Genomic DNA, 115343 nt, shown 5'->3' with positions numbered 1-115343 from the left:
GCAGGCGCGCAAGTCGGCCGCGCTGGTGACCGGGTGAGCGACGAGGCTGTGGCCCAAGGTGAACAGCAGGATGATGAACTGCATCGCGAGGTCTCCTACGATCAGATGCGGCGCGTCAGGCCTGCAGCGCGTTGCCGGTCGATCCAGCGGCGTCGAACACGGTCGCCTTCATGCGTTCGAACTCGGCGTCGCTGATCGCGCCCTTGGCTCGCAGCTCGGCTAGGCGCTCCACCTCGCCGATCGGGTCACGTGCGGGCGACGGGGCGGTGGTCAGCTCGGGCAGAGCCGCGACCGGCACCGGTCGGCCCTTGCCATCCAGCGCGGCCCCGAAGCGGTTCGCCGCGGGCGTGCCGCGCTGGCACACGAAAGCGAGCAGTGGGATGGCGCCGATCAACGTAAAGGCGGCCAGGACCCACCAGCCGGTGCGGTCGGTATCATGCAGGCGCCGCACCAACACCGACAGGGACGGGATGGCGTGCACCAGCGTCACCAGCAGGTAGAAGGTGCTCTCCGTCTGCAGCCGCCGGTCGAGCAACGCGGCCCCGGCACCAAGCAGGAAGCTGATCAGTGCAAAGTACCAATACTCCGATCGGATCGCGCGGCCGGAGAAGCTTGCATACCGGCCCATAGCGCGGCCGTACCAGTTGACTTCGTTGAACAGCTTCAAGGGAGATCTCCGTTGTAGGGTGTCGGCATTGTGAGAGACGGTACGTTTAAGGAGTGGCTATAGCCAGTGGTTTGATAGCCACCTGGATGCTGCCATCGTTCGATGAATGGGCGCGAGCTGGTGGCATGGAACATCAGGCGGATTAGGGTCACCCAGGGGATCTCCCAAGATCTGCTGGCCGCTGATGCCGCGATCGACCGCGCCTATCTCGGAGGCCTCGAGCGGCAGCGTGAGAACCCGACCGTCGACCTGCTTGACCGCGTAGCCCGAGCCCTGTCGGTGAACGTGAGCGAGCTCTTCCGCGTGCCTGAAATCGGGGAGGTGCCACCCGAGGCCTTGCGCGGTGGTCGGCGCCGGAAGTGAGGCTCAGTATTCGTCGGCCAGCATGATGGTGAGGAGCCGCATCGTCACCGCCGGATCTGACGGGTCGGGGGAGTGCTGCTGCAAGCTGCGGTCGTAGTAGTCGATCTTGAAGAACAGCCGGGCGCCACCGACCGTCACCGCGCCAAAGTCGTGCTCGTCGTGCGGATCGTTGGCGCTGTCGAAAGCCGCGAAGTTCGCGACCGCATGCCGGATCTCATGGCGCAGGTCGAGGCTGAGGGCGACGACGCCGGCTGTAAGGATGACGCGACCATCCTCGACGTTTTGGCGCAGGGCGTCGTTGAGGGTGCGAATGCGCGTTTTCACGCCGGATGCGAGCATGGTGATCTCCTAATGGTGGGTGAGGGCAGCGCCGATGCGCTCGACGCGTGGGTCGAGCCGGGCTAAGCTCGTTCAGTTTGAGGCACCAAAGCAGGCCAGAGGCGCCGCTGGGCCGCTTCGGCAGTAGCGCTTGGGCGTTGCGGCCCTGAGCCCCTGAAGGCCGCTGGCGGCCGGTTAAAGGCCTGCAGCGCGGGTGTTTGGGCGGCATAGCCCAGGGGGCGACCGGGCTCGGCCGCCCCGAGGCGCGTCGGCCGGGGCTCAGGCCGGCACAGGCGGCAAAAAGCCCAGCTCGGTGCGGCGGCGCACGACGGTCGGCTCAGTGAAGTCGCGCCAGCGCAGCGTCACCATGCTGCCGTTGGAGCCGATCACCTCGGCCTCCCACCAGCCCTCGGCCGGTCCCGTCGTGGCCAGCACCAGACTGCCGATGCCCACGTCCTCGATCCGGGTCGGCCGCACCGGCGGCTTCGGGCCAGGGTTGGAAGGGGGTGAAGGCGGCGATGCCGGTGCGCCACCTTCGGGCTCACCGGCGTCGCTCCCGACCACCTGCAGGGTGGGGCGCGGCTTTGCGGCTGCCGTTTCGACCCCCGTCGCCGGCTCAGTCGCGCTCGGGCTGCCTGCACCGCCGGTGATCGCCTCCAGCTGGCCGTAGACTTTGGCCGCCACGAATGGGGTGAAGGCGCGGCCGCTCGAGAAGACCCGGCCCTTCGGCAAGCCGCTGACGAGCGCGCGCAAGGCGTCGCTCTCGATCGGCACAGCCTGCATGTTCATCAGGCCGGCCGCCTTGGTGGCCAGCGCGGCGCTAGCCTGGTCGAACCAGGAGGCGTGCGGCTTGCCGGCGTTGTCGCGCCCAAACACGACGAGGTGGGGCTCGGGGGTGAGTGCAGCTTCGGTCATGGCTAGATCCTCGCAAGGGTTGCGGTGTTCAAGCCGCGCGCATGCGACGTCGTGGTGATGATCGACGCCGTGGCAGCCTGGTCGTCGTCAGCATAACGGTGCTGGTCGCGACATGTTCAGGCTAACCGAGGCGGTTTATTTGTCGTCAAGCGTAGATTTCGAGGGCGAATACTAGGTGCGTTTCGGGGCTCTATTTAGGCTTCATATCGGAACTGCAGTTCTTGACTCTGCATCATCGCAGCGGGACGCGGCGGCAAGTAGTGACGGGACACTCACCCTGCGCGCAGGGCCGTGCGTCGTCGATCCGGTTGCCGTTGCAGGCGTCGTGCCCCTCGGCGGCGCAGAACAGCCACACCGCCCGCTGCACCAGGCGGGGAAACACCGTCGGGCCGCCGGGGCAGAACTGCCGGGCGTCGATGCGCTCGGCCGCGGCGGCGATGACGTCTGCGCAGCCGCCGGGAGCGTAGCAGCCGGGGCCGTAGGCGTGCTCGGCCGCGAGGTCATGCAGGCAGCCGGCGCGGTGCAGCCAGTTGTGCACCAGGGTGTCGACCACCACCATGCTGGCGCCGGTCTCGACCCACAGTGGCCGGCCGGGGTCGCCGCCGAGCAACAGGTCCGACAAGGCGAGCGACAGCACCTTGGCCGAGACGCCGAACACGGCGGTAAGCGGGTCGAGCACGGCATTGCGCAGACCTGCGCCACGGTGCGGACCCGAAACCGCTGCCGCCATCGCGAGCCGGTCGTCAAGCCATTCAACGAGGTCGCCGCCGCAGATGTCCCGCACGAACAGGAAGAGCGCATAGGCGGCCTGGCTCAGCCGCCCGTTGCGCAGGTCGTGGGTCGGCAATGGACAGGCTCGCAGGTGAGCCGGCTCGGCGCAGCTGTAGCCAACCTTGGCAAAGCGGCAGTCGTGGAAGTGCCAGTAGCTCTCGAGCTTGGGGCAGCTCGGCTTGGCGGCGAGCGCCGCCGCCACGTCCCCGGAGCTGATCGTGCCGTGCTGGTCGAGGTAGGCGGCTGCGATACCGTTGGAGACGCCCTGGAAGTTGAGCACCCGGGCGAACCAGTCGAAGATCGCCGGGGTGTCACGGCGAATGATCCCCGCGGCGAGGCCGGAGGCGGCGAAGAAGCGCTGCAGCTCGGGCAGCAGCCCCCCCGGAGCAGTGACGCGGCACACGTCAAGAAGGCGTCCAGCTACGAGGTCGAGGTTTTCGGTTCGCACGATGCTAATTTCGGGGTTTGCCTGCGGCCCCAAGGCCGATCAGCCTGCCTCATAGCGCAGGCGCCAAATACCCCGTCAAACCCGCTCTTTAGGCCCCTTCGGCCTCCATTTGGCGTTTTCAGCCCGCTTGAGCGCGGCCGCATCGATCGAAAAACGCCCTGACCTGGTCGGTGTGGAGCGGAAAGGCCGCAGTGACTGCCTCGTGGATGACCACGACTTCTGACACCTCGGCGTCGTGGCTGAACGGCCCCACTTCGGCGATGGGCGGACACTCGCAGAAGATCAGGTTCTGTCGCCGATCGGGCGTGGTCACGACGGAAACGATACGCAGCGAAGCTGGGTTGATGGTGACACCGGTCTCTTCACGCACTTCGGTCGCCCCGGCCTCCTGCCACGACTGCCCGAGCATCTGATAACCGCCCGGGAGGGCCAGTTCGCATTGTCCCATGCCTGGCAGCGCGCGCCGGATCATCAGCAAGCCGTCAGCAACCGGCACGAGGACCACCACGACCGTCGGGGTGTTGGCATAAGCTGTCATTCAGCAGGCCTCCGGGCTTATGAAGGGCGCGATTTCCGAGCCATACCGCCCCACAATCAGGCTCTGGCCTATTCGGGGTCGCGGCGTCCGATCACGCGTACCGTACCGAGTGCGCCCCGACCGCGCACGTAGCCCCGTGACACGGAGCTAGAAAAGTCAGCGGCAAGCTGGGCGATGTCATGCAGCAAAGCTCGGATTGCTGCCCGCAGATCGCCATCGAACTCAGCAATGACGGCGTCGACCTCGGCCTCGGTGGGGTTGTCCACATCGTCCATGCTCGCGCCTCTCATTTAGAACATAGAGAGAACATAGCACATCAGGAATCGCGAGAAAGGTAGCTGGGCCCTTATTCCATCGCAGGTGCCCTGCCCTCCCGATGCGCCCCTCCGATGGCCTCAGCGAGCTTGCCGCCGATGAGCTCGGCCGCCTGCCGTAACGGATCAGCGTCGAGGTGGGCATAGCGTGCGGTCGTCTGCGGATGATTATGCCCGAGCAATTTGCCGACGATGGGCAGCCCCAAACTAGCACCTGCACCGATGGAGGCAAAGGTGTGCCGCAAATCGTGAAGGCGTACGCCCGACAGCCCCGCATGCATGCGCACCGCCTCCCAGGGCTTGTTCAAATCGGCGCGCGGCTGATCCAGCGACTTACCGGAAACGACGAATGGGCCCTGCTGCGGTAGGCCCGCCAGGATGGCACGGGCCGTACTGTTGAGGACGATGGTCTTACGGCCCGTTTTCGAGTCGGGCAGCAGCAGCAGCCCGCGCTCGAGGTCGACGTACTCCCAGCGTAGCTCCAGGATCTCTCGCAGCCGCGCGCCCGTAAACATCAGCAGGCGGATGGCGGCTGCAACCGGTTGCGAGAGAATGGTGATACGATTTTCAGCCTTCGGTAGGTGCTTTGAAGCCGGCTTTTTTGGGTCGAGCTGCCAGGGAAGCCCCTGCGTCTCGCCGAGCTGCAGGGCCGCACCAAGGCGCTCAAGCTCGTCCCGGCTCAAGTAACGCTCGCGCTGGTCCTCGCGGAACTTCTCGATGCGACGTGCCGGGTTGTAGTGCTCGGGCACGAGGTCTCGCTTCTCCGCAAAGGAGTACAGGCTGCCGATCACGGCGAGGAGGCGGTTTGCTCGATATGGGCGGTCATTGAGGCTCGCGTGAAGACGACTAAGGTCGCCCCGCGTGACGTCGGTCAGCTTGCGTTTTCCCAGCGTCGGCAGCGCGTATAGTCTAAGCAGCGATTCATAGTCGGCGTGCGTGCCCGCCTTGCGCTTCAGCCGTACATGCTCGGCCAGGAACAGCTCGGCGACCGAGCCGAAGGTCTGCTCGGCTCGGTCGCGGGTCAAATCAGCCGCTGGATCCTGGCCGAGGCTGACGGCGCCAAGTACCGCTTTCGCTTGTTCACGGGCCTGGTCGACGGTGAGTGGGCCGAAGCGCCCGATGGTGAAGAAGCGCTTCGGCCCACTGGGCCCCGCGTCACGCGTTCGGTACCGCAGCATGAAACTTTTAGTCCCGGTCGGTTCGATTCGAAGGCCGAAACCACGCAACTCGCTATCCCACACGAAGCTCGGCTTTGGCCCGGCCTGCGCTTGGTCCACAATTCGCTTCGTCAGCCTCACAGCGACTCCGCCCATCTGCCATCCCTTTCCAGTGACCATTCAGTGACCAGAGTAGCGGGAAGGTAGCAGATCAAACCGGGCGTGTCAGGATATCTAAATCATTGTGATAAAACACTGAAAATGACTTTCTTCGACGTTCCGGGACATGCCGGGAAATGAAGAAAAACGAACTTCGAATCTGGGTGTCGGGAGTTCGAATCTCTCCGAGCGCGCCAAGTGTTCTTCTCGAGTTATGCTTGGCGCAGGCGACGCTGCAATCGACATCCCCTCAACATGATGAACATCGAGCCGTATCCGCAGCTGATGATCAAGGACGCCATCATCCTGGCCGCCACCTATATCAGCCGTGAGCGGCGCGCCTGATCGGGAACACCGAGGCGATGCCGATGGCGTCGCGAACCAGCCTCAGCTTTAAGGAAAATCGAACATGGCGAACCCATTTGACGGCAAGGTCGCGGTGGTCACCGGCGCGGCCTCCGGGATCGGCCTGGCGACCGCACAGGCCCTGATGGCGGCAGGCGTCACCGTGGTGATGGTCGACCGCAACGAGGTTGCGCTGGCGGCGCTTGTGGCCACGAGCGGCGGCAAGGCGATCGCCCAGGTGACCGATCTGCTCGACCCCGAGAGCTGCAACGCGATGGTGCCGGATATCCTGGCCAAGGCGGGTCGCATCGACATCCTGCACTGCAACGCCGGGTCCTATGTCGGCGGAGACCTGGTCGACACCAACCCGGCCAGCATCGACCGCATGCTGAACCTGAACGTCAATGCCGTGATCAAGAACGTCCATGCCGTGCTGCCCCACATGATCGAGCGCCGGACGGGCGATATCATCGTCACCTGCTCGGTGGCCGGCCATGTGTCCATCATGCCCGAGCCCGTCTACACGGCGTCCAAGTGGGCCGTCACGAGCTTCACCCAGGCCACCCGTCGTCAGGTCGCCAAGCACGGCATCCGCGTCGCCCAGGTGTCGCCAGGGCCGGTGATCTCGGCGCTTCTGGCGGACTGGCCGGCGGAACGGCTTCAGGCCGTCAAGGACGCGGGCGGCCTGATCGAGGCGTCCGAGGTCGCCGATGCGGTGATGTACATGCTGAGCCGTCCACGCAACGTGACCATCCACGACATGATCGTTCTGCCCACCAATTTCATCGACGCCTGAGGCTTTGGGGGGCCTGTCCCGTCAGGCCCCCGGTGGCCAGGCCTTGCGTTAGGGTGTTCGCAAAGAGCGTCACACCGCCTCGTACTCGGCGCGCGCGTTTCATCGATGGAAACGCACGTCGAGCGAAGGTCGAAGGCGGCCTGCTCTTCCGCGACCTATGCAACGTACTGGGGGATGGAAGCTTAGCGGATCCCGCATCGTATAACGTTTCAGGGATCGAGCATATCGAATCAGGGATGCTTATTCATCCTTCGCAACGGCGCGCGGCATGCTATGAGGCATCCAATCGGTCGGAAGAACCGGGCGAAACAAGTCCGAGATCCTGTTTCGCAAAAGCAAACACCGTGGACGCCGAGACGGGCGCCACTCAGGGAGGGGAAATCATGATCATCACGCGTCGATCGCTGTTGGCCGTAACCGCGGGTGGCTTCGCGGCTACCGGTCTCGGCGGCCTTGCCTGGGCGGCCGAATTGCCCAAGCTGAAGAAGAAGGACAAGTACAAGGTCGGCTTTGCCCAGACCGAAAGCAACAACCCGTGGCGCCTTGCCCAGACGGCGAGCATGAAGGACGAGGCGGCCAAGCGCGGCTGGCAGCTCGTGTACACCGACGCTGCCGGCTCGGCGGCGAAACAGGTCGCCGACGTGCGGTCCATGATCGCCCAGAAGGTCGACGTGATCCTGCTCGCCCCGCGTGAGGAAAAGCCGCTGATCCCGGCCGTGATGGAAGCGAAGAACGCCGGCATCCCGTTGTTCTGCATCGATCGTGGCGTCGATCCGACGATGGCCAAGGCAGGTCGCGATTATGTGGCCTTCATCGGCTCCGATTTCGTCAAGGAAGGCATGATGGCCGGCGACGCTTTCGCCAAGGCGGTCGGCGGCAAGGCCAAGATCATCGAACTGCAGGGAACCACCGGCTCCTCGCCCGCCAACGACCGCATGAAGGGCTTCAAGGACGCCATCGGCAAATACCCCGACATGGTGATCGTGGCATCGCAGTCGGGTGATTTCGCCCGTGACAAGGGCCGTCAGGTGTTCGAGACGCTGTACCAGGCGCATCCGGAGGCGACCGCGCTTTACGGCCACAACGACGAGATGAGCATGGGCGCCATCGCGGCCATGGAGGCGGCCGGCAAGACGCCCGGGAAGGACATCATGATCGTGTCCATCGACGGCACCAAGGATGCGGCGCAAGCCGTGGCGGACGGCAAGATCGCGGTGCTGGTCGAGTGCAACCCGCATTTCGGACCCAAGGCCTTTTCGTCGATCGTCGACTACGCCGACGGCCAGACCCTGGCGGCCGCCTTGGTGAACACCGACCGGCTGTTCACCAAGGACAACATCGCGAGCTATCTGCCGGAAGCGTTCTAAGCTTTGCAGCCGATCCAGCCCTTGCCCGGAAGGGAGCAGCTGGATCGGCTTGCTGACCGCAGTCGCCGCTCGGCGTAACGAACCGGAGCCGGTGCGCTGAACCAAGCGACGCCGCCCGACGTGGCGATCCATGACGAGGCCCCATCGTCATCGGGTCTCGCCCGCGCGCCGATGGCCTCTTCTTTCAGGATCTTCCGCCATGGCGGCCCAACCCCTGCTTTCCATGCGCAATATCGACAAGCGCTTCGGCACCGCGCCGGCGCTGGTCGACGCTCATCTGGAGGTCATGCCTGGCGAGGTGATGGCTCTCATCGGCCAGAACGGCGCCGGTAAGTCCACCATGATCAAGGTGCTGAACGGCTTCGTCCGGCATGACGCCGGCACCATCACCTACGAGGGCCGCCCCTGGGAAGTCGCGACCCCCGAAGCAGCCCAGCGCGGCGGCATCTCGACGATCTTCCAGGAGATCAACCTCATCCCATTCCGCACGGTGGTCGAGAACATCTACCTCGGCCGTGAAATCTGCTCGGCCCTGGGCTTCCTGCGGTGGCGGGAAATGAAGGCTGGCGCCCGCAAGCTGCTCGACGAGTTTGGCATCGCGATCGACGTGGAGGCGCCGCTCGAAACCTATTCCACAGCGATCCAGCAGATGGTGGCGATCGCCCGCGCGGTGTCGATGAATGCCCGGCTCGTCATCATGGACGAATCCACCTCCTCGCTCGACGAAGCGGAGGTGAAGGTGCTGTTTGCCACCATTCGCCGCCTGAAGGCACAGGGCGTCTCGGTGGTGTTCGTCAGCCACAAGCTCGATGAGCTTTACGCCGTCTGCGATCGCGTGACGGTCATGCGGGACGGTCGCACGGTGGCGGTGGCCTCCATGGCCGAAATGTCCAAGCTGCAGCTCGTGGCGACGATGCTCGGGCGCGATCTCGCGGAAGTTCGCAAGCAAGGCGCCACCGCCTTTTCGGCCGCGGCCCGCCCGCCCGGCCCGCAGGTGCTCGAGGTCGAGCACCTCGCGATCGGGCGCCGCGTCGCGGATGCCTCGCTGGATGTCCGCAAGGGGGAGATCGTCGGTCTTGCGGGGCTGCTCGGCTCCGGCCGCACCGAAGTGGCACGGGCCGTGTTCGGCGCCGACCCGCGGGGCGGTGGCGCGATCCGGCTGAACGGTCGCGAGGTTCGCTTCGCCGAGCCCAGCGAGGCGATCCGTGCCGGCCTCGGGTTCTGCTCGGAAGACCGCAAGCACGAAGGCATCGTGCCGGCCATGTCGGTGCGCGAGAACATGACGCTGGCATTGCTGCCCGCACTCAGCCGCTCCGGCATCATCGACGAAACCAAGCAGCGCGCGATCGTCGAGCGCTTCATCGCCGACCTCGGCGTCAAATGCGCCAGCCCCGACCAGCCCATCCGCGAGCTCTCGGGCGGCAACCAGCAGAAGGTGCTGCTCGCACGCTGGCTCTGCATGAATCCTGAAATGCTGATCTTCGACGAGCCCACGCGCGGTATCGATGTCGGCGCCAAGGCCGAAATCCAGAAACTGATCCGCCGTCTCGCCGACGATGGTCTGGGCGTTTTGATGATCTCCTCGGAGTTGGAGGAGATCGTCGAGGGGGCCGACCGCACCTTCGTGCTGCGAGACGGCCGTACCGTGGTGAGCCTGGACCGCGCGAACACCAGCGAGGCGACGCTGATGGATGCCATGGCGCATGGTGGAGCGCACGAAGGAGCCGCCGCATGAGCCTCGAGACGCCTTCGCTGCCGGCCGGCGCCGGCATGCGTCCGCCTGGTGGCGCCCGGCCCCTGCCCCGCCTGCATGTCGGCCTGGCCCTGCGCCGTTTCGGGGCGCTGATCGCCCTCGCGGCGCTGATCCTGCTCAACCTCGCCATCACGCCGCATTTCGCCACGATGCAGACGGTGTCGGTCAACCTCACCCAGATCTGCACCATCGTGATCGTCGGTGTCGGCATGACGCTGGTGATCGCCACCGGCGGTATCGACCTTTCGGTCGGCTCGCTGATGGCCATCGCGGGCGCGTTGTCGCCGGACTTCTTCACCGGCTCGTTGACCCACCTGTCGAACCTTTACGTCAACATCGCTCTCGGCATCGTGGTGCCGGTCGCCGTGGCTGGGCTGTTCGGGCTGTTCAACGGCTGGCTCGTGTCGAGCTTCCGCATTCAGCCCATCATCGCGACGCTGATCCTGTTCATCGCCGGCCGTGGCATCGCCCAGGTCTGGACCAATGGCGACCTGCAGGTGTTCAAGGCGCCGGAGTTCCAGGCCATCGCGCTCGGCCATGTGCTCGGCGTGCCGTTCCAGGTCTGGATCATGCTGGTCATGGTGGCGGTCGCGGCCTGGGCCCTGAAGAAGACCGTGTTCGGCCGTCAGGTGCTGGCCGTGGGCGGCAACGAGCCTGCGGCGCGGCTCGCCGGCGTGCCGGTGAAGCGCGTCAAGCGCCTCGCCTACGTCATTTCCGGGCTTTGCAGCGGTGTCGCGGGGTTGATCGTCATCGCGATGAACTCGGCGGCGGATGCCAACCTGATCGGCATGGGAACGGAACTCGACGCCATCGCGGCGGTCGCGGTGGGCGGCACATTATTGTCGGGCGGGCGCGCCACCGTGGTGGGCACGCTGATCGGCGCGATGATCATCCAACTGGTCCGCTACACCCTGCTCGCCAATGGCGTGCCGGATGCGGCGGCCCTTCTGGCCAAGGCGGCGCTGATCGTGCTCGCCGTCTGGCTGCAGCGGCAGGAGCGCGCATGATGAAGCATCGGTCCGGCGCCGCGATCGGCGTCGTCGCGGCTTTGGCGCTTCTCGTCACCTTCGGCGCCTTGCGCTACGACGGCTTCCTGGGCGCCTATAACGTGCTCAGCGTGCTGCGCTACAACTCGATGTTCGCGCTGGTGGGCCTCGGCATGTGCTTCGTCATCATGACGGGCGGCATCGACCTGTCGGTCGGGTCCGTGGCCGCGATGGCGAGTGTGGTGTCGGCCTATCTCAGTCCGTACGGTCTGCTGGCGGGCCTCGCGGGCGGCGTCGGGGCGGGGCTGGTGGCGGGCGCGCTCAGCGGCTTCATCATCACGAAGATGAGGATCCTGCCCTTCATCGCGACCCTCGCCGTGATGCTGGCCGCGTCCGGCACGGGGCTGCTGTTGGCCAACAACCAGTCGGTTTCGGTGTCCTACGACACAGCCTTCACGGCGCTTGGTCAGGGCAACCTGTTTCAGCCGCTTGCGCCTGACTGGATCGACGGCGATCAGGCCGGCCTCCTCGGCGGGGCGCTTGGGCTGTTCTTCAAGTTTCCGACGCCGGCCTGGATCGCCCTCGTGGCCTACGGCCTCGGCTCGCTGCTGCTCAACAGCCGACCCTTCGGCCGCCATGTCCTTGCGGTCGGCGGTGGCGAGGAAGCCTCACGCCTGATGGGCTTGCCGACCGACAGGACCGTGTTCCTGGTTTACGTGCTGTCGGGGGGCCTCGCGGGCCTTGCGGGCGTGATCCTGGCGGCGCAGTTCGGTGCCGGTCAGCCGATCGAGGGGATCGGTTGGGAGCTTTTCGCCATCGCATCGGTGGTGGTGGGCGGCACGCTCCTTACCGGCGGCAAGGGATCGGTGCTCACCACGCTTGCGGGCGTGCTGTTGCTTGGCCTCATCTTCACCATTCTCAATTTCGAGAACGGCATGGGCTGGATCAGCTTGTCGGCCTATTGGCAATCGGTGGTGCGCGGCGGCTTCCTGCTCGTCGTCGTGCTCCTGCAAAGCCGCCTCGCTCGCGCGCAGCCGGCGTAACTCGCACCACCCATCCGGAGGACGGCATGACCGAAGCGACGATCGATATCGCGGCCGACGTTGCGACCCTCGAGCGTGATGGTGTCGTAGGCCGCAAGGGCGCCTTCTCGCGCGATTGGGCGGAACGGATGCGCGAGGACATCACCTCGGCCTTCTGGAGCGCCATTCAGCGCTCGGGCGGCGCCGTCAGTCGGGGCCCCCGTCGTTGGTACGTCGAGATCCACCCGCAGGATCTCTCCGGCTTCGTCGACCTCGCGACGCACCCTTGGGTCACGGCGATCTGCGCGCATGTGCTCGGTCCTGATTACCAGATCGTCGAGGTCGGCTTCGACACGCCGTTCCAGGGTGCCAAGAACCAGCCCTGGCATCGCGATTTCCCGTCGCCTGCCGAGTCCTGGCGCGACCGTCGCATCACGTCGCTGGCCTTCAACCTGACGGGCGTCGACGTGACGCCCGACATGGGACCGTTCGAGGTGGCGCCCGGCACCCAATGGGACGACGGCCGCGATTGGAACCACGAGATGTTTCCCGACCGGGCACTCTGGAACCGCTTCGAAGAGCGCGCCACGCGCAAGTTTCCGCAGATGGGCGACATCTCCTGTCGATCCGCGCTGACCATGCACCGCGGCACCGCCCATGCGTCGCCGATCGCCCGGCCGGTTCTGGTGCTGGGCGTCGATGCCCCCGGCGCCGGTCACGCGGCCCTGCACGACATGATGGTGACGCCGGATTATTTTGCCGCCCTGCCCCAGAGCGTGAAGGATCATCTCACCTGCAGGGTCGTGGATGAGCTCGTGCCGATCATGCAGAAGCACGACATCGAAGGCTTGGTGATGGGCGCGGAATAACCGACCCTCGCTGTCGGCCCTAGGGCTCAACCAAGGTTGGGGTTGAGGCCCCCGCTTCCGAAACGATCTAAGCGGGATTCGGAAACATTGAAGCAAACGCTTGACGCGTGAATTTTTGCACCTAATGTAGCGGCTTATAGGCCGGATGCATCCTTTTCAGGATGCGAGACTGCGAAGCAGCGATCTGGCGGGGATGGAATTCGGAACTCAGATTTATGGCATGGTCCCACCAATGGGACGGGATACAGGTGTTTGCTCGCTTCTGCGAGAGGAACGACTTGGCCGTCACCTATGGGATTACTGTCCATCTAAACTAAAGCTACTAGCCGATAGAAAAAAACAGCTCTGGGAGATGGGCAATGCGGACGCTCGCGAAGATTGAGCCGCTCGATGTCATGTATTTCTTCGAGGAACTCAGCAGCAAACATCGGTGCTCGCGCTTCGAGAAGCAGGCCACCGACTACATCGCCGATTTCGCTGCCGAGCGTGGGCTTGAGCATCATCGCGATGCGCTTGAGAACATCATCGTCAAGAAGCCTGGCACACCCGGATTCGAGAACGCGCCGGTCGTGATCCTGCACGGCCATCTCGATATGGTGTGCAAGGTCGGCGATGGCGTTTCGCATGATTTTGCCGCCGGCGGCGTCAAACTCGAGGTGGATGGCGATCGCATCCGGGCTGCCGGCACGACGCTCGGGGCCGATAACGGGCTTGGCATCGCCTATATGCTGACGCTGCTCGACTCCAAGGACATCCCGCATCCGCCGCTGGAATGCGTGATGACCGCCATGGAGGAGATGGGCAAGGTCGGCGGCGATGGCGTCGATCAGAGCCTGCTGTCCGGCAAGCGCATGATCGATTTCAACTGGATCGACGAAAGGCAGCTGCTGGCCGGCTGTTCGGGTGACGTATCATGCCGCATCGACATCGATGCGGCATGGCAGGCCCCCGCTCCGGATCGCTTGCCGTTGCTCGTCGAGGTCCGCGGGCTTCTCGGCGGCCATTGCGAATTCGACATCCATCTCGGGCGTGCCAATGCCATCGTGGTGCTGGGTCGCCTGCTGCGCAAAGCCATACAGACCGGTGACGTGCAGGTGGCGTCGGTCTCGGGGGGCGTGCAGAACAACGTCATTCCGGCTGAGGGCGCGACGCTTCTCTGGGTTCGTGCCGACCAGGTCGACGCCATCGAGGCCGCCGTAACGGCGCTGGCCGATGCGCTGAAGCGCGAGTTCCATCGCGCCGACCCTTTGCTGCAGATCGGGACGACGCGGCCCGACACCGCCGTCGACCGTGTGTTCTCGGCGAGCGCCACCGCCAACCTGATCCAGACCATCGCGCTGTTGCCGAATGGCATCCAGACGCAAAACCTCGAAGTCCCGGGCAATTGGGAAACCTCGAACAACATCGGGCTGATGGTGACGACCGGTCGCGGCGTCGAGATCACCTGCACGATCACCAGCGCCGTGACGTCGCGCAAACACGCCGTGCTCGATCAGTTCATGCTTCTCGCCGACATGGCCGGCGACGGCGTCCGGGCCGAGCAGATCGGCCTCGACGCGCCGGAATTCCCCTGGAACCCGGACTCGCCCATGCTAAAAGTGGCGAAAGCCAGCTACCAGCGCGTCATGGGCCGGGCCCCGGATGTCCTGGTGTCGGTGTGCAGCCTCGAACTCGGCATGTTCACTCAGCGCATCGCCGGTCTCGATACCGTCGGCATCGGGACGAACCTATACGACCTGCATTCGCCGAAGGAGAGTTTGGATCATACCTCGGCGGCGCGTGTATGGCCGTTGATCAAGGACGTGATGCGACACCTCGACCATTAGTCGAAGTTGATGTCGCCGCCGCGAGGGGTGACTTGTCGACTAACGAGTTTCCGGCGGTGATGAATGCAGATCGGCAACGTCCGATCGGCAGTGACGAGCCCTAACAAAAAACAAGTATTCAGGGATGTGAGGAAACCACCATGAAGGCGCAGTCTCGAGATTCAACGCATGCGGTGTCGGCAAAGCGGATGTCGCGCCGGCTGAGGGCGGCAGTCCTGGCGGCATCGGCCTTCGGAATACCGGCTGCAGCCATGGCGCAATCGAAGCCGCCAGTGCCGAAGGAGAACCTGGTTCTGGTCGCTTCGGTGATCAACACCACCAATCCCTACATGATCGCCAACATCGCCGGCGCCCAGGCGCTTTCGAAAAAGCTCGGTATTCCGCTCGAGATCGTCAATTCGAACGGCTCGTCGCAGACCGAGATCTCCAAGATCCAGGCGATCCTGGCGGGTGGCAAGACCGTGCTGATGTTCGTCAATACGGTGGCGAGCTCCGACGCGCCGACCATCGTCGATGCGGTCAAGAAGGCTGGCGGCTACGTCACGATCTGGTGGAACAGCCCGACGGACTACAAGCCCTGGAACGTCGGCGACAATTTCGTTGCCTTCCAGAAGATCCCGGGCGTGCAGTCGGGCCGCTGCGGCGCGGATGCGATCGGTGCCGCGCTCGGTGGCAAGGGCAACGTCGTGATGCTGCCCGGCGTGCAGGATTCCACCACCAGCAAGACCCGCGTGGCCGGCTTCCAGGCGCAGATCAAGGAGAAGTTCCCCGGCATCAAGATCCTGGAAGCCCGGCCTTCGAACTGGGACCCGCAGGTTGCCAACCGCAACGCCAAGGACCTGATCGTCAAATACGGCAGCGACATCAACGGCGTCTGGGCGGCCGACGACGCCATGCAGATCGGCGCCATGCAGGCTTTCGAGAACGCCGGCCTGCTCAACAAGGTCAAGTTCGCCTCGGACGGGCTTTATCCCGAGACCGTGGCCGACCTGAAATCTGGCCGGGGCGATCATGCCATCGTGGGTGAAACCTTCCACCGGGGCTACATGGCTTCGGCGGTCGGGCTCTACACCGCCTATCTGGTGGCCGAGGGCAAGGTGAAGCCGAGCGAGCTTCCGCACGAAAAGCGCGAAAGCCTGTTCCAGCTGAGCTGCGTCACGCCCGACAACTACCAGCAATATTTGAAGTACGACGCGCCCGATGCCGCCGCCCAATTCGTCGACGAGCTCATCGAGAAGGGCCCCTGGGACACGCCACCGATGACGCTGATCGGCGCCGGTCCCGAGGAGATGCCGAAGTAGCTCGGCCTTCCGCGCGGTCCGGGCGAGGCATCGTGCCGCCCGGACCGGCCTTACGACATCGGCATCCCTCCACCGCGAGATCGCGCCATGGCCCTGTCCGCCGACGGCTCCCGCCTCCGGGCCCGGAACGACAACACATCCCCCAGGCAGGCACGGGCATCCGCGACCGCACAGTCGTTCTCGCTGCGCGATTGGATGGGGCCGGCCAGCTGGCTGCTGACGATCGCAGTGATCGTGATCGTGTTCAGTCTGCTCAACCCACGCTTCGCCAGTGTCGAGAACCTGCGCAATGTGCTGGTGCAGGCCTCCGTGCCGCTGATCATCGTAGTCGGCACCACCCTGGTGATCCTGATGGGCTCCATCGACCTATCGGTTCAGGGCGTCATGGGGGCGGCCGGCATGGCCTGGATCCTGCTCGTACCGAATGCCCGCGGCGGCACCGACCTCGGCGCCTGGGCTTGGCCTGTTGCGCTGGGAGTCGGGCTCGGGCTCGGTCTGGCCACGGGCCTCATCTACACCCGGTTCCGGGTTCCCTCCTTCGTGGTCACGCTCGGCACCTGGAACGTCGGCCTCGGCATCGCGACGATGTTGTATGGCGACGACCTGCTGCCGAGCCTGACCAGCGAGGCCCTGTCACAATGGCCGACGCGGCTGACCTTGGGGCTGCCCAATGGATTCTGGCTGTCGGCCGCCGTGGTGGCGGCCGGGGTGCTGTTGATCGGTTTCACCCATCTCGGCCGCGGCATCCTGGCCATCGGCAACAACGAACCGATGGCGGTGGTCAACGGCATTCCTGTGGCCCGCATCAAGGTGGCGGCGTTCGGGCTCGCCGGGCTGCTCTACGGGCTTGCCGGTGTGCTTGCCACGATGGAGCTCGGCTCGGGGTCTCCGGGCGTTGGAGCCGGACAACTGTTCACCGTCATCCCGGCGGCCGTCATCGGCGGCACCGCGCTCAGCGGCGGCCAGGGCGGCGTGCTTCATTCGGCCCTCGGGGTGCTGTTGTTGATCGTTCTCAACAACGGCCTCGTGCTGGCAGGCGTCAGCCCGGACTACCAGTCCGGCGTGTTCGGGGCGACCCTGCTGCTCGCCATCGTGGTCGTGGCCTGGCCGCATCGCGATCGCTTGAGGATTGCGAAATGACACCGACGATCGAGCCTCCGGTCCTCAGGCTGACCGACATCACCTGTTCGTTCGGGCCCGTCACGGCCATCAGGTCGGTGTCGCTCGAGATCAAGCGCGGCGAGGTCGTCGGCCTCGTGGGCGAGAACGGCGCCGGCAAGTCGTCGCTCCTGAAGATCCTGTCGGGCATCGTCACACCCGATACGGGCCGCATGGAGATCAATGGCGCGGTCTGCAATTTTCGTGGCCCCAAGGATGCCTTTCGGGCCGGGGTCGGCGTGGTGCACCAGGAGCAGGCGCTCTTCACCAACCTGACGGTTGCCGAGAACATCGACCAGCACCGCTCGGATGGCGGCATGATGAGCCGCCTCGGCCTGCAAAGCTGGTCGCGCGTCAACCGCGACGCCCAGGCGGCGCTCGACAAGATCGGCGTCAAGCTGAACCCGAGGGCGCGCATCCGCGACCTGTCGTTCGTGGACCGCCAGATGGTCGAGATCGCCCGCGCGGTCTGCATCGATCCGACGGTGGGCGGCACGCCGCTGATCATCCTCGACGAGCCGACCGCTGTGCTGGAGCGCGAGGAAACGGCGGTGCTCGAGCGCGAGATCCGCAACCTCAAGGCCTTCGCCAGCATCATCTTCGTGTCGCATCGCCTCGACGAGATCCTGCGGGTTTGCGATCGCGTCGTGGTGATGCGGAGCGGGCAGCTCATTCTCAACAAGGCTACCGCCGCGGTCAGCAAGGACGAGCTGTTCCACGCGATGGCGGGCCGCGACGCCCAGGTGGTCCACCGCTCGAACAAGCGCATCGCCACGGATGCGACGCCCGCCCTCGCGGTGCGCGACCTTTGCCGCAAGGGCCACTACCGCGACGTCTCCTTCGAGGCCCATCCCGGGCAGATCGTTGCACTCGTCGGCTCGAACCGGGCCGGCTGCGGATCGCTGATGCGTGGGCTGTTCGGCGCCGAGGCCTTCGATTCGGGTCAGATCGCGGTCGGTGGCCGCAACGTGTCGGGCTGGTCGATCAGCCGGGCCGTCAAGGCGGGGCTCGCCTACGTCCCGGCCGAACGCAAGGTCGAGGGCATGGTGGGCGGCTTTTCGGCCGCCCGCAACATCGCCTTGGTGCATCCGGGTCAGGCCGCGGTGGGGCCATTCCTCAGCCCGGCGCGATGCGACGGCATGGCCCAAACCTGGTTCGATCGGCTCGACGTGCACCCCAATGCGGTGTCGCTGGCGCTTGGGTCGTTTTCGGGCGGCAACCAGCAGAAGGTCGTCATGGCCAAGTGGCTGAATTCGCCCGCCATGAAGGTATTTCTCCTCGATCACCCCCTGCGTGGGCTCGATCCGGGGGCCGCGCAAACCGTCAATGCCCAGATCCGGCAATCCTGTGCGGCTGGAGCAGCCGTGGTGCTGATCCCCGACACGATCGAGGAAGCCCTGGAGATGGCCGACACGATTATCGTGATGCGGGACGGCGAGATTTCGGCCCGCCACGACATGGCGGAGGCTGCCGCCTTGACGGTCGAAACCATCCTCGAGGCCATGGTATGAGCAACGCCGCCAGACAGGCCGCCAAGGCGGTCGACGTGCCCCGTCCCGCCGCCCGCACCCCGGTCGCCACCAAGCTCACGCCGTCCGCGATCTGGCAAAGCTTCGGCCCGGTCATCGTTTTCGCGGTCGTGCTTCTGATGGTGTCGGTGCGCAATCCCGCCTTCCTGGGTGGGACGGGCCTGTCGATCGTGGCCGAATCCGCCGCCCCGATCCTGCTCGTGGCGCTCGGTCAGGCCATGGTGCTGAACATTGGCTCGATCGACCTGTCCAATGCCTCGATCAGCCTGCTCGGCGCCATCCTGTTGGCGCTTGCCCTGCCCGGTCTCGGCATCGGCGCTCCGATCGCGGTCTTGATGGCCGTCACGATCTTCGGGGCCATCAACGGGGCGATCGTGGCCTATGCCCAGGTGCCGTCCTTCGCGTTGACGCTCGGCACCTTGGGTATCCTCGATGCCGCGACGCTGGTGACGAGCGGGTCCGAAACCATCTACGTCAGCCAGAACCAGGAGATCGTCACGACGCTCTACCAGGACCGGCTGCTTGCCTTGCCGCTGACCTTCTGGATCGGCGTCGGCGTGGCGGTCCTGTATTGGGCCCTGCTCCGCTTCACTCGGGTTGGCCAGGGCATGACCGCCATGGGCAAGAACGAGCCCGGGGCGATCTTCTCGGCCATTCGCACGCGCTGGCTGAAGGTGTTGGCCTTTGCGATCTCGGGCTTCACGGGGGGCCTCGCGGGCGTCAGCATCGTGGCGCAAGCCGGATCGGCCTCCGCCAGTGGTCTCGGCAGCGACCTGCTGCTGCCCGGCATCGCGGCGGCGCTCGTGGGCGGCACCGCGGTCTCGGGTGGCCTGACGAACCCGATCAACGTGATCTTCGGCGCCCTGACGGTGGCCTTCGTGCCGATCGCGGTTCAGACGATCGGCATCACGGCGCAGGCCCAGAGCCTCGTCTATGGGGTGTTCATCATCGCGGTCGTGGTGATGACCACCCACCGATCGCGCGGCGCGATCGTCAAGTAGGCGCCAGGGCCGCTGCGACGATCGTCGGGCACGGCATCGTAAAAACCAGGGAAGGACACGCCAGCATGGCCACGACATTGGACCGCTTCGCCGACCAGAAGCCGGGTTGGGACAGCCCGGTGATGATCGAGTCGCACCAGAACGGCGTCCGCACCAAAACCATGAATCCCAACACGCCCGTCACCTATGACGAGATCGTCGAAGACGCGATCCGCTGCTGGGATGCGGGTGCCACCGCGATCCACGTCCACAACAGCGACTTCGATCTGCGCGGCAAGGCCGCGGCCGACGACTACATGCCGGCCTGGAGCCGCATCATGGCGGAGCGCCCCGACATGATCTGGTACCCGACCACCTGCAACAACCTGCTCTGCACCGAGGGGCAGACCGGGCTCGAACACATCCCCTTCCTGAACCGGGACGCCAACGTGCAGGTGGCCGTGGTCGACACCGGCATCGACATGTTCGCGGTCGACGAGGACGAGCGCGGCCACATCATCGGCCGCCCTTACGGCTGGGACTACCGGCAGGTGGCCGGTCAGGTCGACTTCTGCATGGCCAATAAGATCGCCATGATCTGGGGTGTCTACGAGCCCGGGCACCTGCGCGTCGCCCGCCATTACGTCGACCGGGGCCTGTTCACGCCAGGGTCCAACTGGGACTTCTACCTGGTCGGCAAATACGGCCTGACCTCGACGAAGCCGATCGGCACCTGCGGCATGGAGCCGACGCTCGAGAGCCTTTATTATTACCTCGACATGATCGCGCAGGCCAAGCACGTCCTGCCCTGGTTCATCTCGATCTGGGGCGAAGGCAGCCTCGACACGCGGCCGATCATCCGGCGCGCCATCGAACTCGGCGGCCACATCAAGACCGGCCTCGAACTGTTCTACGACCCCGACCGCAACCCGACCAACCTCGATCTGCTCCGAGAGGTCCAGGAGATCGCCCGCGAGGTCGGCCGGCCCCTGGCAACCCACGCGGACGCGCGTCGCCTTTACAACATCACCTGAACCTGCCCGCCGGTTGCCGGTGCGCCGAGGAACACGCCCATGCAGAAGCTCAACGGCAAGATCGCCGTCATCACGGGCGCCGCGGCCGGGATCGGCTTGGCGCTTGCGGAAACCTTCGCCCGCGAAGGCGGCCGTCTGGCGCTGATCGACCGGAGCGATACCGTGCTGGCGGTGGCGGCCCGCTTCGGGCCGGACCACCGAGGCTATGTGACGGATCTCGGTGACGAGGCGGCCATCGAGGCGACCTTCGCGCGGATCGGCGCCGATCTCACGACCGTCCACATCCTGGTCAACAACGCCGGCATCGCGATCATCACGCCCGCCGAGTCGATTCCCACGGCCGAATGGGACCTGACGATGCGGATCAACCTGCGGGCGCCGTTCTTGTGCGCCCGCGCCGTGGCCCCCTTGATGCTGCGCCAGAAATGGGGGCGGATCATCACCGTGTCGTCCCAGGCGGCGGTGATCGGCATTGAGCACCATGCGTCTTATTCGGCCAGCAAGGCCGGCTTGCTCGGCTTGACCAACTGCCTCGCTATCGAATGGGGGCCGCACGGCATTACGGCCAATTGCGTCTCCCCCACCGTGGTCGAAACCGAACTCGGCAAGGCCGTCTGGGCGGGCGAGAAAGGCGAGCGGGCCCGCGCCGAGATCCCGACGCGCCGTTTCGCCCAGCCGGAAGAAGTTGCCGAAGCGGTGCTCTACCTCGCGAGCGACGCGGCCGCGATGGTCAACGGCGCCAACCTGATGCTCGATGGCGGCAACACCATTCGCTAGAGGCGTCATGCGTCTGCAGGTCCGGCGGCCTCCGCGCTTCGGCCCGGCAGGGCCGCACCTGCACGGAACATCAACCTGCCGACACAGGCAGGACCACCTTCGAAGGGGAGAACACCAATGGCAGAGCCGACCCGCTGGGCGCTGATCGGCGCGACCACGATCGCGCGCGAATGGATGGTCAATGCGATCCGGCAGACGGGTGGCACCATCCACACCGTCATGAGTTCCGATGCCGAACGCGGCGCGGCCTTTGCGGCCGAATTCGGCATCCCCCACGCGACCACGGATCTCGACGAGGTGCTTCGCGATGTTGACGCGGTCTACATTTCGACCACCAACGAGCGCCACTTTGCCGAGTGCATGGCCGCCGCCAAGGCCGGAAAGCACGTGCTGTGCGAAAAGCCGCTCGCCACCAGCTATGAGGACGCGGCCGCCATGGTGAAGGCCTGCCGGGAGGCCGGCGTCGTGATGGCCACCAACCACCACCTGCGCAACGCCGCCACCCATCGCGCCATGCGGGATGCCATTGCGGCCGGCCGGATCGGCACCCCGCTGTCGGCCCGCGTCGTGCATGCCGGCACGTTGCCGATCCAGATGCTGGGATGGCGCCTGCACACCAAGGGCGCCGGGGCTGGCGCCCTGTTGGACCTGCTGGTGCACGATACCGACCTGCTGCGCTTCCTGCTCGGCGAGGAGCCGCTGCAGGTGGCGACCGTAGCCCAAAACGGCGGTCTCGCGATCGAAGGCATCGAGGATGCGGCGATGAGCTTGATCCAGTTCTCGGGCAACATCATCGCTCAGGTGCACGACAGCTTCACCACGCGGGCGCAGCGCACTTCGTGCGAGGTGCACGGCACCACGGGATCGCTGGTGGCGCTGAACAACATGGCCCAGGCCCCGGCCGGCACCGTGACGCTGCGCGACCAGGACGGTGAGCGCGAATTGCGGCTCGACCAGGAAGACTATTACGTCCGCGGCTGCCGGGCCTTCCATGCGGCCATCCGTGGCGAAGGCCACCCGGTGGTGACCGGCGAGGACGGGCTGAAATCCCTTGCCACCGCGCTGGCGGCCCGCGAAGCGGCGAAGAGCGGCCGCTTCGAGCCGATCCGGCAATCCGCCGAGGGATGAGGCTGGCCGAATCCACATCGCCGGGGCCGCGAAGCTAGTTTTCCCTTGCGGCCCATTTCGGCGCTTGATACAAAATCCCATACAATAATCATCTGCTTCAATCAAAGCAGGGTCGGTCCCAGGGAGGGTTCCTGATGACGCCGTCGTCCGACATCATGTTGGAAATGCAGCGCCGCATGTTGCGCATCCGCTTGTTCGACGAGCGGGCCGCCAAGATGCTGATGCGTGGCCTGATCCCCGGCACCATCCACACCAGCATCGGCCAGGAGGCCCAGGTGGTGGGCGCCTGCATGGCTTTGCGGGAGAAGGACAAGCTCGCCGGCAACCATCGCAGCCATGGCCATCCGATCGGCAAGGGTTCGGCGCTGGGGCCCTTGATGGCGGAGCTCGTCGGCAAGGCCGGCGGCGTCTGCAAAGGCAAGGGCGGCTCGATGCACCTTGCCGATTACGCGGTCGGCAGCCTTGGCGAATCCGGCGTCACGGGGTCGTCGATCCCGATCGCCGTGGGCGCCGCTTTGTCGGCCCAGGTACTGGGCGAGGATCGGGTGTCGATGTCGTTTTTCGGCGATGGGGCCGCCAATCAGGGCGTGCTCTACGAGTCGATCAATCTTGCGGCCGCCTGGAAGCTGCCGGTCGTATTCTTGTGCGAAAACAACCATTATGCGCTGTCGACGCCGTCCCGCACCGTGACGAGCGGCAAGATCTCCGACCGGGCCAAGGGCTACGGGATTCCGGGCGTGCTGGTCGAAGACGGACAGGATGTGTTGAAGGTTTACGAGGCGGCCTGCACTGCGGTCGAGCGCGCCCGGGCCGGCGAAGGTCCGTCGCTGGTCGAGGTGATGACCTACCGCTACCGCGAACATGCGGAAGGCTTGCGCCTCACGGTGGATTATCGCGACGCCGCCGAGAAGCAGCATTGGGTGTCGCGCGATCCGCTCAAGCTGTTCCGCCAGGAGCTGATCGACCGGGGCGTCGCCGACGAAGCCGCGATGGTGGCCATGGAGGCCGAGATCGCCAAGGAGATCGACGAGGCGGTCAAGTTCTCGAACGCCAGCCCCTACCCCGAGGTCAAGTCCGCCTTCGAGCACCTCTACACCGACCCCTACGAGATGGAGGGCGCCCAGTGAGCATGATGACCTATATCGCGGCCATCGGGGCGGCGCAGCGCGAAGCGATGGCGGCCGACAAGCGCGTCATCATCTTTGGCGAGGATGTCGAGGCCAACGTTTACGGCACCACGGGCGGCAGCAAGACGCGCGCCGAACAGGGCGACTTCGTGCAGGAGTTCGGCCGTTCGCGCATCCGCAACACGCCCATCGCCGAGGAAGCGATGGTCGGCACCGCGATCGGCGCCGCCATGACGGGGCTGCGGCCTATCGTGGACCTCAGCTATTCGAACTTCCTCTACATGGCGATGGACCAGTTCGTGAACCAGGCGGCCAAGAACCGCTACATGTTCGGCGGCCAGAGCTCGATCCCGGTCGTGTTCCGGTCGGCGATGTTCTACGGGCTCAACACGGCCGCGCACCATTCCGACCGCCCCTACCCGATGTTCATGAACGTGCCGGGCCTGAAAGTGGTGGTGCCGGCCTCGGCCAGCGATGCCAAGGGCCTGTTGCGCACGGCGGTCGACAGCAATGATCCCGTGCTGATCTTCGAAGCGGTTCCGCTTTGGGGCCTCAAGGAAGAGGTAGACGAGAACGAATATCGCATCCCGTTCGGGGTGGCGCGCGTGCGGCGCGAAGGCGAGGACGTCACCGTCGTGGCGATCTCGGGCTGCGTGCCGCTGGCACTCGCGGCCGCCGAACAGGTGGCTTCCACCCGCGGCATCTCGGCCGAAGTGATCGATCCCCGGACCCTTGTGCCACTCGACACCAAGACGATCCTGGATTCGGTCCGCCGCACCGGCCGGCTCATCATCACCGAGCCGGCGCACCGCACCTGCGGCGCCGCGGCCGAGATCGCCGCCATCGTGGTCGAACAGGCCTTTGAGGCGCTGCGGGCTCCCGTGCTGCGCGTCACGGCGCCCGACATGCAGATACCGTTCAGCCCGGTGCTCGAGGCGGAACTCTATCCGACGGCCGACAAGATCGCGGCCGCCATCACCCGCGTCTGCTCGAACAAGCCGTTCAGCGCCGACGATCCTGCCAAGGGAGCCGTGCCATGAAGGTTGAAGTTCTGTTGCCGCAATGGGGCATGGGGATGAGCGAAGGGCTCATCGTCCAATGGAACAAGAAGGTCGGCGACACGGTCGCGGAGGGAGAGTTCCTGGCCGAGATCGAGACCGAAAAGGCCGCCCAGGAGCTCGAAGCGCCCGCCGATGGCGTGCTGACCGAGATCAAGGTGGCCGAGAACGAGCGTGCCAAGGTGCGCACCGTGATCGCCATCATCGAGACACCCGACGACTGACGCCTGTCCGTCAGCCTTTGATCAGCGTCTCGGCCTGAGCCGGGCCGCTCCGCCCCAGCCTCGAACGCGGGAACCGCCGCCATGCCGAGCACAACCGAACCATCCGTGGGCGAAGCGGCCCCCGACGCGTCGGCGCCGACCGATCTGTTCGACCTCATCGTGGTAGGCGCCGGCATCAATGGGGCCGGCATCGCGCGCGACGCCGCGGCTCGTGGCCTGCGGGTGGCGCTGGTCGAGCGCGAGGACATCGGCAGCGGCACCTCGAATTATTCGGGGCGGCTGGTGCACGGCGGCCTGCGCTACCTCGAACAGGGCGATATCAAGCTGGTGCGCGAGTCGCTGCGCGAGCGGGAACGGCTGTTCCAGCTGGCGCCGCACCTCGTCAAACCCGTGTCGCTGATGATGCCCTTCTACCGCCACAACAAGCGGTCGCAATGGTCCATCCGGGCCGCCATGATGGCCTATGACGTTCTGTCATTCGACAAGTCGGTCTCGACCCACAAGGTGTTGTCGCGGCAGGACACGATTTCCCGCAGCCCCGGCATCAATCAGGACGGATTGCAGGGCGCGGCCATCTTCTACGACGGCCAGGTGGTCTGGTCGGAACGGTTGTGCGTCGAGGTCGTGCTGGCGGCTCACGCGGATGGCTGCAAGGTCTACACCTATGCCGAGGTGGACGGGCTGATCTCGGACGGCGAGGCCGTGCGCGGCATCCGCTTCACCGACCGCATCACGGGCAAGCGCCATGCGCTCGGCGGCCGCATGGTCATCAACGCGGCCGGCCCCTGGGTGGATGCCGTGTTGGCGAGCGACAAGCGCATCACGCAGCGCTTCATCGGCGGCACCAAGGGCAGCCATCTCGTGGTGCGTCCCTTCCCGGGCGCGCCGAAGGACGTCGTCTATTACGAATCCCACAAGGACGGTCGGCTGGTGCTCGTCATCCCCTGGGGCGAACAGATCCTGATCGGCACCACCGACCAGCGCTTCGAAGGCGACCCGGACACGGCACGGGCCGATGCCGGCGAGGTCAGCTATCTGCTGGGCGAAGTGAACCGGCTCGTGCCGGGCGCGAACCTGCGGGACGCCGACATCCTCTACACCTACAGCGGCGTGCGCCCCCTGCCCTTCGTGCCCGACAAATCGGAATGGAACGTGTCGCGCTCGCACGTCATCAAGGACCACGCGCCCCAGCATCGCGGGCTGTTGTCGATCATCGGCGGCAAGCTCACGACCTATCGCAGCCTCGCCGAAGAAACCGTCGATATCGCGTTCAAGCAACTGGGATTGAAGCCTCGGCGCTGCCTGACGACGCAGCTGCTGTTCCCCGGCGCTCACGTGCAGGACTGGGCCGGCTTCGAGGCCGATCTTCAGCGGACCAGCGGCTTGCCCGAGACGGCCGTGCATCGGCTTGTCGGCGTCTACGGATCGAGGGCCGGCGACGTGATCGCGCTCGGGCGCCACGAGCCCGCGCTACTGGAGCCGCTGGGCCAGGAGGTCGACACCATCGGGGCCGAACTCGCTTTCACCTACGACACCGAATTTGCCCGGACCCTGACCGACGTGCTGCTGCGTCGCACCATGATCGGCCATCGGGCCGGCAGCGGGGCCGATGTGGCGGACCGTGCCGCCGACATCCTGGCGCCGCGCGCCGGCTGGGATCAGGCGCGCCGCGACCGCGAGGTCGCCGAATACCGACGCTATGTCGAGCGCTTCGCCAAACCCGGCGAGGCGCCGGGCGACGCGAGGCATCCCCGGCCCGCCGACGCCGCCTGACAGGCCCACCTAAACCCATGAGGACTGCCGATGAGACTCGTTGACCCCCGCACCGTGATCGAGAAGGCGCGCCAGGGCGGCTATGCGATCGGCGCCTTCAACATGCACAACGACGAGACCTGCGAGGCTCTGGTGATGGCCGCCGAAGTCGCCAAGGCGCCGGTGATCCTGCAGGTCGGCCGGGCTATCATCCCCCATATGGGTGTGACCCGCGCCTACGAGCTGACGCGGCGCATCGCCGAGCGTTCTGACGCCGATGTGGTGATCCACCTCGACCACGGCAGCTGGGACGAAGTGATGGAAGCGCTGCGGCTCGGGTTCAACTCCATCATGTATGATGGCGCCCACCTGCCGCTCGACGAGAACATCCGCACCACCCGCAAGGTGGTCGAGATCTGCCATGCCTTCGGGGTGCCGGTCGAGGCCGAGCTCGGCAAGATCCCCGATGCCGACGAGAGCGTGAACTGGGCCGATTATTACACCGACGTCGAGGAAGCCCGCCGCTTCGTGGCCGAAACCGGCATCGACACGCTGGCGATCTCGGTCGGCATCGTGCACGGCGTCGTGCCCGGCCGGCCGCAGGAGCCGATCTCCATCGAGCGCACCCGGGAGATCAAGGCTGCGGTCGGCATCCCGCTCGTGCTGCACGGCGCGTCCGGCCTCACCGACCGGGAAGTGCTGGACGCCCGCGCCGCCGGCGTTTGCAAGTTCAACGCCGACACCGACCTTCGGCACGCCTTCCGGGCCGGCTTTGAATCCGTGTGGGCGCAGGGCGACAGGCAGCTCGAGGAGGCCATGACGGAAGGGCGCAAGCGCATGATCCCGGCGACTGTCGAGAAGATGCGCATCTACGGCTGCGCCGGCACCGTCAACTGAACCGCGATGCGCCGCCGCGGGCGGTGCGCGCAAACAAGACGTGACGTCCGGGCTCGAACCCGGCGCTCCAATATTTCAGGGAGGATCTTGGTATGCTGAACATGGGATCAGGTCTTGCGTCGCGGCGTTGGCTCGGCGCTGTGGGGTTGGGAGCGGTCGTGGCCGCGACGGGCGTCGTGCCGACCGCCGAGGCGGCTGGCAAGATGCCGATCGGCGTGTCGGTGGCCGACCAGAAGTCGCTGTTCTATGTGGCGGCCGTCGCCGGCATGAAGGATGAAGCCGCCAAGCAGGGCTATGAGCTGAGGATCGCCTCGGCCAGCAACAATTCGAGCCAGCAGATCAAGCAGGTCCAGGATCTGCTGGTGCAGAACATCGGCGCCCTGATCTTCACCTCGCAGGACTCAACCGCTGCGGCGGCGGGCGTCAAGGCCGCCAACAAGGCGGACGTGCCGGTGATCGCAGTCGACCAGAAGCCGGAAAACGGCAGTGGGAAGCTCGCCACCTATATCGCGACCGACAGCGTCGCGGCCGCGCGCGAGCTTTGCACGTGGCAGTTCGGCCAGTTCGGCAACAAGGGCAACATCGCCATTCTGCGCGGCGTGCTCGGCTCGACGGCGGAAACCCAGCGCTCCCAAGGGTGCAAGGAAGCTTTGGCGAAGACGCCCGGCGTGAAGGCCGTGGCCGAGCAGACCGCCAACTGGGACGAGACGGAGGCCTATAAGGCGGCTCAGAACATCCTGACCGCAAACCCCGAGCTGAACGCCTTCTTCGGCGAAAGCGACGCGATGGCCCTCGGCGCCGCCAAGGCCGCCAAGCAGGCTGGCCGAACCGGCCTCGTCTTTGTCGGGATTGACGGCTTTCCGACGATGTTCCCCGCCATCAAGTCCGGTCTCGTCCAGGCCACGATGGCCCAGAACCCCTACAAGATGGGCGTCATGGCGGTCGATAACGCCATTGCGTTGATGAAGGGCGAGGGCAAGGACATCCCGGCCGAGCAATACATCCCGACCGTCCTGCTGAACAAGGACACCATCGACAAGTATAAGCCGTCCGACTTCTACGGACCGACCGCCGACGCCATGCAGTGATGACGGGACGGCCTGAGCCATCGCCCAGGCCGTCGCAAGCCTGCGTGGAGCGCCCATGACCGACCTGATCGAGACGCCCCAACACGGGCTCGTGTGCCGCAAACTGGTCAAGGCCTATGGCGGCCGTCCGGTACTGAAATCCGTCGACCTCGTGCTCAAGCCCGGCAGCGTGCTGGGCCTGATCGGCGAGAACGGCGCCGGCAAATCCACGTTGAATTCCTGCATAGCCGGCGTGGTGCGGCTGACCGGTGGCGAGATGCTGCTCGACGGCGTTCCCTATGCGCCGACGTCGCCTTCCGACGCCATGGCCAAGGGCGTCGCCCTGATCCACCAGGAAATCCGCCTCCTGCCGGGCCTGACGGTCGCCGAGAACATGTTTCTTGGTCGGCAACCGCTCGCGCGCGGCCGGATCGATCGAGGCCGCATGGTGCGGGAAGCCGGGGCGGCGCTCGAAGCGCTCGGCGTGGCGGTCGATCCGCGTCGCACCGTCGGCGGCTTATCGATGGCGGTGCAGCAAGGCATCGAGATCGCCAAGGCGATCCTGCGAAAGCCGCGCTACATCATCTTCGACGAGCCGACCGCCTCGGTCGGGGCTTCCGAAGCCGAGCGCATCTTCGAGCAGATCCGCTTGTTGCGGAAAGGCGGAGCCAGCATCGTCTACGTGTCCCACCGGCTCGATGAGGTCCAGGCCATCACCGACCGGGTCCTGTGCCTGCGCGACGGCGAGCGCGTCGGGGCCTGGGAAGGTCCCGTATCGCAGCAGGACATGATCAACGCCATGGTGGGCCGCGATTTCACCTTTGAACACCACGCCCCGAAGCCGCGCGGCAACGCGGTGGCGCTGAAGATCGACGGCTTGTGCCGCGACGGCGCCTTCCGGGACATCTCCTTCGACCTCGCCAAGGGCGAGATCCTGGGCTTCGCGGGCTTGATCGGCGCCGGTCGCACCGAGGTGGTGCGCGCCATCGCAGGGGCCGACCGGGCCGACGCGGGCGAGATCCGCGTCGAAGACCACGTGGTCCGCATCACCTCGCCGCGCAGCGCCATCGCGGCCGGGATCTTCATGGTGCCGGAAGACCGCAAGGGTCAGGGCCTGAACCTCGACCGCAGCGCGGCCAAGAACATTTCGCTGCCCTGGGAAGCCAAGCTGCAGCGTTTCGGGGTCGTCACCCCGGGGATCGTGGCCAGGACGGCCGAAACACAGAAGCGACGCTTCGACATCCGCGGTCAGATCGTGCAGCCGGTTGGCCGCATGTCGGGCGGCAACCAGCAGAAGGTGTTGATCGGCAAATGGCTGGTCGAGACCCCGAAAGTGTTCATCGTCGACGAGCCGACGCGCGGCGTCGATGTCGGGGCCAAGATGGCCATCTATGAAATCCTCCGCGGCTTGGCCGCCGAGGGCGTCGCGGTGATCGTCGTCTCCTCCGAGCTCGAAGAGGTGCTTGGCCTGTCGCATCGCATCCTGGTGATGTCGGGCGGCCGGCAGCAGGGCATCCTGTCACGGGATGAGGCGACGCCCGAACGCGTGATGGCGCTCGCGGTCGGGGCGTCGCCGAATGCCGGTGTGTCGGACCACCACAACGCCTGATGCGCATTGAAAGCCGGACAGCAATGGCCGCCGGGGGGAGAACGCCGTGACACAGATCCTGAAATCAAGCGACGGCGTGCTCCTGCCGGCCGAACGGTCCAGCCTCAAGGATCAGATCATGGGCGTGGCCCGGTTCGTGCCGGGACCATTGATCGGCCTGATCGTCGTGGCGCTCGTGCTGTCCACCCTGTCGCCCTATTTCCTGACGACGCGCAACATCGTCAATATCTTCAGTCAGGTATCCGACATCGGCATCATGGCGGCCGGTTCCGCCCTGGTGATCATCACCGGCGGCATCGACCTTTCGGTCGGCGCCGTGCTGGCCACAAGCCTGATGGTGAACGCTTGGCTTTACCGCTACGGCGGCGTTCCGTTCCCGCTGGCGGTACTGGCCGGATTGGCGACCGGCACCTTTATCGGCTTCGTCAACGGAACGCTGTCGACCTATGGCCGCATCCAGCCCTTCGTGGCCACCCTCGCGACCATGTCGGCCTGCTCGGGTCTGGCCTTGTTCATCACCGATGGCAGCCCCATCACCGGCTTCCCCGACTGGTACACCGCGCTTACCTCGATCCGGGTGCTCGGCGTGCCGTTCGAGGCCGTCATCCTGATCGCCATCTACCTGATCGCCGCCTTCTGGCTGCGGTTCCGACCGAGCGGACGCGCCCTTTACGCAGTTGGCGGCAACGAGGAGGTGGCGCGCTTGTCCGGCCTCAACGTGCAGCGAATCCGGGTCGGCGTCTACGCGGTGGCGGGCTTCCTGGCGGCGCTGGCCGGGGTGATCGTCGGCTCCCGGCTCGACTCGGCGCAGCCCACCGCCGGCGTCAACGACCTGCTGAGCGTCATCGCCGTGGTGGTGATCGGGGGTGCGAGCCTCGCGGGGGGCGCGGGCAGCATGCTCGGCACCTTTATCGGCCTGCTGACCATCGGCGTGTTGCGCAACGGCATGGGGCTGCTCAACGTGTCACCCAACCTGCAGCCCGTGGTGATCGGCGTCGCCATCATCTTCGCGGTGCTGACCGATCGGCGATCGCGCTTCTGAATGCGTCCGGCGCAATCGCAGCCTCAATGCCAGTGTCCCGTCTCAGCGATGGCGCAGCACGTAGTCGGCGGTCCGCTCGTCCGTCACCAGCGTCGTGACGAAGCCGCCGCGCAAGGCCGCGAGCACGATGTCCCGCTTGGTTTCGCCGCCCGCCACGGCGAGGCGTCGCGGAATGCGTTTCAGCTCGTCGAGCGCGATGCCGATGGGATTGATGGAGGCGGGCATCTCGACCGATCGGCCGTCCCGATCGATCCAACGGCAGGCGATGTCGCCGACCGCGCCGTGTTTGCGCAGGAAGTCGTTCTGCTCCGCCGTGATGTGGCCGAGCCGGAACATCGTGGTCTCGTTGTGCATCGCGCCAACGCTGTAGACCACCACCGACGCCCGGCGAGCCAGGTCGAGCGCGTCCCGGATGCCGGGATCGTTGGCCAAGGCGAGCGCCGTGGTCTCGTCCTGGACGTAGATCGGGGCCAGCAAGGGGCGTACCGCTGCGTTGAAATGCTGTCCCACGACCTTGGCGATCTCGTTGGTGTCGGTGCCCATCAGGGCGTTGTGGAGGCCGCCCACGAAGGGCACGACCTGAACGCCCTTGAGAGGCGTGCTGCCGACCAGCGACGCCGTCATGGCCAGCAGCGTGCTGCCCCAGCCTACTGCCACGACGGCCTTGTCGATCATCATGGGGGCCAGGAGCTCGGCGGCTGCATGGCCGAGCCAGCGCTTCTGCATCGCCTCGTCGCTCGGAGCCGGGACGATCCGGACGCGGTCGAGGCCGAAAGCCTGCTCGAGGTCCCGTTCGGCCTTGAACATGCTGGCCGAAACGTTCAGCGAGATATGAACCAGCCCGTCGAGCTTGGCGCGTTGAAGCAGGCGCGTGACCGTGCTGCGGCTGACACTCAACTCGGTGGCGATCTCACTCTGGGTGAGTTCCTCGTGGTAATAAAGCCAAGCTGCCCGGGCGGCTTCGCTTTCCTTCTTGTCGATCTCAATCATCGGCTTGCATGGGCTTCATGGCTCGCGTTGCATCGAGGATGTGCGGCTGATACATTTGTCCAAATAGAAAAATATTGCGTCAGGTAAGATGCATTCGGGAGGGGAATTTCCCATGCTGATCGGGATCGATCTCGGCACATCAATGATCAAGGCCGCCGCTTTCTCGCTCGATGGCGAGATCCTGGCCGTCGCGTCGCGGCGCGCCGTGCTGCGCCACCTGAGCACGGAACGGATCGAGCAAGATTTCGAGGAGATCGTGACGGCGGTCGGCATCGTGGTCTCGGAAGTGCGGGCCGCCACCACGCGGACGCCGATCGCGGTCGGCATCACGGGGCAAAGCGATGGGCTCTGGTTGCTCGATCACGAAGGTCGCGCGGTGCGGCCTGCAATCTCATGGCTCGATGGGCGCGGCAACAGGGCCCTGCAGCGGTGGATGGACGATGGCACCTATGAGGCGGTTTTCCGCCGCAATGGCAATGCCATCTTCGCCGGATCGCAGGCCCCGCTCATGGCGGCCCTGGCCGAAGCCGAGCCGGAAAGCCTGCGGGCCGCCGCGACGGCCAGCTACGTGAAGGACGGTATCCTGCAACGCTTGACGGGCGTGCGGGCCACCGACCCTTCGGATGCCTCGTTGCCGTTCCTCGATACGCGGACGCGACGCTACGATCCCGAGATCCTGCGCTTGCTGGGGCTCGAGCCCCATAGCCACCTGCTCGCTCCCGTCGATGCCTCGCCCGGCCGAGCCTATCCCCTCAACGCGGCGGGTGCCGCCCTCACCGGCTTGCCGCTGGGCCTGCCGGTGCACGCCGGGCCCTTCGACATGCCGGCCTGCGCCATCGGGGCTGGCGTCAACGAACTGGGCGATGGCCTGATCACCATCGGCACCACCCTGGCCTGCCAGGTGCTGGTCGGCGCCGTCGATACCGGTGGCGAGCCGATGGGCATGACGCTTTGCATGCCGAAGCCGGATCGCTGGCTGCGTGCCGCGCCCGCCATGGTGGGAACGGCCTCCCTCGATTGGATCCTGGCCCTGGTGGGGGTCAGGCCCGACGGCCTCGAAGCACTGCTGGCCGAAAGCGTTCCAGGCGCGCGCGGCGTGTCGGCACTCCCGTATTTTGCGGCCACCGGCGAGCGGGCGCCGTTCTGCGACGTCTCGGCACGCGGGCAGTTGGCCGGGCTCAGCATGGGCACCACGCGGGCCGACCTCGTCACGGCCGTTTGCGAATCGGTGGCCTATGCGGCGCGTCATTGCATCGAAGCCGCAGGGTTCACGGGGCGGCTGTCGGTATGCGGCGGCGGCTCCGGTTCACGCGTCTGGTGTCAGATGATCGCCGATGTGCTGCAGGTGCCGTTGCACATCGCACGCCGACCGGAAGTCGGCGCCCGTGGCACCGTCATGGCCACGATGGACGTGCTCGGCATCGCCTACGATCACGCGGCCTGGACGCGATCGGAATCCGTGGTCGAACCGCGGTCTCAATCCGATCATTACGAAGACGGCTTCGCCCATTATCTCGAAACCGTCGATGCGGCGCGACACCTGTGGCACAGCCCGGCGCGCGAGCGCCTGACGGGCCGCATGCAGCACTGAACGGCGATGGTCGGAGCAGAGATGCCCCTGCTCCGGGTAGCGGTCGCGGCTCAGGTTCGCGCTGAGGGTGCGTAGAACGGCGTTCGTGCGGGCTCGCCGGCGAGATAATCGGCGTAGAAGGCCTGCACGTGCGGGAACACCTGCCGGCGGAGTTCCCGGCTGGTGTCCTCGGCCGGCGTGCGGGGGCGGCCCATGGCTTCCGCGATCTCGGCCAACACGGCGTCACGGTCGACATGGGCGAAACGCCCATGCTCGTACACCACCTTGCCGCCCACCACCGTGGCATCGACATGCTGGGTCTTGGCGCGCTGAATCAGGGCATCCAGCATCGGCACGTCGTCATCCTGGTAGGGGTAGAAGGCGCGCTCGACGTCGATCAGCACGGCATCGGCCATGCGGCCTACCTCGAGCTTGCCGATGCTGGCCCCAAAGGCCGTCGTCATGGCGCCGCCTTCGGTCGCCATCTTCAGCACCTGCGGGCAGGACGGCACCTCTTCTTCCCGCATGCCGGGGACGCGGTGGACCCGGAGTGCCAGCCGCATCTCCTGCAGCATGTCGCGGTCCTCGTTGATGCCGGCCTCGTCGAGCCCCATGCCGACCGTGACGCCCTGCGCCGCAAAGGCGTTGAGCGGCGCCACGCCACTGCGTAGCCGCAGGTTCGAAGAACAATTGTGGCAGATGCAGGTGCCGGTCGAGGCCGCAATCTCGATATCCTCCTCGGTCAGCCACACGCCATGGCCGAGCGTCATGCCAGGGCCCAACAGGCCGAGCTTGTGCAGGTGCTTAACCGCCGTGGTGCCGGTGCGACGGCGGGCATATTCCTTCTGGTAGACGGTTTCGAGCAGGTGCATGTGCATCGGCACCTGCGCGGCGTCGGCCTTCTCCCTGAGGGCCAGCAGGCCGTCGTCGCTGACCCAATGCAGGTTGGCCGGCGCGAGTTGGATCCGGGTAAGGTCCTGACCTTGGTTCTCGGCGCTGAGCTGGTCGAACAGCGTGATGTAGTCCGCGAAAGGCAGACGCTGCTTGGCCAGGTGAGGTGCCAGCAGCGCGGCCGTTTCGGTCGGGAGCCGCTTCAGGAAATCTTCGTCGGCCTCATAGACGAGGCGGTTCTGTTCCCGCACCGCGAAGCAATAAGAGGCCCGCATGCCGATCGTGCGATAAGCCTCGAGAACCTTGGTGGAGCAGCCATGAATATGGGCCAGCGGCCCGGGGATCCAGCCGTGGATATGCTGCACCGTGGTGATGCCCGAGGCCAGCATCTCGAAGGCGGAATACAGCGTGTCGAGGTAGAGGTCGACGGCGCGCGACGAAATGCGGCTCGCGAACCAGAGTTCGAGGGCATAGTCGGGCGAACCCAGTTGCAGCGGCGTCAGGCCGACATGGTGATGGCTGTTGACGAAGCCCGGCAGCACCACGTGCTTGGACGAGCCGTAGCGGGGCGCATCCGGATATTTACGCCGCATCGCCTCCGCGTCCCCGACCTCCACCACCACCCCGTCGCGATGCACCACGGCGGCGTCGCGCAGCACAGTGGCGCGCTCCCGGTTTTCCACGCCGGTGACCACCCAGCCACCGATCAACAGACCTTCTGACATCATCGAACCTTGTTGCTGCGGGCCGCATCCGACGGCCCCGATGGAAGGACGGTCTGCAAACGGCATACCGCGATCGACAGCGGGGCTGAACTAGTCGTCCGCCATCGTCAGAGCGGCTTGCAGCACCTCCCGCAGACCGGTGCCTGACCGCGGCTGCGGCGACAGGTCGAGCCCGGCCTCGAGGGCCTGGAGATGGTCCTCCATCTCGCGGGCAGCGCCCTCGACATCACCGGCTTCGAGCAGCGCGATCAGCCGGCGGTGCTCGTGGGTGCGGCAGCCCGACGAGCCCTGGCGCTGGTGCACCGTGATGGCCAGCACGGTCCGCGATACGAGTTCGCGCAGCATGGTGGTCACGATCGGGTTGCCGGTGAGTTCCGCCATGAGGAGGTGGAAGTCGGCTGACAAACGCAGCGCCGCCGTTTCATCCCCTTCCGCATGGGCCCGATCCTCGGCCTCGATGCAGGCGATCAACGGTCGCCAGCCCGCCGGGGGGCGATGGCCGCACAAACAGCGCACGATGCCCCCTTCCAGCATGCGACGCGCGCCGAACAGGTGCTTCGCCTCGTCGAGAGGCGGTTCGGCCACGAAGGCACCCCGGTGCGGCACGAGCGTCACCAGCCCCTCATCGCCCAGGCGGGCCAGGGCCCAGCGAACCGGCCCACGACCACAACCGAAGGTGTCGGCAATGACGTCTTCGGTCAGCTTTGTGCCGGGAGGCAGCTTGCGACCCACGATGGCATTTCGGGTAGCGACGAAGATCCGCTGTTTCACCTCGGCCGTCGAAGCGTCACGGGTCCGCTCGGTCGTAGCAGTCACTCAGCGTCCCTCCTGGGCATCCTGCCCATATTGTTAACAATCCAGCATGCGTTTTGTGCACGATCTTACAATCGTGCCGACGCCGTCTCGTCCTGCGGGATTGCTGCAAGAGGCGAGCCGCACTTGTCCAGCGGCGTCAGCCGGCTGGCACGCGCTTTGCCAAACAAAGCTTCGAGACGCCCAGCTGTCGGGCGAACTCACTCGATGAACCTCGCGGATATCGATCTTGATTCTGACCCACGGCGGTGCCCTCTCGAATCTGCCATTGTTCCTCGCGATCGACGCCGGGCTTCTGGCGGCGCGGGGTCTCGACGTCCAGGCGCCTCGACTTGACGGCTTCTCGTCCACGGTGGCGCGCCTGCGGAACCGTACAGCCACCATCGGCACCACGGGCTTCACCCATGTGCTCGCCGATGCCGACGATGCCGACCCGCTGGTGGTGGTGGCCGGCAGCGGCATGCGCGGCATGGCGCTTCTCGGTCCTGAAGGGGCTGACGTTCGAACCCTGTCCGGAGCGATCGGCACCTTCACCGACGACCCGATGCAGGTTCTGCTGGCCGATCAGACCGAGCGGCACGGCCTCGCGGGCCGGACGACCGTGCGTTTCATGGGATCGCTGACGGAGGCCGCCGACGCGCTGGCCTCGGGCGCCGTCACAGCCATCACGACGGTGGAACCCTGGATCGGCCGGCTTGTCGCCGCAGGCGCCACTCTGCTGAGCGACGGCAGCGACGTCTGGGGCATGGACTATCCCGACACCGTGCTGGTGGCGCGTCACAGCGCGCTGATGGCCCGGCCCGCCGAAATCACGGCGCTGATCTCGGCCATGCTGGAAGCCGAGCGGATGATCGCCACGCACCCGGACGATGCCCTTGCGGCCGTGGCGCATCGCTTTCCCGGCTTCTCGCTTGCGGAGCTGCGGCTTGGCCTTGCAGGCCAGCCACCACGCGTCGATCTGCGCGGGCTGGAGGCCGTGATCCTCGATCGCTGGACCACGGTCCGGCGCCTCGCTGGATGCCCGAACGGCTCGCCCCCGTCCGGGCTCATCGACTTTTCCTGTCTCGATGCCGCGATCGGGCAACACATGACGACCCCTGAAAGGATGACACATGTCCATTGACACCAAGCTTCCGGGCGTAGGCCCGTTTGCGGCGGCAGGAATCGACCGCCGCACGCTGCTGGCCCGCACAGCCTGCGTGGGCGGCGCGATCGCGGCGAGCCGGTTTCTTTGCACCAGCGCGGCCGAGGCCGCCACAACCGTCACCCTGAAGGCGACCCACGGCACGGGCCTATGCAATTGTCCGTTCTTCATGGTCAAAGAGAAGGAGTTCGGCAAAGCCGACGGCATCGCGCTCGACTTCGTCACGACACCTAGCAATGCCGACATCGCGGCGCTGTTCGGAGCCGGCGTCGTCGATGTCTCGGTGGTGCCCTACACCAACTTCATGACACTTTACGACGCCGGCGCGCCGGTGAAGATCGTGGCCGGTTCGGGCGTCCAGGGCTGCGTGATCGTGGCCCAGCCCGGCATCAACTCAGCTGAGGACCTGCGCGGCAAGACCATCGGCACCTTCCAGGCCGATACGCTGGAGATGCTGCCGCTCGACTACCTCAAGAAGGCCGGCATGAGCTTCAAGGACGTGAAGGTACGCTACTTCGGCACCTCGCCGGAACTAGCGCAAGCCTTCATCGGCGGCAACATTGACGCCATGTGCCACATCGAGCCCTATGCCACGCAGGCGCTCGCGTCCCGCAAGGGCGCCGTCAAGCTGTCGGACGGCACCGACGTTTATGGCCCGCTCTACACCGACTGCGTGCTGGCGGTGCGTTCCAAGCTCATCACTGAAAATCGGCCTGCCGTGAAGGCGCTCATCAAGGCGATGATGATGGGCCAGCATTTCGAGGAAAGCGACCGCGAGGCGGCCATCAAGCTGACGACGCCCAAATACTTCAAGACCACCTATGACGCGGCCTTCGACGCCTCCACGAAGCAGCCCGGCATGGTGGACCAGCGCAAGAACCAGGACTTCATCCTCGGTCGGGCCCAGAACCTGAAGGACCTGCGCTACATCAAGGCGCTGCCGACCACTGACATCTTCGACTGGACGATGTTGAACGAGGTCATCACTGAAAACGCCGACCTTTACGGCCAGCTGAAGCTGAAATCCGCATGAAGGCGCTCCCCTTGACCGCGAGTGCGATGCCCGCGGTCGTCCCAACGACCGCGCGACGCCGGCGCGCGGCCCGGGGGCTCGCGGTTGTGTTCTGGTGGGTGTTGTCGCTCGGCTGCTTCGCCGGTCTCTGGGAGGCGGCTTGGGCGCTCGGCTTGGCCGATCCGCTGTTGTTGCCGCCGCCGCACATCTTCCTGGCGCGATTCTCGGACCAGGCGCAGGCCTTTTCCTCGAGCGACGTCATCGGCGAAGTGTCGAGCAGCGGCGCCTATATGGCACTGCTAACCACCATTGTGGCTTCCAGCCTGCGGGTGATCGCAGGGCTGGCGCTTGGCTTCGTTTGCAGCGTCTCGATGGGGCTGCTGATCCGTTACTTCAAGCCGTTCGGCAATCTCACCCTGCCGACCATCACCTTGCTGGCGCCGATTTCGCCGATCGCCTGGCTGCCGGTGGCGATCTTCGTCTTCGGCATCGGCAATCCGCCAGCGATCTTCATGGTCTTCATCTCGCTATTCTTCGTCATGACTTTGTCGACGATCAGCCAGATCGACTCCGTCAGCAGGACCTATCTCAACGTCGGCGCCATCATGGGGGCGAGCCGGCGTCAGTTGTTCCTGCACGTCATCGTGCCCGCCATCCTGCCGTCGTTGTTCATGACGCTGCGCATGAACCTGTTCGGCGCCTGGATGGTGGTGCTGGTGGCGGAAGCGACCGGCGTCGGCAGCGGCCTCGGGCAGATCGTCATGCTGGCGCGCAACACGTTCAACTCGAGCTTGTCGTTCTTCACCATGACGTTGATCGGAATCGTCGGCTTTCTGTTCGATGTGGCGCTGCGCCAAGTGCAGAACCGCGTCCTGTTCTGGGTGCCGCCGAGCGCCGTGGGGCGTTTGTGATGCGTGATCCGATCCCCTCCAAGGCACCGCTCGTCGACTGCCGCGGCGTCGGCAAATCGTGGGACACGCCCGGCGGCGTCGTGACGGCGCTCGACGGCATCGACCTGCTGGTCGACCGCCGTGAGTTCGTAGTGTTCCTCGGGCCGAGCGGCTGCGGCAAGTCCACCCTGCTCTACCTCATCGCCGGCCTCGAGGCGCTGACGAGCGGCACCATCACCAGCGGCGGGGCCACGGTCACGGGCCCTGGCACCGACCGCGGACTGATCTTCCAGGAGTCTTCGCTGTTCCCCTGGATGACGGTCGGCGAGAACGTCACCTTCGGATTGAAGCTGCGCGGCATGGGGGCGGAGGAACGACGCCACGTCGCGGACGACCTGCTGCGAAAGGTCGGGCTCGGCGACGCCGCCGACAAGCGGCCGGACCAATTGTCGGGCGGCATGCGCCAGCGCGCCGCCATGGCACGGGCCTTGGCGCTCCGCCCCGAAGTGCTCCTGCTCGACGAGCCCTTCGCGGCGTTGGATGTGCAAACCCGCTCGAAGATGCAGGACTTTCTCATCGAGGTTTGGCGGGACAGCGGCGCCTCGATGCTCTTTGTCACCCATCATATCGACGAGGCGGTCGGATTGGCCGACCGGGTGGTGGTCTTCACCGCACGGCCGGGCCGCATTAAAAGCATCGTACCGATCAATCTTCCGCGGCCGCGCGACCCTAGGAGCCCGGAGTTCCACGCTCTCTCGGACCACCTCACCGATCTGCTGCGCGACGAGGTCGATCGCGCCTTTGCCGAACAGGAACGTGTGCGGTGAGCGTCTTGCTCGCCGCCATCCAAGTGCCCGGCTGCACGCTTGACCTCACCGCCAATGCGGACCGCGCCGAAGCGGCGGTGCGCGAGGCGGCGATGGCGGGCGCCCGCATCGTGGCCCTGCCCGAAATGGCGACCCTGCCGTATTTCTGTGGCGATGCGGCCGAAGCCTACCGCACCTGGGCGGAGCCGGCCGACGGCCCCTTGGCGCGGCGCTTTTCCAAGGTGGCGGCGGAAACCGGCACGGCGGTGTTCCTGCCCTTCTACGAACACGATGCCTCGACCGGGCGCTACCACAACGCCGTCCTGGGCTTCGGCGCCGACGGGGCGCCATTGCGAGGTGGCCCGGTGGCGCGCAAGCTGCACCTGCCGGTTGGCGACGACCCACCGCCCGGCTTCGACGAACGCGCCCACTTCTCTCCCGGTGACGCGCTCCATGTGGTCAGCGCCTGGGGGCTGCGCATCGGAATTCTTGTCTGCTACGACCGTCGCTTCCCCGAGGCCTGGCGGGCGTTGCGCCGCATGGGCGCCGACCTCGTCGTGGTGCCGGTGGCCGGCAGCGGTGGCGACGACATGGATTTCTTTGTCGGCGAAATGCGCACCCACGCGCGTGAGAACGGCCTCGCGGTTCTTTGCGCCAACAAGGTCGGCGACGAGCACGTCGGTGGTGGCGTCGTCGACAACTACGGCTATTCGGCCATCATCGATGCCGATGGCACGGTGCTGGCGCTGCGCCCCCGCGCCGAAGGCCCCGGCATCGTCGTCGCCGAAATCGACACGGCGACGATCGCGGCGACCCGCCGACGCCTGCGCTATTACGACGACCGCCGCGTCGATCTTTTCGTATGAAGGCAGAGCCCCGCTCCGCTCTTGCCACCGCAGCCGCCGTGCTGGACGGCGCCTTGTCGCCGGAAGACCTGGTGCGCGAAGCGCTGGGTCGGATCGATGCAGAGAACGGTGTTCTCCGTGCCGTGGTGACGACCGACCCAGAGGACAGTCTGCGGCAGGCTGATCACCTGGCGCACCGCCTCGCGGCCGGCGAGCGCCCGCCGCTGGCTGGCGTGCCCATCGTGGTCAAAGACGCCATCTGGGTCGCGGGCTGGCGCGTCACCCAAGGCTCGCGCCTTTACGCCGACTTCGTAGCACCAGCCGACAATGTCGCGGTGACACGGCTGCGTCACGCGGGCGCCATCGTGGTCGGCATGGCCAACATGTCGGAGTTTGGCTGCAAGGGCGTGACCTCGAACCCGCTCCACGGCACGACGCGCCATCCACTCGATCCGCGACTGACGCCCGGCGGCTCCAGCGGCGGCTGTGCTTCGGCCCTTGGAGCAGACCTGGTGCCTCTGGGGCTCGGCACCGATGGGGGCGGCTCCGCGCGCCGTCCGGCCGCCCATGTCGGCATCGTGGGGTTCAAACCGTCGGGCGGCTTGGTGGCCGACGGTCCAGGCTTCGAAGGCGGGGGGTCGCGGACCTCGGTGCTGGCCCCCATGGGGCGCTCGGTCGCCGACGTCGGCGCCATGTTCGATGTCCTGCTCGGGGCGGACCGGGTCGATCCGCTCTCGGTCGCGCTACCGACCAAAAAAGACGGCGGTCGGCTTAGGATCGCCTATGCGCCCACCTTCGGACTTGGCGGCCCGGTCGATGCGTCGGTCGAAACAAGCGTCGCAACAGCCTTAGAAACGCTGAGGGCGGCGGGCTTCGATATCATACGCTTCGATCCCGTCTGGCCGACAGGCGCCGGGGAAGCCGCCCTGATGCCTCTGCAATGGGCCGGGTTGGCCAAGCTTCATGGCGCGCGCTGGCAGAGCGAACCGACCCTTTTCGATCCTTATATCGCAGCGCAGATCGCGAAGGGCCTGGCGCAGTCCGACGCCGACGTCGGGGCGGCCCGCGCAATGGCCGTGGAGATCCTTGAAGCCACCCAAATCTTCTTCGCCGCCTTCGATCTCGTGATCGGCCCCACCACACCCTGCACGGCCTGGCCACACGACCTGCTCGGCCCAACCGAAATCGACGGGCAGCCCGTGCATGACCGTGCCCATGCGGCCTTCACGCCCTTCTTCAATCACGCGCTCGCGGCGGCGATCTCCATCCCTTGTGGGGTGGACCGACGGGGTCTGCCGATCGGGCTGCAGATCGTGGGCCCGCGTTTCGCCGACCGGCGTGTCTTGACGATGGCGGCCGCTGCCGAGCGACTGCTGACCGCCACGCAACCAGGAGGATAGCCGCATGATCCTGATCCGGGGCGGACGCGTCTACGATCCAGCCGGCGATACCGATCGTCCGGCGATCCGCGATGTCCTGATCGAAAACGATGTTATCGTTTCGATCACCACGCCCGATGCTGACCATGAGACCAAGCAGCGCGTGGAGGCCGAAGCCGTCCGCGGCGTCGGCCAAGTGATCGACGCTCGCGACACCCTCGTGCTGCCAGGCTTCGTCAATGCTCATTATCATTCCTATGACACGCTCGCGAAGGGGCTGATCGAGGACGCGCCCTTCGACCTTTGGGCGCTCCAAACGCAGCCGGCCTATTACGGCCGCCGCTCGAAGGCCGAACTGCGGCTACGGACCCTGTTGGGCGCCATGGAATGCCTGAAGGGTGGCATCACCACCGTGCAGGACATGTGCACCCTGGTGCCGCAGGACGAGGAAACGCTCGACACGATCGCTGCGGCCTATGCCGAGGTTGGCATCCGCGTAGTGTTCGCCCTGGCCTTGCGCGATCTCGGCGACCTCGATATCGCGCCTTTCCTGCCGACCGATCTGAGCCCTGCCGTGCGCCGCGCCGTCACCGGCAGCCCGCGGGATGCCGCCGAGGACCTCGCCTTCGCGGAAGCCCAGATCCGCCGCCTGCCATCGTCCGGCCTGTGGCATTGGGGCGTCGCGGCTTCGGGGCCGCAGCGCGCATCGGACGCCTTGCTGGAAGGTGTGTCGGCCTTGTCCGAACGGTACGAGCTCCCGATCTTCACTCATGTCTACGAGACGCGCGCCCAGGCCGCCAAGGCGCGGCGCATCTACGGCCCGCACGGCGGCTCGATGATCCGCCACATGGACGCCGTGGGGCTGCTCGGGCCGCGCACCACCCTGGCGCACGGCGTCTGGATCGCGCCGGACGAGATCGCGACCATCGCGCGCGCGGGAGCCACGGTGGCCCACAATCCCCTGAGCAACATGAAGCTGAAAAGCGGCGTCGCACCCATCCGCGCGCTGAAGGCCGAGGGTGTCGGGCTGGCGCTCGGCTGCGACAACTGTTCCTGCGGCGATTGCCAGAACATGTTCCAGGGCCTGAAGATGTTCTGCCTCCTGGCAGGTGTCGCCGATCCGGAGCCGACGGGCGTTCATGCGCTCGATGCCATCGAAGCGGCCACGCTGGGCGGCGCGCGGGCCTTGGGGCTTGGGGGCGTCATCGGCGCGCTCGCGCCGGGTCGCCAAGCCGACATCAGCCTCGTTCGCCTCGACACCCTGGCCTTCACACCCTTCAACAGCGCAGCCCGGCAGCTCGTCTTCAGCGAGACCGGTGCCGGGGTCGATACCGTGCTGGTCGGCGGCCGCGTGGTGGTGCGGGGCGGCCGTCTGACGATGCTCGATGAGACGGCGATCCGGGCCGAGATCGAAGACGTCATGCCAGCCTTCCGGCTCGACTTCGAAGGTTTGCGACGCACGAGCCTGGAAGCTGCGCCGGCGTTCATCGAAGCCCTGCGGCGGCTCGACAAAGTCGATATCGGCCTCGAGCGCCACCTCGCCCGTCGATGACGTCCGGGGCTGGCATGTCGCTTGCTGGCTGCGGTGAAGGGATGCCCGATTGGCCCGCTTGCTTGACCTTCTGGCGACGATGATCCGTATCGCGCCGATGGCGTTGGCGGCCATGGGCAATGTTCGGCGCCGTACTGTCAGGCCTAAGGCCAAGACGCCTCGAAAGGCGGGCATGAGCGCCGCTTAGCTGGTTTCCATGACGCAGCGAGAGTGTGGTCGTAGGCTGGCCAAGTCCGGTCCGGACTGTTGCATCGTAGCGGCAAAGGCGCTGCCGGCCAGGCAGGCAGGCTGAAACTCATGGAAGCCCGACCGGGTCGGCCCGTAACAGAAAGACAGGTGTGATGCTGTTTCGTAGACACCGGGCTGGGATGTTGGCGATCAGCCAACCGACCCACGCCTTGATTTCGGGCCAGTTGGCGCGCGCTTGGGTCGATCCCCTCTGCGAGCCGCTTCTGATCGCGGCGGAACAGCATGATTTGGGCTGGATGGATTGGGAGACTGCGCCGAGCTTCGACCGGGACACCGGCAGGCCGCATCTGTTCCGTGACGTCGGTGCGTCCTTGCACGCGCCGATGTGGGCGGCGGGCGTCGAGCGTGCACTTGGCGCCTGGGGTTCGCATACCGCGCTGCTGATTTCCCGTCACGGCGGGGTGATCTACCGCCGCTTTTCAGACCGGCACCGCCTCGACGAAGCCGACGCAATGGCGGCGCGACATTACCTGGAGACTCAGGACCCGGTGGAGCGGGCCTGGGCCCAGGCGCTAGGGTTCGACGAACAAAGGCTCGAAAGCGAGTCAGCGCTCATCGCCTTCGTGGACACGCTTTCGCTGGCGCTTTGCGGCGAGTTGCCGGCGCCGCTGGAGCTTGACGCGCCACGTTCCGACGGCAGCCTGCAACGCTCGCGATTGTCCGCACGGCCGGGCCGATCTTTCGACTTCGATCTTTCGCCCTGGCCGTTTCGAGGCACCAGCCTTGTTGTCGAGGGTCAGGCCCGCGCCCTCCCCGAGGGTGAACGTTTCGCCGATGAAGCGAGCATGAGACGTTGGCTCCGCTCGCCCGATCGCGTCACCTTCACGGCACGGCTCACCTCGGTCGAACACTGAGGATTAATCGTCGGCGCCGATGTCGGTCTCAACGGTGAAACGACGAAGACTTACGCAGAGCCGGATGGTGTTGCGTGGACCCAAATGATGCTTGCTGTCGCAATCAGCCGATCACACCCTGAGGCCGCAAACCCATGATCGGTTCGGACATTGCGCGTTTCATAGCCGACAGTGACCGGTTTTATCCGTCCGATGCGGCGCAGCGTCCCCTGGCTGACCAGCGCCGGCTTTACGAGGCCTACGCAAGCACCTTTGCGGTCAAGCGGCCTCCGGGGATCACGAGCCTCGACGACACACTCGTCCTTCCCGACCGCCTCGTTCCGCTGCGGCTTTACCGACCAAGACGCATCCTGGTGGACGGGATCGTCGTTTATGCACACGGGGGTGGCTTTGTTCTGGGCTCGCTCGATAGCCACGACGGCATCGTTGCACGCGTTGCAGAAGCGGTCGGCGCTTCGGTGGTGTCCGTCGATTATCGCCTCGCGCCTGACCATCCGCATCCCGCGGCCCAGGATGATATTCTGGCGGTCGCGAGCGCCGTTCTCGAACGGCGATTGCCATGGCGCGAAGGCCTCCCGACGCGTCTTGCCCTGATGGGAGACAGCGCAGGCGGCACCCTCGTCTGCGGTGCAGCCCTCAAGCTCGGTCAGGTCAGGCCGGACCGACTGTGTGCCCTCGCCTTGATCTATCCCTCGCTGGGCTTCGAGCCCGCCGAGCCGGCCCGCACACAATGGGCTCAAGCGCCTATGCTGACGCTTGACGACGTCCAGTTTTATCGATCGGCTTACCTCGGCCACAGCGGTGGTGCGTCGCCGTTTCCCCTCGACCAGCCTGACCTGTCCGTTTTGCCGCCGACCGTGCTCCTGCCGGCCGAAGTAGATCCGCTGCGGGATGATTGCACAATACTGGCTGCCCGGCTCCAGGCGCTCGGCACTGACGTCCTGCTCCTGCCGGGAACGGGTCTGGTACACGGCGCCTTGCGCGCCTTGGATCATGCCGCCGCCATGGCCGAGCCCTTTGCCCGGATGTGTGCCTTTCTGTCGTTCCGTCTAGGCGCCTGAGTTGCCGCGCGGTCGGTGTGGAACCAGCCGCAGTCGCCGGGCATGGCGCCAATCCACGCGCAGCGGTTACGATTCGTCGGCCGCGATCCAGCGGCGGAGATGGTGACGTGACTCAGTCCGGTTCACTCCGTAGCGGCATAGACCGCCGAACCCTTCTTGGCGGCGCTGGTGCCGTCGGCGCGAGCGCAGCCCTTACGCCTTGGCGAACCGCCCGCGCTGCCGGCGACACCCCAACCTCGGGAGGGACGTTGCGGCTCGGCATGTCGGGCGGCGCGACCTCCGACAGCCTCGACCCCCGCACGATCACGGATTGGGTGCCGGTCAACCTGGCCTATCAGGTGATGAACGGGTTTATCGAAATTGACGAGCACAACCAAGCAGTCCCAGAGTTGCTCGAACGTTGGGACGCCAAGCCGGGCTTTGCCGAATGGGTGTTCGATGTCCGCAAGGGCGTGACCTTCTCCAACGGCAAGACGCTCGACGCCGACGACATCATCTATTCGCTGAACCTGCATCGCGGAGACACCAAGTCGGCCGCCAAAGCGACGCTCGAGGACATTGTTGACATCAGGAAGCTTGGTCCGAACCAGATCGGCATCACGCTCTCGAATGGCAACGTGGATCTTCCGTACCTCCTGGCAGACTACCACTTCTTCGTGGTCCCGAACGGCTGGTCGGACTGGATGAAGCCCGTCGGCACGGGCGGCTACATCCTGGATGTCTTCGAGCCCGGCATCCGCTCCATCACCAGGAAGCGGAGTGACTATTGGAAGCCGGGGCGTGCCCACGTGGACGCCATCGAGATCCGTTGCATCGCCGACACGACGGCGCGCACCAATGCCCTGATCTCCGGCCAGGTGGATGTCATCAATCGCATGGACGCGCGCACGGTCGATCTCGTGGCGCGCCGGCCCGGTCTCCAGGTCATCCGCAACGCAGCGGGCCAGCACGCCACCTTTCTGATGAACGTCACCGACAAGCCTTATGACGACAACAACGTACGGCTCGCCCTCAAATACGGCATCGATCGTCAGAAGATCATCGATACGGTGCTGCACGGCTATGGCGTCATCGGCAACGATCACCCGATCCCTCGCTCGAGCCCGTTCTTTGCGGCCGATCTGCCGCAACATGCCTATGATCCCGACAAGGCCCGCTTCCATCTGAAACAGGCTGGCTTGTCCAGTCTGCCGGTCACGCTCGCGGTATCGGATGCCGCCTTCACAGGCGCGACCGACGCCGCCCTGCTGTATCAGGAGGCCGGTAAACCGGCAGGGATCGACATGACGGTCGAACGCAAATCGGCCGATGGTTACTTTGGATCGGTGTGGATGAAGGCGCCGTTCTGCGCCTCCTACTGGGGTGGACGACCGACCGCGGACGGGATGCTGACGATCGCCTACAAGTCCGATGCGGCCTGGAACGAGACTTTTTGGAAGCGGCCCGCCTTCGACCGCATCCTTCTTGCGGCCCGGACGGAGGCTGACGTCGGCAAACGCAAGGCCATGTACTTCGACCTGCAGAAGATGATCTCCGACGACGGAGGGGCCGTCATTCCGATGTTCATCGATTATCTCGAGGCTGGCGGCCCGAAGGTCAGGGGCATGGGTCCGCATCCGCTGTTCGATCTTATGGGACAGCGCATCGGCGAGAAGGTGTGGCTCGCTTCCTGAGCCACGGCGCAGAAGTTCCGCACTCGTCGGCATCCCTGACGGCTGTCGCAAGCCTGCAATGGGCATCGTGGGCCGATGCCGATGCCGATCTGGAAATCTCAGGGCCGGGGCACGTTCAGCTGCGACACCCGCGTGCGAAGTATGTAGGTGGGCAGACGGCGGTGACCGCATAGGCAGCCCGTCCATTTGCTGTACTTGTGCGGGTTGTGTACCGCCTGCACCCCAATCCACTTCGATCGCAAAAGCATGGATCCCACCTTCCTCGCAGCCAACCCCGTCGCACAGACCTTCCTGGGACTGCCTTCGTCCGACAAAGCCATTGCAGGGTCGGTCTCCATCGTGGGAGCGGCGCACGGGACGGCTTATGGCGATCGCGAGCACGAGGGTGACGGCCGACAGGGCCCGGATGCCGTGAGGCGGGCCATCACGGCCGCTTCGATCCAGGTCGATCACTGGGACTTCGACTTCGATGGTCCGCTGTTGGATGGTGGTGCCCTGAACGTCTACGACCTAGGCAATCTCCAAACATTCCACGGCGCAAACGCAGACAACCGTCGCGTGATCGAGGCTGCGACGCGTCATGTCCGGGGCTGCGGCGCAACCTCGGTGCTGATCGGGGGAGACGATTCGGTGGCGATCCCGTTCATGCGCGCCTTCGATGACGTGAAGGCGCTCCACATTCTGCAGATCGACGCCCATCTCGACTGGCGGGACAGCATCGGTGACGAGGCGCTCGGCTATTCGAGCACGATGCGCCGCGCTGCGGAACTGCCCTTCGTGCGCTCCATGACCCAGGTGGGCCTTCGTGCGGCCGGCAGCGCGCGTCGCGAAGAGGTTGAGGCGGCACGGGCGTGGGGCTCGCATCTCGTGACCGTCAGGCAGGCGAGGAGCCAAGGCATGGCGGAGATCGCCAAGTCTATCCCGCGCGACGGTGAGATCCTGATTCACATCGATTGCGACGCGCTCGATCCGAGCTTCTGCCCGGGGGTCAACGCGCTGTCGCCCGGCGGCTTGACCTTTGACGAGGTGACGGCGCTGCTGGCCGCCACGCTTCAGAACAGACGCCTGGCCGGCTTTTCCATTGTCGAATTTAATCCGGCCGGCGATATCAATGACATGACCGCGACCGTCGTCGGTCGGCTTGTCTGCCACGTTCTCGGTCATCTGGCGCGCCAACCCGGTCGCCACCCATAGCGCAATGCAAGCGTCCGTTCCGCACCAGGAGTGTCTCAGCGCCGCTCCGGACGTCCTTGTCCCACGCCCGCACCAGCGCATCGCGCGCGACGCGATCGCAGCGGCGCGCCTGGCAGGGCGGCCTGGGTTCCTGCTGGGAGACCTGACCGGCCTCGGCAAGACCTTGTCGGCCTGGGCCGCCATCGCGGCGATGCCGGAAGACGACGTGCTCATCGTGTGCCCGAAGGGTGCCATGCCGCAATGGCGCCGAACCATCGCCCAAAGCGGCCTCGCTCCGAAACGCGTCACGCTCATCAACTATGAACGGACCAAGGCACTGCTGGCGCCGCCGCCCGCCAGCACCAGGCGCTCGCCACGGGCCAAGAACAACGAGCTTGCCCGGCAGGGCCGGCCCAAACAGGTCTGGCCGATCGTCCTCTTCGACGAAAGCCACCGCCTTCGCAACCCTTACGCCCAGCAAACGATGGCCTGCCGGCAGATGGCGGATGCCGCGACCTTCGTGCTGTATCTCAGCGCCACCGCGGGACAATCGCCCCACGAACTCGGCTATCTCGGCCGCTTGCTGGGACATGCGGCGGGTCAGCCGACCGAAACCTTGGCGGACTTTCGCCAGCTGATGAAGGGGCTTGGCATCGGCCGTGCCAAGGGCCGGTGGATGAACTGGACCTGGGAGCCCAACGAGCGGGATCGGCGGATCATCGCAGACCTGCTCTACAAGGGTCCGAACGCGATCGGCATTCGCCGGCATCCCGGCGACATCGCGGGCTGGCCCGCTGTCCAGCGGGAACTCGCCCCCACGATGCTGACGCCCGCCGAACGTCGCCTGTATGACGCGACATGGCGCGACTTCCGTCGAGAACTGGGGCTGTTGGGCGGCAGCACGCGCCGCCCGGCCGGCTGGGCGGCCGACCTTCGCTTCCGGCAGAAGGCGAGCCTGCTGCGCGTCGCCGGAACCGTTGCTTTCGCCGAGGATCTGCTCGAGGCCGGTCAACAGGTCGCCTTGTCGGTGGCCTTTCTCGAAACCGGCACGGCCCTGACCGACACCCTTGGCGGCCGAGGTTGGCGGGTCGGCCAGATCGACGGGCGCGCCTCGGCGGAAGCGAACGAGGCGACCCGCATCGCTTTTCAGACCGGCCAACTCGATGTCGTGACCTTTACGGTGACGGAATCGATTTCTTTGCACAGCAACGAGCTGCCGGGAGGTCACCGCCCGCGGTCGCTCATCGTGCATGACATGCGATACAGCGCGATCCAGCTGCAGCAGATCGAAGGTCGTTGCCACAGGGATGGCGAGATGGCCATCATCTACTACGCCTTCGGGGAAGACACCGTTGAAGAGGAGGTGACCGCTACCGTGATCGCCAGGATGGCCGCGATGCACGGTCTGGCCGGCGACGACGCCGCGCTGCTGGACGCGTTGACGGGCTTCCTCGACTACGAAGCGTAAGGCCGCCAGACCAGCCCTAGAAGCACGCATGGTCGGGCACGGATCATCAGGCGCACGGGACAGCGCGTCGACACGTCACCCGCCTCGACGCTTGGTGGCCGGCGCCGGAACGCTATTGTTCCGTCCATGGGAACAGGGCCAGCGCGCATTCGCGTCATCGATCTCGAAACCGGTGGCAACGGTCCCGAGGATGTGTGCGAGATCGGCTGGCAGGATGTCTGCCAGGGCCGCGACGGTGTGTGGAGGGTCGATGACGAGCGTGGCGCCGCTTTGGTCAATCCGGGCCGCCCCATGTCGCCCGACACGATCGCGATCCACCACATCCTCGACGCGCAGGTGGCGGGTGCCCCCTTCTGGAAGACGATAGCCCCGACGGTGCTTCGGCCGGATGGCGGCGTCGCGGCCCTGGCGGCCCATCGGGCTGCCTTCGAGCAACGCTATTGCCGCCCGGGTCTCACGGGCGGAGCCGATTGGATCTGCACCTGGAAATGCGCCCTGCGCCTGTGGCCGGACCTGCCGCGGTTCTCGAACCAGATGCTGCGTTATCTTCGCCAGCCCGAAGGTCTGGTGCATGAGGACGGATTGCCGGCCCACCGCGCCGGCCCGGACGCCTATGTGACCGCCCATCACCTGCGCGACATGCTGAACGAGGCCTCCGTGCCGCAGCTCCTCGCCTGGAGTCAGGACCCTGGCCTGCTGCCCCGCGTGCCGGCAGGACCGGCGCGGGGGCGTCCCTGGACCGCGCTCGACCGCGACACCCTTCAGGGTTTCGCGAACGGGCGGGATGTCGACGTCCGGTTCAGCGCCCAGTGCGAGCTTCGCCGGCGTGGTGAAAGCCTGCTGGTCGAGCACGAAGGCGACCCACAACAGGCGATGTTGATCTGAGCCGCTGCTGCGAGAGCCTTTGTCAGCACCGGAGCCACGCTCTCGCCGGACGTCGCGGTCGTGGATGAGCGTTCATCGGGCCGGTCGGCATTGCCAAACCGTCGCCCCACGTCCATGGATGTTCGACAAACGTCGAACTTTCAGCCGAAGCGGCTGCCATGAGGTCATTCCGGATGCCTGGTCTTTTCGATCCTCTCAAGGTCGGCGCGCTGATGCTGCCCAACCGCATCATCATGGCGCCGCTCACGCGTGCTCGGGCCACGGATGAGCGTGTTCCGACGCCGTTGATGGTGGACTATTACGTTCAGCGCGCATCGGCGGGTTTGATCGTGACGGAAGCGACGTCGGTGACCCCGATGGGCGTCGGCTATGCCAACACCCCGGGCATCTGGTCGGATGAACAGGTCGCCGGCTGGCGGGTCATCACCGATGCCGTTCACACGGCCGGTGGCCGTATGGTGATGCAGCTCTGGCACGTCGGTCGCATCTCGGATCCGTCGTTGCTCGGTGGCATGCCACCTGTCGCGCCGAGCGCCATTGCGGCCGCCGGCCACGTCAGTTTGTTGCGGCCCGAGCGACCCTATCCCACGCCGCGGGCCCTCGACATCGGCGAGATCCCCGGCATCGTCGAAGCCTACCGGGTCGGCGCCGCCAACGCCAAGAAGGCGGGGTTCGACGGCGTCGAACTGCATGGCGCGAACGGCTACCTGCTCGACCAGTTCCTGCAGGACAAGACCAACAAGCGGCAGGACGCTTATGGCGGCTCGATCGAGAACCGGGCTCGATTGATGCTGGAAACGATCGACGCCGCCATCGACGTCTGGGGGGCAGACCGGGTCGGCCTGCATCTCGCGCCCCGCGGTGACGCCCACGACATGGGTGACAGCGATGCGGCCTCAACCTTCTTCTATGTGGCGCGGGAGTGCGGGAAGCGCGGACTGGCCTTCCTGTTCGCTCGCGAGCATGTCGAGGCCGACCGGTTGGCGCCTTCGCTGAAAAAGCAGTTCGGCGGCGTCTTCATCACCAACGAGCGCTTCACGCTAGAGCAATCGCAGCAGGATCTCGACTCGGGGGCGGCCGACGCCATTGCGTTCGGCGTCCGCTTCATCGCCAACCCCGACCTTCCGGCACGATTGCAGACCGACGGTCCCTACAACGAACTCGACCGCTCAACGATGTATGCCCGGGGAGCGGAAGGCTACACCGACTATCCGGCGCTGGCCGGATAGGCGGCGGGGTGCGTCGCAGGTAGCCTTCCTCGTTCGGATTGAAGGGGTTGGTACGGAATGGTAGGGCTTTGGTCATGCTTGCCCAGCCGTTCCTGACGCGCGATGCGCTTGCGCGGGTTTTGCGCAGCTTGTTGGAAGCCGAGTGGCGTATGCTGCGCGGCAAAGCGGCGGCAGCCAAGGTCCAGACTGCCGCGGTAAACGACATGCTGCTGTCCAGTCCGGAAGCCTGGGGCTGCGATTCCCTTGATCTTCTGCGCTTGTGCGCGGCCGCGAACGAAATGTTCCACCTGCACAAGGCGGGCGTCGAGCAGGACCTCTTGTCGGCCCCGACCTTCGGTGCCTGGCTTGACGTCATCCAGCGCTCCTGGGGGTCGGGCGACGCCGAGGTGACGTTCTCGACGTCGGGTTCGACGGGCCCCGCCAAGCGCTGCACCCACATGCAAGCCTTTCTCGCCGTCGAGGTCGAGGCACTGGCCAACAGGTTCCGCGATCGCCGCCGCATCGTGGCGCTCGCACCGGCGCACCACATCTACGGGTTCCTGTTCACCGCCCTGATGCCGGACGCCCTCGACGTTCCCTGCATCGAGGCGGAACGCTTCAACATCGCGGCCCTGCGGGCGACCCTTCAACCGGGTGACCTCCTTGTGTCCTTTCCCGAGCGATGGGCCTATCTGGCGTGCAGCCTTCCGGATTGGCCGGAGCAGGTCGAAGGTGTCGTGTCCACCGCACCATGTCCGGCCGAAACGTTGGATCGCTTGGCCGAGCGTGGCCTGGCCCGCATGACGGAGGTCTACGGGTCGTCCGAAACGGCTGGGATCGCCTGGCGGGCCGCACCGGGTGCGTCCTACGATCTGATGCCGCATTGGCAGTTCCTGGAGCCCCAGGACGCCGAGGCCGCTTGCCTCGTCCACCGGGACGGGTCGCATCATAAGCTGATGGACCGCGTGACGCGCATCGGCGACCGTGGGTTCTCCCTCGGCGGACGCCGCGACGGAATGGTGCAGGTCGGCGGTATCAATGTGTCGCCGAGCGCCGTGGCTGGGCGCTTGTGCGAGCGCCCCGGGGTGCGATGGGCCGTTGTCCGGCTCATGCGTCCGGCAGAAGGCGACCGGCTCAAGGCGCTGATCGGTATCGGACCTGACTGCGACGCGAGCGCGACGCTCACGAAGCTCGAGGCCTGGGCGGCGCTCCATCTTGCAACAGCGGAACGCCCCACGGTCTTCACCTTGAGCGCACTCGAGGCGCAACCCGCCAAGACCTTCGACTGGTAAGACGATCGGGTCACGAGCCGTGGCCCGATCACGATCCGACGTATCCTGCGCCTCGACGCAAGCGGTAGCCTCGATACAGGCCGGTCGAGGCGATGTTGCTTGCTGGAACCGTTGTTTTCGAGTCTTGGGGCCTCAACCTCGTGTAGAAATGACGCAGCGATGGGCCAGCTGCGTTAAGACGTCTTGAGCAATGTGGTCGGCATCCTTGCAGGGCCAAGGCGCTACCGAGGCAAATCACTGTCTTCGCCGTGCCGAAACGGAACCCTCAAGCGCCTTTTTCCGAATCCTCGGAAGCGGCGTTGGTGAGCCTATCGGGGCTGAATGGCTTGATCTCGGAAACCTCCTTGCCGACGTTCGAGCACCGCAGCACGGATCTTGGAATCCGACCGGCCTCTGCCTGGTCGGATTTCAACCGGCTGCACGGTGCCAGCGGCGCATCCCGGCTCATCGCGGCATTCTGCGACGACCTCGATGAGGGGGTGATGCTGATCGACCAAGACGCCATGGTCGTTCTTTGTTCGGAGCGGGCCCGGCGGTTGCTCGATCTTCCCGCGGAGCGTTCCGTCGTGGGTTCAAGCCTGTGGCACCTGTTGGCGGGCTTCGGGCCAGACTGGCGCCGCGACCGGAGCCTTTCCGCCGCGCGCTGCATCGCGCTGCTGCGACATGGTGGATCCGTCGCGATCGGGATCCCGGGTGCTGTCGATGACGTGATCTGCCGGGTGCGGATCTTCCCGGGGATCGGCTGGGCCTTCCAGATCGCCGGACGCCCGGACAGCTGCATCCGTCGCGACGACGCCGTCAGGCGCGATCCCACGACCGGCCTTCCCGATCGCGCGACCTTCCTGCTTGCCTTGGAGCAGGCCTCAGGCGCGGCCGGGCATGCTGTCCTGTCCCTGACGATCGAGCGGTTCCGGGCCGTCAACGACACCCTCGGCCGTGCCCTCGGCGACGCGATCATGCGCGTCGTGGCGGCACGCTTGCGCACCACCCTGCGGTGCGGCGATGCCGTTTCGCGCCTCGATGGCAGCGGTTTCGCGATCTTGCAGCGGAACGTGGCGGAGGCGGCCGATGCCGAGCGGCTCGCGGCGCGGATTGTCGACCTCGTGGGGCGGCCGATCGTGCTCGACGGTCACCTCATCAGCATCTCGGCCAGCGTTGGTATTGCGCTCGCGACCGAGCCAGGGTGCGACCCGGTCCTGCTGCTCAAGCGGGCCGAACTCGCGCTCAGCGCCGCGAAACGGCATCCAGCCCGCAAGCTGCTTGTCTTCTCGCCCGGCATGGAACAGTCGGACCAAGCGCGACGAACGCTCGAGATCGACCTTCGCCGGGCGCTTGTGCTTGGTCAGTTCGAGCTCGAATACCAGCCCCAGATGGATCTCGACAGCGGCAGGCTCGTGGGCTGCGAGGCGCTGATCCGCTGGCGCCACCCGACGCGCGGCACGGTCGGCCCAAACGAATTCATCCCGCTCGCCGAGGAGCTCGGCCTCATCGTGCCGATCGGCGCATGGGTGTTGCGGGTGGCATGCCAGAACGCCGCCGGCTGGCCGGGAAACGTCGGGGTCGCGGTCAACCTTTCACCCGCACAATTCGACAGTCCGGGACTGGTCGATGCCGTGCAGGCGGCGCTTGCGGCGTCCTGCCTCGATCCCCGTCGCCTCGAGCTCGAGATCACCGAAGGTTTGTTGTTGCGGGAAAGCGCGTCGAGCTTCGCGACGCTCGATGCCCTGCGTAAGCTTGGCGTCAGCATCGCGATCGATGATTTCGGCACAGGCTACGCCTCGCTGAGCGTGTTGCGCGCCTTTCCGTTCGACCGCATCAAGATCGATCGCTCCTTCGTGTCCGGCAATGCGGCCGATGAAAAGTCGAAAGCGATCGTTCGCGCCATCGTGGAGCTCGGCTCGAGCCTCGGGATGAGCACGGTCGCGGAGGGGGTCGAAACGGCCGAACAGATGCAAAGCATCCGGGCGGGCGGCTGCACCATGATCCAGGGCTATCTGATCGGACGCCCCATGCCGGCCCATGCAGTGGCGGTGCTGTTGGCGGAAGGCGCGGACGGGCGTGCGGTCGCACCCGAACACGGCGAGGCATGAGGAATGAGCCACGTGTATCGATTGATCTACATGAGCCGGAGCGCCGCCGCGCAGCAGGACGCGCTCGCCGAAGAGGTGCGGGACATTCTGGCCGCGTCCCGCCGCAACAACCTGCGTGTCGGCATCACGGGGGCGCTCGTGGTCAATGCCCGCGCCTTTGTGCAAGTTCTTGAAGGGTCGCGTTCAGCGGTCGAGGAAACATTCGAGCGCATTCTTTGCGACACGCGGCATGAAGCGATCAGCGTCCTGCAATGCGAGACGGTGTCGGGCCGCATCTTCGCCGGGTGGGACATGGCCAGTGTCGAGCGGTCGGAGCGTGGGATCACGCTGCTGAAGACGCTTTCACCCGAAGCGGCGCGCAGCTTTAGTCCGACCGAGGGCGACCGGTTCTGCGCCACGCTTCTGGCCATGGTGCGCGCCGATAGCGGACCAGTGGCACCTCTACCGTCACGAGCGCGGGAGGATGGCGGCCAGCGTGCCGACGCTGAGCCTGATCGTGCAGATAAGGCCACCCTCGCGGCACCGCACCCCGTGACACGCGACACAGACGCGTTGGTGCTTCGGGGCCTGTTGGATGAAGAACGGGAGCGCACCACCGCCTTGCGCCGGGACCTCGACGACGCGCGTGTCGCGCTGGCGCAAGCCCAGGGCGCGCTCGAGGACGCCGGTCGGCACCGGGATATCTGGGCCGATCGCGGCAAGCAGCTCAGGACGAGCCTGGCCGAAACGCGCAACAGCCTCCGATCTGCGCAGCAGCAATCGGAAGGCGTCGAGAAGCGTCTGGGCGCCTGCGAGGCGGAACGGGACCGCCTGCGCGCCCATCGCGACATCTGGGCCGAGCGGACCCGGACCCTCGCCGCTACATTGTGCCGTGACCCAGCCACCAACGCCGACGAGGTAAGGCCGCCCGCCGCAATGGATGGTGTACGCCTAAGCGTCGTGCCGAACTGAGCCGGCGGCGATCCGAGACCAAGGGAGAGATCGAATGCTGTCCGAGAAGAGTTTCGATGGCGCCGCACAGGGAGCATCGTCGGGCTTCGCCGCGATTTCCATCCAACGCCTCGACGCCCTGCGGTCTGACGAGATGGACGCGTTGCCGTTCGGCGTCGTGGGCCTCGATGCGGCAGGGTTGGTCGAAGTGTATAACAGCACTGAATCGAAGTTGGCCGGCATCCCGCAATCCATCGTGATCGGCTGGGAGTACTTCGCCGAAACGGCGCAATGCATGAATAACTTCATGGTGGCACAGCGCTTCGAGGACGAGGCGGAGATCGACGACATCATCAACTATGTGCTCACGCTTCGCATGCGGCCGACCCCGGTCCGTCTCCGACTGCTCAAGTCGGCGTCGATCTCTCGCCGCTATCTGCTGATCGAACGCTGAGGGCGATGATGACCGAGGATGCTGACGCGCAACTCGCGAGCTTGATGCAGTTCCTTTATTCGTGTCCGATCGGCCTCATCGACTTCGACCCGAACGGCGAGATCGGCCTGATCAATCCCAAAGCCATGCAGATGATGCAGACGGTTGCGCCTGCCACCCTGTGCATGAACGTCTTCACGCTGTTCGAGCATTGCGGACCGGAACTCCGCAATCTGGCACAAACCTTCGCACCCAGACGCGGCACGGTCTGCGAGCAGAAGCGCATTTTCGTCCATGGCGGTCACGGCCCGGGCCAGAGCGACGCCACCGTGTTCGAATGCACGATGCTGAAACTCAGCGATGCACGCTACCTCGCCACCCTCACCGACGTATCCCGGCAGGTGGCGCAAGAGCTGCAGCTCAAGCAGGCGGAGGTCTGGTTCTCGTCGCTCGTCGAATGCGCCGACGACTTCGACGTGCTTTCGCTTGACGCGTCCGGCCGGGTCGATGGTGTGAGCGACGCCTATCTCGAGAAGACGGGGTTGCCCCGTGAAGGCGTGATCGGCAACTTCCCGGATTCGTTCCCGACCGAAGGCGCGGGCGAGTCGGGCGGCGGCATCGCCGGCATTCTCGACCAGGCGCGACGGGACGGCTGGCATCTCGATGAAAGCTGGCATCAAACGATGGGGAAGGATGGCCGATGGTGCCAACGCCTCGTCGTCGTCCGTCACGTCGGCGACATCGATGCCCTGCTCCCACCCGACGCTTCCACCGGCTATGTGCTTGTGTTGCGGCCCATGTCCGGACGCCGCTTCGACGTGGCGCGGCTCCGGCACATGCTGCAGAACGATTTCCTCACCGGCGCCTATAATCGGGCTTATTTCTACGAGGCAGCCGAGCGTGATCTCAAGCAGGCCACACGCCGCGACACCGCCCTCTCGCTCATCATGCTCGACATCGACCGCTTCAAAACCATCAACGACACCCATGGTCACGGTGTCGGCGACGAGGTGCTCAAGGCGATCGCCTCGATTTGTCAAGCAACGGTGCAGAAACAAGGAATATTTGCACGCCTTGGCGGCGAGGAATTCGGCGTCTTGATGATGGTTGACTTGGAAACCAGTTGCCACATGGCAGAGCGTATGCGGCAAGCAATCGCCGACACCGCCATCGCGACGGCCTCCGGCGCGATCCACGTCACAGCAAGCTTCGGGTGCTCGCAACTGACCGTCGCCATGCGCTCGCTGCATTCGCTCCTGAACGACGCAGACGCGGAGCTTTACAAGGCAAAACGGGAGGGACGCAATCGGGTCTCTTCTAAGCTGTCAACTTCGAACCAGCCTAATCTCCAGCCTGTTCAGTTGATGGATCGAAGCTGATTACGACTTCACGGCTATGGCAGGCAGTGTTCATTGAAAGCGCGAGCCGATGAATAGCCTGTCTTAGCACTAACGTTACTCTAGCCGCTCAGGTTTAAAGCAAAGCAAGGAGGTTGTACCGTGATGAATTGGAAAGATTCAATAAGGTGCTAAATCTGCTGCTATTTAACAACTTTATTACGGTCTCAAATTGGCGAAATCTCCAGACTACAATCTCGTTGAAGGAAGTTGTCCAGCGCCGTCATACACAGTATCACCCATTCCCGATCACATCGATTCACCTTCTGCGAACATAGCATTGGTCAGAAAGGCGATTTGTGTCCTGTTCTTGGCGTGAAGCTTTTTCATGATGTGACGAACATGAACCTTCACCGTGCTCTCGCACATATTCAGTTCATAGGCGATGACCTTGTTGGGCGTGCCTTTCCGCAGGGCCTTCGCGACAAGAACTTGGCGCGGCGAAAGCCCGTTGACGCTAGCATGGGTGGCAACCACCGGCGTTTGAGCAGACGCCGAGAGATGCTGCAGACTTGAAGCTGGAACGAAGATCCCGCCGGAGTTGACAAGGTGTATAACCTGTACCAGCACCTTAAGACTCAATGTTGGAACGACGTATCCTTCAGCACCGATCTCCAAAGCCCTAAGAACTTGACTATGATGCTCATGGCTTGCGCAAATGATGAAGCGTGGTGCGGGGTCGAGGCTTTTTATTCTGCTGATCCGCGCCAGATTGCCCTTGTCGGGTGACGTCAACTCGTCATCGGCGAGGAACAGAAGTAAAACACGATCATGCCTCCAGGCAGGGCACGTGAGCCACGCGTCAATCGACGTATGAAACGAAAAGCGGGCACAGGGCTCCGCGGCGGCCAGGGCTGCAGTGAGAACTTCGCCAAACAGCGATGACGGACCGATCAGTGCAACGCCAAGACTGCGCCGTTCAGCGATATCGAGCAACACTTGCGTTCCCTCGCCGGCTCTAATATTACCACCAAATGTTAGATCTGGAGCAATCGCAAACGCACTCATAATTTACTCCGTGCAATCGGTTTACTATCTCTTAAATATTGGCAGTCCCTAAAAACAGCGGAAATTTAGCATTGTTGTTGGGTCGTGACAACTCGTCGCTGCTGAATAAAGTCGCAGCTCTAGTCAATTGATTTGTTTTAGAGAATCAGAAATAAAATTGAAATCGTCATTGGAACTACGCCTTTTGTCGTATATGCGCTTCCTTCGATTGAATTCTGCGGCATGATCGTAGTGTCGCTGCGGAATGGAAATCTGCTGGATGGACGGCGCTAGCCGCCGATCGAAGTCGACAAAGAGGTCAGACGCTGAACCGATCTACATCGCGCTGTCGCGACTGAGCAGCGGCCATCCTCTTTCGCCAGCCTCTAGCCTTATAGGGATCGCTGGGACGAGAGTGTGATTAAGCCGATCCAGCCAAGGGATCGAAGCAGTCGCAGCACGCGCAGTCGACCCTGTGCGAAGTCATTGTTTTTTTGCTTCGAAATCAGAGCGCGGCCTTCATTGTCCTGCGCCGGCATCCTGACCGGGCCTTCTACTCGACTATTGTGCAAGAGCCCCAAGGTGATCTCGACGTGCCGATGATGCCGCGTCGCTTTATTCCACATGAGACGCCCCGCCGTCACTGGCGGATCGCCCGAATCCAGGCGGGCCCTCGTCGGGGAGCGACAGGATGACCTTCACCGTATCCCCGGGTTGGAGCTTGCCATCCTCTCCGACCTCGGAGGACTCCGATCCCGAGGGGGTGGGGCGCACGATCTCGTAGTGGACGGCCAGCCGGCTTTTGCGCGAGCGTGCCTCGGTCAGGCCCGGCGCTGAGGCGGACTCGGCCAAAAGCCTCCGGGTGGTGATTGCCTTGGCCGTCAATCCATCGATCTTCAGCTGCGTGTCGCGCAATTCGATCGACGCTTCCGTGGTCCGGTTGTTGGCGAGCTCAACAGAGGCAAGGTCAGCCTTACTCATCTCTTCCTGAACCCGCAGCTTGCTGGTTTGCATGCTCAAACGGTCACCCTGGATCTGAGCCACGGACCGTTCGAGCGCCAGTTGCCGTGGTGCGACCACCATGCCCTTCTCGACGAGGGACGACACGCCCGCGAGTTCCTTGTTGATCAGCTGCAGTTGCGTATCCACCGTGGTGAGTTGCGCATCGAGGCTTTCGCCTTCCTTGACCAGGAAGTTGCGAAGCATCTGCAAGGTTTGCGATTGCGTCACGAACGAGTGCTGCCGCGCCTTGAAGATCTGCGCTTCGACCTGGGACACGGCCGATGCAAGGGGCGGCGCCCCGTCGTGGCTCCGCTCGGGCGGCAGTTGAAACATCGCGTCGCCGGCGATCTCTGCCTGCAGCCGGGCGCGCCGGACCAGCAGCGCATCCCGGTCCTGGGCGACCTGCATGAGATCCCCTTCCGCCGAGATGATCTCACGCGTCATCTGGGACAGGCTGGCATCGGCCGGCCTCAACAGCCCGCCCGCGATCGAAAGGGCCTCGAGGACGGTCAGGCCTGGGCGGTAGGGATAGGGGCCCGGGCGCGACACGTCACCGTTGACGAAGAACGGGCGGTACTGGACGACGTCGATCGACGTGTCGGGCGGCGCGGCGAGATTCATACGACCGCGCAAGCGGTCGGCGATAAGGCGGGCCACCTCGTCGACCGACGAACCATTGACCGGCACATCGCCGGCCAGGGGGACCGACAAGATCCCCGCCGCGTTGACCGTGAATTCGTCGTTCAGAGCCTTCCATTCGAAAACCTCGTCCTGCGAGGCACGCCATTCGAAGACCTTGATGCGGACCTTATCCTCGGGCCCGAGCAGGTACTTCGGCAGCGCCGCCGGCTGCTGCGCGAAACCTGTCGAGGTCGGCAGCACCGCAAAAATGGCGGCCATGCAGCACCGGCGGAGACCGACACCGGCCGCTGCGGCCCGGCTGCGCCGATGCGTCTTAATGAAAGTCATGCGCCCAGGGCCCCCTTGGCGACAACGCAGGGACGATCCCCTTAGAGTTGTCGGATGTATTCCGGCTCGATGCGGCCTTTGGCGAGGTGGAAAAGGCCGATGGCATTGCCTTTGAGCCGGCCTCGACGGTCCACGTGGGCTTCCGACCACAGACTTCGGACGAGGTTGACGCAGATGTTCCGCAGCATCAGTCGCAAACCGAAGTCCGCCGGCATGCTGCCCTTCCGGATCAGGTAGGCCGGGTTGGCCACCTGCGAATAGCCGAACCGGATGCCGCTGACCCGGCCGGCCTTGAACCCGAGGTGGACGCCGAACAGGTCGGGCATCCTGATCACGCGACCGCGGGACCGTAGCCGGCTCGCGAAATCGACGTCCTCCTGCCAGCCATAAAGGGCCAGGCGCTCGTCGAACCGCGTGTCGGCGATCGACGCCGTGCGGATCGACATGTTGCACCCGTAGGCGCCGATCTCGTCGATCGCCAGCCCGCCAGGCGAGGCGCCCTCCTCAAGCACCCGCAAGGCCATCAGGCCTTCCTCAAAGGTCAATCCGACACCCTGGACGCCGTCGACCTCGGCATGGCCCATGATCACGGCGGCATCGTCATGGCGCTGGAACGCCGTGACGACGCGGTCCAGGTAGTTGTTCGCCGGAAGGAAGTCGTCGTCGAGAAACGTGACGACGTCGCTCCACGCAAGGACGTGGCCGAGGGCATGGTTGCGCTGCGCGCAAAGCCCCGAAGCACCGGTCACGACGTTGAGCGCGAAGGTTTGCGCCTCGTAATGTGGGACGTGGGACAGGTCGGGCGCCGAAACGATGACCATCTCGGGCGAACGTTGCTGTTCCTCGAGGTGGCTCAAGAGGCAACGGAGGATCTCGGGCCGTCCATAAGTCGCGATGACGACAACAACTCTCATCGATGCGGACCCATGCCTTGGCCCAAGACCAAGAAACGACTTTGGATCGGATGTGCGAGCAGCCGGGCTGCGCACTTCGGGTCCGACGCATGATCTTTATGCGGGCCGGCCTCCCCTTGTGTCTTTCTTCAGCCGTTCGTCGGTTGGCCTACGCCTATCGGAGTAAGCGTCGGCGCAAAGGCTCACCGCCCGCCACGTTCAGGGTCTGAGATGATGGGTCATCGACCCACCCTCCCCCCTTTGCTGCTGTTCAAGACGATGACGCCCCTTCTCGAAGCGCGCAGCGCGGTGCTGCCTTTCCGCCCCGTCGACATGACCGAAGCCTTGCAGGCCCGCAGCACGTCGATGGCGATCGTCCACGACTGGTGTCCGTCGTATCGTGGCGGCGAACGCGTTCTGGCCGAACTTTGTAAGCTGACCGACGCGCCCGACGTCTTCACGCTGTTCGATTTTCTGCCGTGCGACGTCAAAGAAGCGCATTTCGCTTCGGCAACATTCCACACTTCGATCGTCAACCGGCTCCCCTGGGTCGAACGCTATTACCGCGCCCTGTTCTTTCTTTGCCCCTTCCTGATCGAACAGTTCGACGTCACCGGGTACGATGTCGTGATGTCGTCTTCCGCCGCCTTTGCCCGTGGCGTGATCACCCGGCCGGATCAGCCGCACCTGTGCTACGTGCACAGCCCGATGCGTTACGCCTGGGACGAGCAGTTCTCTTATCTGGCACAGGGGCGGCTCGGGTTCGGCCCGAAAGGCCTGCTATACCGCGCGATGCTGCATCATCTGCGGACCTGGGACACGCGCACCGCCCACGGCCCGGACCTGCTCCTGGCCAACTCGCATTTCGTCAAGGCGCGGATCGAGAGGATTTATGGCCGCAAGGCCGAGGTCGTGGCGCCGCCCGTCTCGCTCGACGAACTGACGGTCGAAACCGAGAAGGACGATTATTACGTTTCGGCCTCGTTCCTCGCGCCCTACAAACGTATCGACCTCGTCGTGCAGGCCTTCAATTCCATGCCGTCGAAACGCCTGATCGTCGTCGGCGAAGGGCAGCAGGCCAACGCGTTACGGGCCATGGCGGGCCCCAACGTCGTTTTCACGGGCTATCTGCCTCGTCTGGCCTTTGTGGCCATGCTGGCGAAGGCGCGCGCGCTGGTTTTCGCGGGCTGCGAGGATTTCGGCATCACGCTGGCCGAGGCGCAAGGGTGCGGCACGCCCGTCATCGCCTTCGAGCGCGGCGGCGCGAACGACATCGTGCGCCCGCTCGGCCGCAGCCGGCGTCCGACGGGGATCCTGTTTCGCAGACAGACCGCGGAAGCGGTCTGTGAGGCGGTCAGGGATTTCGAGCGGGACGCGGGTGAGATCACGCCGGCCGCCTGTCGCGCCAACGCCGAGCGGTTCTCGACAACGATCTTCCGGCACGCCGTCAGCGAGGCGATGGGCCGGGCGATCGAGATGAAGAGCCGGCAATTGCATCTCGGACGGACATGGGATTGAGGCGCCGTTGAGCCCTGCCGCGCGGCGAGGGCGGCGGGTCGCTGCCAGACCCGTGATCCCCGCCATGCCGAAGATGTCACTTCCCTCCGGCTGCGATCATGCGCTGAACGGTGGCGAAGGCCGGCTTGGCCTCGCCCAGAGACCAGCCGCTGTCGCCGAGCTTGCGCAGATGCACGAGCCCCATGAACGCTTCGTCGCTCGTGCCCCAATACGCCTCGTCGCAAAGCTCGTACACATAGGCGGCCTCGATCGAGTAGACCGGTGCCAGCCGCCGGAGATCGGCCATCGTGGCCTCGAGGCTCGCGGCCTGCATCGTTTCGCCATCCTTGTTGCTGCCGGTCGGGTGGTTGAATTCGGTGACCCAGATCGGCTTGCCGAACCGGCTCAAGCGCTTGAAGGCCCATTCGGGATCGGCGCCATAAAGGTGCCAGACCGAGATATCCCAGGCGACCCCGGCCTCGTGCATGCGGTCGAAGATTCCGGTGTGGCCCCATCCGGCGGACCCCATGGCGCGACGCGCCCCGGGGTCGGCGAGGGAAACGCCGTCCGACAGGCCGCGCAGGACCGCCAAGACCTTGCGGACGCGCGGCCCGGCATAATCCAGTGCCTCGACGCCGCCCGCCGGACCCCAGGCGCATGGGTATTGGGTGCCGTCGTCCCGCATGTCGCACGGCTTCAGGATGGCGAAGTTTTCGGTCTCGTTGCCAAGCTCCCACACGGGGACCTCGCCCTTGAAGAGGTCGACGACGATCTTGGCGAACTGCCGGGACTGCGTGTAGAGCGCATCGTCGGACTGGACCTTCAGGTCGACCGGCGGGATCAGCACGGGGAGAATCGTCAAGCCGCGCGCCTTGGCGGCATCCACCAGGCTGCGCAGCCGGTCGAGTTGGGTGAACGCCGTGACATCGACCCTGTAGGACCGCAAGCCGGCCGACAGCAGCAGGTCGAGCTGCTGGTCGAGGCCGATTCCGGGGTAGGACGTCAGCGGATGGCCGTTGACGCCCCACAGCGGTTCGGCCGCCATACCGGCACTCGAAGTCGCCCAGAGCCCGATGGCCAGGAGTGCCGCCGCGAGGGGCCGCAGCCGTCCGACGGGACCGACGCCCAGGCGGGATCGGTCCGGTGGTGTCGTATCGGTCACGTTTCGCTCCACGCCGTTTCGCGCTCATCGGCTCGCCCGAGCGTGCCACGAGCGGCCCGCCGCCTTTGCGACGGCGAAGGGTCGAGGCGTGTCAGAACGAGGTAGCGCGCTCCTCCGTTCGGCCAGTCGTTTCGTCCCTTTTGCACCGTGGGGGCACCCTGCCGCTGTCGTGAAATGGGTCGGTCGGGGCGTCGTGCTCCGCCTTGTCAGCGACGATGCCGGCCATGCTCTCTCCAAACGCAGTCACGGTCGACGTTCTCTTTGAGGACATCGCGCGGCGCATGCCGGAAGCCATTGCCCTCAAAGGCGACGCCGGGAACGCGCTCAGCTACGCGGCGCTCGATCGTGAGGCCGACGGCTTCGCGCGCTTCCTTCACGCGCAGGACGTCGGTCATGGGGACGCCGTCGTGCTCCTCGCGGGCCGCTCGGTGGGCGCCATCGTGGCTCTCCTCGGCATCCTGAAGACCGGGGCCCTTTATGTGCCGCTTGATGTCGGGGAGCCACCCGCCCGCCGCGACCGCATGCTCAAGGACAGCGCGCCACAGCTTGTCCTCACGGCCGATGGGGTGGGGCTGGACGACATCCCGGGCCGGCGCGTGTTCCACCTCGAGCACGCCCTGACGCTATCGAGACAAACATCCGGCCCCCGCGTTTCGCGGTCGACCACCCCCGGCGACATCGCTTGCGTGATGTACACTTCGGGATCGACGGGGCAGCCGAAAGGCGTATTGGTGCCGCATCGCGCCGTGGCGCGCCTCGTCCAGGGGCAGTCCTACGCCCCGTTCGGCGCCGGCGAAACCTTTCTCCATCTGGCACCCCTGGCGTTTGACGCCAGCACCTTCGAGATATGGGGCGCCCTGCTGAACGGCGGCTCGGTCGCAGTCGTGGCCGAAGCGCATCCGTCTCTCGACACGGTCGTCGAAGCCATCGCCCAGCACGAGGCGACCGTGGCCTGGTTCACGGCCGGGCTCTTCTCGCTGCTGGTGGATCACCGGATCGAGGGTCTAAAACCCCTCAAGTGCATTCTCGCGGGCGGTGACGTGCTGTCCGCGCGCCATGTGGCGCGGGCCTATGCGGGCCTGCCCGATTGCGGGATCGTCAACGGCTACGGCCCGACCGAGAACACCACCTTCACCTGCTGCTACCCGATCCCGCGCGAGGGCTGGGGCACAGGCGCCGTTCCGATCGGGCTTCCGATCGCCGAAACGGGCGTGCACCTCCTCGACGAGGCACTGCAACCCGTCCGCCCGGGAGACCCCGGCCAGATCGCCTGCGCGGGCGCAGGACTCGCGGCCGGCTATCTCCACAGGGAGGATCTGACGGCCGAAACGTTCGTCATGATCGAAACCGGGCCCGGCTGCCGCGAACGCGTCTACCTCACGGGGGATCTCGGGCGGCAGCGATCCGACGGCGTCGTCGAATTCCTGGGCCGGATCGACACGCAAGTGAAAATCCGCGGCAAGCGCGTCGAACTCGGCGAGATCGAGAATGCCTTGCGAAGCGATCCCGCGGTGCTCGATGCCGTCGTGGTGGCCCGGGACGCGCCGCCGGACGGCAAGCGGCTGAGCGCCTATCTGGTGCTGGCCGGCCCGGCAGCGATCGATCCCAACCGGGGCAAGCGGGCCCTGGCGCGGCTGCGCGGCATGCTGCCCGACCACATGATCCCGATCGAGGCGGCCGTGCTGGACGCCTTGCCGCTGACCACGAACGGCAAGGTCGACCGTGCGCGCCTGCCGGCCATTGCGCCCATCGCGGCGCGCCCGTCCCGGGACGCCGCGGGATCGGCCTGGGTCGAAAACAAGGTCGCCGCACTCTGGGCGGAGACGCTGTGCGGCCCGGGCCAGGACACGCACTCGGACTCGCACCAGGACTTGGATCGAGACTTGGACCGCGACGCCAATTTCTTCGACCAGGGTGGCAGTTCGCTGACCTTGATGGCGCTGCATGCTGCGCTCCGGTCGGCCCTTTGCCCCAGGCTGTCGCTGATGGCGGTGTTCCAACACACGAGCGTCCGGGCCCTTGCGCGCCACATCGAGGCCCTCGACGGCGTGATGCCGCTGGGCGCCTCCGCCGACATCCCCGTGCCCGCCACCCTCGAAGGAGCCCTGCCCCGGTGACCCTATCGACAGCAGCCCGCGAAACCTCCTCCCGAGACCCGTCCTTCGAACCGATCGCCATCATCGGCATGGCGGGGCGCTTCCCCGGGGCCGGCACGGTCGAGGCGTTCTGGCGCAACATCGTCTCGGGTGCCGACACGATCAGCCGCTTCGCGCCCGACGAGCTCGAGGGCGCCTTCGAGGCCGATGTTCTCGCATCGCCGGCCTTCGTCCCGGCACGCCCGATCCTGGCCGATCCCGACCTGTTCGACGCGGCCTTCTTCGGCATGTATCCGCGCGAGGCCGCGCTGACGGATCCCCAGCATCGGATCTTCCTGGAGATTGCCTGGGAAGCGCTTGAGGCGGCGGGCTACGATCCCGCCGCTCCGGGGCCGACCATCGGGGTCATGGCCGGCTGCAGCCTCAACACCTACTTCCTCAACAACGTGTGCGCCGACCGACGCACCATCGAGGCATTCACCTCCACGTTCCAGCTCGGCGACTATCCGGTCCTCGTCGGCGCCGGCCAGGATTTCCTCTCGACGCGCGTGGCCTACAAGCTCGATCTACGCGGCCCGGCGATGACGCTCGGCACGGCCTGCTCGACCTCGCTGACGGCCGTGGTGCAGGCCTGCCAGGCGCTCCAGCTCCGACAAGCCGACATCATGCTGGCCGGCGGAGTTTCGATCACGTTTCCGCAAAAGCGCGGCTATCTGCACCAGCCGGGCGGCATGGCCTCGGCCGACGGCACCTGCCGCCCCTTCGACGCCAAGGCGAGTGGAACCGTGTTCGGCAGCGGCGCCGCCGCCGTGGTGCTGAAGCGGCTTAACGATGCGATTGCCGATCGCGACACGATCCATGCCGTGATCCGCGGGGCGAGCAGCAACAACGATGGCAGCCGCAAGGTCGGCTTCACGGCCCCCAGCATCGACGGACAGGTCGATGTCATCCGCGACGCGCAGGCCCGCGCCGGGATCGAGGCCCGCTCCGTCGGCTACGTCGAATGCCACGGCACCGCGACGCCGCTCGGCGACCCGATCGAAGTGGCGGCCCTGGTCCGGGCCTTCTCGGCCTCGACGGCGGATCGCGGCTTCTGCGCGCTGGGATCGGCCAAGGCCAACGTCGGCCATCTCGATGCGGCGGCCGGCGTCACCGGGCTGATCAAGGCCACGTTGGGCGTGCGAGACGGCGTGATCCCCCCGCTGGCGCATTTCGAGACGCCGAATCCCCTGCTCGAGCTGGAAGGCAGCGCCTTCGTGCTCGACGCGCACGGGCGCCCCTGGCTCGATGGCGACGGACCGCGGCGCGCCGGCGTGACAGCCCTGGGGGTGGGCGGAACCAACGTCCATGTGGTGATCGAACAGCCTCCGCCCGACACTCTCGGTCGGCAGGCGGATACGTCCGCAGCGGCCCCGCTCTGCGTGTTGCCCGTTTCGGCCCGCTCCCCGGCCGCCTTGGCGCGCAGCGTAGCGGCTCTTGCGCTCCATCTCGAGACGCATCCCGACCTCGACCTTGCCGATGTGGCGCATACGCTGCAGCGCGGCCGGCGCGCCTTCGCACACAGGACCGCCGTGATCGGCCGTCACTCGCAGGATGCGATCGCACGACTCAGCGATGCAAAGCGCCCGACAGGGGAAGCGGAAGGTCAGGCGCCACGCGTCGTCTTCATGGGCCCCGGTCAGGGAACGCAGCACGCCGGCATGGGGCGCGACCTTTACGGCGCGGAGCCGGTGTATCGCGCCATCATCGATGACGGCCTGGGCCTGTTGGAGACAGGGCTTGCCGGACAAATCCGCGACCTCCTGCATCTCGCCCCCTCGACCATACTGCCACCCGAGGCGCTGCATGCCACGGCCTTGGCGCAACCGGCCCTTTTCCTCACGCAATATGCGACGGCGCGGCTCTGGATGAACTGGGGGATCGTGCCCGACGCCTTCGTCGGGCACAGCATCGGCGAGCTCGTTTGCGCGGCGCTCAGCGGCGTTTGGACCTTTGGCGACGCGCTCAACTTCGTGGCCGAGCGGGGGCGCCTGATGCAGACCATGGCACCGGGCGGCATGATGGCGGTCCGTTGCGGCGAAGCTGAACTCGACGCGCTGCTGCCGGACGAGCTTTCGATCGCCGCCATCAACACGCCGCGGGGCTGCGTGGTGTCCGGCCCGCACGAGGCGCTGGACGCCTTCAGGCGCGCGCTCGATGCGAACCAGGTGGCGCACCGCCCCGTGCAGGCCTCGCACGCTTTCCACTCCGCCATGATGGATCCCGTCGTGCCGGCGCTGGAACGGTATCTCGCCGGCGTGTCCTTCGGCGCGCCGACGATCCCCTTCGTGTCCGGGCTCACGGGCGATTGGGCGGAGCCGGACCTCGTCTGCACGCCGGGCTACTGGGCCCGCCATTGCCGCTCGACCATCCGCTTTTCCGAGGCCCTCGCAACGGCAGTCGGCTCCGACAGGCCCGTCCTGATCGAGATGGGCGCCGGCCGCACCTTGAGCCGGTTCGCGGCCGGCATCGTGCCGAAGGCCGCCACGCGCGGACTGCTGCATTCGCTGCCCGACGGCCGCGAGAATGGTAACGGGTGCGACACCATCCGGGGTGCCGTGGCCAGCCTCTGGATGGCCGGCGGCACGCCGGATTGGGAAGCCATGGACACCGGGCGGCGTCGCCGCATTCCTTTGCCCACCTACCCGTTCGAACGCCAGACCCACTGGATCGAGGCGCCCCGCCCCCTCGACCGTGGTGTTCCCGTCTCCGCCGTGAACCCGGCGGCGCCCTTTCCCATCGTGCCGGAAGCGCCAAACATGACGGTAGCCAACCCGACCATCGAGCCAGCCACGCCGCCGATCGCGCCCCGAAGCGCGCGCGTCAAAGCGCAGCTCTTGAGCCTGCTGCAGGGTCTGTCCGGCGACACGCTGGACGACGACTCGCATGCGGCGAGCTTTCTCGATCTGGGATACGATTCGCTGTTCCTGGCGCAGGTCGCGACTGAGGTGAAAGCGACCTTCGGCGTCGCCGTGACGTTCCGACAATTGTTCGCGGAATTTTCCTCGGTGGACGCCCTCGCGGCCCATCTCGTCACCGCGATGCCGGCCGACCCGCCGCCCGTCCAGAGGACGGCGCCCGAGGCCGCCCGACCGGCACCGCCGGCCAACGACGGCGCGTCAGCTCCATCCGCCTTGCAAAGCCTGATGCGCGAGCAGCTCGCCGCCCTGCAGGGCCTGTTCGCCCAGCAGCTCGCCGCCATGGGCGCGGTTCCCGCCACCGAGCCCGCCTCTGGGCCGGTAGTGGCGGCCCCCGCCGAAGCCCGAGCCACGATGGCCGATGCGGGCCAGGACGACAAACCGAGCCGGCTGCAGGTTTACCAGGGCGCAAAAGCGGCCAGCGGCGCGATCACGCCTGCGCAGCGCGCCTACATCGACGATCTCACGCGGCGCTACAACGGCCGCACGGCAGGCTCGAAGCAGGCGACGCAGGCCAAACGCGCAGTGTTGGCCGATCCGCGGGCCGCTTCGGGTTTCCGGCAGGATTGGAAGGAGATGGTGTATCCTCTCCTGTGCGTGCATTCCAAGGGCGCGCGGATCACGGATATCGACGGCAACGATTACGTCGATCTCGTCAACGGTTATGGCCAGACGGCTTTCGGCCATTCGCCCGACTTCGTGACAGCCGCGGTCACCGAGCAATTGAACCGGGGCTTCGCCATCGGCCCGCAATCGCCGCTCGCCGGCGATGTCGCGGAGCGCATCCAGCGCCTCACCGGCAACGAGCGGGTCACGTTCTGCAACACGGGGTCGGAAGCCGTGATGGCGGCCATGCGGGTCGCCCGGACCGTGACGGGCCGCAGCACCGTCGTGATGTTCGAGGGCGCCTATCACGGCCAGTTCGACGAGGTGCTGGTCAAGGCCGCGCCTCGCAATGCCGTCGCCGGGGCGTCGCCTGCGGCGGCCGGCATCCCGGCCGCCGCGGTGGCCAACATGGTCGTACTCCCTTACGGCACGGACGAAAGCCTGGCGTGGATACGGGATCATGCCTCGTCCCTGGCGGCGGTTATCGTCGAAGCGGTGCAGAGTCGGCATCCCGCTTTCCAGCCGAAGGCTTTCCTGGCCGAGCTCCGCCGCATCACCGAAGGGTCCGGCACGGCTTTCGTGTTCGACGAGGTTGTGACGGGCTTCCGCGTCCATCCAGGCGGGATGCAGGCTGTCCTTGGCATCCGGGCCGACCTCGCCACCTACGGCAAGGTGATCGGCGGCGGTATGCCGATCGGCATCCTGGCCGGCAAGGCCCACTTCATGGACGCGCTCGACGGTGGCAGCTGGCGCTTTGGCGACGACACCTGCCCAGAGGTGGCGCCCACCTTCTTCGCCGGTACCTTCGTGCGCCATCCCCTCGCGCTCGCGGCCACACAGGCCGTACTCAAACACCTCGAGGCGGGCGGGCCGGCGCTTCAGGATGCGCTCGCGACGCGAACCGCGGGGCTCGTCGCAGCGCTCAACGCCGATCTGGCGCGGCGCGGCGTCAAGACCCGGGTGGAAACCTTCAGCAGCTGGTTCTACTTCAACCCGGGCACCGAGGACCGCCTCGCCAGCCTGTTCTTCCACGAAGCCCGCTCGCGCGGGCTGCACATCCAGGAAGGCTTCCCATGCTTCCTGACCACGGCCCACACGGATGCGGATCTCGACCATATCGGCTCCGTTTTCGCCGCAAGCCTCGACGCCCTGGCGGGCGCAGGCATCCTGGTTGGCGACAAGGACAAGGATGAGGGCGGAACCAGCACGGCCGCGCCGCTGCCCGACAGCGTTCCCTGGACCGAACCGCAGAAGGAGGTCTGGCTTGCGGCCCAGCTCAGCGACGCGGCGTCATGCGCCTTCAACGAATCCGTAAGCCTGACGTTCGCGGGCGACCTCGACGAGGCGGCGCTCGCGGTCAGCCTCGGCCTCCTGGTGGCGCGACACGACGCGCTGCGCGCCACCTTCGACGCGGCGACCGAAACCATGCGGGTCGCGCCCGATGCGACGATCGCCCTGCGCCCTGTGGATGGGCAGACCGGGAGCGGATTGCAGGATGTCCTGACTGAGGAAGCCGCCACACCCTTCGACCTCGAGGGCGGCCCCATGCTGCGCGCGGTTCTCGTCAGGGTGGCGCCCGAGACGCACGTGCTGGTTCTCACGGCGCATCACATCATCTGCGACGGCTGGTCGATCAATATTCTCGTCGGTGAGCTCGCCGAAGGCTACAAGGCGCATGTCGAGGGCCGTTCGGCCTCGCTGCCGGCGGCCCCGCAGTTCCGACGCCACGCCCTCGATCACCACGCCGCGGCCGTCCTGTCACCCGACACGGAGCGGTTCTGGCGCGACGCTTACGCGACGCTGCCGCCGCCGCTCGACCTTCCTGCCGACCACGCCCGGCCAGTCACCAAGTCATTCCGTGGCGCCACCCATCGCGACGCCGTCGACGCCGAACTCTACCGGGGCGTGAAGGCGGCCGGGGCGCGGCAGGGCTGCACTTTGTTCGTCACCCTGCTGGCGGCCCTGCAGGTGCTGTTGTCCCGTTTGTCGGGCGAAGACGATGTCGTCATCGCGGTTCCGACCGCAGGACAAAGCGCCACTGGGGCCGAGGGCCTCGTCGGTCATTGCGTTAATCTGCTGCCGCTCCGCATGCGGATTGCGCGAAACGAGTCGCTGGCGAACCAATTGGGCAGGACGCGCGATGCCCTCCTTGATGCCTTCGAGCATCAGAACATCACCTTCGGCACGCTTGTGCAGCTGCTCGACGTGCCACGAACGCCGAACCGCCTGCCGCTGACGCAGATCCAGTTTAATCTCGAGAAGCTCGCTTCCGGGCCGGTTCTGCCGGGCGTCACCATAACGGCAACGCCGAACGGCAAGGCCTTCAGTAACTTCGATGTGTTCATCAACTTCATCGAGGGGCCAGAAGGGCTGCGGATCGACTGCGACTACAGCACCGACTTGTTCGAGGCCGCGACGATCGCGGGCTGGATGCGCGCGCTGCGCGCCCTCCTGCAGGGGCTCGTCGAAGACGCCCAGCAGCCGATCTGGCAGGCGCCGCTGCTGTCGCCGGCGGAACGGCACTGGATGAGCGTCGAACTCAACGCGACCGAGACGGCCGACTTCGACGATCGCCCGGTGCACGTCCTGGTGGCCGCACAAGCCGCACGGACCCCGGACGCCGTCGCGCTCGTCTGGCGGGACAAGCCGATGACCTATGCCGACCTCGAAGCCTCCTCCAATCGGCTCGCCCGAGCCATCCGAGAGCAGGTCGGGGCGCCCCCTTCCCGCATCGCGGTCGCCACCGCTCGGTCGCCCGCGATGGTCGTGGCCATTCTCGCGATCCTGAAGGCGGGTCACGCTTATGTGCCGATCGACGGTCAGCAACCCGCCGCCCGGCAGCGCATGATCCTCGACGACGCCGCCGTCGCGGCGATCCTCTGCGACACCCCCGAAGTTTCGGCGCTGTTCCCCGACCTGACCTGCCTCGACATCGCGCAGGACAAGTTTCGGATCGACGCCATGCCCCAGGACGCGCTGGCGCCAGCCGCCGGGCCGGACGGCGACGATCTGGCCTATGTCATCTTCACGTCCGGCTCGACCGGCCGACCAAAGGGCGTCGCCATCGCGCACCGGTCGCTGACGAACCTGCTCTGGTCGATGGCGCGCCGGCCCGGCATGACGGCGCAGGACACGCTGCTGGCCGTGACCACGATCGGGTTCGACATCGCCGGCGCGGAGCTGCTGCTGCCGCTCGTGGTCGGCGGCCGGGTGGTGATCGCCGACCGCTCCGAAGTCACCGACGGTTTCGCTCTCGTCAAGCGCATCGCTGATGCGGGCGCGACGGTGGTGCAGGCGACGCCCTCACTTTGGCGCATCCTGCTCGAGGCGGGCTTTGCATCTTGGCCCGGGCTCACCATGATTGCCGGCGGAGAGGCGCTACCCCTCGATCTGGCGCGGCAGCTCCTTGCAGGCGGCGGAACCCTTTGGAACGCCTATGGGCCGACCGAGACGACCATCTGGTCGAGCCTGGGCCAGGTCCACGGCGAGGACGACCCGATCACCATCGGATCCCCCATCCTGAACACGACCTTCCACATCCTCGACGACCGATTGCAGCTTTGCCCCATCGGCGTCGAGGGCGAGCTCTTCATCGGGGGGGCCGGACTGGCCCAGGGGTATTTCAGGCGCGACGACCTGACCATGGCGGCCTTTCGCGAAATCGCGGTGCCGGACCTTGGCTCGCCACGCCTGTACCGGACGGGTGACCGGGTCAGGCGCCTTGCGGACGGAACCATCCAGCACCTCGGTCGCCACGATGGCCAGGTGAAGCTGCGCGGCTTTCGCATCGAGCTCGAGGAGATCGAAAGTGTGCTGCGCCGCTGCCCGGGCGTCGAGGCCGCTGCGGTGGCGTTGCGGACACCGCCCGGCGGAGAGCCGCGGCTGGTCGGCTATGCGGTGACGAAGGACGACGGCATCGCCGCCTGCGCGAGTGACGCGGCGAGGCACCTGCCGGACTATATGGTCCCGAAAGCCTGGATGCGCCTCGACGCGCTACCGCTGACGCCGAACGGCAAGCTCGACCGGCGCGCACTGCCGGATCCGCCTCCGATCGAGATTGCGGCGCAGCGCGCGATGCCCGTCGCGTCGCCGAAGACGCCCCTGCAGGCCGATCTCGTCCGTATCATTGCCGACGTCCTGCACGTCGAGGAGGTCGGGATCGAAGACAACATCTTCGCGCTCGGTGCCGATTCATTGAAGATCTTCCGCATCGCATCCCGTTTGCGCACGGAGAAGATCCCCCTCGATGCCCGTGACCTGATGCAACGGCCCACTGTGGCGTCGCTGAGCGAGGCCATGCCGCCGATGGGTCAGGTCATCGCCATGGACGTGGCCCGTGCCCCGGCGCTTCGCTCCTTCCGTCGCGCCCCCGTGCCGGTCGGAGACGCTGAATGAGCGCCGAAACTTCGGCACTGCTGGCCGAGGCCGCTCCCCTCGCCCCGAACCTGCCCCTCCGTTTTCCCTTGTCGTCGGCGCAGGAGCGATGCTGGTTCATCAACGCGCTCGATCCTGGCACCACGGTGCTCAACATTGCGCTGCGCTGGGAGATCCGGGGCCCCATCGACAGGGAAACGGTTGCGGATGCCTTTGCCACCATCGTGGAGCGCCACGAGGTGCTGCGCACCCGGATCGTCGAAAGCGACGGCGCGCCGATGCAGCAGGTCGAGCCGCCGTATCGGCCGGCGGTCGCCGACATCGACCTGTCGGCGCTTCCGGAACGCCGGCGCGACGAGGAGGCCCTGCGGCTCGGGCGCGAAGAAGCTCATAAGCCCTTCGATCCGGCACGATTGCCGTTGATCCGGGTCACGCTGCTGCGCATGGGGCCCGATCGGGCGCAGCTGCTGCTGACGCTCCACCAGTTGGTGTTCGACGGATGGTCGATCCGGCTGATCAGCCGCGAGTTCGGGCTTGCAGCGCAGGGCCCGGGCGCCAGGGTAGGCCTGCCCGATCTTCCACTGCAATACGGCGATTATGCCGCCTGGCAGGCCGCCTATTTTGCCAGCCAGCACTTCGATCGCGAGATCGGCTTCTGGACCTCCCGCTTGCGCGGGGCGCGCTATTTCGAAGTGCCGGGCGATCGGCCCCGCAAAACGCGACCGACCGCGAATGGCGAGATCATCGCGACGGTGCTGCCCGAAGCGCTCGCGGCCGCGATGATGCAGCGGACGCGGGACAAGGGTGTGACGCCCTTCAGCTTCGGCTGCGCCGTGATCGCCGCGACACTGCACCGCCGCACGGGATCAGAGGATATCGCGATTGCAACCCAGGTGGGCGGGCGCGAGGACCCGGACCTGGAACCGCTGATCGGCGTCTTCATCAACAATCTGGTGCTTCGGTTCGACCTGTCCGGCCAGCCGACCTTCGACACGGTGCTGACGCGCGCGAACCAGACCGTGCAGGACGCGCTCCTGCATCAGGCCATGCCGTTCCACAAGCTGGTCGAGATCCTGAAGCCAGCCCGCGATCCAAGCCGGATGCCGCTGATTTCCGTCAATTTTACGGTTCTGCAAGACGTGATGGAGAACGCGCGTTACGGCGCGATCGAGATCGTCGGCCAGCCGTCGCTTTCGGCCGGTTCGCTGTATGACCTCAACTTCTTCCTGGTGCACTGGTCGACCGGCTGGCGCATGGCCCTCGAATACAACACGGACCTGTTCGACAAAGCGACGGGCGATGCCCTCCTGGCTCTGTGGCGGCAAACCTTCGAAGAGGCGCTGGCAACGGACGGGTTCATGGTGCGGGGGCCCGCCATCCTCCCGGTGCAACCACCGACGCACCCGGCTTTCGCCGAGATGGACGCGGAGCGCGTCCTGATGGCCCATGAGGACGTGGCCGAAGCCGTCCTCGTTATGGTCGGGGGGACGCCGGCCCGGCATGCCTTCGTGACCCTGCGCCCCGACTACGAGGGGTCGATCGCGTCGGCGTCGGCCGGGTTGATGGCCTATCTCGAGCGGACCATGCCGGCCGCCGATGGCCCGCAAAGCCTCGAGGTCCGCATCGCGCTACCACGCCTCGCGAACGGCGCCATCGACGTGTCGGCCCTGGCGGCCACTCTCGATCCGCCTCCGCCTGCGGCCGAGTCATCGAACCGGCCCAGCGCGCCGGACGACGCCACGCTCCAAACCCTGCTCGGCCTTTGGCAGGAGCTTCTTGGCTCGACAAGACTGACGCTCGATTCCGATTTCTTCGAGCACGGAGGTCACTCCCTCCTATCGCTGCGCCTGTTGGCACGCGTCGAACACGTATTCGGGCGAAAGATGCCGGTGTCGACGCTGTTCGCGGCCCCGACGGTGCGGTCCTTCGCGCAGGCCCTCACCGGTCTCAAAGCGCCGGCGGCCGATTGGAGCCTCGTTCCCATTCAGGCGGGCGGGACGCAAACGCCGCTCCTCGTCATCAACAACACCGTCGCCTACTACAATCTGGCCCGCAAACTCGGACCCGACCGGCCCGTCAAGGCCATCCAGATCTTCGATCCCATAGCGCCACGCGCGCTCGGGCCGCGCGACTTCCGCGACATCGTCCAGGACTACGTCGGCTTGATCCGCCAAGCGCAACCCCAAGGTCCTTATGTGCTGATGGGCTTATGCGTGGCCGGGGTGATCGCCTACGAGGCCGCGCAGCAGCTCCGCGACGCGGGAGAAGACGTGCCGCTCGTCATCATGGCGGATAGCTGGCGCCCGGGCTACCTGGCCGAGCTGTCGCGCGTTCGCGGCGCCTTGTTCCGGCTGGCCTACCGGTCACACATCGCCAAACATCATTGGCGCCAGATGCGGCGCGGCGCCACGACCTTGGCGGCCGTACTGCACTCCTATCCCTCGATCCGTCGTAGCGGCTTGCTCACCCTCGCGTCGAAGCTTCGATTGATGTCGCGTGGGCCGCTTGGCCGTGAAGACTGGAGCAACCGCTGGTTTCTGCCGCACCTCGAAGCCGCGCGCGACCACTACAGGCCCGGGGGAACACCGGGTCGTGTCGTGCTTCTGCGGAGCGACGAAGTGGTGACGTCCTTCGTGGGCACACGGATGGGATGGGACCCCGGCATGGTCGAGGCGCTTACGACGCAGCGGGTTCCCGGATGGCACGTCGACATGTTCCAGAACGAAGGCGCCCTGCGGATCAGGGACACGCTCCTTCCCCTGCTCGAAGCGGTCGATCGCGCGGCCGGCTCGCCTTCGCCCGACCGATGACGGAACCCAAGCAACGGGCCACAACCCAGACCTTTGGCGAGGCTCGGCCGCCCGAAACCAATTGGATGCAGAAAGGCAGGCCCGGCCTGAAGCGCCGGGCGATACCGCCGGACACCCAGGCGGCCGAGAACCACCCAGGCGGTTCCGATCGCGACGAGGCCGGTGGTGCGTTCCGAGCGAACCAGAATGCTTCGGCCGAACCGATCCGCTGCCGCTCCTGAGCGTCGCAATGTTAGTCAGGCGGAAACAGTTTTAGTCGAGGCAATGCCCGCCGCGCCGGCCGTCACACCGCAGCGTGCCACACTTCGCCGAACATCTTGGCGCGCCGTGGCGGCCTCGCATAAGGAATCTCGAAGTCTCGATAAGGGATGCGCCATCGCCCGCGAAGCGTGTAGCCGAGCCGCGACATGGCCGCGTCGTGCTCGTTCCGATCGAAGATCCGGTAGGCGACCTTGACGCGATCGAAGTTTTCCAAGGTGACGAAGGCACCGTCGCGGCTGAACGGCACCTTGTTGAGGATGATCCGCGACGGTCGGCCGGCACAGCGAGCGATGATGTCGGCGAGCGGAAACGGACAAAACTGCAGGACACCCGAACACAGGAGCAGGTCTGCTTCTGCGACCTGCGCCACGTCATCGAAGAAGGACAAGTGGGGGAGATCCTCCGCGGCGGCGCGCCGCCGCCCTTCCCGGATCATCGGCGGCAGGTCGACCACGCACCAGCGGAACCCGTCGGGCAAATCGAGCAAGGGCCGGTAGGCACGGTATTTGACCCCGATGTGGCCGCCGAAATCGATAACGGAGCGCACAGACCCATCCGCGATGCCGCGCGACAGGTAGTAGAGCACCGGCCAATCGAAGGGCAGCACCTGCATGAACTGGTCCGCGTGGAAATCCAAGAGGGTCTCGTCTTCATAGGACGAAGCCCGTCCCGCCGGAACGCTGGCCAGGGCCTCCTCGAACGAGCCGAACTGGCCCCAGAAGGTGCCGAACTGCCCGTGTAGGAACCGGTTGCGGTAGCGCCGCCGGCGCAGGTGGAACACCCCCGGCAGGCTTCTGACACCATCGAGCGACATCATGCGCCTTTATAGGCTGCCGCCGCCCAAAGCCGCCGTAACCTTATGGCGGTTGCCCTCTCCCTTCGAGCGAGCCGCCTCGCCTTAAGGACCATGAGCCTTCCGCGCCGCTTCGCCCCACCCTAGGCCGAAAGCGGTCGTGAACCGCAGGGCGGGGGCGGCCAAGCTCCCCCGTTCGAGAGATCCGGAGGATTAGCCATGAACGCTCCCCTTTCGAGCCCAACGGCGGGCTCGAGCCTTTTCGATGCGGCCGATCGCGAGACCTTTGCGGCCTGCTTCAACAAGACCTCGTTCCTGCTCAAGCATTCGCTTCCCGACACGGGGCTGTTCACGCTTCCGCGTATCGCCGAACTCGCAAATGCCATGCTGGCGAGCGGGCGCAAGGACACCGTCTCCGCCCTGCATTTCAAGGATGCGCGCCTCGACTCGAAGTTCACGTCCCTGGCGGAAGAGCGTCAGCTGACCGACATCGTCGAACGTCTGTCGAACAGCGGCTCATGGATCAAGCTGACGCGCGTGCAGGATTTCGACACGTCCTGCGCTGCCGTTCTGAACGCGATGATCGATGACATCGAATCCCTGTCCGGGGTGCGGATCAGGCAGGACCTGACCTGGGCCACGATGACGCTGTTCCTCGCCTCGCCGGGCATCTCCACGCCCTATCACATCGACCACGAGTCGAACTTCCTGTTCCAGGTCCAAGGAAGCAAGGAGGTCTGCCTTTTCAGCCAGGACGACCGCGAGCTCCTGCCCGACCGGGAAATCGAACGGTTCTACAACGGCAATGCGGAAGCTGCCCGCTACCGGAGCGAGCTTCAGCATCGGGGAACGGTGTTCCACCTCGGGCCGGGGCTCGCGGTGCATCACCCTCCCCTCGCGCCGCATTGGGTAAAAAACGGTCAGGACATCTCGGTCAGCGTGAGCGTCGGCTTCTGCTTGAAGCCGCTCGAACGGCGGGCGCGGGTCTACCAAGCCAATTTCGTTTTACGCCAGCTGGGCCTGCGGCCCCGCGGCCCTGGCCTTTCCCGAACCGGGGATCGGGTGAAGACGGGCGTGATGTCGATACTCGAGAAGCGACGACCGGAAACCTATCAGGACGTAGTGTTCGCGCCGATGAGCCGCCTCAAGGCGCCGTTCCGACTTGTGCGGGGTTAGACCGACGCGACGGGTAACGCCCGCGCGGGCGGCTGTTCTCCTTGGCTGCTGCGCCGCCCTCATGCTGGCCGGGGGAACCGGGGCGACGAATGTCTGCGGGCGGGCCTGGGCCGCCACCCAGCGTTACCTCGGCAGCGCCTCGCTGGCGGGACCCACGGGCCCGAGCGCGATCGGCGTCCACAGCGCCGTTCTCGCGCTGTCTCGCGGTTCTCGCTATCCCGTGCCGATCGCCGTCAGCCTCTACCTTCCCCTGCAAGACCCGCCGCGCTCCGGGGCATCGTCGGATTGCGTCGCATGGCTGGCCCGCAACCCGCCCCCGCACCGCTGGGCCAAGCTGCCGGTCATCTTGTTCGCGCCCGGCAACGGCGGCGGTCGCGACGATGCGGCAAGCAGCCTCGCCAATCTGGCGAGCCACGGTTTTCTAGTGATCGCGATCGACGACGTGTCGCGAGACAAGGGACTGTTCGCGCGCTTCGGCGCCACGATCCCGGCCCTCGGCCTTGGCCTGTCGACCGCCGAGGACTACGCGGCCACGCTACGCGAGGGGGCCGCCAAGGTCCGCCAGCAGGCCGATAAGGCGCTCGCAGCCCTTGACCGCGTCATGGCCTGCGCGGCCCAGGTGCCGGCCTGGGCCGAACGGGTGGATGATCGCAGAAGCGGGTTCCTGGGTTTCTCGCTCGGCGGCGCCACCGCGGCAGAAGCGGGAATCATGGACGGACGCATTCAGGCGGTGCTCAACCTCGATGGATGGATCTTCGGCCAGGCGCTGAGCGGCGGGCTCGACAAGCCCTACGCGCTTGTTCTGAGCGACGATGCCGCGCCCAGCGACGACCAACGCCGTTCGACTGCGGTCGCGGATCGCAACTACGTGGAGCTGACCGATCGGCTGATCCGCGATGCCTTTCGGCTGTCCGGCCGATACGGCGGATGCGTGACGAGGATCGTCAAGGCCAAACACGAAGGCTTCACGGATGAGATCTTCGAGCGGCGCTTCGCCCGGTCGTGGCTGTCGCTCGATCCCGACCGGATGAAAGCCATCCACGACGACATGGAGGTGGCGTTCTTCGAGCGCCTCCGGGCGGCAGCCGACCCGTTCTGGTGCAAAGCGCTGCTGGCGCGTTGGCCGGAGTTGCAGGCCATCGACCCTGTCGCGCTACGCTGAGGCTCCATGCCGGTCCGGGTATGGATTCGGCATGAAAGCATCCCGAGCTGCGGCACTCTCGGTCAGGGGACTTCACCGCCTGTCCAAGACCTTCGCGCAGCCTACGCCCTTCGATGGCACCGGCTCCCCCATAAGGCGGTTTAGCTCGACCAATGCGTACCGCGATGACGAATCGGTCGTGGAGGTCCCAGGCGCACTCTCGTGCTTCAACCTTGATGGGCTCGATCCGTTCACGCTGACGACTTTCGGCCGATGTTCGAGCGCTTGGGACCGACGATACGCAGGCATCGGTCCAGCAACCGTGAGGTGGACATCAAGTCATGCGCATCGTTCTCCTTGCAGCGGCCTTGTGCGCAGCCTGGTTTTATTTTCTCGATACCAGCAGCCGCTTCGGCGCACGCTTGGCCGGCACGGTCGAGACTACCGCATCCGATCTTTGGAACGCGCTGCCACGGCCAGGTAAGCAAACCGAGTTGGCGCTGCAGAATGAGCGTCGGCGTGCCGCTAACCTGGAGGCCGAACTGCTGCAGCTTCGCGAGACGCTTTCGCGCGCCGAAGCGGACGCGACCAGCCGCGAGAAGGCGTCGCAAGTCGCGCAAGCGGCCTTGGAGCGCCACGAGGAAGGAGAGGTGGCCGCGACCGCGCGTGCTGAGGCGCTCGGCAAAGACCTGTTCGCCGCGCAGCAGGAGGCGACGGACCGATCGGAGACAGCGCGTAGACAGATCGGCGAGCTCGACGTTCGGATCGCTGCGTTGAGCCGCGACAACGCCCTGCTGCACGAAGACCTCGAGGGTGCCGCGGCCCGGAGTGCGGTCGACGACAAGGCACGAGCGTCGCTCGAGGGCGAGCTTCAAGCCGCGATCCGCGGGTCGCGCCAGCATGAGGCACAGGCCCGGGGTCTCGCATCGGATCTGAGCCACCTGCGCGACGCGTCCGCCGCCGAGATCGCCGATCTTCGTGGACGGCTGGACGATGGGCAGGTGAAGACAGCTGCGGCCTCCACCCCGGCCGGTTCGCCTCTGGACATGCCGGTGCCGGACGCAGGCCGACAGGACGGCGCGGCCGACCTCGCGAGCCGCGGCGCCGCGCCAATCGTCCCCGACCCCATTCCGGAGATGGCCCGCGAGACGCTGGTCGAGGGGCTCCGAACACGGGTGATCGTGCGGTTTTCGGCCGACAAGCCATCGGCCAAGGCGCGCGCCGTCAAGCTTTGCTCGGTGCTTCAGGCGCAAGGCATGCTGATCGAGCAACTGATCGGCGCGCCCTCGGCGCTGCCGGCCGACGGTCTTGCGTATTTCTACACAAACGATGAGAGCCGCGCCGCCACCATCGCGACGCTGTTCCCCGAGTTCCGGTCCACCATGCGACACCGATCGCTGGAGGACAGGATCCCGCGTCCCGGCCTGATCGAGATCGAGGTCGCGACCTGAGGTGTTCCGCAAAGGGAGGATGAACTATGTTGAAGCAAAGCTTAGCGCCCCTCGTCATCGCCGGTTGTCTCGTATCGCCGGCCCATGCCCAGGATGCTCCCTCACCGGCCCCGACCGCGGCCTCGTCTGCGGCGCCAGCCCCCCTGGTGATCCTGTTCGATACGGCCAGCAACAAGGTCCAGGCCAACAGCCTTGCGGTACTCGACAAGGCGTCGCGTGCCTATAGCGAGGGAAAGCCCATCGTGATGATCATCACGGCGTCGTCCGATCGCGTGGGCAACGCGGCGCTCAACCTGCGCCTGTCCCAGCAGCGCGCCACCGCGGTCCTCAACGGCCTCCTCGAGCGCGGCATCCCGGCGGATCGGTTCCAGCTCCTGGCAAAGGGTCAAACGGAACTGCCCATCCCCACCCAGCCAGGGGTATCCGAGGCGCGAAACAGGGCCGTTGAGATCACCTGGCGGTAAAGCGCACCCATGAGAACCGGCGCCGTGCTCATGGCCCTCCTGGGCTCGCTCGTCTCCACGGGGGATGGGCGAGCCGAGGATGCGCAACAATCCTTCGACACCGCCGTCAAGACCGAGCTCTACGGCGGCAGGGCGGCCTCGATGGCGGCCTTCGCGCTCTACCTGCGCGCCGCGCGGGGCGGCCTGCCCGAGGCCCAATTCAACGCCGGCATCTTCCTGGACAGCGGGCGCGGCGGCATTCACGACCTGTCGCTCGCCGCATCCTGGTATGCGCGCGCGGCGGCTCACGGCCACAGCCGCGCGGCCTTCAACTTGGGGCAGCTCTACGAGGCCGGCGACGGTGTGCCCCGCAACGCCGACCTCGCGCGATCCTGGTTCACGGCATCCGCGCTTCCCGCGGCCCTCGCTCGGGCCAAGCGGATGACCTTTGTGCGCTCTCCCCCGTCGTTGACGTCGGCAGAGCTCGTGGCGCCGAAGGCAGGTGAGGCGGTGGTCAGCGATACCGGTTTCACGGAATTCGTCTGGGTATCCGAGCAGCAGCCCGGGCCGGCTCAGTTCCTCCTCGAGGTCTGCGCGATCCGAGACGGCAAGGCGAAGCAGATTTTTTCCGGAACAACAAATGTGTCCAGCCTCGCTGTGTTGCTGCCCAGGGGCGAGCCGCGGCTTGCGTGGCGCATCATCTCGATCGTTCCCGCCTCCGGGAGCTACGCTGTCGCCAAGTGGATATACTTCAGCAGCGGCGACCAGCCGTCCCTGGCGCTGCAAGGATCCGCCGCCGAGCCTTCAGGGCTGAGCACGCGATGAGTGTAATCCAGGCCATCGTGGCGGCCGGCCCCAGCCGGTTCCCGCCCGACCCTGGTGCGTGAATCAATGTACCTGAGCAGGACCGGAGGCCGAGGCCGTCCCGAGGCGGCGAACATCGGCCTCGACCATCATGGTGCAGAGCGCCTCGAGCCTGGTTTCGGCGCGCCAGCCCAATCGATCCTGGGCTTTGGTGCTGTCGCCCACGAGAAGGTCGACCTCGGCGGGCCGATAGAATTGCGGATCGATCTCGATCACCGGTGACGCGCGGCCCGCCACATAGGCCCGTTCGTCTTCGCCCTGGCCCTCCCAGTGGAGTTGCAGATTCACCGCCGCAAAGGCCATCGTGGCGAAGTCGCGCACGGTTTCGGTCCGGTTGGTCGCCAGCACATAGGTGTCCGGATTGTCCGCTTGCAGCATGCGCCACATGCCCTCGACGTAGTCGCCTGCGAAACCCCAGTCCCGCCGCGCATTCACGTTGCCGAGCCGGCACGGCCTTGGATCGCCCGAGCCGATCCGCGCGGCGGCCTCGCTGATCTTGCGCGTTACGAATTCCCGCCCGCGGAGCGGCGACTCGTGATTGAACAGGATGCCGCTGCAGGCGAAGATCCCGTAGGACTCGCGGTAGTTCACGGCCAACCAATGACTGCACAGCTTCGAGATACCGTAGGGGCTTCGCGGGTAGAACGGCGTCGTCTCGTCCTGAGGAACAGCCTGCACCTTGCCGAACATCTCGGCCGATGACGCTTGATACAGGCGGATCCGGCGATCGATCGTCCGGATGGCTTCCAGAAGATGCAGGCTGCCGAAGGTGTTGGTTCTCGTTGTTGAAACCGGCTGGTCGAACGAGCTGGCCACGAACGTCTGCGCCGCGAGATTGTAAACTTCGTCGGGCTGGGCCCGCTCGATCAATCGCGTCGCGGAACACACGTCGTCGCTGTTATATTCGACGACGTGCAGGCGCTCCCCTTCGACCAAGCCAAGCTCGCGCCAGCGCCAAAGGTCGGCAGAACTGGAACGCCGATAGGTGGCATAGACCTGATAGCCCTTGTCGAGGAGAAGCCGGCAAAGGTAGGACCCGTCCTGGCCGGTCGCCCCGGTGATGATGGCCGTCTTCATGGCACTCCTTTCAACAGCAAATGCGGCGTCGTCGAGCGGTCGCGATCAGAAGGCTTGGGCGAGGGCTCCCTTCGCCCGTCCGATGGCCCGGCCTTCTTCGGCCGCCCGATGCTCGGCCCAGGCGTCCTGCACGTAGTCGCGGAACTCGCGGCGGAAGCGCTGCGTCGAGAACTGTTGTGCATGACACCGGATCGCATGAGGATCGAACGGCTCCTCACGCGCTTCGAACCGCTCGACCGCGTCGCAGATCGCCGCACTGTCCTGCGTGTGAAAATGCAGCCCGGTGATCCCGTCCACGACCGTTTCGCTCGCGCCGCCCCGGCTGAACGCCAGCACCGGGGTGCCGCAGGCTTGCGCTTCGAGCGGGGCGATGCCGAAATCCTCCTCGGCCGCGAAGACGAAAGCTTTCGCGGCTTGCATATGGGCCAGCAGGACCGGGAATTCCTGATAGCCAAGCACCGTGACGTTTGGCGTCGCAGCCTTCTTGATTCGATCGTATTGTGGGCCTGCGCCGATCACCACGAGCTTACGGCCGGGCATGAGCGCGAAGGCTTCAACGATCAGGAGTACGCGCTTGTAGGGCGTCAACCGCGAGGATGCGAGGTAGAAGTCACCGCGCGTCCCGCCTGGCGTGAACTGCTCCACCGCGACGTTGGGGTAGATGACGTCGGCGTCCCGCCGGTAGGCCCGCCTCACGCGTCGGGCGATGTAGGCCGAACAGGCGATGAACCGGTCGACCGATGGCGCCGTCCGGACATCCCACAAGCGGACATAATGGAGAACCATCCTCGACAGCAGGGAGCGGATGCCCGCATTCATCCCCGATTCGAGCAGGTACTGGTTCTGCAGGTCCCAAGCATAGCGCATGGGGGAGTAACAATAGCAGATATGCAGTTGATCGGGGCCGACGATGACCCCTTTCGCGACCGCATGCGAATTCGACACGACGACATCATAACCCGATAAATCGTGTTGCTCGACCGCGAAGGGCATCAGCGCGAGAAAGAAGGGATAGAACTTCCGCACCATCGGCAGCTTCTGAAGAAACGTCGTCTTGGGATACCTGTTGTTCAGTTTGGCCCGGTCTTCAGGGGTGAGGAAATCGATTAGGCAGAAGAGATCGGCGTCCGGGAACTCGTCCAACATCGCCTCGAGTACCTTTTCGGAGCCGGCATAGGTCGTGAGCCACTCGTGGACGATGGCGATCTTCGGACCCGAGCGAATTCTCGGGATCGTGCCGCTCATGCCCTTCGCCAGGGCTGTTTCGCTGACCAGCGTGGGTCGTGCCTTGTCGATCATGGCGTCCTTGCCCCATTGCCACCAAGGCACCGACCATGGACGACGTCCCGAGTGCCGCGAGCCCCTCCGAAGGTCTTCGATCGCTACACCTTTGGGGCAGACCGCTACCCGCGCCTGATCGTGTTCGCCAGGGTCTGCAGGATTGTTCAACTCGCAAACGCCACCAGGGCAGAGTGCGGCAGACCTGCTCGACGCTGCCACGCCCGAGGGGGGATCGCCAGCCCGGGCGGGCGTTCCCGCAGCCAAGCTCATCGGCGCGATCTACGCCCTTTGTACGATCCAGCTTACCTCGGCGATCGGCGGGAGACGACTAAAAGCTACAAAGGCGTAATGGTTAAGGTTTGGTTTACGTACAAAGCTTCGGGCGGAAAACCGGAACGCCCGAACGCGGACCGGGATCGTGCCGTCACCATGACGCCGAAGGCTTCGCGTCGCACGCGGCACGGCGGCGTCAAGCATTGTTCGAGGTTGATCCCATGGCATCCGAAGTCGTCAATGCACCCGGCCTGACGCTGAACCGGAACGCCCTGGCGCAAACCACCATGCGGCGGATAACGCGGCGTCACCGCGCGTTCGGCAAGCGGGCCATCGACATCTTGGTCGCCCTGACGGCCATTCTTCTGCTCAGCCCCCTGCTTGTCTGCATCGCTTTGATGATCAGGAAAGGCGGCACTGCGGCGATCTATTCCCATCGGAGGGTGGGTCGTCGTGGACAGCCGTTCCCCTGCTACAAATTTCAATCGATGGTCGCGAACGCCGATGTGATTCTTTCGGAGCATCTCGCCGCCAACCCGGCGGCCGCCGAGGAATGGCGGCTCAAGCGGAAACTGAAGGTCGATCCGCGCGTCACGCGGTTCGGACGCGTGCTGCGCGAAAGCAGCGTCGATGAACTGCCCCAATTGTTCAACATTCTCAGGGGCGACATGAGTTTCGTGGGCCCCCGCCCCATTATGTTCGAGGAACTCGCGCAATACGGTCATTCGGTGCGGGATTATTTCGCGGTCAGGCCCGGCTTGACCGGCTTGTGGCAGGTCAGCGGCCGCAACACCCTGGATTTTTCCGAGCGGGTCGAATTCGACCAACATTATGTGCGCAATCAAACGCTCTTCTACGACCTGACGATCATCTTGCGGACTGTGCCCGAAGTCATGTGGCGCCGCAGAACATCTTAAGGTCGATCGATGGAGATCTCCGGCGTCGGGTTGCTGGTCTGCGCCGGGGTCTGGGTCTTAGGCTGGTGCCTGGGCTCTCCGATGATCATCGGCACGATCGCTGCAGTCGCGTTCGGCACCACCTCCGCCATGACCTTGAGTGCGATGGGCGGGTCCTCGCCCCTGATCTCGTCGGTGTTTGTGGCCGGCCTTCTGCTCACGGTCGCGACCAGCAAACACCTGGTTCGCGGCCTCATCCTGGCCTTCACCTGCGATTGGATCGCCTGGGCGATCTGCGCCTTTGTCATCTACGCCGCGGTGGGTGCCATCGTGCTGCCGCGCTTATTCGCGGGCGTCACGAGCGCGTTCGTCACGGCTCGCGACAGCGGCGTGGCGGAGGTCGCGCTCGCGCCCAACTCCGGCAATGTGACCCAGACAGGCTATTTCACACTCGGGGCGCTGGCCTGCATCGCGCTCCTGTCCGTGCTGCTCGACCGCGTTCCGTTGCGCGTCGTTTCGCGCGGCGTCCTGGTTTGGGCGAGCATCAACGCTTTCGGCGGCGTGATCGATCTCATCGCCAAGACGGCTGGAGCCGGTGATCTATTCCTGCCGATCAGAACCGCGACCTTTGCGTTCCTGACGGACGTCGAACAGGCCGGATTTGCGCGCATCAACGGCCTGTATTCCGAGGCCTCCGCCTTCGCCCAGGCGTCGATGGCCTCGCTCGCCTTCGCGTTCATGGCATGGAAGCACGGCGGCTCGCGCTATGCGCTGTTTCTCGCGGTTGTTCTGCTCGTGCTCCTCGTCCTGTCCACGTCCAGCACCGCCTATGCGGGGCTCACGCTCTTGACTGTGCCGCTCTGCGCCTCCATGGCATGGTCGTTCGTGCGGGGCCGATTGGGGATGGACGGACTGGCCGTGATCCTCTGCATCGCCGCCGTTTCGGCAGCCGTGCTGTTCATCTTCCTTTACGATGCCTCCATCCTCGAACCGTTCCAGCACCTGTTCCAGACGACCGTGCTCGACAAGTCCCAGTCGGAATCCGGACGGGAGCGGAGCCACTGGAACGAAAGGAGCCTCCTATCGGTCGCAGACACTTGGGGGCTCGGCATCGGGTTCGGCAGCTCCCGCGCCTCGAACTGGGCCGTCGCCGTCGTGTCGCAACTGGGGTTCGTCGGCACGGCGCTGCAGCTCTGCCTGATGGTTCCGTTCTTCCGGATCGTGCGGAAACCTGAACCCGGGACAGCCGCCTTCGAGGCTTTCGTCTTACACGAGGGCCTGCGTGCCTGCGCCCTGACCTGGCTTCTCGGCTGCATCATCGCGGGCGGCGGCGCCGATCCGGGCATCCTGTTCTTCATCGCGCTCGCGGGCGTCGTGGCCTGCCAACACACCATCAGGCAGGCCGAAGCTCGACCCAGGTTCGAACGCCGCCAGAAGCCCTACAGCATCGCCGCTGCGGCGCAGGCAGGAGGCTAGCTGCAATGGCCGCCCTGTTCCGGGATGCAGGCCACGTCACGCATGGGCCTTGTTCAACACGAACCCAAGCGTCCGGGCCTGAACGCGATTGAGGCACTCCGCCATCGCGGTCAGGGCTTCGGTCTGGGTTCTCCCCCACTCGGCCACCAGGATGACGCCGTCGAGGGCCGCGCAGAATTCGAGCGCCTCGCCGATCGGCCACAAGGGCGCAAGGTCGAAGATCACGAGGTCGTAGCGTGTCGAGAGATGCTCCATCAGGGCATCGACCGGCTTCGTGACGCCGGTCGCAAACGAGCCTGCCCCAGGTGAAGACGCCGGCAGGATGTCGGGCCGCCCCGGGGAAGATCGGACGATCGCCTCGTCGAGGAGGCCGACGTCGTCGAGCGCCTCCCGCAATCCGAGATGATCGTGAAGCCTCATATGGCGGCTCAGCGTGCGGCGGGACTCGTCGGCATCGATCAGCAAGGTCCGGGTACCGCCCGCCGCGGCGAGGCTGGCCAGGTTGCTCGCGACGGTCGAAACGCCTGCGCCGCGATGGGCCGCCGTTACGCCCAGGCAGCGGCACGTCATGTGTCGCTGGTGCAAGGCCATCAGGGTCTTGATGCTCAGGACCGCGTCGCTGAAATGCGAGCGCGGTCGAACCGGGGTGGCCAGAAAGTAGAGGCCGCGTGGCCGGACCAGCCAGCGCCAGTCGGCACGACGGCGGCTCTGGATCGCGCCCGACAAAACCCACGGCGACGTGGACTTTCGAGCAACCACCATCCGCAGGCGCGCCAAGGCGGATCTGAGGCTGCGGCGGCGAACGAGCGGCAGGAGGCCGAGTTCATCGATCGCGCAAAAATCGGCGACCTGCCATGGCGCGCGAATGGCGCGATCGAGGTTGTGGCGCAAGATTGCGCATCCCAGGCCCGTCAACACTCCGAGGAGAGCCGCAAGGGCGAAGACCAGTCTGCCCCGCGGCGCGCTTTTGGAAGTCGGCTGGCTGGCCGGGTTGAGGATTCGTGCGTCCGACACCGGGAACGACTGCCGCTGGACCGACTCGGTATAGCTCTGCAGGAAGCTTTCATAGATCTTACGATAGGTGGATGCGGCAGCGTCGAGTTCGTCGAGCGACGCTTCCTCGGGCCGGTCTCCGGCAGCGGGCTGGCCCTGGCCGCTCCCGGCCTCGGGTGCCGGACCCGGCCGGGTGATCGAATAATTATGGCTTGCGCGAAACACCTGGACGGCCTTCGAGGCGGCGTTCATCTGCGATCGGAGCAGCACCATCCGGCCCTGCAGCCATTCCCCGCCGAGGCGCGCGGCCTGCGACCGGTTGTCGAGCTGGTCGGCGATATAGGCTTCGGCGATCGCGTTCGCGATCTCGCTCGTCCGAAATGCCTCCGGGTGGGAGAAGGTGATGTCGATGGCGTAGGACAAGCCCGTCCGCCGCACGTTGAGGCCTTCGTGGATCACCCCTAGCGCCTCGCGGTACCGGTCGGACCTTTCGCCTTCCGCGGACGTCGGCTTCAGGCCGACGAGCAGCCGAAGACGGTTGATCATCGACAAGGGCGCATGGAAGTCTTTGTCCCGTTCGAGCCCGAGCTTGGTGATCACCTCGCCGGCGATGCGCTCCGATGACAGCACCGCGATCTCGCTCTCGACCTGGGCGCTGTCCCACGCCATGACGGTTTCTTCGTTTCGCCCGGGAATGAACTGCGGGATCCGCGGATCGATAATGATCTGTGCCCGGGCGCTATAGGTCGGCAGGGCGATCAGCGTGTAGCCGTAGGCGAGCCCGAGGAAACCGCAGATCGGCACGAGGATCGTCACGCGGCGCAGCTTCACGAACCGGTACAGGTCCACGAAGGCGAAGCTCCGGCCGCCCCGCGGGGCTGGACGGAGGTCCAGGAGGGTTGAGGCGGCCTTCTGATCAAGCATCGGCCGCAGGCTCGTGCAAGCGTCGGCTCCGTCGCCCGGCATCTCCGGCGACCCACGACGGCGTCGGAATCCATCGGCGCGTCGGCGCGCTGCTTCGGGTGACCCCGAGCGCGTCTATGGTGCTCATGGCCTCGAGGTAACGTTCGGCCGAAGCGCCCCACGAGAACCGCATGGCCTGCGCCCGGCCCCGCGCGATCATCAGCCGCCTGAGGTCTTCGTCATGCCGCAGGCGGGCGAAGCAGTTCAACCAGGCTTCGGGATCGGTCGGCGACGCGTAAAGCGCGGCATCGCCACAGATCTCCGGCATGCTGGCACGGTCTGAGGACACCACGGGGCATCCGAGCGCCATTGCCTCGAGCGGCGGCAGGCCGAACCCTTCGACAAAGGAGGGAAAGGCCAAGCAAAGGCTCGAACGAAGCAGGGCTGCAAGCTCGGCATCGGAAATCTTCCCAAGCCATGTCACGTGATCGCGGCCCGTGCCGGACCTGCCGGCTTGATAAAGCCGCGCTTCCGCCATCCCGACGACGGCGACCTGCAGGCCGAGAACAGCGAGCCGCTCCGCCAAGCCGAGGATCAGATCCATGTTCTTGTGGGGCGCCGGCGTTCCGACCATCACGATCGTATCGGGACCGGCCACCCGGCGGGTGGTTTCCGAATGCCGGGGCGTCCATTGCGCCACATGGTCATGACCGTTGGGCATCACGGCGATCTGCGCGGCCGCACAGATCCCATGGCGGGCGATCTCGGCGGCCGAATGCTGGGACACGCTCGTCACCTGGGCGGCGGTCTGCCCGAGCAGGGGCAGCATGACGCGCTGCAAGGCCCGGAACGCGAGCGAATAACTTTGCGGGAACGCCCGTGTATTGACGTCATGGATGCAGACGATTTGGCGCCGAACCGACAGGGGCCCTGAATTGCCAAGGCTGAGAAGCCCGCCCGAAACCTGTGTCGGTAAGACCGCCTGCTCCCACAGATGGCCGCCAACGGTGCCGCATGCGACCGTTCGGATCGCCATCAACGGCAACCTGCGGCGGCATCCGGGCGGCGTGACGAGGTCGATGGAAAGATCGGTCGCGAGCGGGTGTCCCTGCGCCAGGAGGGCGTCGAGGGCTCGCACGATCTCCGCGGCATAGCGTTGGACGCCGGTGGCGGGCTGCGTCAAAAACCGGCCGTTGATGCTCCAGTGCCGCCGCACGCCTTGTCCCCAGCCGACCGCAGGCCCGGCTCACAAAGGGGCATGGGTCTGGCATGGCCGCAATGCATCGAAAGCGGTAGGCGCGCGGGCTGTGCGCACCGCGTCTTCACCGCGCCTCCTCCCTTGGGAGAAGCCTTCCGTCCAGAGGGGAGGAGCGACGCCCGGCCACCCTCCAAAGCCGCCATCGACCCGGCGACCGCAAGCATGGTCGGACAGGCGCACCGTGGACAGTGGAATGCCGCGGGGGTTCAGGAGCCGCCCGTGACAACACCCGTGAGCCCGCCCAACGCCTCCCCGGCCAGCTTCTGCGCAGACATGCGGGATGCGGCGGCGTCCCTCGGCGCCGCGGGCCGGGGCGTCCTACGGGAACGCCACATCGGAGCTGTGCCGGTTCGCCTGTTGCCGCCGCCTCCGGGCTCACAGGATCGTGGCCACGGCCACGAGGCCATCAGACAGTGGACCATCAACGGCGATTTCCTCGGGTTGCGTCCGACCGGGATCGCGCGGTACGGGCGTGAGATGACCCGGGCGCTCGACGTCCTCTTGGCAGAGCGGCACCCCCTGACGCAGGGCCTCGACCTCGGCATCGTGGCCCCGCGTGAGGCCGCTGAACCGCTCGCGCTCCGCCACATTCCCCTGTCGATCGTGTCCGAGTTCCGGCCGCGGCTACCACAGGTCTGGGTCCAATGGCAGCTGCCGCGCCGGGTCCATGGCGGCCTCATCAGCTTCTGCAATCTCGCGCCGGTGATGGCCAGGAAGCACATCGTGTGCATCCATGACCTGCAGACCAGAACCGTGCCCAACAGCTACGGGCTTCTGTTCCGCTTGGCGCATCGGCTGATCCTTCCGCCGCTGGCCAAGCGGGCCGACGTCGTCACCACCGTGTCGGCCTTCTCGAAGTCCACCTTCGTAGACTTCGCGCTGGCGTCGCCCGAGAAGATCGTGGTGGTTCCCAATGGAAGCGACCATGCGCTGCGGTGGGATCCGTGCAAGGCCAAGACCGGCTGGGGCCGCGACCGCCCTTTCGTTCTCTGCATGGGTCGCGGCGAGGCTCACAAGAACATGGCGCTCGTCTGGCGCATCGCTCAGGGCCTGGACGCCCTCGGGATCGATGTGGTGCTGGCGGGCGCCTTCGATGCGCGAAGCCTCGATGCGCAAGCTGGCGAAAGACCAGCCAACATCCGTTGCGTCGGGCGCATCGACGACGACGCGCTGGCCCGCGGCTTCTCCGAAGCCCTCGCGTTTCTTCTGCCCTCGCGGACGGAAGGCTTCGGGCTCCCCGCGATCGAAGCCATGGCCTGCGGCTGCCCGGTGATCGCCTCCCGCACGCCGGGCTTGCTGGAGCTTTGCGGCGACGCGGCGCTCTTCGCCGACCCCGACGACGCGCCAGGGTGGATCGAGGCCATTCAACGCTTGTCGGGAAGGCCGGACCTCGTCGAGGCGCTTCGTCGCGACGGCCACCTTCGGGCCAGCCGCTATGCCTGGCGCGAAGCGGCGCTGAGCTATCTCGGCCTGATGCTGCAGGTGGACCAAGCACATGCGGCGGGAAAGCGCTAAATCCGGCAGGACGGTGAAGCCGTCAAGCTTGCACGAACTCCGAAATGTTTCTGATCAATCCCCGCTCGACGAGGTTGGGCACGGAGAACCGCACCGAGCCGTCATATCTGAACCCGCATTTCGCTTCGCTCAGGCCATCCAGATACATGATGTATTCCGACCCGCGCCGGTAATGTTCGCCGCGCTTGGCTTCCTCGCTCGCCTTGCTTTCGAAATCGTCCAGGAACTTGAAGTGGCACAGAACCACGTTCCAGGGATAGATCTTGCGGCCGGTCGGCCCGTGGGCGTTCCTCAACGACAGTCGCGAGGTCTTGAAGATCGGATATTTCGACAAGCTCGGCATCTGGCGCGGGAACATGCGGACCAGGGGCCTGACGAGGCTCGCTGGCGTGCGATAGATGAGCCTGTCGATCTGACCCTGGACAAGGTAGCTGAGCCAGGTGGAGCGCTGCTGATCCTTGATGGAGGACAGCATGCGGGCGCGAGGGCCGCCGAGGATCTCGATCGACTTCGAGCTTCGTTCCCAGGGTCGCACCGGCCGGCATCGAAAAATGTAGTCCTTGTCGTGGAGGGGCGCCGCGCTGAACAGATCATCGACGTCGCCTGCCGCAGCCGCGGCGCGCCCATCGGGATACATGTCGAGGAGGAACCCGAAGATTGTGTCGTATTCCGAGGACCGAAAGTCGTGCAGGAACTCCATCACGCGGGTGTGGGGCCATCCGTCATAGATCAGCAATTCGTCGGCATCGGCGTTGATCACGATCACACCCGGGCGGATGGTCGCGCTGAAATCCGAAAGCCAGGCGGTACCGTAATTCGAAGCCGCATAGGACGCCCGGGTCTCGACCACGAAGACGCCGGCCTGCGCGAGGATGTCCAGCGTGCCGTCGGTCGAGCCGTTGTCGATGACCACGAACCTCGATGCGCCCATGGCCTGGTAGTGAGTCAGCCATGCACGGACGCGGACCACCTCGTTCCGCATGACCGAGAAGACCACGACAGGCGCATCGCCGAGATAGGCTTCGATCTTCCCACGGACCGTCTCGTCGAAGAGAACCGATGGAGCGGAACACGTCATGGCGGGCACCGAAGGTTGGGGATGATCGGTCGGTGGAACTCAGCTGCCGCGGCGCAGGGTCTTGAGGCGCTCGACGACGTGCCTGCAGGGCTCGGGGAGGACGTGCCTGATGCAAAGCGCATAGGCCGGGAGGACGATGCCGGGGAGCAGCAGAAGCTTCAGGGCGTCCGAGGCACGGTCTTCGACCAGCAACGTGGTTCCGAACACGATGGCTCCGCTCAGCAGAACGGGAGCGGCATAGATCCCGGTGAAGACACGCAGCGATATGCGCGTGACCCTGCGGAACACGACCAAGCTATAGGCCGGCTGGACCAGGACGTAATAGCCCGAGACCGCGACGGGAACGCCGTAGTCGGGATTGAGTAACGAACCAGCCACCACCAGCACGAAAAACGCCACCGCGGTGGCTGCAACATAGTGAAGGGCCCTGAGGAACTCCCCCCGGGCCGGCATGAGCGAGCCCACCACCCAGGATACGGCGTCGAAGGCGAGGCTGACGCTCAGGATCTGGATGAAGATCTTGGCCGACTGCCAGCGCTCGCCGAAGAACAGATGCAGGAGCGGGCCGGCGAGCGCCGCCTGAAGGAAGCAGGCCGGCATCACCACGATGGCCATGATGCGCGCCACCATCAGGGCGGCCCGCCCTTGCTGGACCGGATCGAGGTGGACCAGGGTGGGCAGCAGGATGCTTGTGACGCTGCCGGCGAGCAGGCGCATCGGCTGGCCGGCGATCCGGAACGCGAAATAATAAAGGCCGACCTGGCTCGCGGTCGCGGTCAGGCCGAAGACGATATAATCGCCCTGCCCCACCAGGAGGTTCAACAACCGGGTCAGCAGCACGGCCGAGGCCGACGGCAGGAGGACGCGCCACCTGCGAAACCTGCGACCGGCAAACGGCGACAAACCCGCCATGCGCCAAGCCGCCAAGCTGCGCAGGGCCGCGACGAACGGCAGCGCAAGGACGAAGCTGTAGACCCCGAAATGTGCGGTCGCCAGGGCGATCGAGCAGAGCGACGAGGCGACGATCTCGCCACAAACCAGGATGGTCTGCGAGCGCATCGCGAGCCTTGCCCTGATGACGGCGTTCGGCACCGTCGACAGGGCCGCGAGGGGGCTGGCGAGGGCCAGGCAGGCGATCAGCCAAAGTAAGTCGGGTTCGCCGTAGACGGAGGCGACCGCCGGAGCGATTGCAAGCAGGGTCGCCGCACTGGCCAGGGAGGCCAGCAGGCTCAACCAGAACGCCGTCGCGTACCACAGCCTCATGGCCTTGGTTCGCTGCATCAGGACGTCGTCGAGCCCAAGCTGGAACAAGGCGCTGACGAGCGAACTCACCGTCAGGGCCAGGCTGATCTGCCCGAAGTCGGCCGGCGACAACAGCCACGCAAGCACGACCTGCGTGCAGGATTGCAGGAGGCGTGCCGCGCCGTTCTGGCCAAGAAGCCAAAGCATGCTCCGCGTGGCGCGGTTCAGCCGCGTGGCGTCGATCCGCTCCGCAGGCGCCCCGACAAAACCCGCAGTCGGGCGGTTGGTCCTTGTGTCGGCCGACCATGTCCGATCGAGCGTCAACGCCGCGCCTCCGTAGGCTGTTGGGCGCTCAATGGATCGACAATGCCAGAAATGCGGCGACTTGGGTTCGGTGAAGTGCGGTTCGAGTCGTCGCGGCAGGCCCACGCTCGAACGATGCCAGCCCTGACCACGACATTCATTCTGCGTTGAGGTCCTTCGGAGATCGCATGGTGATAACCGAAGGCGAGGCAGCGTCGCCGTTCTCGAAAGGAGGAGGGCTCATCGCCTTTTGGGCACGCTCTGCTCACACGGGGCGTCCTTGTTCCGCACCAGCCGTCCGAGGCAGCAATCTCAGCCACTGCGAGCCGATCGACCGGTCCGATCAGCCGCGTGAGGCGGCGCAAACGACCGAGCACAGATCGCAACCCTCTCGGAACGTGCTCCCTCCCAGAAGGGCGAACGGCGACCCGAATGGACAAGCGGTTGATCAAGCGAGCGAGCCCGACCATGCGCCTGTTTCGGCCAGGGTTTTCGATACCCGCCGATCCTTGCACCGGGCGGAACTCCACCGGCTCCCCAATAGCCAGGTCTATTGACATATGCTGGTGATCAATCGACAAATGTCGGATCGCTAGATAGCCAAGTAGCGTTTCCTGCGAACTATTTGGTCAAGATGCCCTCACCCGGAGCGGGGAGTTGGCGCCAGACCGGCAGGATGGCTCCCGCCACGATGCGGAACGGCCAGGGATGTGACGAGGATCAAGCAAGCGAATGCAGCGCTTCATCAATGACCCTGACCGTGTGGTGGAAGACACCGTCAGCGGCTTCGCCAAAGCCCATGGCGACCTCATCCGGCTCGGCGACAACCCGCGCGTCGTGATCGCGACGCAAGCGCCCGTCGCCGGCAAGGTGGGCGTGGTGACGGGCGGCGGATCGGGCCACGAGCCGGCATTTATCGGCTACGTGGGGCACAACATGCTCGACGCCGTTGCGGTCGGTGAATTGTTCTCCTCGCCAACCGCCAAGAGCTTCCATGATGCCTTCAAGGCTGCGGACGGTGGCGCGGGCGTGGTCTGCCTTTATGGCAACTATGCGGGCGACAACATGAACGTGAAGATGGCCACGCGGCTGGCCGCCAAGGACGGCATCACGGTCGCCACCGTGGTGGCCAACGACGACGTTTGTTCGGCCGGACCCGACGAGCGCGAAAAGCGTCGCGGCGTTGCGGGCGAGATTTTCATGTGGAAGTGCGGAAGCGCCAAGGCGGCCGCTGGCGCCGACCTCGAGGCCGTCCGCGCCACGGCCCAGAAGGCCATCGACAACTGCCGTTCGATCGGCGTCGGCCTGGGTCCCTGCACGCTGCCGGCCGTGGGCCATCCGAACTTCGCTATCGAGGCCGGCACCATGGAGGTCGGCATCGGGCATCACGGCGAGCCGGGCATCCGGGTCGAGGCGCTGAAGACCGCGGCCGAGGTCGCGCGCGACATGTGCAAGATCGTGCTCGACGACCATGATCTTCCCGCCGGCCGGGAGGTCGCGGTGTTGCTGTCGGGGCTCGGGGCCACGCCACTCAACGAGCTCTACATCCTCAACGACACAGTCGCAGCGGAAATCGCGGCACGCGGCTTGACGGTGCACCGGACGTTCGTTGGCAATTACTTCACCTCGCTCGAAATGGTCGGGGCGACCCTGACCGTGATGGCACTCGACGACGAATTCAAGACGTTGCTCGACGTCCCCGTCCGTTGCCCGGCCCCGTTCTGATCGACGCGCTTCCAGAAGTGGAGAAGCCCATGCAACACTTCAGCGACGCGGGGGCCGGCGACCTGGTGCTCGCCATGGCGGACCGGATCATCGCCAACAAGGCTTATCTCAGCGAAATCGACGGCAAGATCGGCGACGGCGACCACGGCGTGAACATGGCCAAGGGCTTCGGCATGGCAGCCGACCGCCTGCGGGGCGGCACCCCCAGCCTGTCCGAGGCGCTCGACGCGCTCGGCACCGTGCTGATGGGCGAGATCGGCGGCTCCATGGGGCCGCTCTATGGCGTAATGTTCACGGGCTTCGCCGAGGCACTGAAGGGCGACGGCACCATCGATGCAAACACCTTCAGTCGCATGCTCCATGCCGGGCTCGGCGAGGTTCAGGCCATCGGCGGCGCCAAGGTCGGCGACAAGACCCTGCTCGATGCGCTGGTCCCCGCGATCCAGGCCTTCGATGCGGCCGTCGCGTCCGGCGCTTCCTTCGCGGTGGCGCTTTCGGCACTGACGAAAGCGGCCGACGAAGGCCGCGACAGCACGGTGGACCTCGTGGCCAAGCTCGGCCGCGCCAGCCGGCTCGGGGAACGCTCGCGCGGCGTGCTCGATGCGGGTGCGACCTCCTGTGCGCTCATCCTGAGCACCCTCGCCGAGGGTGCTACCGCGAAGCTCGCGTCCTGAACGTCGCCGTCCCCAGCGGACTCGGTCCCGGCGCCTGCCGGCTACGCGGCGTGATGCGCGTCGCATGAGCGTGGCCGCGCTGCGCAAAGGCAGACCTGCCCTAGGGGCAGCCTCCGGGCCATCGCCCGACGTCCCGCTCCGTTTCGGCGACGACCCGTTCGTGTGGGCCTGTTGGCTTTATTATGAGGACCGGCTGACCCAGGGCGAGATCGCCGATGTCATGGGCATTTCGCGAGCCACGGTGAACAGCTATCTGGCGGAAGCGCGCGAGCGCGGCATCGTCAATATTTCGCTCGACCCCAAGCGCTTGGCGGCGCTCTCGGTCGCCGAAGAGTTGAAGCGGCATTTCGGTCTACACGACTGCTTTATCATCCCAGACGACGGTGCGGCGCGCCCCGCCATCGAGCGGCTCGGCGCGGCCGGCGCGCAGGTGTTGGCCCGCATGGTGCGGTCGGGAGACGTCGTGGCCGCCGTTTGGGGCCGCACTGTGCTGTCGGTTGCCAAGCACCTGCGCGTCAGCGGCCTGCAAGACGTCACCGTGGTGCAGGCCACCGGAGGCATGGCGGCGGATGTACCCTACACGCCCGAGCGCTGCGCGACGGCGCTCGCCGAGGCTCTTCACGGGCGCATGGTGCCGATTGCCGCCCCGGCTATCGTGGCCGATGCCGCCGTCCGCCGCCTGCTGATCGACGAGCCTCTGGTGAAGCAGCAGCTGACGCAGTTGCGGCAGGCCAGTCGCGCCGTGCTGGGCGTGTCGTCGTTGCGACCCGAATCGACGCTGCATGCCAGCGGCTTCTTCGATGCGGTGTCGCTGACGAATTATCTTGCGCGCAACGCCGTCGGAGTCGTGGCGGGGCGCTTCATCGATGCCCAAGGCCGGCCGGTGACGGGCCCGCTCGACGAGCGCATGATCGGCCTCGAATTGCCGGACCTCCAATCGATAGACCGGCGCATCGCGGTCGCGGGCGGCTTCGACAAGGTGCCTGCAATCTTGGCGGCGCTGCGCGGCCGGCTCGTCAACGTCCTGGTCACCGATGCCGCCACGGGTCAGGGCATCCTCAACGCCGATGGCGCTGCGCGGATTACCGGGCGGTCTTCGGTGACGCGTTTGCCGGCTGAGGCCCCTGCGGCAGGGCCGAGACTTCTGGCCAAGAAGTTCCTCAACGACCCGGATGACGTCGTCGACGAGATGCTGGACGGCGCGATCGCGGCGCACCGCACTCACCTGACGGCGATCAAGGGGACGCGCCGGGCCTTCCGGGCCATCAAGGGGCCACGCACCGGCAAGGTCGGGCTGGTGATCGGGGGTGGTGCGGGGCACGAACCCTGTTTCCTGGGCTATGTCGGTCACGGCATGGCCGATGCGGTCGCGGTCGGCAATGTGTTCTCATCGCCGCCGCCAGACCCGATCGTGTGTGCCGCCCATGCGGCGTCGGGCGGTGCGGGCGTGCTGCTGGTCCATGGAAATTATGCCGGCGACATCATGAATTTCGAGATGGCGGCCGATCGTATTGCCGCCGATGGCATCGAGGTCCGCACCGTGGTGACGACCGACGACGTCGCTTCCTCGCCGATCGAGGATCGCCAGGGCCGGCGCGGCACGGCGGGCAACGTCTTTGTATTCAAGATCGCCGGCGCGGCCTGCGATCTTGGCTTGCCGCTCGAGCGCTGCGAGGCGCTCGCCCGCAAGGCCAATGCCCGCACCTTCTCGGTGGGGGTCGCGCTCGAGCCCTGCGCGATGCCGCATACGCGGCGCTACAATTTCACCATCGGACCTGACGAGATGGAGATGGGCGTCGGCATCCATGGCGAACCCGGCATCGTCCGACAATCGATCGGTACCGCGGATCAGACCGTCGATGCGATGATGGACCCAATCCTGGCCGAGATGGTAGCCGCGCGGGGCGACCGCGTGGCGGTGCTGGTCAACGGCTTCGGAGCGACGCCGCTGATGGAGCTCTACCTGCTGTTCCGCCGGGTGTCGCAGCGGCTGACGGTGAAGAACATCGATGTCGCGGCGAGCCTCGTCGGGTCTTATTGCACAGCGCTCGACATGGCCGGCGCGTCGATCTCGCTGCTGCATCTCGACGATGAACTGGCCGGCCTCCTGCAGCATCCCTGCGATACGCCCGCCTGGCGGACCGGGACGGGTTCGCCATGATGGGGCCCGCACAAGCACAGAGGCCGCCCGAGCGCAATGGGTCGCTGCCATCGGGCGCGGCGGCGGGGCTGATCCGCCTGTTCGGCCGGATCGCTGAGGCGGTAGAGCACGAGAAGGACAGGCTCGGAGTCCTCGACGGCGCCATCGGTGACGCCGATCACGGCATCACCATGGCGCTCGGGTTCCGGGCCGTCATCGTGGCGCTGCGCCGCCTCGACCCAGCTCAAGCCACCCCATCGGACGTCTTCGACAGCGCGGCCGCGGCTTTCCTCGACGCGGTCGGCGCCTCGACGGGCCCGCTCTATGCGGCGGGTCTCGGAAGCGCGGCCCGTTCGCTCGAAGGCTGCATCCGGTTCGACGCCGCGGCGCAAGCCGCCATGCTGGCCGCAATCGGATCGGGCATTCAGCGCCGGGGCAAGGGGCAGCGTGGCGACAAGACCATGCTGGACGTCTGGTTGCCGGCCGCGGATGCGGGTGAGGCGGCCTTGCGGGCTGGCGCGGATCGGCCGGCCTTCTGGGCCAGGGTCGCGGAGGCCGCGTCGGCAGGCGCCGAGGGTACGCGATCCATGGTGGCGGCCCGGGGTCGCGCGGCTCGCCTCGGCCAGCGCTCCCTCGGCCATCTCGACCCCGGCGCGGCATCGGCCGCCATCATCATCGAAGCCATGCGAACGGAGTTCGGGGCAGCATGACGACCGCGACTGAACCCCTCCTGCGCGTCGAAGGATTGCGCAAATCCTATGGCGGCGTCGTCGCGCTCCGGGACGGCCGCTTCGCGCTCGCCCCAGGGTCGGTGCATGCGCTTTGCGGCGGCAACGGCGCCGGCAAGTCGACCTTCCTGTCCATCCTGATGGGCATCCGCAAGCGTGACGGCGGCACGATCTGGCGGCGTGGCGTGGAGGTCGACTTCGCGAACCCGGCCGAGGCGCTGGCTTCCGGGATCGCCATCATCGAGCAGGAGCTCAGCCCCGTCCCGCATATGACGGTGGCGGAAAACATCTATCTCGGACGCGAACACGCCGGGCGCTTCGGAGGCATCGACTTCCGAGCCATGAACAAGGCCGCGCAGGCGCTTCTCGACACGCTCGCATTCGACATCCGCGCCACCCAGACCATGGCGACCCTGTCGGTCGCCGAAATGCAGCTCGTCGAGATCGCCAAGGCACTGAGCCACGACGCCGAAGTCATCTTCATGGACGAGCCGACCTCGGCGCTCGGCGAACGGGAGGCCCAGCACCTGTTCGCGGCGATCGGGCGCCTGAAAAGCCAAGGCCGCGGCATCGTCTACGTGTCGCATCGGTTGTCCGAAATATTTCAGATTGCCGACAGCTATACGGTGTTCCGTGACGGCGCCTACGTGGGCGACGGCGCCCTGGCGGACGTCGACCGGCAGGGCCTCATCAAGATGATCGTCGGGCGCGACCTCGGCGAAGAATACATCAAGACCAATGCGCCGACCGAAGCCGTGGGGCTGGAGGTCAGAGGCCTGACCAGCCCCGGTCGGATCGACGACATCTCGTTCGAGGTGCGGAAGGGCGAGATCTTCGGCATCTATGGCCTGATGGGCTCTGGCCGGACGGAGATCTTCGATGGCCTGTTCGGCCTCGACCCAAAGGCGTCGGGACAGATCCTGCTCGATGGCGCTCCGACCCGGATCGCCAAGCCCGCTGACGCCATGGCCGAAGGCCTGGCGCTCGTCACCGAGGATCGCAAGAAGACGGGCCTCAACCTGTCGGACTCGGTTCGCGCCAATATCGCGTTGGCGAGCCTGCCCGAGATGAGCCCCGCCTTCGTGATGCGAGGCGCCACGGAGGAAGCCGCGAGCCAGGCGATGATCGAGCGCTTCGGCATCAAGGCCGCGCGGGACCGCATGTCGGTGTCCGGGCTTTCGGGCGGCAATCAACAGAAGGTCGTGTTGGGCAAGTGGTTCCTGCGCAACCCCCGCGTGCTGCTGCTTGACGAGCCGACCCGCGGCGTCGATGTCGGGGCGAAACGCGAGATCTACCGCATCATCTGCGATTTCGCGGCCGCGGGCGGCACCGTGGTGATGATTTCGTCGGAGATCGACGAGGTGCTCGGCCTGTCGGACCGCATCATGGTCATGCGCAGCGGCCGCTCCGTTGCCACGCTCGATCGTCGCGACGCCAATGCGGCGTCGCTCGTCCATCTGTCCACCTGACCGTCGTCGAGCTTCGGGGCGCAACGGGAGTGAGTGCGCGTGTCTGATACCACCAAAAAATCGACACAGGGCTGGTTCGGATCGGACCGACGCCGCCTGTTGATCCAGGAATACGGCATCTTCATCGCGTTCGTGATCCTGGTCGCAGTGTTGGCGGCATCGAACCAGTTCTTCCTGACGCCGGGCAACATCTCGAACATCCTGCTGCAGACGTCGATCAACGGCGTCCTGGCGATCGGCATGACCTTTGTCATCCTGACCCGCGGCATCGACCTGTCAGTGGGCTCGGTCGCGGCCCTCGCGGGCATCGTCAGCGCAAGCTTCGTCACGGCCTCGGCCTCGGCCACCGTGCCGGGCGGGCCTTATCCGATGGTCGTGGCGCTCGCGATCGGCATCGGGGTCGGCGTCGCCAGCGGCGCCATCATCGGCGTGATCGTGTCGCGCTTCGCGGTACCGGCCTTTGTGGCGACACTCGGCATGCTGTCGGCCGCGCGCGGGCTGACCCTGATCTACGGGGGCGGCCGACCGGTCCCGAGCCTGACGCCGGCATTCCGATGGATCGGCACCGGCAACCTGTTCGGCATTCCGCTGCCGGTTGTCATCCTCCTCTTCGTGTTCGCCGTGTCCTGGTTCGTGCTCACCCGCACGCGGTTCGGCCGCTACATCTACGCCGTGGGCGGCAACCCCCATGCGGCGGTAACGTCCGGCATCAACGTCGTGCGGATCCGCTTCGCTGTCTACGTCATCTCGGGCGCGCTGGCCGGCTTGGCAGGCATGATCCTGTCGGCCCGGACCGGGTCGGCACTGCCGCAGGCCGGCATCGCCTATGAGCTCGACGCCATTGCGGCCGTAGTCATCGGCGGCACAAGCCTTTCGGGCGGCGTCGGCCGCGTCACCGGCACCCTGATCGGCGCGCTGATCATCGGCGTGATGAACAACGGCCTCGATCTCTTGGGGATCGAGTCCTACTACCAACAGATCCTCAAGGGCGCGCTGATCGTCGGCGCCGTCATGCTGGATCAAAAAAGAAACCAAGGGGCCTGAACGCTCCGTGGCTGCGGTCGGCAACAAAGTCGGCTGAACGGCGACCCATCAGGCGATGCGGTCGATAACCCTCGAGGGAGGACACACGATGAAGAAGCTATTGATCGCGCTTGCGATGAGCACCGCGGCCTTTGCGGCTCCGGCCTCGGCGGCGCCGGCCTCGGCGGCGCCGAAGTTGAAGATCGGCGCCACGGTCTACGGCCTCAATGCCGAATTCATGCAGATCTGGACTTCGGCGCTGAAGCAGCATCCGGCCGTCAAGAGCGGCGAGGTCGAGGTCACGGTGTTCGATGGTCGCTACGATGCACTGGTCCAGCAGGAACAGTTCAACACGATGATTACGCAGAAATACGATGCCATCATCTTCGTGCCGATGGACGTCGAGGCGGGCGCCGCGGCCGTGCAGGCGGCCCATGACGCCAAGATCCCAGTGGTCGGTTCCAACGCCCGCGTCAATTCCGACCTGCTCACGGCCTATGTCGGATCGAACGATGTCGAGGCGGGCGAGCTCGAAGGCAAGGCTGTGCTCGACAAGATCGGCTGCAAGGGCAATGTCGTGATCATCGAAGGCCCCATCGGCCAGTCCGGCCAGATCCAGCGCCTCGAAGGCAACCAGAAGGCCCTCAAGGCGTGTCCGGATGTGAAAGTGCTTGAGATGCAGACCGCCAACTGGTCGCGCGCCGAAGCCCAGAAGCTGATGGAGAACTGGCTTGTTTCGCACAAGGGCCAGATCAACGGCGTCATCGGCCAGAACGACGAGATGGCACTCGGCGCCATCGAGGCCATCAAGGCGGCGGGCCTCAACGACAAGGACTTCGCCATCGCGGGCATCGACGGCGTGACGGACGCCATCAACGCTGTGAAGACGGGCGACATGGCGTCCATCCTGCAGGACGCCAATGCTCAGGCGCAAGGCTCGCTCGACATCGCCATCAAGGCGGTGAAGCCCGACTACCAGCCGCAGTCGCCGATCTGGAAGCAATACCCCTCGATGGGCTGGGCCGACGGTACGGCCAAGAACTACCTGGTGCCCTGGACGCCTGTGACGACCGGCAACGCCGACCAACTGCTCGAAGCCCGCACGAAGCTTTGATCATCGGCTGGGGCGGCGCTGGCCGCCCCAGCCCCACATGAAAGGCAGCAAGGACGATCCGCATGAGCGACGAACTCCCACCCCTCGATCTCAACTTCGGCATGGCCGGCAAGGTCGCCCTGGTGACCGGCGCCTCGTCGGGCATCGGATGGGCCATCGCCTCCGCCTTTGCGGCCAAGGGTGCCACGCTTGCCTTGCTCGACATCCAGGTCGAGGCGGCCGAAACCAGGGCCGCGAGCCTCGGCCAGGGCGCCAAGGCTTTCCGGTGCGACGTGTCCGATGCGCAGTCGGTCAAGACAGCGGTGGCCGCGGTGGCGGAGGCCTTCGGGTCCGTCGATGTTGCGGTCAACAGTGCCGGCATCGTAGCCCTGGCGCCTGCCGAGGATCTTGGCGTGGATGCCTGGGACCGGACGATCGCCATCAACCTGAAGGGCAGCTTCCTCGTATCCCAGGCCGTTGGTCGTATGATGATCGCGGCCGGGCGAGGCGGGCGCATCATCAATCTCGCGTCGCAGGCCGGCACCGTGGCGATCGAGGATCACGCCGCCTATTGCGCGTCGAAATTCGGCGTCATCGGCTTGTCGAAGACGCTTGCCGCCGAATGGGGTCGTCACAAGATCACGGTCAACACCATCTCGCCCACCGTGGTCCTGACCGATCTCGGCCGCCAAGCCTGGAGTGGCGAAAAGGGCGAAGCCGCCAAGAAGCGCATCCCGTCCGGTCGCTTCGCTTATCCGGAAGAGATCGCTGCAGCCGCTGTATTCCTCGCGTCGGACGCCGCCGCCATGATCAACGGCGCCGATCTCCTGGTCGACGGTGGCTACACCATCGTTTGATCGCAATCGCGGCGGTCGTCGTGCTCGGCGCTTCGATCGTCGATGGTGTGCCAGCCTCGCTGCAGCGCTCGCAGGCAACCGGAGCGGTGGGATCCCAACACTGCGCGGTCCATCTCCATTGCGACTTGCTGGCCCACGCTCCTGAGATGGTGCATGTCGTGATCGCCTGATGCTGTCCTTTGCAAGGGAAGCAGAACCGGGGATCCTTGATGGCGAAACTTCGCGACATCGGCTGCCGATGGTCTAGCGTGCGGAGGCTTCACTAGGGACGATCCGATCGTGACAGGCTTGGCCGATACTGCCGCATGCGGCGCACCGTCAACGGCCGCGTACTCAAACGCGGGTGGCTGCTTGTGAGCGACGACAGCCTCCACACCATGACGAAGAAGACGTTCGTGCCCGTTTGCGCCATTGGCGCTTCGGCGGGCGGCGTCACGGCCTTGCAGGGGTTGCTGCGTCAGCTTCCGAGCACCCTTGGGCTCGCCTATGTGGTCATTATCCACCTTTCGCCCGATCAGCCCAGTGCGCTGACCGAGATCCTGTCGGTCTGCACCCGCATGCCGGTTTTGCGGGTCGACGACGGGCCGACCCTGCGGCCCAACTGCGTCTACGTCATTCCGCCTGATCGCGAACTGGTGATCGAGGGCGACAGCGTCACGTCCCGCGCCTTTACCGAACCGCGCGGCCATCGAGCGCCGATCGACATGTTCTTCCGCTCCATCGCGGCCGCCCGGGGTGACGGCATCGCCATGGTCCTGTCGGGCGCCGGTGCGGATGGCGCCGCGGGCGTCCGTGCCGTCAAGGAAGCCGGCGGCGTCATTATGGTGCAGGAGCCGGCCGAGGCCGACTTTCCCTCCATGCCGCAAAACGCCATCGCGTCGGGCGTCGCCGATTTCGTGGCGCCGCTGGCGCGCCTGGCCGAGCGGCTGGCCGAGGTGGCGCATAGCAAGGAAGCGGTCCGCTCGCTCGACATGGACGGGGGCGCCAACGACCTCCGGCGCATCGTGGCGTTCCTGCGGGCCCGCACCGGCCACGATTTTTCCGGCTACAAGCGCGCTACGGTAATGCGACGCGTGGTGCGGCGCATGCAGGTGTGCCGCACAGACGCTCGACGCCTATGCGGATTACCTGATGACCACGCCGGAGGAGGCAAAGGAGCTCTTTTCCGATCTGCTGATCTCGGTCACGAGCTTCTTCCGCGACGCCCCCGCCTACGCGGCCATGGAACGGCGGGCCGTCAACGCGATCTTCGACGATCTCGACCCCGAGCGGGAAGAAGGTGTCCGGGCCTGGGTGGTGGGATGCGCCACGGGCGAAGAAGCCTACAGCCTCGCCATCCTGTTCCACGAAGAAGCGGCGCGGCGCAAGCTGCACCCCCAGGTGCAGATCTTCGCGACCGACCTCGATGAAGGCGCCCTCGCGACGGCCCGCGAAGGGCGCTATCTCCGCACCATCGAAAACGACGTGTCCGAGGAGCGCCTCGCCCGTTTCTTCATCGACGAGGGCACGCATTACCGGGTTCGCAAGGAACTGCGCGAAAGCGTGTTGTTCGCCACCCATAGCGTGATCAAGGAGCCGCCGTTCCTCCGGCTGGATCTCGTCAGCTGTCGCAACCTGCTGATCTACCTGGAACGCTCGCTGCAGCAGCAGCTATGCTCCATCTTCCACTATGGCCTGAAGCCCGGTCGTTACCTGTTCCTCGGCTCGGCCGAAACGGCCGACGTGGCGACGGATTTGTTCATGCCGCTGGACCGGGAAGCCCGCATCTACGGGGCCCGCCCGCATGCGGTGCAGACGCTGCCGGTGCTGCCGCAATTCGCGGCTCCCGAGCGCTATATCGGCACCAGCCTGCCGACCCGGGTTCCGGTCGAGCGGACGGGCCTGCCGGCCGCCACGCATGTCGCAGCATTGGAGCGGACGGCGCCGGCGAGCGCGCTTGTCGACGATGAGCAGAAGGTCGTCCATCTGTCGCCAAGCGTCGGGCGCTTCATCCTGCTTCCTGCCGGGCCGATCCCGAACCTGTTGCCGTCCATGGTGCGCCCGGAACTGCGCCTGGATCTCCGCCTGGCCCTGGTGCGGGCGCTCGAAGCCCAAGAACCTACCCTGACCCATCCGACCATCGCGGTGCTGGACGGCGAGCGGCGCCGGGTGTCCATGCATGTGATGCCCGTGCCGGTTCAGGAACACATGGGTGCGCAGGCGTTGGTGTTCTTCCTCGATGGGGGCAGCGTCCCGGACGCCGAAGCCTACCAGGCCGCGGCCGACACCCAGCCCGGCGAAGTCCAGCGCCTGCTCACCGAACTCAAGGCCATGCAGGAAGCCCTGGTGGCCAGTCGCGGCGGGCACGAAGCCACGGTACAGGACCTGCGGGCCACCAACGAGGAGCTGCAATCCACCAACGAGGAATACCGCTCGACCGCGGAAGAGCTGGAAACCTCGAAGGAAGAGCTTCAGTCGATCAACGAGGAACTGCACACCGTCAACGCCGAGATGAAAAGCAAGCTATCGAGCATCTCGGTCGCTCACAGCGACCTGCAGAACCTGACCACGTCCACCGATATCGGAACGCTGTTCCTTGATGGCGACCTGCGCATCAAGATGTTCACGCCGCCGATCGCGGAGTTGTTCAATGTCACCAGGGCGGATATCGGTCGTGTCGTGACGGACTTCACCCACCGCCTCGAATATGACGGGATCGAGGATGACGCGCGCCGGGTGCTGAGCGACCTGAGCCCGATCGAGACGGAGGTTCGCAGCAAGAACGGGCGATGGTACGTGGTGCGCCTGCGGCCCTATCGCACGATCGAGGATCGCATCGACGGCACTGTCGTCAGTTTTGTCGACATCACGGCGCGGCGCGAGGCCGAACAGGCGCTGATCCGCTCGGAAGAGCAACTGCGCGCGCTGGTGCGGGCCAGCTCCCAGGTGTTGTATCGCATGAGTCCGAATTGGGACGAGATGCGTGAACTGGTGGGCGGCGGCTTCTTGCCCGACACCAATAGCCCCGACGAGAGCTGGCTGTTGCGTTATATTCCCGAAGACGACCATGCTCGGGTGCGCTACGCCGTCCAGGCGGCCATAGACGCAAAGGCCGTCTTCGAGTTGGAGCACCGGGTGCGAAGCGTGGGGGGCGCGCTAGGTTGGACGCTTTCGCGCGCCATCCCGGTGTTCGACGACGCCGGCAACATCGTCGAGTGGTTCGGCTCGGCCTCGGAGGTAACGGGGCGCAAACACGCCGAAGATGCCTTGCGCGAGAGCGAGGAGCGCTTGCGCCAATTCGGAGAGGCGTCGCAGGACGTACTCTGGATCCGCGACGCGGATACGCTGCAGTGGACCTATCTCACGCCGGCCTTCGAGACGATCTATGGCTTGAGTCGGGTCGAGGCCCTGTCTGGCGACAACTATCGGAACTGGGTTGACCTGATCCTGCCGGAGGACAGGGCCTATGCCGTCAAGAGCATCGAGCAGGTGCGAGAGGGCGGACACGTCACTTTCGAATATCGGATCAGGCGTCCGCTCGATGGGGAGGTGCGGTGGCTTCGCAACACCGATTTCCCCATGCGCGACCCTGACGGGCAGGTGCGGCAGATCGGCGGCGTCGGTCATGACGTGACCGAGCTCAAGCGGGTCGAGGCGGCGCTACGGGACAGCGAGGGCCGGCTGCGCACCTTGATCGAGGGGGTGCCGCAGTTGATCTGGCGATCCTGCGCCCAAGGGCGATGGACCTGGGCCAGCCCGCAGTGGCTCGACTACACCGGGCAGACCCAAAAGGAAAGCCACGGCCTTGGCTGGCTTGCCGTGGTGCATCCAGACGACCATGCCGTGACCGAGATGGCCTGGCAGGATGCAGACCCGCACGGCCGCTTGAATACGGAATTCCGGGTGCGGCGGGCAAGCGATGGGACCTGGCGCTGGCATCAAACCCGCTCGGTGCCGGTGCGTGCGACTCCCAAGCCGAACGAGACCGCTGGACCCATCATCGAATGGCTGGGCACCACGACGGATATTGAAGACCTGAAGCGCCTGCAGGGCCAGCAGCACGTGCTGGTGGGAGAATTGCAGCACCGGACCCGCAACCTCCTGGCGGTGGTGCGTAACGTCGCCCGTCGCTCCATCGACGCGTCGGCCGGCCGGGACGAATATGACGCCCGCCTCGCGGCTCTTGGCCGGGTGCAGGGCTTCCTGTCGCGATCGACCGCCTATGCGGTGCCCTTGGCCGATGTTGTGGCGGCAGAACTCCACGCGACTGGCGACGGCGCGGCCGACAAGGTCGTGGTGGGCGGACCTGCTGTGGTTCTGCCTGGGGAAAGCGTCCAGGCGGTTGCCCTCGCGCTGCACGAACTGGCCACCAATGCCGTGAAATACGGCGCCATCGCTCAACCGGCCGGCCGGCTGTCCGTCACGTGGCAATTGGACGACCGCGACGATGGCCGGCGCTTGGTCATCGACTGGCACGAGACGGGGGTCGTCATGCCGGAAGGCCTGCCCGAACGCCGCGGCTATGGCACTGAATTGATCACCCAGGCGCTCCCCTACCAGTTGCACGCCGAGACGGCTTTGGAATTCACGCCCGATGGTGTGAGATGCCAGGTGATCCTACCCAGCAGCGCATTTAGGAGTCCTGTGTCGGAGGAATTTGCATGAGCGAACTGGCATCGACGGACCTGCATGGTCGTCGTATCCTGGTGGCGGAAGACGAGTACATGATCGCGCAGGAGATCGTCGATGCGTTGTCGGACGTCGGCGCGACGATCCTCGGGCCTGTTTCGCGCCTGAAGGACGCCATACGACTGCTTACCATGGAGAACCGGATCGACGGCGCACTGCTGGACGTCAACCTGTCGAATGAGGCGATCTGGCCGGTGGTCGACGCGCTTCAGGCGCGCGCTGTCCCGCTGGTTCTCGCGACGGGCTATGATACGAGCGCGATTCCGGCCGCCTATGCGGGCCTGCCACGCTGCGAGAAGCCGGCAACGGGACAGGACCTCGCCCGCACCCTCGCCAAGGTCATCACCGACGTGACGCGCGGCTGATCGCCAGATTCATGCAGCCTTGCCGTAAATGGAAGGATCGTCAAACTGTCCCAAGGATGTTTCATTGAGTGCATTGCGACCGAGGGCTTCAGACATGATGTTCAGCACCCTGAAAGGCCGTCTCGTTTTCATTGTCGAGGATGAGTATTTTCTTGCCTTCGAATTGAAGGATGAATTCCTGGCCGCTGGAGCACGCGTACTCGGTCCCGCCCCTTCTGTCGAACAGGCACTCACGCTTCTCGCATCGGAGCCGCGGGTCGACGCTGCTATTTTAAATCTGAACCTGGGTGGCGAGATGTCGTTTCCCGTTGCCGAAGCCTTGTTGAGCCGTGGCATCCCGTTCGTGTTCACCACCGGCTATGGGGATGGCGCTCTCGACGAGCGTTACCCGCAGATCGCGCGATGTGAAAAGCCGACCAACATGCAGGCGCTCCACGCCGCCTTGACGACAGCCCTGACGCCTTGAGCGCGCCGGCCTTACGTCGGAAACGGGAGCGGCATCGCGATGGTGCACCGGACGCCTTCCGTCAAAAACTCGAGCGCGGTTTCAGCCTTGAGCTGGTAAGGCAGCATGCCTTCGATCACTTCCATGCCGAACCCCCGGAACGCTTGCGACGGCTCAGCTCTTTGTTGCCCGGTTTCGGCCCATACGAGGGTGAGACTACGCTCGGGTTCCGTCGTCAACGTCCATGACACATCGATGTGACCACCGGGAGCGGTCAAGGCTCCGAACTTGATCGCGTTCGTCGTGAGCTCGTGCAGCACGAGGCCGAGAAGTTCTGCCTGTTTCGGCTCGATCCGGACGGCAGGCCCTTGAACCGTGGCCCGTTCGCCTTCCTGGATCGCCTGGACGAGAAACTCGTCCGCCACGATCATCGCAAGGTCGGCTTGCCCGTCGGGGCTCGACAGCAGCCCTGTTTGAACGCGCAACAAGGCGTCGAACCGGCCTTCGAGATGAGCGACGAAATCAGCGACCGACGTTTTTCCGGTCGCCGAGCGGCGCATGATGGCGCGCATCAAACCAAGCGCGTTGCGCACCTGATGACGCAGCGTGCTCGGCGCTCCCCTTTCATTGAGCAGGCGGCGCAACCTCATGTTGTCGGCCTGGAGTTGGCCGATTTGACCGGCCTGATCGGCCTGATCGGCGTCTGACATCGTCGCTAGCCTTTTTGGGACGGGGAAGGGAGCAGGTGCAGGTAGTTGGGATTGAACAAGCCAAGAGCTTGCAGGGCAGGTTCGTCGTGAACGACGAGGCGTTTGCCCCGAACTTCCACCAACCCCATTGCCCGGATTTCCTGCAAGGTCCGATTGACATGAACCGGAGACAGGCCAAGCACATCGCCGAGATCCGCCTGCGTAATCGGCAGATCGCACTCGCATCCCTTGGTGAGCCCGACAGCCCGCATGCGAAGCAGCAGCTCGCAAAACAGGTGGGCCAGACGTTCGAGCGCCGTACGCCGCCCGAGATTGACGGTCCATTCACGCTGGATTTCAGCGCTGACCAGCATCTCGAGCCAGAATGCCTTGGAAAGGCTCGGGCTCGTCCGCGTGATCTCCAACATGTCCTTCTCGGCGATGCGGCCCAGGGTGACGGGCGTCAAAGTCCCGATGATGTGGCTCATGGCGTCGAGCGTGAACACGCAGGGATCGCACATGTCGCCGGGGACGAAGAGGGCGATGATCTGTCGGCGACCGTCCTCCAGATGCTTATAACGACAGGCCCAGCCCTCGAGAACGATGTTGAGGTAGCGTGCATGAACGCCTTCCTGGACCAGATCCGTGTGCGGCCGAATTCGTTCGACCCTCTGCATCGATGCATTCAGCCGTGCCTCGTCGTCAGCCGAGAAATTGCCGAGACTCTGGAATTTCCGAAAAACGAAGTTTGACAAGCAAATCCCCCCCGATGGCAGACTAGGGTGCTGTCTCCGCCCATACACTAACCTATGCTACATGCTGTTCCTTTCCGGGACGCTATTCGCATGCGCATGCGCTCGCGCAGCAAGCGTTCGAGGCCAAGGGGCGTGATCTGAACGCCACCCAGGACGATGGTGATGTAGCCTTGTCGGCGCAGGCCTTGGATCTTCTGCACTGGAGGAAACTTCAGCAGTTCAACGGGGCCGCAGGCTTCCTGCAGAATGACCAGATCCTCGGTGGAAAGCGGTGTTTCGGACGACGGGTCCAGGCGGATCGAGGGGGCTTGCACGCGTCACCGGCCATCGTTCACGTGGAGATCCGCTCCGTCTTGGGCGTCGTCCGGAAACCGTCCCAGGACGGCCAGGACAGCCAGGCGGCACAAGCGGCGTTCGTCGTTTTCGCCCTTGCGGGCCAGGCACATCACATGGTCTGCAACGGCGAGGCGAAGGTCGGTTTGTTCGGCTGCGGCGCCCACGATGCCGATGGCCTTGTCATAAGCACGGTTGATCGCCGCCACAGTCTCAGGTGCGAAGATGGATGTAGGCTGAGATATCGTCATTTCAACGAAGCTCCATGATGCCGACGATCATGGATAAGATCAACTCTCGAGCCTGTTCACTTACCCAGGTTAGAACAGGATGATTTATGCTCAACGTTCAAATCATGAAAAAGGCCCACCTTCAGAGAAGATGAGCCTTCCATCTGCAGACGATAAGGTGCTTGTGATATGAAGGTGCTTAATATCTGTGTTGACAACGAGCATGGAATACCCGTTTCAGCCTCGTGGTTGCAATAACATCAGATAAAGCGAGCGCCGAAACTTGCATTATTCTGGGTGCCATCGACGGTCTTTCGCCATAACGCCCTCTCGATCCGGTTCGCTTCGGGGGTTGCGCAGCTTGCCTGCAAGGATTGAACACCCTGCTGATCAAGCCAGAATGACGGCCGCCCAGACCAGCACGCAAGCGCCGGTCCACCCGACGATCCTCACCGTAGCCTTCAACGAAGCCCGCCACTCCAGATGAGGCAGAGATGGCAAACCGTGGGTCTGACCGATGACCGCGTGCAGACGAAGAGGTCGCCACGAAACCGCGATCGTTGACGCAAGCGCAATGATCATCACTGTGAAAACAAGCCGTCGCAGCATGAGGGATCCAAAGAGATGTTCCTTCAAGCGCGTAGATTACCGTGAACATGGTCGTGGCACGCTTGCCTATGACAGAGCGGGCATATTTTAAGCTGGGCGATTTGGCTTCCGGCCATCCGCAAACGCGAATTCCATCGGTTGTTATGACGGACCTTTGGCGCGTTCGACTGCCTTGGACTCCATGGCGGACGCGAGCGAGATCTACCGGCGGGATCGAGGTCGTCCCGAACAGAAAGGAGCGGCACACCCCTGATCGGTCATACGGATGCTGCTCAGGATCGCGCGCCAGCTTTGCGCGGCGCAGAGTGCGCCGCACCCCCGACAAACCGGCAGAATATCGCCTATGTGAGTGCAGGCTACAAACAACGCTGCCACCGTGCTGTTACTTAGCAGGGGGCTTTGCGATGAACGACAATTTCGACGGGCATCTTCTTGGTCAGCGTTCAAACCAGTCCGAAGACGCGTGGCTGATCCATCTTCAAGAGGTCCGGGCCGTCGGCGTCCGCGCTTTAGCTAAACCCGAAAGTCTCACCATGGGCGAAATCCAGGATATCGCCATGGGGTTCCTCATGGCCTCTGGCCATTTGAAGCGTAAGGCGTCCTCGTTGACCTGAACTTCGGATCAACAGATCCGCGCTATTCTCGACGCGTCCTGACCTTTAAAAAAGCTCGGAATGTTCTGTCGGCAACAGTGCAGGCGAGCGCAGCACTGACGGAACGTTGAACTGGTAAAATGCCTATTTTGCGATTTCGGCAATTTGGTCACGGCTTTCGGCGGCGGCCATGCAAAGCGTAAAACACGCCCATCGCCCCAGGTCGAGATTTCCAAACAGCCTTTATGAAGACATCGCCCCCCTGCCCCGCTCGCCAATCCGGAGGACATAGATGCGCTGAACCAGGCCGGTTCAGACTCTCGACCGAGCAATCAGTCACCAGTCACAACGTCTTTTCAGGCGTGATGCAAAGGGCTTTTCAACATTCTGAGCGGGGCGGGTTCGGTGGAGCGGCGCTCGCTCAGCTCACCTTAGCGCTCAAAGCAAAGAAGCCCTCGAGCCTCACGGCACGGGGGCTTCTTGATCTTTGGTTGCGGGGGCAGGATTTGAACCTGCGGCCTTCAGGTTATGAGCCTGACGAGC

The 115343-nt window shown here is 65.7% G+C and carries 93 protein-coding genes and 1 pseudogene (1 of these 94 running past the window's edge); 68 read left to right on the top strand and 26 right to left on the bottom strand.

Annotation, left to right across the window (positions count from 1 at the left end; all coding sequences use genetic code 11):
- Both P7D22_RS03890 and P7D22_RS03885 read right to left on the bottom strand, forming a co-directional pair.
- A protein-coding gene (locus tag P7D22_RS03890; RefSeq protein WP_319932900.1) for a hypothetical protein crosses the window boundary here: on the bottom strand, positions 1-84 show its 5' end (the start). 345 nt of this gene lie to the left of the window's left edge; only the first 84 of its 429 coding nucleotides appear in the window; the start codon lies at positions 82-84; its stop codon lies beyond the left edge, outside the window.
- A 31-nt stretch (positions 85-115) separates the two neighbouring features.
- Complete coding sequence (locus P7D22_RS03885; RefSeq protein WP_319932899.1) at positions 116-667, bottom strand: DUF805 domain-containing protein; 552 nt, start codon at positions 665-667, stop codon at positions 116-118.
- A gap of 120 nt (positions 668-787) precedes the next feature.
- On the opposite strand from P7D22_RS03885, the gene P7D22_RS03880 reads away from it, so the two are divergent.
- Entirely contained in the window at positions 788-1030 is a 243-nt protein-coding gene (locus P7D22_RS03880; protein WP_442916021.1) for a helix-turn-helix domain-containing protein, read from the top strand.
- Positions 1031-1033: 3 nt separating this feature from the next.
- Here the strand turns inward: P7D22_RS03880 and P7D22_RS03875 are convergent, their stop codons facing one another.
- The 6 genes from P7D22_RS03875 to P7D22_RS03850 all read right to left on the bottom strand — a co-directional run bounded on the left by P7D22_RS03875 (position 1034) and on the right by P7D22_RS03850 (position 5647).
- Complete coding sequence (locus tag P7D22_RS03875) at positions 1034-1369, bottom strand: DUF3768 domain-containing protein (RefSeq protein WP_319932897.1); 336 nt, start codon at positions 1367-1369, stop codon at positions 1034-1036.
- A gap of 258 nt (positions 1370-1627) precedes the next feature.
- Entirely contained in the window at positions 1628-2263 is a 636-nt protein-coding gene (locus P7D22_RS03870; protein WP_319932896.1) for a hypothetical protein, read from the bottom strand.
- Between the two features lie 232 nt (positions 2264-2495).
- Positions 2496-3482, bottom strand: coding sequence for a hypothetical protein (locus tag P7D22_RS03865; protein WP_319932895.1), 987 nt, complete (start codon positions 3480-3482; stop codon positions 2496-2498).
- A gap of 118 nt (positions 3483-3600) precedes the next feature.
- Positions 3601-4020, bottom strand: coding sequence for an NUDIX domain-containing protein (locus P7D22_RS03860; protein WP_319932894.1), 420 nt, complete (start codon positions 4018-4020; stop codon positions 3601-3603).
- A 68-nt stretch (positions 4021-4088) separates the two neighbouring features.
- Entirely contained in the window at positions 4089-4295 is a 207-nt protein-coding gene (locus tag P7D22_RS03855) for a hypothetical protein (RefSeq protein WP_319932893.1), read from the bottom strand.
- A gap of 71 nt (positions 4296-4366) precedes the next feature.
- On the bottom strand, positions 4367-5647 hold the full coding sequence (locus P7D22_RS03850; protein ID WP_319932892.1) for a tyrosine-type recombinase/integrase: 1281 nt from the start codon (positions 5645-5647) through the stop codon (positions 4367-4369).
- A 412-nt stretch (positions 5648-6059) separates the two neighbouring features.
- Here P7D22_RS03850 and P7D22_RS03845 point away from each other — a divergent pair, with 412 nt between their 5' ends.
- The 22 genes from P7D22_RS03845 (at position 6060) to P7D22_RS03740 (ending at position 31297) form a co-directional block, all read left to right on the top strand.
- Positions 6060-6791 (top strand): SDR family oxidoreductase, encoded by a 732-nt coding sequence (locus tag P7D22_RS03845; RefSeq protein WP_319932891.1) that lies wholly within the window; start codon positions 6060-6062, stop codon positions 6789-6791.
- 383 nt (positions 6792-7174) lie between these two features.
- A complete protein-coding gene (locus P7D22_RS03840) occupies positions 7175-8158 on the top strand; it encodes an ABC transporter substrate-binding protein (RefSeq protein WP_319932890.1) in 984 nt (327 codons plus the stop codon).
- A gap of 199 nt (positions 8159-8357) precedes the next feature.
- A complete protein-coding gene (locus tag P7D22_RS03835; RefSeq protein ID WP_319932889.1) occupies positions 8358-9893 on the top strand; it encodes a sugar ABC transporter ATP-binding protein in 1536 nt (511 codons plus the stop codon).
- A gap of 35 nt (positions 9894-9928) precedes the next feature.
- Positions 9929-10918, top strand: coding sequence for an ABC transporter permease (locus P7D22_RS03830; RefSeq protein WP_319932916.1), 990 nt, complete (start codon positions 9929-9931; stop codon positions 10916-10918).
- Positions 10915-11940, top strand: coding sequence for an ABC transporter permease (locus tag P7D22_RS03825; protein ID WP_319932888.1), 1026 nt, complete (start codon positions 10915-10917; stop codon positions 11938-11940). Before P7D22_RS03830 ends, P7D22_RS03825 begins: the two co-directional genes overlap by 4 nt.
- Before the next feature lie 26 nt (positions 11941-11966).
- Positions 11967-12788 (top strand): phytanoyl-CoA dioxygenase family protein, encoded by an 822-nt coding sequence (locus P7D22_RS03820; RefSeq protein ID WP_319932887.1) that lies wholly within the window; start codon positions 11967-11969, stop codon positions 12786-12788.
- A 359-nt stretch (positions 12789-13147) separates the two neighbouring features.
- Positions 13148-14614 (top strand): beta-Ala-His dipeptidase, encoded by a 1467-nt coding sequence (gene pepD, locus P7D22_RS03815; protein WP_319932886.1) that lies wholly within the window; start codon positions 13148-13150, stop codon positions 14612-14614.
- A 251-nt stretch (positions 14615-14865) separates the two neighbouring features.
- Positions 14866-15915, top strand: a complete 1050-nt coding sequence (locus P7D22_RS03810; RefSeq protein ID WP_319932885.1) for a sugar ABC transporter substrate-binding protein — start codon at positions 14866-14868, stop codon at positions 15913-15915.
- Positions 15916-16002: 87 nt separating this feature from the next.
- Positions 16003-17055 (top strand): ABC transporter permease, encoded by a 1053-nt coding sequence (locus P7D22_RS03805; protein ID WP_319932884.1) that lies wholly within the window; start codon positions 16003-16005, stop codon positions 17053-17055.
- A complete protein-coding gene (locus P7D22_RS03800; protein WP_319932883.1) occupies positions 17052-18584 on the top strand; it encodes a sugar ABC transporter ATP-binding protein in 1533 nt (510 codons plus the stop codon). The genes P7D22_RS03805 and P7D22_RS03800 overlap by 4 nt, the downstream gene beginning before the upstream one ends.
- Complete coding sequence (locus P7D22_RS03795) at positions 18581-19603, top strand: ABC transporter permease (protein WP_319932882.1); 1023 nt, start codon at positions 18581-18583, stop codon at positions 19601-19603. Before P7D22_RS03800 ends, P7D22_RS03795 begins: the two co-directional genes overlap by 4 nt.
- A 65-nt stretch (positions 19604-19668) precedes the next feature.
- Positions 19669-20616 carry a 3-keto-5-aminohexanoate cleavage protein gene (locus P7D22_RS03790; protein WP_319932881.1) on the top strand — a complete coding sequence of 316 codons (948 nt, stop codon included), beginning with the start codon at positions 19669-19671 and terminating at the stop codon, positions 20614-20616.
- A 39-nt stretch (positions 20617-20655) separates the two neighbouring features.
- A complete protein-coding gene (locus P7D22_RS03785; RefSeq protein WP_319932880.1) occupies positions 20656-21393 on the top strand; it encodes a GolD/DthD family dehydrogenase in 738 nt (245 codons plus the stop codon).
- Between the two features lie 117 nt (positions 21394-21510).
- Positions 21511-22521, top strand: a complete 1011-nt coding sequence (locus P7D22_RS03780; RefSeq protein WP_319932879.1) for a Gfo/Idh/MocA family protein — start codon at positions 21511-21513, stop codon at positions 22519-22521.
- 134 nt (positions 22522-22655) lie between these two features.
- Positions 22656-23648, top strand: a complete 993-nt coding sequence (locus tag P7D22_RS03775) for a thiamine pyrophosphate-dependent dehydrogenase E1 component subunit alpha (RefSeq protein ID WP_319932878.1) — start codon at positions 22656-22658, stop codon at positions 23646-23648.
- A gap of 2 nt (positions 23649-23650) precedes the next feature.
- Entirely contained in the window at positions 23651-24688 is a 1038-nt protein-coding gene (locus P7D22_RS03770) for an alpha-ketoacid dehydrogenase subunit beta (protein WP_319932915.1), read from the top strand.
- A complete protein-coding gene (locus P7D22_RS03765) occupies positions 24685-24930 on the top strand; it encodes a biotin/lipoyl-containing protein (RefSeq protein ID WP_319932877.1) in 246 nt (81 codons plus the stop codon). The genes P7D22_RS03770 and P7D22_RS03765 overlap by 4 nt, the downstream gene beginning before the upstream one ends.
- A gap of 81 nt (positions 24931-25011) precedes the next feature.
- Positions 25012-26703 carry a glycerol-3-phosphate dehydrogenase/oxidase gene (locus P7D22_RS03760; RefSeq protein WP_319932876.1) on the top strand — a complete coding sequence of 564 codons (1692 nt, stop codon included), beginning with the start codon at positions 25012-25014 and terminating at the stop codon, positions 26701-26703.
- Positions 26704-26733: 30 nt separating this feature from the next.
- Complete coding sequence (locus P7D22_RS03755) at positions 26734-27579, top strand: class II fructose-bisphosphate aldolase (protein WP_319932875.1); 846 nt, start codon at positions 26734-26736, stop codon at positions 27577-27579.
- 92 nt (positions 27580-27671) lie between these two features.
- A complete protein-coding gene (locus tag P7D22_RS03750) occupies positions 27672-28667 on the top strand; it encodes a substrate-binding domain-containing protein (RefSeq protein ID WP_319932874.1) in 996 nt (331 codons plus the stop codon).
- Between the two features lie 55 nt (positions 28668-28722).
- Positions 28723-30255: a sugar ABC transporter ATP-binding protein gene (locus P7D22_RS03745; protein WP_319932873.1), complete on the top strand. Its 1533-nt coding sequence runs from the start codon at positions 28723-28725 to the stop codon at positions 30253-30255.
- A 46-nt stretch (positions 30256-30301) separates the two neighbouring features.
- Positions 30302-31297 (top strand): ABC transporter permease, encoded by a 996-nt coding sequence (locus P7D22_RS03740; protein WP_319932872.1) that lies wholly within the window; start codon positions 30302-30304, stop codon positions 31295-31297.
- A gap of 42 nt (positions 31298-31339) precedes the next feature.
- Here P7D22_RS03740 and P7D22_RS03735 read toward each other — a convergent pair whose 3' ends face one another.
- Positions 31340-32287: a sugar-binding transcriptional regulator gene (locus P7D22_RS03735; RefSeq protein ID WP_319932871.1), complete on the bottom strand. Its 948-nt coding sequence runs from the start codon at positions 32285-32287 to the stop codon at positions 31340-31342.
- A gap of 112 nt (positions 32288-32399) precedes the next feature.
- Here P7D22_RS03735 and P7D22_RS03730 point away from each other — a divergent pair, with 112 nt between their 5' ends.
- Positions 32400-33878 (top strand): FGGY-family carbohydrate kinase, encoded by a 1479-nt coding sequence (locus P7D22_RS03730; protein WP_319932870.1) that lies wholly within the window; start codon positions 32400-32402, stop codon positions 33876-33878.
- Between the two features lie 50 nt (positions 33879-33928).
- On the opposite strand, the gene P7D22_RS03725 is transcribed toward P7D22_RS03730, so the two are convergent.
- Entirely contained in the window at positions 33929-35473 is a 1545-nt protein-coding gene (locus P7D22_RS03725) for an amidohydrolase family protein (RefSeq protein WP_319932914.1), read from the bottom strand.
- Between the two features lie 90 nt (positions 35474-35563).
- Positions 35564-36289 (bottom strand): GntR family transcriptional regulator, encoded by a 726-nt coding sequence (locus P7D22_RS03720; protein WP_319932869.1) that lies wholly within the window; start codon positions 36287-36289, stop codon positions 35564-35566.
- Positions 36290-36515: 226 nt separating this feature from the next.
- Between P7D22_RS03720 and P7D22_RS03715 the strand changes: the two genes are divergently transcribed.
- The 19 genes from P7D22_RS03715 to P7D22_RS03625 all read left to right on the top strand — a co-directional run bounded on the left by P7D22_RS03715 (position 36516) and on the right by P7D22_RS03625 (position 58609).
- Positions 36516-37409, top strand: a complete 894-nt coding sequence (locus P7D22_RS03715; RefSeq protein WP_319932868.1) for an ABC transporter substrate-binding protein — start codon at positions 36516-36518, stop codon at positions 37407-37409.
- Positions 37399-38463, top strand: coding sequence for an ABC transporter substrate-binding protein (locus tag P7D22_RS03710; protein WP_319932867.1), 1065 nt, complete (start codon positions 37399-37401; stop codon positions 38461-38463). Before P7D22_RS03715 ends, P7D22_RS03710 begins: the two co-directional genes overlap by 11 nt.
- Positions 38464-38489: 26 nt before the next feature.
- The gene (locus tag P7D22_RS03705; RefSeq protein WP_319932866.1) at positions 38490-39353 is read left to right on the top strand and encodes an ABC transporter permease; all 864 of its coding nucleotides are present in this window, start codon (positions 38490-38492) and stop codon (positions 39351-39353) included.
- Positions 39353-40159, top strand: coding sequence for an ABC transporter ATP-binding protein (locus P7D22_RS03700; RefSeq protein WP_319932865.1), 807 nt, complete (start codon positions 39353-39355; stop codon positions 40157-40159). Before P7D22_RS03705 ends, P7D22_RS03700 begins: the two co-directional genes overlap by 1 nt.
- The gene (locus tag P7D22_RS03695) at positions 40156-41004 is read left to right on the top strand and encodes a carbon-nitrogen hydrolase family protein (protein ID WP_319932864.1); all 849 of its coding nucleotides are present in this window, start codon (positions 40156-40158) and stop codon (positions 41002-41004) included. Before P7D22_RS03700 ends, P7D22_RS03695 begins: the two co-directional genes overlap by 4 nt.
- Entirely contained in the window at positions 41001-42383 is a 1383-nt protein-coding gene (locus P7D22_RS03690) for an amidase (RefSeq protein ID WP_319932863.1), read from the top strand. Before P7D22_RS03695 ends, P7D22_RS03690 begins: the two co-directional genes overlap by 4 nt.
- 4 nt (positions 42384-42387) lie before the next feature.
- Positions 42388-43914, top strand: coding sequence for an amidohydrolase family protein (locus tag P7D22_RS03685; RefSeq protein WP_319932862.1), 1527 nt, complete (start codon positions 42388-42390; stop codon positions 43912-43914).
- A 341-nt stretch (positions 43915-44255) separates the two neighbouring features.
- A complete protein-coding gene (locus tag P7D22_RS03680) occupies positions 44256-45017 on the top strand; it encodes a DUF3891 family protein (protein WP_319932861.1) in 762 nt (253 codons plus the stop codon).
- A 353-nt stretch (positions 45018-45370) separates the two neighbouring features.
- Positions 45371-46078, top strand: coding sequence for an alpha/beta hydrolase (locus tag P7D22_RS03675; RefSeq protein ID WP_319932860.1), 708 nt, complete (start codon positions 45371-45373; stop codon positions 46076-46078).
- Between the two features lie 248 nt (positions 46079-46326).
- The gene (locus P7D22_RS03670) at positions 46327-47751 is read left to right on the top strand and encodes an ABC transporter substrate-binding protein (RefSeq protein ID WP_319932859.1); all 1425 of its coding nucleotides are present in this window, start codon (positions 46327-46329) and stop codon (positions 47749-47751) included.
- A gap of 246 nt (positions 47752-47997) precedes the next feature.
- Positions 47998-48945, top strand: a complete 948-nt coding sequence (locus P7D22_RS03665; RefSeq protein ID WP_319932858.1) for an arginase family protein — start codon at positions 47998-48000, stop codon at positions 48943-48945.
- A 4-nt stretch (positions 48946-48949) separates the two neighbouring features.
- Positions 48950-50392: a DEAD/DEAH box helicase family protein gene (locus tag P7D22_RS03660; RefSeq protein WP_319932857.1), complete on the top strand. Its 1443-nt coding sequence runs from the start codon at positions 48950-48952 to the stop codon at positions 50390-50392.
- Positions 50393-50518: 126 nt separating this feature from the next.
- Positions 50519-51277: a DNA polymerase III subunit epsilon gene (locus tag P7D22_RS03655; RefSeq protein WP_319932856.1), complete on the top strand. Its 759-nt coding sequence runs from the start codon at positions 50519-50521 to the stop codon at positions 51275-51277.
- Positions 51278-51450: 173 nt separating this feature from the next.
- Complete coding sequence (locus tag P7D22_RS03650) at positions 51451-52506, top strand: alkene reductase (protein ID WP_319932855.1); 1056 nt, start codon at positions 51451-51453, stop codon at positions 52504-52506.
- 74 nt (positions 52507-52580) lie between these two features.
- A complete protein-coding gene (locus P7D22_RS03645) occupies positions 52581-53777 on the top strand; it encodes an AMP-binding protein (RefSeq protein WP_319932854.1) in 1197 nt (398 codons plus the stop codon).
- 344 nt (positions 53778-54121) lie between these two features.
- Positions 54122-55867, top strand: a complete 1746-nt coding sequence (locus P7D22_RS03640; RefSeq protein ID WP_319932853.1) for a putative bifunctional diguanylate cyclase/phosphodiesterase — start codon at positions 54122-54124, stop codon at positions 55865-55867.
- Positions 55868-55870: 3 nt separating this feature from the next.
- Positions 55871-56818, top strand: a complete 948-nt coding sequence (locus tag P7D22_RS03635; RefSeq protein WP_319932852.1) for a BLUF domain-containing protein — start codon at positions 55871-55873, stop codon at positions 56816-56818.
- A gap of 34 nt (positions 56819-56852) precedes the next feature.
- A complete protein-coding gene (locus P7D22_RS03630; RefSeq protein WP_319932851.1) occupies positions 56853-57251 on the top strand; it encodes a hypothetical protein in 399 nt (132 codons plus the stop codon).
- Between the two features lie 5 nt (positions 57252-57256).
- Complete coding sequence (locus P7D22_RS03625) at positions 57257-58609, top strand: sensor domain-containing diguanylate cyclase (RefSeq protein ID WP_319932850.1); 1353 nt, start codon at positions 57257-57259, stop codon at positions 58607-58609.
- A 267-nt stretch (positions 58610-58876) separates the two neighbouring features.
- On the opposite strand, the gene P7D22_RS03620 is transcribed toward P7D22_RS03625, so the two are convergent.
- The 3 genes from P7D22_RS03620 to P7D22_RS03610 form a co-directional block, all read right to left on the bottom strand.
- Entirely contained in the window at positions 58877-59635 is a 759-nt protein-coding gene (locus P7D22_RS03620; RefSeq protein WP_319932849.1) for a response regulator transcription factor, read from the bottom strand.
- A 594-nt stretch (positions 59636-60229) separates the two neighbouring features.
- Positions 60230-61516, bottom strand: a complete 1287-nt coding sequence (locus tag P7D22_RS03615) for a polysaccharide biosynthesis/export family protein (protein ID WP_319932848.1) — start codon at positions 61514-61516, stop codon at positions 60230-60232.
- A gap of 110 nt (positions 61517-61626) precedes the next feature.
- Entirely contained in the window at positions 61627-62499 is an 873-nt protein-coding gene (locus P7D22_RS03610) for a glycosyltransferase family 2 protein (protein ID WP_319932847.1), read from the bottom strand.
- A 312-nt stretch (positions 62500-62811) separates the two neighbouring features.
- Between P7D22_RS03610 and P7D22_RS03605 the strand changes: the two genes are divergently transcribed.
- Positions 62812-63996 carry a glycosyltransferase gene (locus tag P7D22_RS03605; RefSeq protein ID WP_319932913.1) on the top strand — a complete coding sequence of 395 codons (1185 nt, stop codon included), beginning with the start codon at positions 62812-62814 and terminating at the stop codon, positions 63994-63996.
- A 76-nt stretch (positions 63997-64072) separates the two neighbouring features.
- On the opposite strand, the gene P7D22_RS03600 is transcribed toward P7D22_RS03605, so the two are convergent.
- Positions 64073-65137, bottom strand: coding sequence for a glycosyl hydrolase (locus tag P7D22_RS03600; RefSeq protein ID WP_319932846.1), 1065 nt, complete (start codon positions 65135-65137; stop codon positions 64073-64075).
- A 224-nt stretch (positions 65138-65361) separates the two neighbouring features.
- On the opposite strand from P7D22_RS03600, the gene P7D22_RS03595 reads away from it, so the two are divergent.
- From P7D22_RS03595 to P7D22_RS03585, 3 genes are read left to right on the top strand one after another with little or no spacing between them, the layout of a single operon-like run.
- Positions 65362-67254, top strand: coding sequence for a non-ribosomal peptide synthetase (locus tag P7D22_RS03595; protein ID WP_319932845.1), 1893 nt, complete (start codon positions 65362-65364; stop codon positions 67252-67254).
- Positions 67251-75191, top strand: a complete 7941-nt coding sequence (locus tag P7D22_RS03590) for a non-ribosomal peptide synthetase/type I polyketide synthase (RefSeq protein ID WP_319932844.1) — start codon at positions 67251-67253, stop codon at positions 75189-75191. Before P7D22_RS03595 ends, P7D22_RS03590 begins: the two co-directional genes overlap by 4 nt.
- Positions 75188-77980, top strand: a complete 2793-nt coding sequence (locus P7D22_RS03585) for a condensation domain-containing protein (protein WP_319932843.1) — start codon at positions 75188-75190, stop codon at positions 77978-77980. Before P7D22_RS03590 ends, P7D22_RS03585 begins: the two co-directional genes overlap by 4 nt.
- A gap of 283 nt (positions 77981-78263) precedes the next feature.
- Here the strand turns inward: P7D22_RS03585 and P7D22_RS03580 are convergent, their stop codons facing one another.
- On the bottom strand, positions 78264-79055 hold the full coding sequence (locus P7D22_RS03580) for a methyltransferase, TIGR04325 family (RefSeq protein ID WP_319932842.1): 792 nt from the start codon (positions 79053-79055) through the stop codon (positions 78264-78266).
- 198 nt (positions 79056-79253) lie between these two features.
- On the opposite strand from P7D22_RS03580, the gene P7D22_RS03575 reads away from it, so the two are divergent.
- From P7D22_RS03575 to P7D22_RS03555, 5 genes are all read left to right on the top strand, one after another.
- Positions 79254-80210 carry a hypothetical protein gene (locus P7D22_RS03575; RefSeq protein ID WP_319932841.1) on the top strand — a complete coding sequence of 319 codons (957 nt, stop codon included), beginning with the start codon at positions 79254-79256 and terminating at the stop codon, positions 80208-80210.
- 61 nt (positions 80211-80271) lie between these two features.
- Complete coding sequence (locus P7D22_RS03570; protein WP_319932840.1) at positions 80272-81372, top strand: hypothetical protein; 1101 nt, start codon at positions 80272-80274, stop codon at positions 81370-81372.
- A 320-nt stretch (positions 81373-81692) separates the two neighbouring features.
- Positions 81693-82802 (top strand): hypothetical protein, encoded by a 1110-nt coding sequence (locus P7D22_RS03565; RefSeq protein ID WP_319932839.1) that lies wholly within the window; start codon positions 81693-81695, stop codon positions 82800-82802.
- A 26-nt stretch (positions 82803-82828) separates the two neighbouring features.
- A complete protein-coding gene (locus P7D22_RS03560) occupies positions 82829-83266 on the top strand; it encodes an OmpA family protein (protein ID WP_319932838.1) in 438 nt (145 codons plus the stop codon).
- A 30-nt stretch (positions 83267-83296) separates the two neighbouring features.
- Positions 83297-84070 (top strand): tetratricopeptide repeat protein, encoded by a 774-nt coding sequence (locus tag P7D22_RS03555; protein ID WP_319932837.1) that lies wholly within the window; start codon positions 83297-83299, stop codon positions 84068-84070.
- 63 nt (positions 84071-84133) lie between these two features.
- On the opposite strand, the gene P7D22_RS03550 is transcribed toward P7D22_RS03555, so the two are convergent.
- Together P7D22_RS03550 and P7D22_RS03545 are read right to left on the bottom strand one after the other, a co-directional pair.
- Positions 84134-85186: a GDP-mannose 4,6-dehydratase gene (locus tag P7D22_RS03550; RefSeq protein WP_319932836.1), complete on the bottom strand. Its 1053-nt coding sequence runs from the start codon at positions 85184-85186 to the stop codon at positions 84134-84136.
- Between the two features lie 45 nt (positions 85187-85231).
- Positions 85232-86485: a glycosyltransferase gene (locus P7D22_RS03545; RefSeq protein ID WP_319932835.1), complete on the bottom strand. Its 1254-nt coding sequence runs from the start codon at positions 86483-86485 to the stop codon at positions 85232-85234.
- A gap of 458 nt (positions 86486-86943) precedes the next feature.
- On the opposite strand from P7D22_RS03545, the gene P7D22_RS03540 reads away from it, so the two are divergent.
- A complete protein-coding gene (locus P7D22_RS03540; protein WP_319932834.1) occupies positions 86944-87657 on the top strand; it encodes a sugar transferase in 714 nt (237 codons plus the stop codon).
- Between the two features lie 9 nt (positions 87658-87666).
- On the top strand, positions 87667-89112 hold the full coding sequence (locus P7D22_RS03535; RefSeq protein WP_319932833.1) for a hypothetical protein: 1446 nt from the start codon (positions 87667-87669) through the stop codon (positions 89110-89112).
- A 36-nt stretch (positions 89113-89148) separates the two neighbouring features.
- On the opposite strand, the gene P7D22_RS03530 is transcribed toward P7D22_RS03535, so the two are convergent.
- Together P7D22_RS03530 and P7D22_RS03525 are read right to left on the bottom strand one after the other, a co-directional pair.
- Positions 89149-91029, bottom strand: coding sequence for a GNVR domain-containing protein (locus tag P7D22_RS03530; protein ID WP_319932832.1), 1881 nt, complete (start codon positions 91027-91029; stop codon positions 89149-89151).
- The gene (locus P7D22_RS03525) at positions 91022-92224 is read right to left on the bottom strand and encodes a glycosyltransferase family 4 protein (protein ID WP_319932831.1); all 1203 of its coding nucleotides are present in this window, start codon (positions 92222-92224) and stop codon (positions 91022-91024) included. The genes P7D22_RS03530 and P7D22_RS03525 overlap by 8 nt, the downstream gene beginning before the upstream one ends.
- 261 nt (positions 92225-92485) lie before the next feature.
- Between P7D22_RS03525 and P7D22_RS03520 the strand changes: the two genes are divergently transcribed.
- A complete protein-coding gene (locus tag P7D22_RS03520; RefSeq protein WP_319932830.1) occupies positions 92486-93781 on the top strand; it encodes a glycosyltransferase family 4 protein in 1296 nt (431 codons plus the stop codon).
- A 22-nt stretch (positions 93782-93803) separates the two neighbouring features.
- Here P7D22_RS03520 and P7D22_RS03515 read toward each other — a convergent pair whose 3' ends face one another.
- On the bottom strand, positions 93804-94859 hold the full coding sequence (locus tag P7D22_RS03515; protein ID WP_319932829.1) for a glycosyltransferase family 2 protein: 1056 nt from the start codon (positions 94857-94859) through the stop codon (positions 93804-93806).
- A gap of 39 nt (positions 94860-94898) precedes the next feature.
- Complete coding sequence (locus P7D22_RS03510; RefSeq protein WP_319932828.1) at positions 94899-96308, bottom strand: oligosaccharide flippase family protein; 1410 nt, start codon at positions 96306-96308, stop codon at positions 94899-94901.
- Positions 96309-97136: 828 nt separating this feature from the next.
- Between P7D22_RS03510 and P7D22_RS03505 the strand changes: the two genes are divergently transcribed.
- The 12 genes and pseudogenes from P7D22_RS03505 (at position 97137) to P7D22_RS03450 (ending at position 111612) form a co-directional block, all read left to right on the top strand.
- Complete coding sequence (locus P7D22_RS03505) at positions 97137-98129, top strand: dihydroxyacetone kinase subunit DhaK (protein ID WP_319932827.1); 993 nt, start codon at positions 97137-97139, stop codon at positions 98127-98129.
- A 29-nt stretch (positions 98130-98158) separates the two neighbouring features.
- Positions 98159-98803, top strand: a complete 645-nt coding sequence (gene dhaL / locus P7D22_RS03500; RefSeq protein ID WP_319932826.1) for a dihydroxyacetone kinase subunit DhaL — start codon at positions 98159-98161, stop codon at positions 98801-98803.
- Between the two features lie 64 nt (positions 98804-98867).
- Positions 98868-100964 (top strand): bifunctional sugar-binding transcriptional regulator/dihydroxyacetone kinase subunit DhaK, encoded by a 2097-nt coding sequence (locus tag P7D22_RS03495; RefSeq protein ID WP_319932825.1) that lies wholly within the window; start codon positions 98868-98870, stop codon positions 100962-100964.
- The gene (gene dhaL, locus P7D22_RS03490) at positions 100961-101653 is read left to right on the top strand and encodes a dihydroxyacetone kinase subunit DhaL (protein WP_319932824.1); all 693 of its coding nucleotides are present in this window, start codon (positions 100961-100963) and stop codon (positions 101651-101653) included. Before P7D22_RS03495 ends, dhaL (P7D22_RS03490) begins: the two co-directional genes overlap by 4 nt.
- On the top strand, positions 101650-103140 hold the full coding sequence (locus tag P7D22_RS03485) for a sugar ABC transporter ATP-binding protein (RefSeq protein WP_319932823.1): 1491 nt from the start codon (positions 101650-101652) through the stop codon (positions 103138-103140). Before dhaL (P7D22_RS03490) ends, P7D22_RS03485 begins: the two co-directional genes overlap by 4 nt.
- Before the next feature lie 39 nt (positions 103141-103179).
- On the top strand, positions 103180-104184 hold the full coding sequence (locus tag P7D22_RS03480; protein WP_319932822.1) for an ABC transporter permease: 1005 nt from the start codon (positions 103180-103182) through the stop codon (positions 104182-104184).
- Positions 104185-104272: 88 nt separating this feature from the next.
- A complete protein-coding gene (locus P7D22_RS03475) occupies positions 104273-105277 on the top strand; it encodes a substrate-binding domain-containing protein (protein ID WP_319932821.1) in 1005 nt (334 codons plus the stop codon).
- 62 nt (positions 105278-105339) lie between these two features.
- A complete protein-coding gene (locus P7D22_RS03470; RefSeq protein WP_319932820.1) occupies positions 105340-106113 on the top strand; it encodes an SDR family oxidoreductase in 774 nt (257 codons plus the stop codon).
- 305 nt (positions 106114-106418) lie between these two features.
- A pseudogene (locus P7D22_RS03465) lies at positions 106419-107159 on the top strand (chemotaxis protein CheB); the annotation flags it as partial.
- 85 nt (positions 107160-107244) lie between these two features.
- Entirely contained in the window at positions 107245-110757 is a 3513-nt protein-coding gene (locus tag P7D22_RS03460; protein ID WP_319932819.1) for a PAS domain-containing protein, read from the top strand.
- Positions 110754-111146: a response regulator gene (locus P7D22_RS03455; protein ID WP_319932818.1), complete on the top strand. Its 393-nt coding sequence runs from the start codon at positions 110754-110756 to the stop codon at positions 111144-111146. The genes P7D22_RS03460 and P7D22_RS03455 overlap by 4 nt, the downstream gene beginning before the upstream one ends.
- Before the next feature lie 94 nt (positions 111147-111240).
- Complete coding sequence (locus tag P7D22_RS03450; RefSeq protein ID WP_319932817.1) at positions 111241-111612, top strand: response regulator; 372 nt, start codon at positions 111241-111243, stop codon at positions 111610-111612.
- Positions 111613-111623: 11 nt separating this feature from the next.
- On the opposite strand, the gene P7D22_RS03445 is transcribed toward P7D22_RS03450, so the two are convergent.
- Genes P7D22_RS03445 through P7D22_RS03430 form a run of 4 tightly spaced genes read right to left on the bottom strand, consistent with a single transcriptional unit; the run spans position 111624 to position 113619 of the window.
- Entirely contained in the window at positions 111624-112301 is a 678-nt protein-coding gene (locus P7D22_RS03445; RefSeq protein ID WP_319932816.1) for an HWE histidine kinase domain-containing protein, read from the bottom strand.
- A 5-nt stretch (positions 112302-112306) separates the two neighbouring features.
- Positions 112307-113035: a Crp/Fnr family transcriptional regulator gene (locus P7D22_RS03440; RefSeq protein WP_319932815.1), complete on the bottom strand. Its 729-nt coding sequence runs from the start codon at positions 113033-113035 to the stop codon at positions 112307-112309.
- A gap of 47 nt (positions 113036-113082) precedes the next feature.
- A complete protein-coding gene (locus P7D22_RS03435; protein WP_319932814.1) occupies positions 113083-113349 on the bottom strand; it encodes a hypothetical protein in 267 nt (88 codons plus the stop codon).
- A 3-nt stretch (positions 113350-113352) separates the two neighbouring features.
- Positions 113353-113619, bottom strand: a complete 267-nt coding sequence (locus P7D22_RS03430; protein WP_319932813.1) for a hypothetical protein — start codon at positions 113617-113619, stop codon at positions 113353-113355.
- Between the two features lie 992 nt (positions 113620-114611).
- Here P7D22_RS03430 and P7D22_RS03425 point away from each other — a divergent pair.
- Entirely contained in the window at positions 114612-114821 is a 210-nt protein-coding gene (locus tag P7D22_RS03425) for a hypothetical protein (protein WP_319932812.1), read from the top strand.
- Positions 114822-115343 lie beyond the last annotated feature (522 nt).

The organism is Lichenihabitans sp. Uapishka_5 (assembly GCF_033947565.1).
GTDB lineage: Bacteria > Pseudomonadota > Alphaproteobacteria > Rhizobiales > Beijerinckiaceae > Lichenihabitans.
Note: the sequence above shows the minus strand (reverse complement) of the source record. Positions and strands in the feature narration are given on the sequence as shown.

Excerpts from the sequence above, each read along its gene's own strand:
- P7D22_RS03875 (WP_319932897.1), bottom strand. The coding sequence starts at position 1,369 with ATGCTCGCATCCGGCGTGAAAACGCGCATTCGCACCCTCAACGACGCC.
- P7D22_RS03870 (WP_319932896.1), bottom strand. The coding sequence starts at position 2,263 with ATGACCGAAGCTGCACTCACCCCCGAGCCCCACCTCGTCGTGTTTGGG.
- P7D22_RS03860 (WP_319932894.1), bottom strand. The coding sequence starts at position 4,020 with ATGACAGCTTATGCCAACACCCCGACGGTCGTGGTGGTCCTCGTGCCG.
- P7D22_RS03855 (WP_319932893.1), bottom strand. The coding sequence starts at position 4,295 with ATGGACGATGTGGACAACCCCACCGAGGCCGAGGTCGACGCCGTCATT.
- P7D22_RS03850 (WP_319932892.1), bottom strand. The coding sequence starts at position 5,647 with ATGGGCGGAGTCGCTGTGAGGCTGACGAAGCGAATTGTGGACCAAGCG.
- P7D22_RS03845 (WP_319932891.1), top strand. The coding sequence starts at position 6,060 with ATGGCGAACCCATTTGACGGCAAGGTCGCGGTGGTCACCGGCGCGGCC.
- P7D22_RS03840 (WP_319932890.1), top strand. The coding sequence starts at position 7,175 with ATGATCATCACGCGTCGATCGCTGTTGGCCGTAACCGCGGGTGGCTTC.
- P7D22_RS03835 (WP_319932889.1), top strand. The coding sequence starts at position 8,358 with ATGGCGGCCCAACCCCTGCTTTCCATGCGCAATATCGACAAGCGCTTC.
- P7D22_RS03830 (WP_319932916.1), top strand. The coding sequence starts at position 9,929 with ATGCGTCCGCCTGGTGGCGCCCGGCCCCTGCCCCGCCTGCATGTCGGC.
- P7D22_RS03825 (WP_319932888.1), top strand. The coding sequence starts at position 10,915 with ATGATGAAGCATCGGTCCGGCGCCGCGATCGGCGTCGTCGCGGCTTTG.
- P7D22_RS03820 (WP_319932887.1), top strand. The coding sequence starts at position 11,967 with ATGACCGAAGCGACGATCGATATCGCGGCCGACGTTGCGACCCTCGAG.
- pepD (WP_319932886.1), top strand. The coding sequence starts at position 13,148 with ATGCGGACGCTCGCGAAGATTGAGCCGCTCGATGTCATGTATTTCTTC.
- P7D22_RS03810 (WP_319932885.1), top strand. The coding sequence starts at position 14,866 with ATGGCGCAATCGAAGCCGCCAGTGCCGAAGGAGAACCTGGTTCTGGTC.
- P7D22_RS03805 (WP_319932884.1), top strand. The coding sequence starts at position 16,003 with ATGGCCCTGTCCGCCGACGGCTCCCGCCTCCGGGCCCGGAACGACAAC.
- P7D22_RS03800 (WP_319932883.1), top strand. The coding sequence starts at position 17,052 with ATGACACCGACGATCGAGCCTCCGGTCCTCAGGCTGACCGACATCACC.
- P7D22_RS03795 (WP_319932882.1), top strand. The coding sequence starts at position 18,581 with ATGAGCAACGCCGCCAGACAGGCCGCCAAGGCGGTCGACGTGCCCCGT.
- P7D22_RS03790 (WP_319932881.1), top strand. The coding sequence starts at position 19,669 with ATGGCCACGACATTGGACCGCTTCGCCGACCAGAAGCCGGGTTGGGAC.
- P7D22_RS03785 (WP_319932880.1), top strand. The coding sequence starts at position 20,656 with ATGCAGAAGCTCAACGGCAAGATCGCCGTCATCACGGGCGCCGCGGCC.
- P7D22_RS03780 (WP_319932879.1), top strand. The coding sequence starts at position 21,511 with ATGGCAGAGCCGACCCGCTGGGCGCTGATCGGCGCGACCACGATCGCG.
- P7D22_RS03775 (WP_319932878.1), top strand. The coding sequence starts at position 22,656 with ATGACGCCGTCGTCCGACATCATGTTGGAAATGCAGCGCCGCATGTTG.
- P7D22_RS03770 (WP_319932915.1), top strand. The coding sequence starts at position 23,651 with ATGATGACCTATATCGCGGCCATCGGGGCGGCGCAGCGCGAAGCGATG.
- P7D22_RS03765 (WP_319932877.1), top strand. The coding sequence starts at position 24,685 with ATGAAGGTTGAAGTTCTGTTGCCGCAATGGGGCATGGGGATGAGCGAA.
- P7D22_RS03760 (WP_319932876.1), top strand. The coding sequence starts at position 25,012 with ATGCCGAGCACAACCGAACCATCCGTGGGCGAAGCGGCCCCCGACGCG.
- P7D22_RS03755 (WP_319932875.1), top strand. The coding sequence starts at position 26,734 with ATGAGACTCGTTGACCCCCGCACCGTGATCGAGAAGGCGCGCCAGGGC.
- P7D22_RS03750 (WP_319932874.1), top strand. The coding sequence starts at position 27,672 with ATGCTGAACATGGGATCAGGTCTTGCGTCGCGGCGTTGGCTCGGCGCT.
- P7D22_RS03745 (WP_319932873.1), top strand. The coding sequence starts at position 28,723 with ATGACCGACCTGATCGAGACGCCCCAACACGGGCTCGTGTGCCGCAAA.
- P7D22_RS03735 (WP_319932871.1), bottom strand. The coding sequence starts at position 32,287 with ATGATTGAGATCGACAAGAAGGAAAGCGAAGCCGCCCGGGCAGCTTGG.
- P7D22_RS03730 (WP_319932870.1), top strand. The coding sequence starts at position 32,400 with ATGCTGATCGGGATCGATCTCGGCACATCAATGATCAAGGCCGCCGCT.
- P7D22_RS03725 (WP_319932914.1), bottom strand. The coding sequence starts at position 35,473 with ATGTCAGAAGGTCTGTTGATCGGTGGCTGGGTGGTCACCGGCGTGGAA.
- P7D22_RS03710 (WP_319932867.1), top strand. The coding sequence starts at position 37,399 with ATGTCCATTGACACCAAGCTTCCGGGCGTAGGCCCGTTTGCGGCGGCA.
- P7D22_RS03705 (WP_319932866.1), top strand. The coding sequence starts at position 38,490 with ATGCCCGCGGTCGTCCCAACGACCGCGCGACGCCGGCGCGCGGCCCGG.
- P7D22_RS03700 (WP_319932865.1), top strand. The coding sequence starts at position 39,353 with ATGCGTGATCCGATCCCCTCCAAGGCACCGCTCGTCGACTGCCGCGGC.
- P7D22_RS03690 (WP_319932863.1), top strand. The coding sequence starts at position 41,001 with ATGAAGGCAGAGCCCCGCTCCGCTCTTGCCACCGCAGCCGCCGTGCTG.
- P7D22_RS03685 (WP_319932862.1), top strand. The coding sequence starts at position 42,388 with ATGATCCTGATCCGGGGCGGACGCGTCTACGATCCAGCCGGCGATACC.
- P7D22_RS03680 (WP_319932861.1), top strand. The coding sequence starts at position 44,256 with ATGCTGTTTCGTAGACACCGGGCTGGGATGTTGGCGATCAGCCAACCG.
- P7D22_RS03665 (WP_319932858.1), top strand. The coding sequence starts at position 47,998 with ATGGATCCCACCTTCCTCGCAGCCAACCCCGTCGCACAGACCTTCCTG.
- P7D22_RS03660 (WP_319932857.1), top strand. The coding sequence starts at position 48,950 with ATGCAAGCGTCCGTTCCGCACCAGGAGTGTCTCAGCGCCGCTCCGGAC.
- P7D22_RS03655 (WP_319932856.1), top strand. The coding sequence starts at position 50,519 with ATGGGAACAGGGCCAGCGCGCATTCGCGTCATCGATCTCGAAACCGGT.
- P7D22_RS03650 (WP_319932855.1), top strand. The coding sequence starts at position 51,451 with ATGCCTGGTCTTTTCGATCCTCTCAAGGTCGGCGCGCTGATGCTGCCC.
- P7D22_RS03645 (WP_319932854.1), top strand. The coding sequence starts at position 52,581 with ATGCTTGCCCAGCCGTTCCTGACGCGCGATGCGCTTGCGCGGGTTTTG.
- P7D22_RS03635 (WP_319932852.1), top strand. The coding sequence starts at position 55,871 with ATGAGCCACGTGTATCGATTGATCTACATGAGCCGGAGCGCCGCCGCG.
- P7D22_RS03630 (WP_319932851.1), top strand. The coding sequence starts at position 56,853 with ATGCTGTCCGAGAAGAGTTTCGATGGCGCCGCACAGGGAGCATCGTCG.
- P7D22_RS03625 (WP_319932850.1), top strand. The coding sequence starts at position 57,257 with ATGATGACCGAGGATGCTGACGCGCAACTCGCGAGCTTGATGCAGTTC.
- P7D22_RS03620 (WP_319932849.1), bottom strand. The coding sequence starts at position 59,635 with ATGAGTGCGTTTGCGATTGCTCCAGATCTAACATTTGGTGGTAATATT.
- P7D22_RS03615 (WP_319932848.1), bottom strand. The coding sequence starts at position 61,516 with ATGGCCGCCATTTTTGCGGTGCTGCCGACCTCGACAGGTTTCGCGCAG.
- P7D22_RS03610 (WP_319932847.1), bottom strand. The coding sequence starts at position 62,499 with ATGAGAGTTGTTGTCGTCATCGCGACTTATGGACGGCCCGAGATCCTC.
- P7D22_RS03605 (WP_319932913.1), top strand. The coding sequence starts at position 62,812 with ATGACCGAAGCCTTGCAGGCCCGCAGCACGTCGATGGCGATCGTCCAC.
- P7D22_RS03595 (WP_319932845.1), top strand. The coding sequence starts at position 65,362 with ATGCTCTCTCCAAACGCAGTCACGGTCGACGTTCTCTTTGAGGACATC.
- P7D22_RS03585 (WP_319932843.1), top strand. The coding sequence starts at position 75,188 with ATGAGCGCCGAAACTTCGGCACTGCTGGCCGAGGCCGCTCCCCTCGCC.
- P7D22_RS03580 (WP_319932842.1), bottom strand. The coding sequence starts at position 79,055 with ATGTCGCTCGATGGTGTCAGAAGCCTGCCGGGGGTGTTCCACCTGCGC.
- P7D22_RS03575 (WP_319932841.1), top strand. The coding sequence starts at position 79,254 with ATGAACGCTCCCCTTTCGAGCCCAACGGCGGGCTCGAGCCTTTTCGAT.
- P7D22_RS03570 (WP_319932840.1), top strand. The coding sequence starts at position 80,272 with ATGCTGGCCGGGGGAACCGGGGCGACGAATGTCTGCGGGCGGGCCTGG.
- P7D22_RS03565 (WP_319932839.1), top strand. The coding sequence starts at position 81,693 with ATGCGCATCGTTCTCCTTGCAGCGGCCTTGTGCGCAGCCTGGTTTTAT.
- P7D22_RS03560 (WP_319932838.1), top strand. The coding sequence starts at position 82,829 with ATGTTGAAGCAAAGCTTAGCGCCCCTCGTCATCGCCGGTTGTCTCGTA.
- P7D22_RS03555 (WP_319932837.1), top strand. The coding sequence starts at position 83,297 with ATGGCCCTCCTGGGCTCGCTCGTCTCCACGGGGGATGGGCGAGCCGAG.
- P7D22_RS03550 (WP_319932836.1), bottom strand. The coding sequence starts at position 85,186 with ATGAAGACGGCCATCATCACCGGGGCGACCGGCCAGGACGGGTCCTAC.
- P7D22_RS03545 (WP_319932835.1), bottom strand. The coding sequence starts at position 86,485 with ATGATCGACAAGGCACGACCCACGCTGGTCAGCGAAACAGCCCTGGCG.
- P7D22_RS03535 (WP_319932833.1), top strand. The coding sequence starts at position 87,667 with ATGGAGATCTCCGGCGTCGGGTTGCTGGTCTGCGCCGGGGTCTGGGTC.
- P7D22_RS03530 (WP_319932832.1), bottom strand. The coding sequence starts at position 91,029 with ATGCTTGATCAGAAGGCCGCCTCAACCCTCCTGGACCTCCGTCCAGCC.
- P7D22_RS03515 (WP_319932829.1), bottom strand. The coding sequence starts at position 94,859 with ATGACGTGTTCCGCTCCATCGGTTCTCTTCGACGAGACGGTCCGTGGG.
- P7D22_RS03510 (WP_319932828.1), bottom strand. The coding sequence starts at position 96,308 with ATGCTTTGGCTTCTTGGCCAGAACGGCGCGGCACGCCTCCTGCAATCC.
- P7D22_RS03505 (WP_319932827.1), top strand. The coding sequence starts at position 97,137 with ATGCAGCGCTTCATCAATGACCCTGACCGTGTGGTGGAAGACACCGTC.
- dhaL (WP_319932826.1), top strand. The coding sequence starts at position 98,159 with ATGCAACACTTCAGCGACGCGGGGGCCGGCGACCTGGTGCTCGCCATG.
- P7D22_RS03495 (WP_319932825.1), top strand. The coding sequence starts at position 98,868 with ATGAGCGTGGCCGCGCTGCGCAAAGGCAGACCTGCCCTAGGGGCAGCC.
- dhaL (WP_319932824.1), top strand. The coding sequence starts at position 100,961 with ATGATGGGGCCCGCACAAGCACAGAGGCCGCCCGAGCGCAATGGGTCG.
- P7D22_RS03485 (WP_319932823.1), top strand. The coding sequence starts at position 101,650 with ATGACGACCGCGACTGAACCCCTCCTGCGCGTCGAAGGATTGCGCAAA.
- P7D22_RS03475 (WP_319932821.1), top strand. The coding sequence starts at position 104,273 with ATGAAGAAGCTATTGATCGCGCTTGCGATGAGCACCGCGGCCTTTGCG.
- P7D22_RS03470 (WP_319932820.1), top strand. The coding sequence starts at position 105,340 with ATGAGCGACGAACTCCCACCCCTCGATCTCAACTTCGGCATGGCCGGC.
- P7D22_RS03460 (WP_319932819.1), top strand. The coding sequence starts at position 107,245 with ATGACCACGCCGGAGGAGGCAAAGGAGCTCTTTTCCGATCTGCTGATC.
- P7D22_RS03455 (WP_319932818.1), top strand. The coding sequence starts at position 110,754 with ATGAGCGAACTGGCATCGACGGACCTGCATGGTCGTCGTATCCTGGTG.
- P7D22_RS03450 (WP_319932817.1), top strand. The coding sequence starts at position 111,241 with ATGATGTTCAGCACCCTGAAAGGCCGTCTCGTTTTCATTGTCGAGGAT.
- P7D22_RS03445 (WP_319932816.1), bottom strand. The coding sequence starts at position 112,301 with ATGTCAGACGCCGATCAGGCCGATCAGGCCGGTCAAATCGGCCAACTC.
- P7D22_RS03430 (WP_319932813.1), bottom strand. The coding sequence starts at position 113,619 with ATGACGATATCTCAGCCTACATCCATCTTCGCACCTGAGACTGTGGCG.
- P7D22_RS03425 (WP_319932812.1), top strand. The coding sequence starts at position 114,612 with ATGAACGACAATTTCGACGGGCATCTTCTTGGTCAGCGTTCAAACCAG.